The organism is Citrobacter sp. T1.2D-1 (assembly GCF_950098555.1).
Taxonomy (GTDB): Bacteria; Pseudomonadota; Gammaproteobacteria; order Enterobacterales; family Enterobacteriaceae; genus Citrobacter_A; species Citrobacter_A telavivensis.
In genome coordinates this window covers 1-113,803 of record NZ_CATNHH010000004.1, presented here as the reverse complement: position 1 = coordinate 113,803, position 113,803 = coordinate 1, and the positions used below count along the sequence as shown (strand labels likewise).

Annotated in this window: 116 protein-coding genes and 3 pseudogenes (1 of these 119 cut by a window edge); 39 read left to right on the top strand and 80 right to left on the bottom strand. The window is 52.7% G+C overall.

From position 1 onward, the window contains the following. From QQZ17_RS06410 to osmE, 6 genes are all read right to left on the bottom strand, one after another. A protein-coding gene (locus QQZ17_RS06410) for a 6-phospho-beta-glucosidase (protein WP_152404918.1) crosses the window boundary here: on the bottom strand, positions 1-59 show its 5' end (the start). Its footprint begins 1,297 nt before the window's first position; only the first 59 of its 1,356 coding nucleotides appear in the window; it begins with the start codon at positions 57-59; its stop codon lies off the left edge, out of view. Between the two features lie 118 nt (positions 60-177). Further along, on the bottom strand, positions 178-1,017 hold the full coding sequence (gene chbR / locus QQZ17_RS06405; RefSeq protein WP_042319407.1) for a transcriptional regulator ChbR: 840 nt from the start codon (positions 1,015-1,017) through the stop codon (positions 178-180). A gap of 13 nt (positions 1,018-1,030) precedes the next feature. After that, positions 1,031-1,378 (bottom strand): PTS N,N'-diacetylchitobiose transporter subunit IIA, encoded by a 348-nt coding sequence (chbA, locus tag QQZ17_RS06400; RefSeq protein WP_152404919.1) that lies wholly within the window; start codon positions 1,376-1,378, stop codon positions 1,031-1,033. A gap of 52 nt (positions 1,379-1,430) precedes the next feature. Beyond that, positions 1,431-2,789, bottom strand: coding sequence for a PTS N,N'-diacetylchitobiose transporter subunit IIC (gene chbC, locus QQZ17_RS06395; protein ID WP_152404920.1), 1,359 nt, complete (start codon positions 2,787-2,789; stop codon positions 1,431-1,433). An 81-nt stretch (positions 2,790-2,870) separates the two neighbouring features. Further along, positions 2,871-3,191: a PTS N,N'-diacetylchitobiose transporter subunit IIB gene (gene chbB, locus QQZ17_RS06390; RefSeq protein WP_152404921.1), complete on the bottom strand. Its 321-nt coding sequence runs from the start codon at positions 3,189-3,191 to the stop codon at positions 2,871-2,873. A 302-nt stretch (positions 3,192-3,493) separates the two neighbouring features. After that, the gene (gene osmE / locus QQZ17_RS06385; protein WP_152404922.1) at positions 3,494-3,832 is read right to left on the bottom strand and encodes an osmotically-inducible lipoprotein OsmE; all 339 of its coding nucleotides are present in this window, start codon (positions 3,830-3,832) and stop codon (positions 3,494-3,496) included. 217 nt (positions 3,833-4,049) lie between these two features. Here osmE and nadE point away from each other — a divergent pair, with 217 nt between their 5' ends. Next, the gene (nadE, locus tag QQZ17_RS06380) at positions 4,050-4,877 is read left to right on the top strand and encodes an ammonia-dependent NAD(+) synthetase (RefSeq protein ID WP_152404923.1); all 828 of its coding nucleotides are present in this window, start codon (positions 4,050-4,052) and stop codon (positions 4,875-4,877) included. Positions 4,878-4,940: 63 nt separating this feature from the next. On the opposite strand, the gene ves is transcribed toward nadE, so the two are convergent. The 7 genes from ves to astC form a co-directional block, all read right to left on the bottom strand. Continuing rightward, entirely contained in the window at positions 4,941-5,516 is a 576-nt protein-coding gene (gene ves / locus QQZ17_RS06375; protein ID WP_152406338.1) for an environmental stress-induced protein Ves, read from the bottom strand. A 167-nt stretch (positions 5,517-5,683) separates the two neighbouring features. Next, entirely contained in the window at positions 5,684-6,166 is a 483-nt protein-coding gene (gene spy / locus QQZ17_RS06370; RefSeq protein ID WP_152404924.1) for an ATP-independent periplasmic protein-refolding chaperone Spy, read from the bottom strand. Between the two features lie 344 nt (positions 6,167-6,510). After that, the gene (astE, locus tag QQZ17_RS06365; protein ID WP_152404925.1) at positions 6,511-7,479 is read right to left on the bottom strand and encodes a succinylglutamate desuccinylase; all 969 of its coding nucleotides are present in this window, start codon (positions 7,477-7,479) and stop codon (positions 6,511-6,513) included. Continuing rightward, positions 7,472-8,815, bottom strand: a complete 1,344-nt coding sequence (gene astB, locus QQZ17_RS06360) for an N-succinylarginine dihydrolase (protein WP_152404926.1) — start codon at positions 8,813-8,815, stop codon at positions 7,472-7,474. The genes astE and astB overlap by 8 nt, the downstream gene beginning before the upstream one ends. Next, positions 8,812-10,290, bottom strand: coding sequence for a succinylglutamate-semialdehyde dehydrogenase (gene astD / locus QQZ17_RS06355; RefSeq protein WP_152404927.1), 1,479 nt, complete (start codon positions 10,288-10,290; stop codon positions 8,812-8,814). The genes astB and astD overlap by 4 nt, the downstream gene beginning before the upstream one ends. Then, complete coding sequence (gene astA, locus QQZ17_RS06350) at positions 10,287-11,321, bottom strand: arginine N-succinyltransferase (RefSeq protein WP_152404928.1); 1,035 nt, start codon at positions 11,319-11,321, stop codon at positions 10,287-10,289. The genes astD and astA overlap by 4 nt, the downstream gene beginning before the upstream one ends. Then, positions 11,318-12,538, bottom strand: a complete 1,221-nt coding sequence (astC, locus tag QQZ17_RS06345; RefSeq protein ID WP_152404929.1) for a succinylornithine/acetylornithine transaminase — start codon at positions 12,536-12,538, stop codon at positions 11,318-11,320. Before astC ends, astA begins: the two co-directional genes overlap by 4 nt. Positions 12,539-12,983: 445 nt before the next feature. On the opposite strand from astC, the gene xthA reads away from it, so the two are divergent. From xthA to QQZ17_RS06315, 6 genes are all read left to right on the top strand, one after another. Next, positions 12,984-13,790 carry an exodeoxyribonuclease III gene (xthA, locus tag QQZ17_RS06340; RefSeq protein WP_152406339.1) on the top strand — a complete coding sequence of 269 codons (807 nt, stop codon included), beginning with the start codon at positions 12,984-12,986 and terminating at the stop codon, positions 13,788-13,790. A 24-nt stretch (positions 13,791-13,814) separates the two neighbouring features. Continuing rightward, positions 13,815-14,474 (top strand): TVP38/TMEM64 family protein, encoded by a 660-nt coding sequence (locus tag QQZ17_RS06335; RefSeq protein WP_152404930.1) that lies wholly within the window; start codon positions 13,815-13,817, stop codon positions 14,472-14,474. A gap of 2 nt (positions 14,475-14,476) precedes the next feature. Next, positions 14,477-15,640 carry an ABC transporter substrate-binding protein gene (locus QQZ17_RS06330; protein WP_152404931.1) on the top strand — a complete coding sequence of 388 codons (1,164 nt, stop codon included), beginning with the start codon at positions 14,477-14,479 and terminating at the stop codon, positions 15,638-15,640. After that, positions 15,613-17,148, top strand: coding sequence for an ABC transporter permease subunit (locus QQZ17_RS06325; protein WP_152404932.1), 1,536 nt, complete (start codon positions 15,613-15,615; stop codon positions 17,146-17,148). Before QQZ17_RS06330 ends, QQZ17_RS06325 begins: the two co-directional genes overlap by 28 nt. Then, complete coding sequence (locus tag QQZ17_RS06320) at positions 17,148-17,777, top strand: ATP-binding cassette domain-containing protein (protein WP_152404933.1); 630 nt, start codon at positions 17,148-17,150, stop codon at positions 17,775-17,777. Before QQZ17_RS06325 ends, QQZ17_RS06320 begins: the two co-directional genes overlap by 1 nt. Positions 17,778-17,867: 90 nt before the next feature. Next, positions 17,868-19,175, top strand: a complete 1,308-nt coding sequence (locus QQZ17_RS06315; RefSeq protein ID WP_152404934.1) for a rhodanese-like domain-containing protein — start codon at positions 17,868-17,870, stop codon at positions 19,173-19,175. Between the two features lie 2 nt (positions 19,176-19,177). Here the strand turns inward: QQZ17_RS06315 and QQZ17_RS06310 are convergent, their stop codons facing one another. Together QQZ17_RS06310 and QQZ17_RS06305 are read right to left on the bottom strand one after the other, a co-directional pair. After that, the gene (locus QQZ17_RS06310) at positions 19,178-19,804 is read right to left on the bottom strand and encodes a CDP-alcohol phosphatidyltransferase family protein (RefSeq protein WP_152404935.1); all 627 of its coding nucleotides are present in this window, start codon (positions 19,802-19,804) and stop codon (positions 19,178-19,180) included. Then, positions 19,797-20,366: a carboxymuconolactone decarboxylase family protein gene (locus tag QQZ17_RS06305; protein WP_152404936.1), complete on the bottom strand. Its 570-nt coding sequence runs from the start codon at positions 20,364-20,366 to the stop codon at positions 19,797-19,799. The genes QQZ17_RS06310 and QQZ17_RS06305 overlap by 8 nt, the downstream gene beginning before the upstream one ends. Positions 20,367-20,441: 75 nt before the next feature. Here QQZ17_RS06305 and QQZ17_RS06300 point away from each other — a divergent pair, with 75 nt between their 5' ends. Continuing rightward, the gene (locus QQZ17_RS06300; RefSeq protein ID WP_152404937.1) at positions 20,442-20,906 is read left to right on the top strand and encodes a pyrimidine (deoxy)nucleoside triphosphate diphosphatase; all 465 of its coding nucleotides are present in this window, start codon (positions 20,442-20,444) and stop codon (positions 20,904-20,906) included. On the opposite strand, the gene QQZ17_RS06295 is transcribed toward QQZ17_RS06300, so the two are convergent. Then, positions 20,818-21,078, bottom strand: coding sequence for a YnjH family protein (locus QQZ17_RS06295; protein WP_187696667.1), 261 nt, complete (start codon positions 21,076-21,078; stop codon positions 20,818-20,820). The genes QQZ17_RS06300 and QQZ17_RS06295 overlap by 89 nt on opposite strands. Before the next feature lie 253 nt (positions 21,079-21,331). Here QQZ17_RS06295 and gdhA point away from each other — a divergent pair, with 253 nt between their 5' ends. Beyond that, a complete protein-coding gene (gene gdhA / locus QQZ17_RS06290; protein WP_152404939.1) occupies positions 21,332-22,675 on the top strand; it encodes an NADP-specific glutamate dehydrogenase in 1,344 nt (447 codons plus the stop codon). 20 nt (positions 22,676-22,695) lie between these two features. Here gdhA and topB read toward each other — a convergent pair whose 3' ends face one another. The 8 genes from topB to QQZ17_RS06250 form a co-directional block, all read right to left on the bottom strand. Next, on the bottom strand, positions 22,696-24,642 hold the full coding sequence (topB, locus tag QQZ17_RS06285; RefSeq protein WP_152404940.1) for a DNA topoisomerase III: 1,947 nt from the start codon (positions 24,640-24,642) through the stop codon (positions 22,696-22,698). Positions 24,643-24,646: 4 nt separating this feature from the next. Continuing rightward, a complete protein-coding gene (gene selD, locus QQZ17_RS06280) occupies positions 24,647-25,690 on the bottom strand; it encodes a selenide, water dikinase SelD (protein WP_152404941.1) in 1,044 nt (347 codons plus the stop codon). 149 nt (positions 25,691-25,839) lie between these two features. Beyond that, on the bottom strand, positions 25,840-26,112 hold the full coding sequence (locus QQZ17_RS06275) for a DUF202 domain-containing protein (protein ID WP_152404942.1): 273 nt from the start codon (positions 26,110-26,112) through the stop codon (positions 25,840-25,842). Beyond that, the gene (locus QQZ17_RS06270; RefSeq protein ID WP_284554117.1) at positions 26,109-26,507 is read right to left on the bottom strand and encodes a YidH family protein; all 399 of its coding nucleotides are present in this window, start codon (positions 26,505-26,507) and stop codon (positions 26,109-26,111) included. The genes QQZ17_RS06275 and QQZ17_RS06270 overlap by 4 nt, the downstream gene beginning before the upstream one ends. Further along, positions 26,491-27,372 (bottom strand): MurR/RpiR family transcriptional regulator, encoded by an 882-nt coding sequence (locus tag QQZ17_RS06265; protein WP_152404943.1) that lies wholly within the window; start codon positions 27,370-27,372, stop codon positions 26,491-26,493. The genes QQZ17_RS06270 and QQZ17_RS06265 overlap by 17 nt, the downstream gene beginning before the upstream one ends. 55 nt (positions 27,373-27,427) lie before the next feature. Next, positions 27,428-28,288 carry an aldose epimerase family protein gene (locus QQZ17_RS06260; protein WP_152404944.1) on the bottom strand — a complete coding sequence of 287 codons (861 nt, stop codon included), beginning with the start codon at positions 28,286-28,288 and terminating at the stop codon, positions 27,428-27,430. Positions 28,289-28,299: 11 nt separating this feature from the next. Beyond that, the gene (locus QQZ17_RS06255) at positions 28,300-30,033 is read right to left on the bottom strand and encodes a sulfatase (RefSeq protein ID WP_152404945.1); all 1,734 of its coding nucleotides are present in this window, start codon (positions 30,031-30,033) and stop codon (positions 28,300-28,302) included. A 14-nt stretch (positions 30,034-30,047) separates the two neighbouring features. Then, positions 30,048-31,580 carry a PTS transporter subunit EIIC gene (locus tag QQZ17_RS06250; protein WP_152404946.1) on the bottom strand — a complete coding sequence of 511 codons (1,533 nt, stop codon included), beginning with the start codon at positions 31,578-31,580 and terminating at the stop codon, positions 30,048-30,050. Between the two features lie 157 nt (positions 31,581-31,737). On the opposite strand from QQZ17_RS06250, the gene QQZ17_RS06245 reads away from it, so the two are divergent. Further along, positions 31,738-33,012 carry an anaerobic sulfatase maturase gene (locus tag QQZ17_RS06245; protein WP_152404947.1) on the top strand — a complete coding sequence of 425 codons (1,275 nt, stop codon included), beginning with the start codon at positions 31,738-31,740 and terminating at the stop codon, positions 33,010-33,012. On the opposite strand, the gene QQZ17_RS06240 is transcribed toward QQZ17_RS06245, so the two are convergent. After that, on the bottom strand, positions 33,003-33,554 hold the full coding sequence (locus QQZ17_RS06240) for an NAD(P)H nitroreductase (protein ID WP_152404948.1): 552 nt from the start codon (positions 33,552-33,554) through the stop codon (positions 33,003-33,005). The two genes, QQZ17_RS06245 and QQZ17_RS06240, sit on opposite strands and share 10 nt — an antisense overlap. Before the next feature lie 165 nt (positions 33,555-33,719). Between QQZ17_RS06240 and sppA the strand changes: the two genes are divergently transcribed. Genes sppA through pncA form a run of 3 tightly spaced genes read left to right on the top strand, consistent with a single transcriptional unit; the run spans position 33,720 to position 37,302 of the window. Beyond that, positions 33,720-35,576: a signal peptide peptidase SppA gene (gene sppA / locus QQZ17_RS06235; protein ID WP_152404949.1), complete on the top strand. Its 1,857-nt coding sequence runs from the start codon at positions 33,720-33,722 to the stop codon at positions 35,574-35,576. Positions 35,577-35,633: 57 nt separating this feature from the next. Next, complete coding sequence (gene ansA, locus QQZ17_RS06230; RefSeq protein WP_152406341.1) at positions 35,634-36,650, top strand: asparaginase; 1,017 nt, start codon at positions 35,634-35,636, stop codon at positions 36,648-36,650. A 10-nt stretch (positions 36,651-36,660) separates the two neighbouring features. Beyond that, positions 36,661-37,302 carry a bifunctional nicotinamidase/pyrazinamidase gene (gene pncA, locus QQZ17_RS06225; RefSeq protein WP_152404950.1) on the top strand — a complete coding sequence of 214 codons (642 nt, stop codon included), beginning with the start codon at positions 36,661-36,663 and terminating at the stop codon, positions 37,300-37,302. A 39-nt stretch (positions 37,303-37,341) separates the two neighbouring features. Here the strand turns inward: pncA and QQZ17_RS06220 are convergent, their stop codons facing one another. From QQZ17_RS06220 to QQZ17_RS06185, 8 genes are all read right to left on the bottom strand, one after another. After that, a complete protein-coding gene (locus QQZ17_RS06220) occupies positions 37,342-38,700 on the bottom strand; it encodes an MFS transporter (RefSeq protein ID WP_284554116.1) in 1,359 nt (452 codons plus the stop codon). Positions 38,701-38,890: 190 nt separating this feature from the next. Then, positions 38,891-39,649, bottom strand: coding sequence for a DeoR/GlpR family DNA-binding transcription regulator (locus QQZ17_RS06215; protein ID WP_152404952.1), 759 nt, complete (start codon positions 39,647-39,649; stop codon positions 38,891-38,893). A gap of 136 nt (positions 39,650-39,785) precedes the next feature. Continuing rightward, positions 39,786-40,769, bottom strand: a complete 984-nt coding sequence (gene ydjG / locus QQZ17_RS06210; RefSeq protein ID WP_152404953.1) for an NADH-dependent methylglyoxal reductase — start codon at positions 40,767-40,769, stop codon at positions 39,786-39,788. Positions 40,770-40,778: 9 nt separating this feature from the next. Further along, entirely contained in the window at positions 40,779-41,726 is a 948-nt protein-coding gene (locus QQZ17_RS06205; protein ID WP_152404954.1) for a sugar kinase, read from the bottom strand. 4 nt (positions 41,727-41,730) lie between these two features. Next, positions 41,731-42,567, bottom strand: a complete 837-nt coding sequence (locus QQZ17_RS06200; protein WP_152404955.1) for a ketose-bisphosphate aldolase — start codon at positions 42,565-42,567, stop codon at positions 41,731-41,733. 79 nt (positions 42,568-42,646) lie between these two features. Then, the gene (locus tag QQZ17_RS06195; RefSeq protein ID WP_152404956.1) at positions 42,647-43,690 is read right to left on the bottom strand and encodes an NAD(P)-dependent alcohol dehydrogenase; all 1,044 of its coding nucleotides are present in this window, start codon (positions 43,688-43,690) and stop codon (positions 42,647-42,649) included. 10 nt (positions 43,691-43,700) lie between these two features. Then, positions 43,701-45,080 (bottom strand): MFS transporter, encoded by a 1,380-nt coding sequence (locus QQZ17_RS06190; protein ID WP_152404957.1) that lies wholly within the window; start codon positions 45,078-45,080, stop codon positions 43,701-43,703. A gap of 26 nt (positions 45,081-45,106) precedes the next feature. Beyond that, a complete protein-coding gene (locus QQZ17_RS06185) occupies positions 45,107-46,183 on the bottom strand; it encodes a zinc-binding dehydrogenase (protein ID WP_152404958.1) in 1,077 nt (358 codons plus the stop codon). Positions 46,184-46,478: 295 nt separating this feature from the next. On the opposite strand from QQZ17_RS06185, the gene QQZ17_RS06180 reads away from it, so the two are divergent. Continuing rightward, the gene (locus QQZ17_RS06180; RefSeq protein WP_152404959.1) at positions 46,479-47,732 is read left to right on the top strand and encodes a glycoside hydrolase family 18 protein; all 1,254 of its coding nucleotides are present in this window, start codon (positions 46,479-46,481) and stop codon (positions 47,730-47,732) included. 164 nt (positions 47,733-47,896) lie between these two features. Further along, entirely contained in the window at positions 47,897-48,241 is a 345-nt protein-coding gene (gene yajD, locus QQZ17_RS06175) for an HNH nuclease YajD (protein WP_042319478.1), read from the top strand. 53 nt (positions 48,242-48,294) lie between these two features. On the opposite strand, the gene QQZ17_RS06170 is transcribed toward yajD, so the two are convergent. Both QQZ17_RS06170 and msrB read right to left on the bottom strand, forming a co-directional pair. Next, entirely contained in the window at positions 48,295-48,570 is a 276-nt protein-coding gene (locus QQZ17_RS06170) for a YeaC family protein (RefSeq protein ID WP_046479650.1), read from the bottom strand. Between the two features lie 41 nt (positions 48,571-48,611). Beyond that, positions 48,612-49,025 (bottom strand): peptide-methionine (R)-S-oxide reductase MsrB, encoded by a 414-nt coding sequence (gene msrB, locus QQZ17_RS06165; RefSeq protein ID WP_152404960.1) that lies wholly within the window; start codon positions 49,023-49,025, stop codon positions 48,612-48,614. A gap of 342 nt (positions 49,026-49,367) precedes the next feature. On the opposite strand from msrB, the gene gapA reads away from it, so the two are divergent. Continuing rightward, positions 49,368-50,363, top strand: a complete 996-nt coding sequence (gene gapA / locus QQZ17_RS06160; RefSeq protein WP_042319484.1) for a glyceraldehyde-3-phosphate dehydrogenase — start codon at positions 49,368-49,370, stop codon at positions 50,361-50,363. A 74-nt stretch (positions 50,364-50,437) separates the two neighbouring features. Next, entirely contained in the window at positions 50,438-51,322 is an 885-nt protein-coding gene (locus QQZ17_RS06155; RefSeq protein ID WP_152404961.1) for a D-hexose-6-phosphate mutarotase, read from the top strand. A gap of 121 nt (positions 51,323-51,443) precedes the next feature. Here the strand turns inward: QQZ17_RS06155 and QQZ17_RS06150 are convergent, their stop codons facing one another. After that, positions 51,444-52,298 carry an aldo/keto reductase gene (locus tag QQZ17_RS06150; protein ID WP_152404962.1) on the bottom strand — a complete coding sequence of 285 codons (855 nt, stop codon included), beginning with the start codon at positions 52,296-52,298 and terminating at the stop codon, positions 51,444-51,446. A gap of 90 nt (positions 52,299-52,388) precedes the next feature. Next, positions 52,389-53,135 (bottom strand): MipA/OmpV family protein, encoded by a 747-nt coding sequence (locus QQZ17_RS06145; RefSeq protein ID WP_046479642.1) that lies wholly within the window; start codon positions 53,133-53,135, stop codon positions 52,389-52,391. Positions 53,136-53,579: 444 nt separating this feature from the next. On the opposite strand from QQZ17_RS06145, the gene yeaG reads away from it, so the two are divergent. From yeaG to QQZ17_RS06125, 4 genes are all read left to right on the top strand, one after another. Further along, the gene (gene yeaG, locus QQZ17_RS06140) at positions 53,580-55,514 is read left to right on the top strand and encodes a protein kinase YeaG (protein WP_043000926.1); all 1,935 of its coding nucleotides are present in this window, start codon (positions 53,580-53,582) and stop codon (positions 55,512-55,514) included. A 129-nt stretch (positions 55,515-55,643) separates the two neighbouring features. Continuing rightward, positions 55,644-56,927, top strand: a complete 1,284-nt coding sequence (locus tag QQZ17_RS06135; RefSeq protein ID WP_152404963.1) for a YeaH/YhbH family protein — start codon at positions 55,644-55,646, stop codon at positions 56,925-56,927. 137 nt (positions 56,928-57,064) lie between these two features. Further along, positions 57,065-58,555 (top strand): diguanylate cyclase DgcJ, encoded by a 1,491-nt coding sequence (dgcJ, locus tag QQZ17_RS06130; protein ID WP_152404964.1) that lies wholly within the window; start codon positions 57,065-57,067, stop codon positions 58,553-58,555. Between the two features lie 41 nt (positions 58,556-58,596). Further along, positions 58,597-59,100, top strand: a complete 504-nt coding sequence (locus tag QQZ17_RS06125) for a YbaK/prolyl-tRNA synthetase associated domain-containing protein (protein ID WP_152404965.1) — start codon at positions 58,597-58,599, stop codon at positions 59,098-59,100. 4 nt (positions 59,101-59,104) lie between these two features. On the opposite strand, the gene yoaI is transcribed toward QQZ17_RS06125, so the two are convergent. Continuing rightward, positions 59,105-59,209, bottom strand: a complete 105-nt coding sequence (gene yoaI, locus QQZ17_RS06120; RefSeq protein WP_094465381.1) for a small membrane protein YoaI — start codon at positions 59,207-59,209, stop codon at positions 59,105-59,107. Positions 59,210-59,416: 207 nt separating this feature from the next. Between yoaI and QQZ17_RS06115 the strand changes: the two genes are divergently transcribed. Then, positions 59,417-59,863, top strand: a complete 447-nt coding sequence (locus QQZ17_RS06115) for a DUF441 domain-containing protein (protein ID WP_042319499.1) — start codon at positions 59,417-59,419, stop codon at positions 59,861-59,863. On the opposite strand, the gene QQZ17_RS06110 is transcribed toward QQZ17_RS06115, so the two are convergent. Then, positions 59,844-60,638: an AraC family transcriptional regulator gene (locus QQZ17_RS06110; protein WP_152404966.1), complete on the bottom strand. Its 795-nt coding sequence runs from the start codon at positions 60,636-60,638 to the stop codon at positions 59,844-59,846. The two genes, QQZ17_RS06115 and QQZ17_RS06110, sit on opposite strands and share 20 nt — an antisense overlap. Before the next feature lie 99 nt (positions 60,639-60,737). Between QQZ17_RS06110 and QQZ17_RS06105 the strand changes: the two genes are divergently transcribed. Further along, a complete protein-coding gene (locus tag QQZ17_RS06105; protein ID WP_152404967.1) occupies positions 60,738-61,919 on the top strand; it encodes a CynX/NimT family MFS transporter in 1,182 nt (393 codons plus the stop codon). A gap of 36 nt (positions 61,920-61,955) precedes the next feature. Here QQZ17_RS06105 and QQZ17_RS06100 read toward each other — a convergent pair whose 3' ends face one another. After that, positions 61,956-62,663, bottom strand: coding sequence for a CTP synthase C-terminal region-related (seleno)protein (locus tag QQZ17_RS06100; protein WP_152404968.1), 708 nt, complete (start codon positions 62,661-62,663; stop codon positions 61,956-61,958). Positions 62,664-62,817: 154 nt separating this feature from the next. On the opposite strand from QQZ17_RS06100, the gene QQZ17_RS06095 reads away from it, so the two are divergent. Beyond that, positions 62,818-63,327: a DUF523 domain-containing protein gene (locus QQZ17_RS06095; protein WP_152404969.1), complete on the top strand. Its 510-nt coding sequence runs from the start codon at positions 62,818-62,820 to the stop codon at positions 63,325-63,327. Continuing rightward, positions 63,311-63,658: a DUF488 domain-containing protein gene (locus QQZ17_RS06090; RefSeq protein ID WP_152404970.1), complete on the top strand. Its 348-nt coding sequence runs from the start codon at positions 63,311-63,313 to the stop codon at positions 63,656-63,658. Before QQZ17_RS06095 ends, QQZ17_RS06090 begins: the two co-directional genes overlap by 17 nt. Here the strand turns inward: QQZ17_RS06090 and QQZ17_RS06085 are convergent. Continuing rightward, entirely contained in the window at positions 63,644-63,955 is a 312-nt protein-coding gene (locus QQZ17_RS06085; protein WP_152404971.1) for a hypothetical protein, read from the bottom strand. The two genes, QQZ17_RS06090 and QQZ17_RS06085, sit on opposite strands and share 15 nt — an antisense overlap. Positions 63,956-64,143: 188 nt before the next feature. Here QQZ17_RS06085 and QQZ17_RS06080 point away from each other — a divergent pair, with 188 nt between their 5' ends. Further along, positions 64,144-64,242 carry a YoaK family small membrane protein gene (locus QQZ17_RS06080; protein WP_152404972.1) on the top strand — a complete coding sequence of 33 codons (99 nt, stop codon included), beginning with the start codon at positions 64,144-64,146 and terminating at the stop codon, positions 64,240-64,242. 140 nt (positions 64,243-64,382) lie between these two features. Here the strand turns inward: QQZ17_RS06080 and QQZ17_RS06075 are convergent, their stop codons facing one another. Next, a complete protein-coding gene (locus QQZ17_RS06075; RefSeq protein ID WP_046479627.1) occupies positions 64,383-64,631 on the bottom strand; it encodes a GlsB/YeaQ/YmgE family stress response membrane protein in 249 nt (82 codons plus the stop codon). A gap of 462 nt (positions 64,632-65,093) precedes the next feature. Between QQZ17_RS06075 and fdhF the strand changes: the two genes are divergently transcribed. Continuing rightward, positions 65,094-67,241, top strand: coding sequence for a formate dehydrogenase subunit alpha (fdhF, locus tag QQZ17_RS06070; protein WP_152404973.1), 2,148 nt, complete (start codon positions 65,094-65,096; stop codon positions 67,239-67,241). A gap of 130 nt (positions 67,242-67,371) precedes the next feature. On the opposite strand, the gene QQZ17_RS06065 is transcribed toward fdhF, so the two are convergent. The 4 genes from QQZ17_RS06065 to cspI form a co-directional block, all read right to left on the bottom strand. Further along, positions 67,372-67,545 (bottom strand): GnsA/GnsB family addiction module toxin, encoded by a 174-nt coding sequence (locus QQZ17_RS06065; RefSeq protein WP_152404974.1) that lies wholly within the window; start codon positions 67,543-67,545, stop codon positions 67,372-67,374. 207 nt (positions 67,546-67,752) lie between these two features. Then, complete coding sequence (locus QQZ17_RS06060; RefSeq protein ID WP_152404975.1) at positions 67,753-67,983, bottom strand: hypothetical protein; 231 nt, start codon at positions 67,981-67,983, stop codon at positions 67,753-67,755. Positions 67,984-68,054: 71 nt separating this feature from the next. Then, entirely contained in the window at positions 68,055-68,243 is a 189-nt protein-coding gene (gene ymcF / locus QQZ17_RS06055; RefSeq protein ID WP_080950054.1) for a cold shock small protein YmcF, read from the bottom strand. Positions 68,244-68,253: 10 nt separating this feature from the next. Beyond that, on the bottom strand, positions 68,254-68,466 hold the full coding sequence (gene cspI, locus QQZ17_RS06050; protein ID WP_152406342.1) for a cold shock protein CspI: 213 nt from the start codon (positions 68,464-68,466) through the stop codon (positions 68,254-68,256). Positions 68,467-69,093: 627 nt separating this feature from the next. Between cspI and QQZ17_RS06045 the strand changes: the two genes are divergently transcribed. Together QQZ17_RS06045 and QQZ17_RS06040 are read left to right on the top strand one after the other, a co-directional pair. Then, positions 69,094-69,327 (top strand): hypothetical protein, encoded by a 234-nt coding sequence (locus QQZ17_RS06045; protein ID WP_152404976.1) that lies wholly within the window; start codon positions 69,094-69,096, stop codon positions 69,325-69,327. Beyond that, positions 69,327-69,776, top strand: coding sequence for an NUDIX hydrolase (locus QQZ17_RS06040; protein WP_152404977.1), 450 nt, complete (start codon positions 69,327-69,329; stop codon positions 69,774-69,776). The genes QQZ17_RS06045 and QQZ17_RS06040 overlap by 1 nt, the downstream gene beginning before the upstream one ends. A 55-nt stretch (positions 69,777-69,831) precedes the next feature. On the opposite strand, the pseudogene QQZ17_RS26370 reads toward QQZ17_RS06040, so the two are convergent. Together QQZ17_RS26370 and QQZ17_RS06035 are read right to left on the bottom strand one after the other, a co-directional pair. Continuing rightward, positions 69,832-69,987 (bottom strand): annotated as a pseudogene (locus QQZ17_RS26370) (hypothetical protein); the annotation flags it as partial. A gap of 292 nt (positions 69,988-70,279) precedes the next feature. Continuing rightward, the gene (locus QQZ17_RS06035) at positions 70,280-70,756 is read right to left on the bottom strand and encodes a GNAT family N-acetyltransferase (protein ID WP_152404978.1); all 477 of its coding nucleotides are present in this window, start codon (positions 70,754-70,756) and stop codon (positions 70,280-70,282) included. Positions 70,757-71,201: 445 nt separating this feature from the next. Here QQZ17_RS06035 and QQZ17_RS06030 point away from each other — a divergent pair, with 445 nt between their 5' ends. Next, positions 71,202-71,501: a putative quinol monooxygenase gene (locus QQZ17_RS06030; protein WP_152404980.1), complete on the top strand. Its 300-nt coding sequence runs from the start codon at positions 71,202-71,204 to the stop codon at positions 71,499-71,501. 338 nt (positions 71,502-71,839) lie between these two features. Here the strand turns inward: QQZ17_RS06030 and icd are convergent, their stop codons facing one another. Continuing rightward, a complete protein-coding gene (icd, locus tag QQZ17_RS06025; RefSeq protein ID WP_152404981.1) occupies positions 71,840-73,090 on the bottom strand; it encodes an NADP-dependent isocitrate dehydrogenase in 1,251 nt (416 codons plus the stop codon). Positions 73,091-73,290: 200 nt separating this feature from the next. On the opposite strand from icd, the gene rluE reads away from it, so the two are divergent. The 5 genes from rluE to purB are packed head-to-tail and all read left to right on the top strand — an operon-like array spanning position 73,291 to position 77,606. Beyond that, positions 73,291-73,929 (top strand): 23S rRNA pseudouridine(2457) synthase RluE, encoded by a 639-nt coding sequence (rluE, locus tag QQZ17_RS06020; protein WP_207105392.1) that lies wholly within the window; start codon positions 73,291-73,293, stop codon positions 73,927-73,929. A gap of 3 nt (positions 73,930-73,932) precedes the next feature. After that, complete coding sequence (locus tag QQZ17_RS06015) at positions 73,933-74,394, top strand: NUDIX hydrolase (RefSeq protein ID WP_152404983.1); 462 nt, start codon at positions 73,933-73,935, stop codon at positions 74,392-74,394. Between the two features lie 53 nt (positions 74,395-74,447). Beyond that, positions 74,448-75,554, top strand: a complete 1,107-nt coding sequence (mnmA, locus tag QQZ17_RS06010; protein ID WP_152404984.1) for a tRNA 2-thiouridine(34) synthase MnmA — start codon at positions 74,448-74,450, stop codon at positions 75,552-75,554. Between the two features lie 36 nt (positions 75,555-75,590). Then, on the top strand, positions 75,591-76,232 hold the full coding sequence (hflD, locus tag QQZ17_RS06005; RefSeq protein ID WP_042320078.1) for a high frequency lysogenization protein HflD: 642 nt from the start codon (positions 75,591-75,593) through the stop codon (positions 76,230-76,232). A gap of 3 nt (positions 76,233-76,235) precedes the next feature. Then, positions 76,236-77,606 carry an adenylosuccinate lyase gene (gene purB / locus QQZ17_RS06000; RefSeq protein WP_152404985.1) on the top strand — a complete coding sequence of 457 codons (1,371 nt, stop codon included), beginning with the start codon at positions 76,236-76,238 and terminating at the stop codon, positions 77,604-77,606. Positions 77,607-78,121: 515 nt separating this feature from the next. On the opposite strand, the gene lpxP is transcribed toward purB, so the two are convergent. The 3 genes from lpxP to QQZ17_RS26365 form a co-directional block, all read right to left on the bottom strand. Beyond that, the gene (gene lpxP, locus QQZ17_RS05995) at positions 78,122-79,057 is read right to left on the bottom strand and encodes a kdo(2)-lipid IV(A) palmitoleoyltransferase (protein ID WP_152404986.1); all 936 of its coding nucleotides are present in this window, start codon (positions 79,055-79,057) and stop codon (positions 78,122-78,124) included. Positions 79,058-79,263: 206 nt separating this feature from the next. Further along, a complete protein-coding gene (locus QQZ17_RS05990) occupies positions 79,264-79,536 on the bottom strand; it encodes a hypothetical protein (RefSeq protein WP_187696625.1) in 273 nt (90 codons plus the stop codon). A 79-nt stretch (positions 79,537-79,615) separates the two neighbouring features. After that, positions 79,616-79,792 (bottom strand): YnfU family zinc-binding protein, encoded by a 177-nt coding sequence (locus QQZ17_RS26365; protein ID WP_216631410.1) that lies wholly within the window; start codon positions 79,790-79,792, stop codon positions 79,616-79,618. A 155-nt stretch (positions 79,793-79,947) separates the two neighbouring features. On the opposite strand from QQZ17_RS26365, the gene QQZ17_RS05985 reads away from it, so the two are divergent. Further along, complete coding sequence (locus QQZ17_RS05985) at positions 79,948-80,181, top strand: hypothetical protein (protein ID WP_004132711.1); 234 nt, start codon at positions 79,948-79,950, stop codon at positions 80,179-80,181. Positions 80,182-80,200: 19 nt separating this feature from the next. On the opposite strand, the gene QQZ17_RS05980 is transcribed toward QQZ17_RS05985, so the two are convergent. The 4 genes from QQZ17_RS05980 to QQZ17_RS05965 all read right to left on the bottom strand — a co-directional run bounded on the left by QQZ17_RS05980 (position 80,201) and on the right by QQZ17_RS05965 (position 89,782). Then, positions 80,201-88,780, bottom strand: a complete 8,580-nt coding sequence (locus QQZ17_RS05980; RefSeq protein WP_152404988.1) for a GH36-type glycosyl hydrolase domain-containing protein — start codon at positions 88,778-88,780, stop codon at positions 80,201-80,203. Positions 88,781-88,935: 155 nt separating this feature from the next. Further along, the gene (locus QQZ17_RS05975) at positions 88,936-89,100 is read right to left on the bottom strand and encodes a YnfU family zinc-binding protein (RefSeq protein WP_216631411.1); all 165 of its coding nucleotides are present in this window, start codon (positions 89,098-89,100) and stop codon (positions 88,936-88,938) included. An 81-nt stretch (positions 89,101-89,181) separates the two neighbouring features. After that, entirely contained in the window at positions 89,182-89,394 is a 213-nt protein-coding gene (cspF, locus tag QQZ17_RS05970) for a cold shock-like protein CspF (RefSeq protein WP_152404989.1), read from the bottom strand. 145 nt (positions 89,395-89,539) lie between these two features. Beyond that, positions 89,540-89,782 (bottom strand): DNA polymerase V, encoded by a 243-nt coding sequence (locus QQZ17_RS05965; protein ID WP_442548504.1) that lies wholly within the window; start codon positions 89,780-89,782, stop codon positions 89,540-89,542. 77 nt (positions 89,783-89,859) lie between these two features. Here QQZ17_RS05965 and QQZ17_RS05960 point away from each other — a divergent pair, with 77 nt between their 5' ends. Next, positions 89,860-90,099, top strand: a complete 240-nt coding sequence (locus QQZ17_RS05960) for a DinI family protein (protein WP_141227557.1) — start codon at positions 89,860-89,862, stop codon at positions 90,097-90,099. A 277-nt stretch (positions 90,100-90,376) separates the two neighbouring features. Here QQZ17_RS05960 and QQZ17_RS05955 read toward each other — a convergent pair whose 3' ends face one another. From QQZ17_RS05955 to QQZ17_RS05920, 8 genes and pseudogenes are all read right to left on the bottom strand, one after another. Further along, positions 90,377-90,757, bottom strand: coding sequence for a tail fiber domain-containing protein (locus QQZ17_RS05955; protein ID WP_229237524.1), 381 nt, complete (start codon positions 90,755-90,757; stop codon positions 90,377-90,379). A 1,584-nt stretch (positions 90,758-92,341) separates the two neighbouring features. Beyond that, positions 92,342-92,746: pseudogene (locus tag QQZ17_RS05950) on the bottom strand (hypothetical protein); the annotation flags it as partial. A 9-nt stretch (positions 92,747-92,755) separates the two neighbouring features. Beyond that, positions 92,756-93,718 carry a DUF6453 family protein gene (locus QQZ17_RS05945; protein WP_152404990.1) on the bottom strand — a complete coding sequence of 321 codons (963 nt, stop codon included), beginning with the start codon at positions 93,716-93,718 and terminating at the stop codon, positions 92,756-92,758. Between the two features lie 7 nt (positions 93,719-93,725). Continuing rightward, positions 93,726-96,437, bottom strand: coding sequence for a phage tail tip fiber protein (locus tag QQZ17_RS05940; protein WP_152404991.1), 2,712 nt, complete (start codon positions 96,435-96,437; stop codon positions 93,726-93,728). Beyond that, complete coding sequence (locus QQZ17_RS05935) at positions 96,437-96,835, bottom strand: DUF6950 family protein (protein WP_152404992.1); 399 nt, start codon at positions 96,833-96,835, stop codon at positions 96,437-96,439. Before QQZ17_RS05935 ends, QQZ17_RS05940 begins: the two co-directional genes overlap by 1 nt. Before the next feature lie 6 nt (positions 96,836-96,841). Beyond that, positions 96,842-97,426 (bottom strand): hypothetical protein, encoded by a 585-nt coding sequence (locus tag QQZ17_RS05930; protein ID WP_152404993.1) that lies wholly within the window; start codon positions 97,424-97,426, stop codon positions 96,842-96,844. Further along, on the bottom strand, positions 97,426-98,019 hold the full coding sequence (locus tag QQZ17_RS05925) for a hypothetical protein (protein WP_044268228.1): 594 nt from the start codon (positions 98,017-98,019) through the stop codon (positions 97,426-97,428). Before QQZ17_RS05925 ends, QQZ17_RS05930 begins: the two co-directional genes overlap by 1 nt. Positions 98,020-98,022: 3 nt before the next feature. Continuing rightward, positions 98,023-100,926 carry a phage tail tape measure protein gene (locus QQZ17_RS05920; RefSeq protein ID WP_152404994.1) on the bottom strand — a complete coding sequence of 968 codons (2,904 nt, stop codon included), beginning with the start codon at positions 100,924-100,926 and terminating at the stop codon, positions 98,023-98,025. Positions 100,927-101,096: 170 nt separating this feature from the next. Here QQZ17_RS05920 and QQZ17_RS05915 point away from each other — a divergent pair, with 170 nt between their 5' ends. Continuing rightward, entirely contained in the window at positions 101,097-101,606 is a 510-nt protein-coding gene (locus QQZ17_RS05915; protein ID WP_152404995.1) for a hypothetical protein, read from the top strand. 198 nt (positions 101,607-101,804) lie between these two features. Here the strand turns inward: QQZ17_RS05915 and QQZ17_RS05910 are convergent, their stop codons facing one another. The 15 genes and pseudogenes from QQZ17_RS05910 to QQZ17_RS05840 form a co-directional block, all read right to left on the bottom strand. After that, complete coding sequence (locus tag QQZ17_RS05910; RefSeq protein WP_152404996.1) at positions 101,805-102,137, bottom strand: hypothetical protein; 333 nt, start codon at positions 102,135-102,137, stop codon at positions 101,805-101,807. A gap of 90 nt (positions 102,138-102,227) precedes the next feature. Continuing rightward, entirely contained in the window at positions 102,228-102,476 is a 249-nt protein-coding gene (locus tag QQZ17_RS05905) for a hypothetical protein (protein WP_044268218.1), read from the bottom strand. 92 nt (positions 102,477-102,568) lie between these two features. Then, positions 102,569-103,014, bottom strand: a pseudogene (locus tag QQZ17_RS05900) (hypothetical protein); the annotation flags it as partial. Positions 103,015-103,076: 62 nt separating this feature from the next. Then, positions 103,077-104,252 (bottom strand): phage tail tube protein, encoded by a 1,176-nt coding sequence (locus tag QQZ17_RS05895; protein WP_152404997.1) that lies wholly within the window; start codon positions 104,250-104,252, stop codon positions 103,077-103,079. Between the two features lie 24 nt (positions 104,253-104,276). Beyond that, on the bottom strand, positions 104,277-104,669 hold the full coding sequence (locus tag QQZ17_RS05890; RefSeq protein WP_061077246.1) for a phage tail terminator-like protein: 393 nt from the start codon (positions 104,667-104,669) through the stop codon (positions 104,277-104,279). Next, positions 104,666-105,046 carry an HK97 gp10 family phage protein gene (locus tag QQZ17_RS05885; RefSeq protein WP_152404998.1) on the bottom strand — a complete coding sequence of 127 codons (381 nt, stop codon included), beginning with the start codon at positions 105,044-105,046 and terminating at the stop codon, positions 104,666-104,668. Before QQZ17_RS05885 ends, QQZ17_RS05890 begins: the two co-directional genes overlap by 4 nt. Position 105,047: 1 nt before the next feature. After that, positions 105,048-105,431 (bottom strand): glutamate 5-kinase, encoded by a 384-nt coding sequence (locus QQZ17_RS05880; RefSeq protein WP_152404999.1) that lies wholly within the window; start codon positions 105,429-105,431, stop codon positions 105,048-105,050. 1 nt (position 105,432) lies between these two features. After that, complete coding sequence (locus tag QQZ17_RS05875) at positions 105,433-105,843, bottom strand: protein singed (protein ID WP_152405000.1); 411 nt, start codon at positions 105,841-105,843, stop codon at positions 105,433-105,435. Positions 105,844-105,846: 3 nt separating this feature from the next. Further along, positions 105,847-106,182 (bottom strand): hypothetical protein, encoded by a 336-nt coding sequence (locus QQZ17_RS05870; protein ID WP_284554115.1) that lies wholly within the window; start codon positions 106,180-106,182, stop codon positions 105,847-105,849. 38 nt (positions 106,183-106,220) lie between these two features. Next, positions 106,221-107,357 (bottom strand): P22 phage major capsid protein family protein, encoded by a 1,137-nt coding sequence (locus QQZ17_RS05865; protein ID WP_152405002.1) that lies wholly within the window; start codon positions 107,355-107,357, stop codon positions 106,221-106,223. Positions 107,358-107,444: 87 nt separating this feature from the next. Beyond that, positions 107,445-108,209 carry a DUF6651 domain-containing protein gene (locus tag QQZ17_RS05860; RefSeq protein WP_152405003.1) on the bottom strand — a complete coding sequence of 255 codons (765 nt, stop codon included), beginning with the start codon at positions 108,207-108,209 and terminating at the stop codon, positions 107,445-107,447. Positions 108,210-108,313: 104 nt separating this feature from the next. Continuing rightward, positions 108,314-109,426, bottom strand: a complete 1,113-nt coding sequence (locus QQZ17_RS05855; RefSeq protein WP_152405004.1) for a phage minor head protein — start codon at positions 109,424-109,426, stop codon at positions 108,314-108,316. Beyond that, entirely contained in the window at positions 109,413-110,816 is a 1,404-nt protein-coding gene (locus tag QQZ17_RS05850) for a DUF4055 domain-containing protein (RefSeq protein ID WP_152405005.1), read from the bottom strand. The genes QQZ17_RS05855 and QQZ17_RS05850 overlap by 14 nt, the downstream gene beginning before the upstream one ends. A gap of 3 nt (positions 110,817-110,819) precedes the next feature. Beyond that, positions 110,820-112,391 (bottom strand): terminase, encoded by a 1,572-nt coding sequence (locus QQZ17_RS05845; protein ID WP_152405006.1) that lies wholly within the window; start codon positions 112,389-112,391, stop codon positions 110,820-110,822. Continuing rightward, positions 112,388-112,960: a terminase small subunit gene (locus QQZ17_RS05840; RefSeq protein WP_152405007.1), complete on the bottom strand. Its 573-nt coding sequence runs from the start codon at positions 112,958-112,960 to the stop codon at positions 112,388-112,390. Before QQZ17_RS05840 ends, QQZ17_RS05845 begins: the two co-directional genes overlap by 4 nt. A 23-nt stretch (positions 112,961-112,983) precedes the next feature. Here QQZ17_RS05840 and QQZ17_RS05835 point away from each other — a divergent pair, with 23 nt between their 5' ends. Continuing rightward, positions 112,984-113,442: a hypothetical protein gene (locus QQZ17_RS05835; RefSeq protein WP_152405008.1), complete on the top strand. Its 459-nt coding sequence runs from the start codon at positions 112,984-112,986 to the stop codon at positions 113,440-113,442. A 252-nt stretch (positions 113,443-113,694) separates the two neighbouring features. Here the strand turns inward: QQZ17_RS05835 and QQZ17_RS05830 are convergent. After that, on the bottom strand, positions 113,695-113,803 hold a 109-nt coding region (locus QQZ17_RS05830; RefSeq protein ID WP_131023897.1), incomplete at its 5' end, for an IS3 family transposase.

Sequence of the window (113,803 nt, the reverse complement as noted above, 5' to 3'; positions counted from 1 at the left end):
AATTCCGGGGTGTAACTGCTCCCGCCACCAATGGTGACGACTTTTAATTTCTGGCTCATCGTATCTCCCTTCAGTGCTTAACACTGGCGTGAATGATGCTCTGCCCTCTGTCAGGTATGACGCAAGCGTCCCGCGTCAATAATGGGCAAGCGTAAATCTGGTTATTGAGTAAAATAATTACTGATTATATTGCGTGAGTTTTTTTCTGTAGCTATTAGGCGTAAATGACGTCATTTTTTTAAACGTTTTAATAAACAGGCTTGGACTACTGTATCCCGCTTCATAGGCAATATCCGTTACGGAGTAGTTCGTCATCTCCAGCTGTTTCTTGGCAAAGTTGATGCGAATTTCATTAATCAATTGCATCGGCGTTTTGCTGTAATAACGCTGGGTCGCTCGCGTCAGGTATTCCTGAGATTTTGCGGACAGGGAAACCATATTTTCCAGAGCATTTTCACCAAACTGCGCTTTATTGTGCATGGTTTCCACGGTGGCTTTCAGCCACTGTGGAATATCATCAAGAACCTGTTCTTCACGATAATGACGCAGACGGTTGATAATGTAAAAGGTGACCACTTCGACAAACTCTTCCAGTCCGGTATCACGAAAGTTGAGCGACGCGATAACCGTCTCGACATAGGTTAAAAATGCGCTGTTGGTGCGATAGACCTGCGATGCCACAAAACAGAACGGCATGAGCGGGCTGTAGTGCTGTTCAAAAAAACGTTTACTGATGCCAACGTTGAGAATACGCGTCGCGCCGAACTCGTAGAAGCTCTGATGGTGCGAACCGAGCGGGACAAACACAAAATCACCCCGTTCCAGCAGCACGCGTTTACCGTTGATCTCCTGGTAATAGCGCCCCGTGAGCACCAGCGTAAATTCATAGTAATCGTGCTGATGCAGACCGCAGGCGCTCTCTGTCTTGTTGTAGATAAAGACATGGAAATTTTTACCGTTAAACAACTGCTGTTCACGGGCAATGGTGATTTCCGGTGCGGTAGCCTGTAGTTGCATCGTCAACTCCTTACTATTTCAGCTTCTCGTGAAGCTCAATCAACTCTGCCACCAGTTCGCGTGCCAGCATTGACGTCATCAGGTGATCCTGCGCGTGAACCAGAACCAGACTGACTTTCATTTTACCTTCGCCCTGATCGCCTTCAATCAGTTTCGTCTGCACCAGATGCGCTTCATTCAGCGCCATGCGCGACTGCTCCATCATCGTTTTCGCCGCGTCGAAGTCGCCCTGCTTCGCCTGCTTTAACGCCGCGTAGGCCAGGCTGCGCGCCTGCCCGGAGTTGATGATAAGCCCCATCACCACTTCTTCGAGCTCTTCGGCTTCGGCCTGCGTATCGGTAATATTATCGAGATCCATCATAAATCATTCCTCTTTGACGACCCGGCATGCGTCGCCACATGCCGGGTTAAACTTAAAATTTCAGTGCATTAGCGATATCTTCTTCGCTCTCTTCCTTGTCGATAGCGTTCTGCGCTTTGTTCGCAACCACTACGAACGGCAGGTAAATCAGCGTTGCTATCCCTAAGTTGAACAAGGCGACCAGCAGAGCAGCAACGCTGCCGTTGGTGTTAAAGAAGGCCCCCAGCCCGGTTGGCATGGTCCACGGCGCGATGTTAGTAATCGGCGGGATGATACCCAGGTAGTAAGCTATCAGCGTAATCGCGGCCAGAATCGGTTGTACCAGAATGAACGGGATGAACATCACCGGGTTCATGATGATCGGCAGACCAAACAGAATCGGTTCGTTAATCTGGAAAAGACCAGAAGGTAACGCCAGCTTCGCCACCTGGCGATAATCCGCACGGCGAGAGGCGATGAAAATCGCGATGATCAGACCCAGCGTTGCGCCGCTGCCGCCGAGGAAAATATAGGAGTCGAGCATCGGCTTGGCCCAGACGTGGAACGTCTTACCGGCAGCCAGCGCGGCATCCACTGAACCGTACTGCTGATAGATAGAGATGTTTTCCAACGCCCACGGCGTCATGATGCCGCTGTCGAGCGCCGTCAGCGCCAGTGAACCGTGGATACCGAAGAACCACAGCAGCGGAACAAAGAGCACGTACGCCCAGCCAACCACACTGCCCAGCGATGCCAGCGGTGTAGAGATGGTGTCCATAATGATCTGGTGGAAGTTGGTTCCCCAGGTCGTCAGCGCCCAGGCAATGATCCCCATCACCGAGAGGATAATAAAGCCCGGAATCAATGCAGAGAATGAACGGGAGACGGATGCCGGTACGCTATCAGGTAATTTGATGACCCAGTTGCGATGAACAATAAAGGTAAACATTTCCGCGACGACCAGACCGATAATAATACCGGAAATGATATTCGCGCCGCCCAGCCAGTTCGCCCCTACCGCATAGGCTTCGCCCACGCTATAAGGCGTTACGGTCATAAAGGCCGCAACCGATAGCAGACCGGCCGCCAGGGCGTCGACTTTGCGTTCTTCCGCCAGCGCCATACCGATAAAGAATGGCGCCATCAGTGACATAATGCCCAGCGTACCGTTATAAACGTTTCCGCCGATGCCTTTCAGACTATTGAGGTTTTCAATGGTTGAAGCATCCAGCCGAACGCCGAGGGAATAAAAAAACGACCCCTCCCCAAAGCTCAGGAAAACGTTATTAATTAATACAAACATGGCCCCCGCGAGGGTTAATGGCATTAAGCGAATAAAGCCGTTTTTGATTGCATTAACGTGTGGCTGCTTTCCTATTTTGACAGCAAAAGGAAGGAGTACCTTTTCAAGTGAAGCAATGACGTTACTCATAGAAAAATACCCTTAAAGACCGCAATTAATTATTGCGGCATATGTAAATGAAATAACTCTTTGACGGGAAAATTTAAAATATTAATTTGCAGCGGCTTTTTTAATTGCTGCAACAGCAGCCTTAAGCACGCCTAAACCATCGACTTTGCCATACAGCAGCGAGTCAATCACTTCTACAGGTTTGTTCGGTAACAAACGCTGAATTTCGGGCAACATATAAGCAATTTGTGGACCTAATAATACCACGTCGGCGTTGGGTCCTTTTTCACCGGCAAGCGTTTCCGGGAATGCATCAATAATAACCGGGACTTCATACTTTTCCGCCTGCGCGCGCATCTTTGACACTAACAAAGAGGTAGACATACCCGCAGAGCAAAACAGATAAATGTGTTTCTTTTCCATTTAGACCTTCCTCATGTGCGATTATCTGTCAACCAGACACGCCGCAAGTCTCAACCTGCATCCATGCTCTGGACAACCTGCGTAACCGAAAAACTTATTTCTGTGTCTGAAATGAGTATACGGCATCACACCCGCTGATGGTATTTCCTTGACCAACTAAATTGTCTCTCATTGACCTGGCGTTATGACCCCCCTCACACTTCGGGTAAATAATTCGCATCAATAAATAAGATCATCTTCGTTACAAAAAAACCGGCGCAGTGGCCGGTTTGTTGAGTTGTTCAGGCAGTAGACAGTTATGACTACTTCGCCGCCTGCGGGTCGGTGTCGTACTCAGCGCAGCTCTGGTAGCCTGAGTTGACAACATGACCGGTATCATCCAGCGCCACGAAATAGGTTTCAGCTTTACCATCACGTTGACCCAGGATGTAGGTCTGACAGGTACCGCGAGCATGGATCATGCTCACTTCAGACGACGGTTTCCCGGCAATCTGTGCAACCTGCGCGCGACTCATGCCTTTTTTCACATCTTTGACCACAGGCTGGACAAATTGGTCTTTGGTACGATCGTACGCCGTACACCCTGCAAGCATTGTTAATACCGCTGCTGCACTGAAAATTCCTGCAATAGTCCTGTTCATTTTTCGTCCTCTTTTTAATCAGCATGTTATATAAGCCTGGAATAGAATCTGTTATTTTTCAAGCTAACGCTTAGCACGCGAATATTTCGCCAGATTCCGTTCAGGCGGCAGGATGTCGTTTTAAGCGCCACTCAGCCTGTGTTCTCTTGTCGTTTACACAGCAAAGGGTTAGCTTAAACACGGTCTGATTTTATTCTTTTATATTGGGAGGGGGTAAATGACTCTGCAACAAGAGATCATCAAAGCGCTTGGCGCAAAACCGCACATTAATCCAGAAGAGGAAATTCGCCGCAGCGTGGATTTTCTGAAAGCGTATCTGCAACGCTATCCCTTCCTGAAAAGCCTTGTGCTGGGCATCAGCGGAGGGCAAGACTCGACGCTGGCAGGAAAACTGTGCCAGACCGCCATCAGCGAGCTGCGTGCTGAGACCGGTAACGACGCGCTGCAATTTATCGCCGTTCGTCTGCCCTATGGCATTCAGGTTGATGAGCAGGATTGTCAGGACGCCATTGACTTTATCCAGCCGGACCGCGTGTTGACCGTTAATATCAAAGGTGCGGTGCTGGCGAGCGAACAAGCTCTTCGGGAAGCGGGTATTGAACTGAGCGATTTTGTCCGTGGCAATGAAAAAGCCCGTGAGCGCATGAAGGCGCAGTACAGTATCGCGGGCATGACCAGCGGCGTGGTGGTCGGCACCGATCATGCAGCAGAGGCCATCACCGGTTTCTTCACCAAGTACGGCGACGGTGGTACGGATATTAACCCGCTATTTCGCCTCAACAAGCGCCAGGGGAAACAGCTGCTGGCGGCATTAGGTTGTCCGGAGCATCTTTATAAGAAAGCGCCCACCGCCGATCTCGAAGACGATCGCCCTTCTCTGCCGGATGAAGCCGCGCTGGGCGTGACTTATGAAAACATCGATGACTATCTGGAAGGAAAAGCGGTGGATGCCGCCATCGCGAAAATCATTGAAGGCTGGTATTTGAAGACGGAGCATAAGCGCCGTCCGCCGATTACCGTGTTTGATGACTTCTGGAAACAGTAAGGATGAACCCGCCAGAGGGTATCCCCCTCTGGCCTGTGCACAGACGTCAGCCATGCATCGCGGTCATTGAACGGCGTCCGGGGAGTGCCCCTGCAGCCAGGTTATCTCACTAAACAACAGTTTTCCCTCCGCTTTCAGCAGCCGGAGCGTATGTTTTCCATCATGCCAGCAGGCGCCCTGATCGGCAGTCAATAATTTATCGCCCAGTTGCCAGGCACCGCTAATGACAAACACCACACCGCCGCGCGAGCCAAACGTCGTGAAGGTGCGATCGGCCACCCGAACTTTCGCCTGGCAGGCGTCACGCCGGGTCATGATATTAAAATCCATCGACATCTGCCCTTCCGTGAGTTTCGCTTTCACCACGCGCTCGCCGGCAAAGGTAAACGGCTGATGTTGTTTGAGTGTGTGGCTGAACGCCCCTTGGCTTTCCAGCGTCACTTCACTGCCTTCCAGTAGAGTGATCACCCGCTCAATACCGGGAAAGAGCGAAAACTCACCATTACCGGCGATAGAAGCAATGCTGGCTCGCCAGTGAAAGTCGCGGGTCGCCGGAGGAAAACAGCAAATTTCACGCGTTTCACCGGCACCGTTGCGCCAGAGATTGACCGGCATCTTGCGGATATCAAAGTATTCCATCATCGCTCCTGATAAACATCATGCAGCATAATAAGGCACAACGTCGTTATCGGCAGCCACGATGATTTTCCTTAGGGTCTGAAAAAGAAAAAACCGCCGATCCTGCCCATCGCCTCAGTGGAGGGGATGGACAAGACCGGCGGTCTTCGAATAGGTCTGCTAAGTGATTACTCAGCAGGTACAGACATTTTACCGTCACGCGCCGGACGTTCTGTCAGACGCTTCTCAAAATTGGCATTAAACTGCTTTTTCTGTTCCGGGGTCAGAATGTTGTAGATCTTATTCTGCGTTTCCATGTGCGCCAGCATGTTGGCTTTGCGCTGTTCTTCCATTTTCGCAATCTGCGCTTCGGCCTTCGCTTTATCGAAGGTGTCGCTGGCGATGATGTCGTGCATTGCGCGACGTTCTTCAACTGGTGGACGCTTCATCTGGTCACGTTTGTCCTTCATGATGTCGCGGATCTGCTGCTTCTGAGCATCGGTCAGATTCAGGTCTTTAAACATCATGTCATGATGTGGACCAAATTTGCCTTTATGCTGCATCATCGGTTTGGCGTCTGCCGGGGCGGCGGTAGTATCCGCTGCATGAGCCAGGTTCGCAGCGCCCAGCGCCAGCCCAGAGGCAACAAACAGTGCAGTTAATTTACGCATAATCTTTATCCTTCCTTTCAGTTATTTTACGGCTTTCTTGTCACCTCCGAAGAAGTACAGTGCCGTGTTGACGAGATTAACTTTAACGACTTAATCGTCAATTAGTCAGAGCATCGGTAAAACAATGAAAGTGTAAAAAACATTTTTTCGCCAATTGTGGAGAAAAAAAGAAATTAAGGTGAAAAGTTGAAAGGAAAAATGACAACATCATGATTTTTCAGGGAATATGAAGAACCATATCTGATTGCTGATGATAAATAAAGCTGTTCACCAGGAATAATCCGGATTAATTCTCCGACGCACAAAAAAATAAAGCCCACAGGCCCTCGCCTGCGGGAAATACGTTAGTTCATTTTCTCCAGCATCAGACCTGCACGTAATCCCAGCGCCACGCCGGGATTGGGGAATAGAACGTACTCCACGTCATGTGTGACGACAAAACGCTCGGCGCCATCTTCCGCCAGTAGTGTCCCTGCGGTAAACGGTGTGAAGTTGAGCGTCTGGCTGTCCATGTGCAGCACAAACGCGTCGCTGCGCCGGGTTATCTGTGACGCGACCTGATAGCGGACCGGCGGGGTGCCGTCGGCCTGGTCAATTTGTCCCGTCAGTAAACAGGTCAGCGCGGCAGACGTCGGGGCAAACTGGCGAAGATCGTTGTGACCGAACGGCAACGCTTTGCCCAACTCCAGCGTGCAGGCGAGCGCGCCGAAGTGTTCAGCGCTGAAATGGGTAAAGGTGCCCCCCGGCGTTTGATGGAACACCAGCGCTTCCAGTCCTGCGGCACCCAGCCAGCCAAGAAACGCCTCATCCCAGGGGATGGGGCGTTGGGGCAACACGCCAAAGCGCAAATGGTGAGAGCCACGAATGGCGGTGTGCAGATCCAGATGCCAGCGAATCGACTCCGCGCCCGTCGTAAAGAAATCTTCCAGACACTGCTCAAGTTGACGTGCGCGCTGTGTCTCGACGCTTTCGGCAAACAGTTGCCAGCGCCCGCCAAACATCCGGTTCATATCGCTGTGGCAGTAGCGCTGGCCGTCTGCCAGCGCCTGCGGATTGCCGAGGATCACCAGCAGTCGCCAGTGCAGCGTAATTTCCCCCGCCGACAGCGCCAGCAGCAGGGCATTAAGTATCTCGACTGGCGCGGTTTCGTTGCCGTGAATACCGGCGGAGATCACCAGTGCGCGATCGGTCGCGGTGAGCGGCGTAAGTTCGAGGATACCGGCGTCAACCCAGCACCAGCGAAAGCCCGCCCTTTGCCCCTCCCGGACATCCGGCATCGAACCCGCCAGCGTGGCGGTGAGGAAATCATCCATGTCCGCCTCCCGATTGCTGGAACGGATAGACAGAACCAAGCTGCAACAGTTGTGTCAGCGTATCCAGCGCTTCGCGCCCTTCACGCAACAGTTGCGGGTCGGCGAGATCCGCGGCGGTCAGGCGGTCGCGATAGTAGCGATCCACCCAGTCGTTGAGCGCATTAAACAGCACGTCATTCATCATCACGGCCGGATTGACCGCCTGGCGTTCTTCTGCGGTTAGCACCACCCGCAAGCGCAGACAGGCTGGCCCGCCGCCGTTTGACATACTTTCACGCAGGTCAAATACCCGCATGTCGCGGATTGGATTATCCGCTTCCAGCAGGTTCGTCAGATAGCGCCACACGCCCGCGTGTTCGCGACACTCCTGTGGCAGAACCAGCATCATCGAACCGTCATCCCGGCTCAACAACTGGCTGTTAAACAGATACGTCGCGACCGCATCCGGCACCGACACGTCAGCCGTTGGCACCACAATGGGGATAAAACCTGGCACCCGGGCGCGCAGTTGATTCATGACGTCGTGCTGTTTCGCGAAGGACTGCTCATGGCAGAACAGCACCTCCCGGTTCGAGACCGCAATTACATCGTTGTGAAACACGCCGAGGTCGATGACCTCCGGGTGCTGCTGGGCAAAAATACACTGCTGGGGATTCACCTGATTCAGGCGGGCCACCGCTTCGCAGGCCTCACGGGTCTGACGCGCCGGATAGCGAGAAGGCCGCGTATTGCCCCCCTCTTCGCGCCCGTAGACAAAGAGCTGCGTCCCCGGCTCGCCATATTCTCCGCCGAGGCGATTATGGTTAGCCGCCCCTTCATCGCCGAGCATCGCCACCTGCGGCAGCGCGGAATGCACTGCGAAATAGCGTTCATCACGGAAGATCGCCCGCAGCAGCGTTTCTGTGGTGGGCGCTTCGAGAGAACGGTGGAACTTGTTATTGAGGTTTGCGACCGTCAGATGCACTTTGCCATCCAGCGTATCTGCCGACGGTGCCACCGTCGCCGCGTTTGCCACCCACATCGGCGATGCGGAGCTGACGCTGGAGAGCCAGTGTGGTGCCTGACGCGCCACTTTCTCAATCACCTGCTCATCGCTGCCGCTAAACCCCAACTGGCGCAATGCAGGAATAAACGGCCGTTCATGCGGCGGGATCACCGCCTGTGGGTATCCCGCATCCGCCAGCGCCTTCATTTTAAGCAGCCCCTGCTTCGCCGCCAGACGCGGGTTCGAAACCTGAAAGCGATGACGGGTGGACGCCTCGTTGCCGAACGACAGCCCGGCATAATGGTGCGTCAGCCCCACCAGTCCATCGAAGTTGACCTCGCGTGCTTTCATACGGACTCCTCACGCGAGAAGTCGAGGCCCGGACTCAGCGCTGCAGGCAGCGTCAACGCCGGAGATTCCAGACTCGCCATCGGCCAGGCACAATAATCGGCGGCATACCAGGCGCTGGCGCGATGGTTTCCGGAAGCCCCTACGCCACCGAACGGCGCGGTGCTGGCGGCACCGGTTAACGGCTTATTCCAGTTAACGATCCCCGCACGCGCTTCCAGCAGTAGCTGGTCGAACTGCGCGCGGTCAGGCGAGACCAGCCCACAGGACAGCCCAAAGCGAGTGTTGTTGGCCATCGCGATCGCCTCGTCGAAGCGTTCATAGCGCCAGACGCCGAGCAGCGGACCAAAGACCTCCTCATCGGGAAGATTCGCCACGCCCGTCAGTTCAATAATACCCGGCGATAACAGCGAGGTGCCTGCCTGCAGCAGGCGCGGTGCCAGCAGCGTCCGCCCGCCGAGCGACTCAAGTTGTTGCCAGGCCCCAAACACATGACGCGCCGCCTGTTCGGAGATAAGCCCGCCAATAAACGGTTGCGGCTCATCGTCCCAGCGGCCTGGCTGGATGCGCTGGCTGACGTCCACCAGTCGCGCGAGAAACGCATCGCCCTGCGCACCTTTCTTCACCAACAGCCGACGTGCGCAGGTACAGCGCTGACCGGCGGTGACAAACGCGGACTGAATAGTCAGGTGCACCGCCGCATCGATATCCGCCGGATCCTCGATAATCAACGGATTGTTACCGCCCATTTCGAGAGCAAGGATTTTTTCCGGCTGTCCTGCAAGCTGGCGATGCAGCTGATAGCCCGTGTTCGCGCTGCCGGTAAACAGCAGCCCGTCGAGGGCGTCCAGCGCGCTCAGCGCCTGTCCCGTTTCCCGCCCACCCTGCAGCAGATTCAGCACCCCATGCGGTAAACCGGCCTGTTCCCAGAGTCGGATCACCGCGTCTGCGGTCCACGGCGTCAGTTCGCTGGGCTTAAAGAGTAAGGTGTTGCCCGCCAGCAGCGCGGGCACAATGTGCCCGTTCGGCAGGTGTCCCGGAAAGTTATACGGACCAAACACCGCCAGCACGCCATGCGGACGGTGGCGAAGCGTTGCCGCGCCGTCGGGCAACGCACTCTGTTGCTCGCCAGTACGGGCGTGGTACGCATTAACGGAAATGGCGATTTTGTTAATCATCGCCGTCACTTCCGTCACCGCTTCCCAGCGCGGCTTGCCGGTTTCGCGGGCAATAATGGCGGTCAGTTCGGTTTTATTGCTCTCCAGCAATCCGGCAAATTTTTCGACAATCGCCTGGCGTTCGCTGAAGGGGCGTCGGGCCCAGGCCGGGAAAGCCGCGCGCGCGGCACGCGCCGCCAGCTTCACCTGCGCGGCATCGGCATCGTGACCTTCCCAGAGCACATCACCCTGTACCGGATCTTTCTTCACCCGATGTTCACCCTGACCGGTCACCCAGTCGCCGTTAATCCATAAAGTCATAGCGTTTTCTCCTCAGCGCAGAGACGGACAAAACGAACCCGATCTCCTGCATGACATTTCAGGGCATCCAGTTGCGCGGCGGTCAGCACCAGACGTTGTGTATTCGGATCGGCGCGTACCAGCATGACGCGGAAGTGACGATAGTTCTCATTCGCCACCAGACAGGCCGGGAAATCACCGGTCGCGGGCTGTCCTTCGCCAACCTCTATCAGCCGACTTTTGCGGATCGCCCGCACCCGGTCAATGTCACACTCCAGTGTTGGACCGCCATCGAAAATGTCGATGTAATGGCGATAGCGGAATCCTTCTTTCTCCAGTACGGCTCGCGCCGGGGCGGTTTGCGGATGAACTTCGCCAATCACCGCCTGCGCCTCGTCGGAGAGAAAGTGGGTGTAAATCGGATGCTTCGGCATCAGTTCAGCAATAAACGCTTTCTGTCCGGTACCGCAGAGAAAATCGGCTCGGGAAAACTCCATCGAGAAAAAGCGTTTCCCCAGGCTTTGCCAGAACGGGGAATAGCCGTGCTCGTCAATCACGCCGCGCATTTCCGCGACCACCTTTTCATTAAAATGGTCGCGAAACGCCGCCATAAACATGAAGCGCGATTTAGACAACAGGTAGCCGTTGCCCTCTTTGCGCCAGTCGGGGTCGAGGAATAACGTGCACAGCTCGCTACTGCCCGTATGATCGTTACTGAGAAACAGCGTCGGCAGCGCGTTATAGACGTTCAGCTCTTTTGAGGCATGCACCTGTGTCCCTACGCGATAGTTGTACCAGGGATCGTTAAGCCCCACGGCAACTTCGATCGCGCAAATCCCCGCTACGGTGCCGGTGTTCAGATCCTCCAGCACAAAGACATAACCCTGTTCACTTTTCGGCAATTCGCCCCGCCAGGTTTTCAGGGAACGGTCGATACGCGCCGCCAGCGTGGCTTCATTGGCCGGCAGCGAGGTCAGTCCACCGCCGGTTTTACTGGCCATCTGCATCAGCGCGCTGATATCAGCGTGCTCGACAGGACGGATCACCATCATGATGAACCTCCGGCTGTAATCTGTTCGCAGGCAAGCGCAAAACGGTCAAGTCCGGTAGCCACCTCTTCTTGTGTGACGTTCAGCGCCGGAGCGAAGCGCACCACGTTGCCCCCGGCAATCAGCACCATCACGCCCGCTTTCGCGGCTTCCTGAGAAATCTGTTTGGCTTTGCCGGCAAACTGATCGTTCAGTACACAGCCAATCAGCAGCCCCAGCCCGCGAATTTCACTGAACAGCCCGGTGTGCAGATTGATGGCGTTCAGACGCTCCACGAACCAGTCATGGCGCTGTTTCACACCGTTCAGCATCGCGGGCGTATTGACGATATCGAGCAATTTTCCGGCGACGGCGGTTGCCAGTGGGTTACCGCCATAGGTGGTGCCGTGTGTTCCGACGGTCATCACGCTGGCGCATTTTTCACTGGCCAGCAGTGCCCCGATCGGGAAGCCGCCGCCCAGCGCCTTGGCGGTGGTCAGGAGATCTGGCGTAACGCCGTAGTGCATGTAGGCGTACAGCTCACCGGTACGGCCCACGCCGGTCTGCACTTCATCAAAAATCAGCAGCGCATTATGTCGATCGCACAGCTCGCGCAGCCCTTGCAGGAAGGCCTGAGTTGCCGGCAGCACGCCGCCTTCACCCTGCATGGGTTCGACGATGACCGCGCAGGTGGTATCGTCGATCAGCGTGCTGGCAGAGTTAATATCGTTGTAGACGGCGTGACGGATCTCCGGCGGCAGCGGCGCAAAATCCTGCGAATAGGCAGGTTGTCCCCCGGCGCTGACGGTGAACAGCGTACGACCGTGAAAGGCATTCTTAAATGCCACGATGCCGCTTTTATTGCTGCCGTAGTGGTCGTGGGCATATTTGCGCGCCAGCTTCAGCGCCGCCTCGTTGGCCTCAGCACCGGAGTTGCAGAAGAAGATACGATCGGCAAAGGTGGCGTCGATTAACTTTTTCGCCAGTCGCAGCGCCGGCTCGTTGGTATAGCCATTGCCGGTGTGCCAGAATTTACTCGCCTGGTTATTCAGTGCGTCACGCAATTCTGGATGCGCGTGCCCCAGCGCATTCACCGCAATGCCCCCCGCGAAGTCGATATACTCTTTACCCTGCTGATCCCACAAGCGTGAACCTTCGCCACGAACCGGAATAAAAGGCGCCGGTGCATAAACGGGCATCATCCATTCATCAAAATTTTCACGCGTAATTGACTGAGACATAGCGACCTCATCGGTAAATAAAAAGTTATTTATATGTTAATAAATAGTGGTGTTTGCGCTGTAAATGTAGATTGCAGTCTTCATGCCAGCCAGCGAAAAAAATGCATAAATGGCTACCTTAGACGGGAAATCAATGAGTTATAACCCAGCGATATTCACTACGTGTGCATAAAAAGTGAATATGTTTGCGTGAAAGAGGAGTAAATAGAGGAAAAACCGCAATATTATGCACAGACCAAATATAATTCTGGAAATGTGATCCTATGCGAAATTTACAGGAAATTGCTGCGCCATTCTGACGCAATCTGCCCTAAAACAGGGCAAAGGTTGCCCCATTGTTAACACCATTCGCACTCATTGCCGGAATCTCACCATTATGAGCAGTCAGTTTGCGGAAATTCTGCTACCATCCATGCACTATTCATCCAGCAAAGTGGCAGCGACTATGAAATTTGTCTCTTTTAATATCAACGGCCTGCGCGCCAGACCTCATCAACTGGAAGCCATCGTCGAAAAACACCAACCCGATGTTATTGGCCTGCAGGAGACAAAAGTTCACGACGACATGTTCCCGCTCGAGGATGTCGCAAAACTCGGCTACAACGTTTTCTATCACGGTCAGAAAGGTCACTATGGCGTGGCGCTGCTGACCAAAGAGACGCCCATCGCCGTGCGACGGGGTTTTCCCGATGATGGCGAAGAGGCTCAGCGCCGCATCATCATGGCGGAGATCCCCTCTCCACTGGGCAACCTGACGGTGATCAACGGCTATTTCCCGCAGGGCGAAAGCCGTGACCATCCGATTAAGTTTCCGGCCAAAGCGCAGTTTTATCAGAACTTACAAAACTATCTCGACAACGAACTGAAGCGTGACAATCCGGTACTGATCATGGGGGATATGAATATCAGCCCGTCCGATCGGGACATCGGCATTGGCGAAGAGAACCGCAAGCGCTGGCTGCGCACCGGCAAGTGTTCGTTCCTGCCGGAAGAGCGCGAATGGATGGACCGCCTGCTGGGCTGGGGTCTGGTTGACACCTTCCGCCATGCGCACCCGGAATCTGCCGACAAATTCTCGTGGTTTGATTACCGTTCGAAGGGATTCGATGATAACCGCGGTCTGCGTATTGATCTGTTGCTGGCAAGCAATCCGCTGGCGGAGCGCTGTGTGGAAACCGGTATTGACTATGACATTCGCAGTATGGAAAAACCGTCTGACCATGCACCGGTGTGGGCAACGTTTAAGGTTTGATGTTCAGTCGTGAACGCCAGAAAGATGGGGTTAACAGGCGCACTGATCCTCTGTCTCGCCGGGGTGCTCTGGGCGTTGCCCCCCGGCCTGCTCACGCTGGAGACGCTTAAGCACCATCATTCACTGCTGGCGGACTGGCAGCGCCAGTCCCCTTTTCTTTGCGCCAGTCTCTATTTTCTGCTCTATACCGCTATCGCGGCGCTGTCGATTCCCGGCGCGGCGCTGCTGACGCTGCTCGGCGGCGCGCTGTTTGGCCTCTGGCAAGGTACGTTGCTGGTCTCTTTTGCTTCGACGCTTGGCGCGACGCTCGCCATGCTCACCAGTCGTTATCTGCTGCGTGACTGGGTGTCGCGGCGTTTTGCCCGGCACATGGCAACGGTGAATAATGGGATGGCGCGAGACGGCGCCTTTTATCTCTTTGCGCTCCGCCTGATGCCGTTGTTTCCGTTTGTTGTCGTCAACCTGCTGGCAGGCCTCACCGCCGTCAGTGTGCGCCGTTACTGGTGGGTCAGCCAGTTGGGGATGCTACCTGCCACCGTGGTTTATCTGAACGCCGGACGCCAGTTAAGCCAGTTAACATCAATACGCGACATTATCTCTCCCGCGATGCTGGCCGCGTTTGCCCTGTTGGGGTTATTACCGCTGGCCTCCCGTTGGCTGGCAACACGTTTTTTTCAGGAGTAACGATGCGTTGGGGATTACTACTTGCGGGCCTGTTGCTGACCGCTCAGAGCCACGCCGAACAGAACTGGCAGCAGATCAAAGATGAAGCCAAAGGCCAGACCGTCTGGTTCAACGCCTGGGGCGGTGACACCGCCATTAACCAGTACCTTGACTGGGTCAGCGGCGAGATGAAAACGCACTATGCGGTCAATCTTAAAATCGTGCGCCTCGCCGATGCGGCTGATGCCGTGAAGCGTATCCAGACGGAAGCCGCCGCCGGGCGGAAAACCGGCGGTTCTGTCGACCTGCTGTGGGTCAACGGTGAAAACTTCCGCACGTTGAAAGAGGCGGGATTGTTGCAGACCCAGTGGGCGGAAACGCTGCCCAACTGGCGTTATGTCGATACGCAAAAACCGGTACGTGAAGATTTCTCTATTCCCACTGACGGGGCCGAATCTCCGTGGGGCGGCGCGCAGTTGACGTTTATCGCGGACAGCAACGTGACGCCGCAGTCGCCGCAGAGTCCGCAGGCGCTGTTGGCATTTGCCCAGGCGCATCCCGGTACCGTCAGCTACCCTCGACCACCGGACTTTACCGGCACGGCGTTCCTGGAGCAGTTACTGATCTCGCTGACAGACTCTCCGCATGCGCTCACCGTCGCACCGGATGCCACCACCTTCGCCCGGGTGACCGCGCCGCTGTGGCGCTACCTTGACGCGCTGCATCCCGCGCTGTGGCGCGAAGGCAAGGATTTCCCGCCATCTCCGGCGCGGATGGACGCGTTACTCAACAGCGGGACGCTGCGCCTGTCGTTAACCTTTAACCCCGCGCACGCTCAGCAAAAAGTCGCCAGCGGTGAATTGCCGAAAAGCAGCTACAGCTTTGGCTTTAGCGAAGGAATGATTGGCAACGTTCACTTTGTCACCATTCCGGCTAATGCCCTTGCCAGCGCCGGAGCGAAGCTGGTCGCCAACTTCCTGCTCTCGCCTGACGCCCAGTTGCGGAAGGCCGACCCGACAGTCTGGGGCGATCCGTCGGTCCTGGATGCGAAAAAACTGCCCGCCGCGCAGCAGGCGGCGCTGGAAGCACGCATGCCGGATGGCCTGCCCGCCGTCCTGCCCGAGCCTCATGCGGCCTGGGTTAACGCGTTGGAGCAAGAATGGCTGCGCCGCTACGGCTCGCGCTAATGCTTCTTGCCTGGCTGGGCATGGCGACAATATACGCGCCAGTACTGCCGGCCAGCGTGCTGCTAATCGCCCCCGCGCTGTCGTTGGCGAACTGGCAGGCGCTTTTTGCCGATCCCCAACTGCCGCAGGCGTTGCTGGCAACCGTGGTTTCAGTGTTCATCGCCGCCGCTGGCGCGCTGTTTATTGCGCTAACGGTTGTGGTGGCGCTCTGGCCAGGCATACGCTGGCGGCGGTTGAGTACCCGCCTGCCGTGGCTGCTCGCCATTCCCCATGTCGCGTTTGCCAGCGCCGCGCTGCTGCTCTTTGCCGAAGGCGGACTGCTCTGGCGCGCGCTGCCGTTTTTCTCGCCCGCGCTCGATCGCTACGGCATTGGGCTTGGCGTGACGCTGGCGGTGAAAGAGAGCGCGTTCGTGCTGTGGATTTTATCTATTTTACTGAGTGAGAAACGACTGGCTCAGCAAGTCATCGTCCTGGATTCACTGGGCTACAGCCGCCGACAGGCGCTCTGCTGGTTGTTATTGCCCACCATTGCCCCCGGGCTGGGTATCGTGATGCTGGCCGTGGTGGCGTGGACGATTTCGGTGGTAGATGTTGCCATTATCCTGGGTCCCGGCAACCCGCCAACGCTGGCGGTCCTCTGCTGGCAGTGGCTTAGTCAGGGAGACAGTGAACAGCAGATCAAAGGCGCGCTGGCGAGCCTGCTTTTACTGGCGCTACTCGCCCTCTTTATCCTCGCAGGCTACCTGCTCTGGCGCGGTTGGCGACGCACGCTTCCCGACATCCGCGGCGTGCGTCAACACCGTGTTCCACCTCTGACAGGGAAAACACTGTCGCTGTCGCTACCCGCAACGGGTGTGCTGTGCACGGTATTGTTGACCCTTCTCGCACAGCAATCCGCGCTTAATCCCGAGGCATTAACCCACAGCGTAATGGCAGGACTGGCCGCCAGCGCGCTGGGGTTGGTCATTTTGCTGCTATGGCTGGAATGGGGGCCGCAGCGCGGACATCGTTGGGTCTGGCTGCCGATCCTCCTTCCGGCGCTGCCGCTGGTGATGGGGCAATATGCGCTGGCGCTGCACCTTGAACAGGACGGCCAGTTTGCAACGATCGTCTGGGGGCATCTGCTGTGGGTAGCACCGTGGATGTTGTTCGTCCTGAAACCGGCCTGGCAACGCATCGATCCCCGTCTGCTGCTGATTGCCCGCACGCTGGGCTGGTCGCCGATGAAAATCTTTTGCACCGTAAAATGCCCGCTGATTTTACGTCCTGCACTGGTGGCGCTGGCGGTGGGTTTCTCCGTCAGTATCGCGCAGTACATGCCGACGCTGTGGCTGGGCGCGGGCCGTTTCCCGACGCTGACGACGGAAGCGGTCGCCCTCAGCAGCGGTGGCAGCACCGGTATCCTGGCCGCGCAGGCGCTCTGGCAATTGCTGTTACCGCTGTTAGTGTTCGCACTGATGGCCGGGCTTTCATCATGGGTCGGCCACCGCCGGCAAGGATTGCGCTAATGCTCACCGTTCGCCATCTTACTCTGTTTCTTAACCAGGCCCCGCTGTTTGGCCCGTTAACCTTCGACGTTGCAAAAGGTGACATTGTCACATTAATGGGCCCCTCCGGCTGCGGCAAGTCTTCACTACTGGCCTGGATGGTGGGTGCGCTGACACCGCCACTGCACGCCAGCGGTGAACTGTGGCGGGATGAACAACGTCTGGATGTGCTCCCGACGGCCCAACGCCAGACCGGCATTTTATTTCAGGATGCCCTGCTGTTTGATCATTTTACGGTGGGGCAAAACCTGCTGCTGGCGCTCCCCGCCGGTCTGAAAGGCCCGGCGCGCCACGATGCGGTTCATCACGCGCTTGAACGCGCGGGCATGGCGGGTTTCTCTTCTCGCGATCCCGCCACGCTGTCTGGCGGCCAGCGCGCGCGGGTCGCGCTGCTTCGCGCCCTGCTGGCACAGCCCAGAACATTGCTGCTGGACGAACCCTTCAGCCGTCTTGATACTGACAGACGGGCAGACTTTCGTCAGTGGGTCTTTGACGAAGTGCGTCGACTGGACATTCCGGTCGTTCAGGTGACCCATGACGCGCAGGATGTTCCGCCGGGAGGCCACGTTTTGCAGTTATCTCCCGCATAGTGAAACTGCGCACATACTGCGTTAACGCAAAGTTTTTCAGCTACAGCGAGCACAGAATGACGCCTCCTTATCTCAACGTCGGGCAATTCGATGAAACGTGTTTCTCAAATGACCGCGCTGGCACTGGCTTTAGGGCTCGCTTGCGCTTCCACCTGGGCTGCTGATATGGCGCAGGCGCTCAACTTCAAACAACTGACGCAAAAACAGGGTACAGCCATCGATACCCGCCCAAGCGCGTTCTACAATGGCTGGCCGCAGTCGTTAAACGGCCCTTCCGGCCATGAACCCTCCGCCCTGAATCTCTCTGCAGGCTGGCTCGACAACATGAGCGACGAACAGCTCAACGCCTGGATCCAGCAGCATCAACTGAAATCCGCCGCCCCTGTCGCGCTGTACGGCAACGACAGCGATGTGCAGGCGGTGAAAAGTCGACTGCAAAAAGCGGGACTGCAGCAGGTTGCCACGCTGAGCGACGCGCTGCAGGAGCCCGCCCGTCTGCAACGACTGCCGCATTTCGAACAGCTGGTTTATCCGCAGTGGCTGCATGACCTGCAACAGGGTAAAGAGGTGACCGCGAAACCCGCCGGTGACTGGAAAGTGATCGAAGCCGCCTGGGGCGCGCCGAAGTTTTATCTGCTCAGCCATATTCCGGGTGCGGATTACATCGACACCAACGAAGTGGAAAGCGAGCCGCTGTGGAACAAAGTCTCCGACGCCAGCCTGCAGGCGATGCTGGCGAAACACGGTATCCGTCACGACACCACGGTTATCCTGTACGGTCGCGATGTTTACGCCGCGGCACGGGTGGCGCAGATCATGCTGTATGCCGGGGTGAAAGACGTTCGCCTGCTCGACGGTGGCTGGCAGACCTGGTCTGATGCCGGGCTGCCGGTCGAGCGCGGTACACCCGCGAAGGTGAAACCGGAGCCCGATTTTGGCGTGACCATTCCGGCGCAGCCGCAGTTAATGCTTGATATGGAGCAGGCGCGCGGGCTGTTGCACCGTCAGGATGCGTCGCTGGTCAGTATTCGCTCCTGGCCGGAATTTATCGGCACCACCAGCGGCTACAGCTACATCAAGCCAAAAGGTGAAATTGCCGGCGCGCGCTGGGGACATGCCGGCAGCGACTCGACCCATATGGAAGACTTCCATAACCCGGACGGCACCATGCGCAGCGCGGAAGATATCGCCGCAATGTGGAAGCAGTGGCACATACTGCCGGATCAGCAGGTCGCCTTCTACTGTGGCACCGGCTGGCGCGCGTCAGAGACGTTTATGTACGCCCGGGCGATGGGCTGGAAAAACGTCTCAGTCTATGACGGCGGCTGGTATGAGTGGAGCAGCGATCCGAAAAACCCGGTCTCCACAGGCGAACGCGGCCCGGACAGCAGCAAATAATCTCACCCATTCTGACGCTGAAGCCCTTTCAGCGTCAGATAACCACTCCAGACGCGCGTCAGCGTCGTCATCCAGCACAGCGTGCCGAAGATCCACGCCAGTACGGCGAAGTACGCCGGGAAAAGGCAGCCGAGCACAAAGAGTGCGATCGTTTCCGTTCCCTCCGTCAATCCGCCCAGATAGTAAAAAGACTTGTGTGCGTAGCCGGGGTTATCGATATTGTGCTTTGCGGCCAGCGCAGCAAAGGCGAGAAAGCTGCTGCCGGTGCCGATAAACGCAAACAACAGCCAGCTTCCCGCCAGCGCGTTATGCTGCGGATCGGCCAGAATGAAGCCAAACGGCACCAGCGCGTAAAACAAGAAGTCGAGCGCGATATCGAGAAAGCCACCCGCATCGGTGAGTCCTCTGCGTCGCGCCAGCGCGCCGTCAAGACCATCCAACAGCCGGTTCAGCGCAATCGCCACCAGCGCCGCCAGATACCACCCCAGGGCCAGAAACGGCAACGCCAGCGCGCCGAGAGCAAATCCAACGAGCGTCAGCCCGTCCGGAGAAATCCCCGGCCTGTCGAGCACGCCCGCGCAGCGGTGGAGCAGCGGTTTGAGCCGCGGATGAAGATGCCTGTCAAGCACGCGGCGCTCCTTTGAGACTGTCGCACAGCCCCTGCGAAGGAATGTCCAGCGCGGCGTTGAAACGCGCCGAGAGGTTCTGGAAGGCCAGCAGCGCGGTCATCTCACTAATGACCTCATCGCTGAAATGCTGCTTCATTTGCGCTTTCAGGGCATCGTCTACCTGCGGCGGCGTGGCGGTCACGGCGTCAGCATAGGCCAGCGCAATGCGCTCTTCTGTCGTAAAAAGCGACGATGCCTGCCAGTTCGCCACCGCCAGTACTTTTTCCATCGCGCCACAGCGCTCTGCCAGACGCAGGCTGTTGGCGTCCACGCAGAATGCGCAATGGCAGACCTGCGACACGCGCGTCATCAGCAGCGCCCGCATCACCGGCGTCAGACGGGCGCGTTTACGTTCGAGAAATCCCACAAACAGCGCCACCAGCCAGAACAAAAACGGCATCCGCCCCCACCAGCGCGTCGGATGTAGTACCTCGCCGTAGTGTTTTTTTTGCGTCATCACGAGAGGGCTAAGAGAGGCAGGGAGGCGGGTCAGCGGCGTTACCCACGATTGCGGATCGTTCAAGGGGGACTCCTGGGACTTCAGGTCAATCAAAGATGACGATAGTATGTCACTTTCTGCTGTTGAACATTGACGAATATGATGAAAACCCTCGACGTTGTTGCCGCGATCGTTGAACGTGATGGCAAAATTTTGCTCGCCCAGCGCCCGCCACAGGCGGACCAGGCGGGACTATGGGAATTTGCCGGTGGCAAGGTGGAAGCGGGCGAAACGCAGCCACAGGCGCTGGTCCGCGAACTGCGTGAAGAGCTAGGGATTGAGGCCACGGTAGGGTGCTATATTGCCAGCCATCAGCGTGAAGTCTCCGGGCGGATGATTCATCTGCATGCCTGGCATGTCCCCGCGTTCAGCGGAGAGGTGATAGCGCATGAGCACCAGCAGCTGGTGTGGTGTGAACCGCAGGCCGCGCTGGACTATCCGCTCGCCCCCGCCGATGTTCCTCTGCTTAACGCCTTTATGATTTTACGCGCCGCCAGACCAGCGGATTCGTGCCGATCGTTTTCTCATCGCGCTGACACTGCAACAGCACGCCATCGGCTTTAATCACCGCCCCTTCTGAATAATTCTGATCCTGATAAATGCAGCACTGATTACAGGGCTGCGCGCGCTGCCCACCGGAGCTGAAGACCTCCGGCGGTACGTTCACCTGAACATCCGGGCGAATATTTTGATTCGCCAGGGTGGATAAAGAGAGTGTCATCAGCGCTGCCGCCATCGCGATAAAACGCATAGGGTTTCCTTACTATTTCGGGACTGTTCTCAGTATAACGGTAACCCGCGCGGGAAACTTTACTCTCTTGCGTCATCGCTTTTCGTTATGACAGCCGTTTCGTTATTAATTTGTCTGGCTCCGGCATTTTTTCCTTGCTATCCGTCACATTCCTGGTGGTATAGTCAAAATCTGCAAATGCACTTAATACAAACAACATAAATACAACCACATTAAAATATAAGAGGTTTTTATATCTATGGATCAGACACGCTCTCTGGAATCATTCCTCAACCATGTCCAAAAGCGCGACCCGAATCAAACCGAGTTCGCGCAAGCCGTCCGTGAAGTCATGACCACCCTGTGGCCGTTCATTGAGCAAAACCCGCGTTATCGTGAAATGTCGTTGCTGGAACGTCTGGTTGAGCCAGAGCGTGTGATTCAGTTCCGCGTCGTGTGGCTGGACGATCGTAATCAGGTCCAGGTTAACCGTGCATGGCGTGTACAGTTCAACTCGGCGATTGGCCCGTACAAAGGCGGGATGCGCTTCCACCCTTCCGTGAACCTGTCGATCCTGAAGTTCCTCGGTTTTGAGCAAACCTTCAAAAATGCGCTGACCACCCTGCCGATGGGCGGCGGTAAAGGCGGAAGTGATTTCGACCCGAAAGGGAAAAGTGAAGGCGAAGTGATGCGTTTCTGTCAGGCGCTGATGACTGAACTGTATCGTCATCTGGGGCCGGATACTGACGTTCCTGCCGGAGATATCGGCGTGGGCGGTCGTGAAGTGGGCTTTATGGCCGGGATGATGCGTAAGCTTTCCAACAACAGCGGCTGTGTGTTTACCGGCAAAGGACTCTCCTTCGGCGGCAGCCTTATCCGTCCAGAAGCAACCGGCTACGGTCTGGTCTACTTCACCGAAGCGATGCTCAAGCGTCATGGTCTGGGCTTTGAAGGGATGCGCGTGGCGGTTTCCGGCTCCGGCAACGTGGCGCAGTTTGCCATTGAAAAAGCGATGGAATTTGGCGCTCGCGTGGTGACGGCCTCCGACTCCAGCGGCACCGTCGTGGATGAGAGCGGCTTTACGAAAGAGAAACTGGCGCGTCTGTGCGAAATCAAGGCCAGCTGCGACGGTCGCGTGGCCGACTACGCCCGTGAGTTTGGCCTGACCTATCTGGAAGGTAAACAGCCGTGGTCAGTGCCGGTCGATATCGCCCTGCCGTGTGCAACGCAGAACGAACTCGATGTCGACGCTGCCCGTCAGCTTATCGCCAACGGCGTGAAGGCGGTGGCGGAAGGGGCAAACATGCCGACCACCATCGAGGCAACCGACCTGTTCCTCGAAGCCGGCGTGCTGTTTGCACCGGGCAAAGCAGCGAACGCCGGTGGCGTTGCCACCTCCGGTCTGGAAATGGCGCAGAACGCTGCGCGTCTGAGCTGGAAGGCGGAAAAAGTGGATGCCCGTCTGCACCACATTATGCTTGATATTCACCATGCCTGCGTCGAGTACGGTGGCGAAAGCAAGCAGACCAACTATGTCCGTGGGGCGAACATCTCAGCCTTCGTGAAGATTGCCGACGCCATGTTTGGCCAGGGTGTGATTTAATTCACCGCGGCACGAGCGTATTACACGCCCGCCTCTGCTTCTGCTGATGGCGGGCTTTTTTTCGCCGCGCGTTTGCGGGGCGCGCTCTTTTTCTTATCTGCATCGCCGGGTGCCACAATGCCACGGAAGCGGCGTACCGGCGTACTCCGCGCCTGATCGATCAGTTGATACAGCGTCCCCACCAGCGGCTGCATAAAATCCTGATAGCGGCACTGCTTTTCGCTGATTTGCGTCAGTATCGACTCCCAGTGGGCGGTCATGTCAGGACGGGTCGCCATCTCCGGCAGCGAGTGGAACAGCGCTTTCCCGGCATCGGTGGAGTGAATGTAACGCCCTTTCTTGACCAGAAAGCCGCGCTTAAACAGCAGTTCAATGATCCCGGCGCGGGTGGCTTCGGTGCCCAGCCCATCCGTTGCGCGGAGGATCTTTTTCAGATCTTTATCCTGCACGAAGCGCGCGATCCCGGTCATCGCCGACAGCAGCGTGGCATCGGTAAAGTGGCGCGGCGGCTGGGTCTGGCGTTCAACAACCTCCCCCTTTTCGCACAGTAATTCATCGTCTTTCGCCACCACCGGCAGCGGCGTGCCGTCGTTCTCTTCATCACGCTCTTTACTGCCGAGCAGCGTCCGCCAGCCCGCTTCTGCGAGGAACCGGGCTTTAGCAACGAATTTACCCTTCGCGATGTCCAGTTCAATCACGCATTTACGGAATACCGCATCCGGGCAGAACTGCATCAGGTACTGACGGGCGACCAGGTTGTACACCTTCGCTTCGTTCTCCGTCAGATTGATGTTGTTACTGCGTGCCGTAGGGATAATGGCGTGGTGCGCATCGACCTTTTTGTCATCCCAGCAGCGATTGCGGGTATCGGGATTCACCGCCGGTTGCGGCAGTAGATCCGGCGCATGCACGCTGATGGCGTTCATCACCGCATGACGTCCGGCAAAGTGCTCTTCCGGCAGATAGCGGCAATCGGAACGCGGGTAGGTAATGAGTTTATGGGTTTCATACAGTTTCTGGCAGATGTCGAGCACGTTCTGCGCGCTCAGACCAAAGCGCTTTGCCGCTTCAATCTGCAATGTGGAGAGCGAAAACGGCAGCGGTGCGGATTCTGATTCCCGTTTATCGTTATAGCTGGTGACAATCGCCGGCTGTCCGTTGATGCGGTTGACCACATGCTCCGCCAGCGGACGATGTAGCAAACGCCCCTCTTCGTCCTGATACGGTTCACACGCTTCGCTTGGCTGCCAGATGGCGGTGAAACGTTCATCCGCAGGGGTCACGATATGCGCTTTCACTTCAAAGAAATCTTTGGCAACGAAGTTTTCGATCTCTTCGTCACGGCGTACCACCAGTCCAAGCACCGGCGTCTGTACGCGTCCGACGGAGAGTACCCCCTGATAACCGGCATTACGTCCGAGGATAGTGTACGCCCGGGTCATGTTGATGCCGTACAGCCAGTCCGCGCGGGCGCGAGCCAGCGCTGACACGCACAATGGCACAAATTCACTGTTTGAACGCAAACGTTCAATGGCGCGCTCAACGGCCTGCGGGTTGAGATCGTTGATCAAACAGCGCTGCACCTGATGACGCTTTTCCGGTGCCAGTTGCAGGTAATCCAGCACCTCATCGACCAGCAGTTGCCCTTCGCGATCCGGGTCGCCCGCATGGATAACCTCACTGGCCTCATGCAGAAAGCGTTTGATCACGTTGAGCTGTTTGGTTACGGAAGGACGCGGCTGCAATTGCCACTTTTCCGGCACGATCGGCAGGTCGGCCAGATTCCAGCGCGCATAACGGCTGTCATAGACATCGGGCTGCGCCTGTTCAAGCAGGTGACCAATACACCAGGTCACCACCTGACCGTTACCGCATTCAATAAAACCATCGCCTTTGCGGTGCGGTTTAGGCAGCACATCGGCAATGGCACGTGCCAGACTCGGCTTTTCGGCAATAAACAACCGCATCGAATTAACGGATCTCAACCATGGCGCGTCCGCCACGGGCTTCAACCAGTTCGCCAATCGCCGTCAGTTCGATACCAAACTCGGCGGCTGTCGCTTTAACTTCCTCTTCGGCGTCTGGCATCACCGCCAGCAGCAGGCCACCGGAGGTTTGCGGATCGCACAGCAGGGAGCGCACCGCCTGCGGCATTTCTCCCATCAGGTGTCCATAGCTGGCAAAGTTACGCTCAGTGCCGCCCGGCACGGCGCCCAGGCGGATGTACTCTTCCACTCCCGGCAGTTTAGGGATGTCCTGATAACAAATCTGCGCCTGCACGCCTGCGCCCTGGCACATCTCGCTGAGGTGGCCCAACAGACCAAAGCCAGTCACATCGGTCATGGCTTTGACGCCGTCGATGTTGGCAAATGACGCCCCGGCAATATTCATCCGACACATCACTTCCGTCGCCAGCCCCTGGTGTTCAGGTTTCAACAGCGATTTTTTCTCAGCGGTGGTCAGCACGCCGATGCCCAACGGCTTGGTCAGGAAAAGCTTACAGCCGGCCTGGGCAGTGCTGTTTTTCTTCACCCGTTCAGTGGGGACGATGCCGGTCACCGCCAGACCAAAGATTGGTTCCGGCGCATCAATCGAGTGACCGCCCGCCAGCGCAATGCCCGCCTGACGACAGGCAAAACGTCCGCCTTCGGTCACTTCGCGGGCGATTTCTGGTGACAGCTTACTGATTGGCCAGCCCAGGATCGCGATCGCCATAATCGGTTTGCCGCCCATCGCGAAAATATCGCTAATGGCGTTGGTCGCCGCAATGCGGCCAAAATCAAACGGATCATCGACAATCGGCATAAAGAAGTCAGTGGTACTGATGACGCTGGTGCCATTGCCCAGATCGTATACCGCCGCGTCGTCACGGGTTTCATTTCCCACAAGCAGGTTCGGGTCGACAAACTTCGCCTGCTCGCTGTGCAGGATGGTTTCCAACACTTTCGGGGAAATTTTACAACCGCAACCCGCTCCGTGGCTGTACTGCGTTAAACGAATAGCTTGCTCGCTCATGGACATCTCCTGTCATTGCAATCGGGCTATGGTAGCGCTCATTCCATGAAGTGATAAGAGAGAGTGTCCGAATTCCGGCGTCTTTGCTCAGAATCTATGCAAACAGATGGGCTATTACGCCGTAATCCCGCGTTGAACTGGCGATTTTCTTACCAACCCGCCAAATACTCTCCCTGGTTTATCAGCAGTATTACCCCCGAAAGCACCACGAGCAGAGAAATCAACATATAGCGACCACGAATGATTCCACAGAGTAACGTCAACGTCCCTATCAGTAAAAGTATCCCACTGAGGGCATAAAGCACATGACCACTTCGTATCCAGCCACGCAGGCAGAGCAATGCCGGAATGAGCATCGACCACCCGGTGCGACGCCAGGCGAGTTCGGTACGTTCCGGTTGTAGACCCGAGTCACGACTCATCCTCCCCGCCCTTGCCAGAGAAGCACCGCAAGCAGTATTGCCAGCAGCAGCATCAACCCCGATAAGAGCAGAAGCCCCGACGTGTACGGCAAATCGTTATCCAGACGCATTGCGTATTCGTTTTGTCGCCAGCGCCGCCAGGCCATCACGCCTGTGCCCGTTGCCGCAACGAGCAGTAGCATCGCCAGTGTGGTTCTGAGCTCTGCGCTGGAGAGCGCTGGGGAGAATTGTTCGATCCCGACGGCACCCGCCATCAGCGCCAGCGCGGTACGGATCCATGCCAGAAACGTACGTTCATTCGCCAGTGTAAAACGGTAATCGGGCGTTTTGCCTGCCTGCCACCATTTGCCATTTAGGTTATCTGTAGACAGATTTGTATTATCCCGTTGACTCACGTTTAATCCTTTCTTTTATCAGTAATTCTTTGATCGACAATCCCGTCGACGCGCTGTCTTTAAAATTGTGCCGCGTGATTTCGGTGCACAGAAACTCAATAATGAACAGTTGGGAGATGCGCGTGGCGATAGAATCTCCCTGCCACGGCCCGGCGCTCCCGCTAGTGAGCACATAGCGATCAGCCATTTCGGTCAATGGCGAATGCGGGCTATGGGTGATCGCCAGACACTGCGCGCCAGCCTTTTTTGCCAGCGTAAAAGCATTGACGACTTCCGGTGTTTCCCCCGAATGAGAAAACGCCACCACCAAATCCTCCGGCTTCAGATTCGCCAGTTTTAGCGTCATGGTGAAGCGGTCCGTGTAGGCTTCCGAATCGATACCCTGACGATTCATTTTGTCGCGCGCCTCCATCGCTGCGAGGCCTGACGCGCCAAAACCGACAAAGAGTACCCGGTTGGCCGTCATAAGTTGTTGCACCACAGGATGCACTACCCGCATATCCAGCAAGTCAATCGTTTCTTTCAGAGTGGTTTCCACCGTCATCGCAATCTTCTGCGCAACATCTTTGCGTGAGTCATCAAGAAAAATATCCGGGGAAACCGGCAACGTCTGTTCGCTTTCTTCAAGCAGTTCCCGTTTCAGGGCGCTTTTGAGTTCTAACAAACCGGTATAACCGATTTTTTTGCAAAAGCGCACAATGGTTGCTTCACTCAGTTGCACCGCCTGCGCCAGTTTACTGACAGGCATTTGAGCTACCTGCGCGGGTTGGCGGAGGATGAATTGTGCGATCTGCCGATCGGTCTCTCCCAGTCCCCCCATTACATTGCGGATGTAGACCCGAACATTGTCCCGATTCACACTCATGATGACTCCCTGCCGTTGTCGCGAAAAGAATTGCCGTATTCTGGCAATCCCTTCCTCACTCGTCCACAGCAAAACCGACGCGAGTCTCAAAACACTGACATTCACCAGGAACAAGACACCGCATTCCTCGCTTATTCATCACCTGTCCCTGAAATTCAGGATCGTCCGTCGTTCCTGCCAACGGCTCAATGCAGAGCAGATCGCTTCCCGGAACGCCCCACAGCACCAGCCACCCCTGCATACCCGTTTCCAGCGTCAGCGCGATCTGGCCTTGCGGGGAGCGCACAATGACTCTCTGCTCCTGACTGTTGCCAAAATAAACGGCACCAGATTTAAAACATTCTGCGGTTAAGAGAAAACGCCACGTCTCAGGTGGATTATCAGGAACGACAAGGGTTCTGTCGCGAGTGTAAAACGGTCCATGGACTGGCTTGCCTACAAATTCCACTTGCCAGCCAGGTCTGGTTATCGGTAAGGAAAAACCGGGATGCCAGCCGAGTGAAAACCAAAACGGACGAACGTCATCATTAAATACCCGCTGACAAACGCGGATCCCCGTATCGTCCAGCGAAAATGTCACCTGAATTCGCCACCGCCAGGGCCAGACAGAAAGCGTTTTATCCGTCGCCATAGCTTCCAGTGTTAGCCAGTCGTGGCATCGCTCCACGCAGGTAAACGTTTGATGGCGCAAAAAACCGTGGTCAGGCAGCGCATAAAAGTCTGCCCCCTCCCACACTCCCTGGTGGATCAAACGCCCGGTCACCGGAAACAATTGCGTTGCGCTGTTATTCCAGACGCCGGGCGTGGCTTGCCATAACCACTCTCTGTTCTGTCGACGATCCCAGATGCGAGTCAGTTCTGCGCCTGATGCGTTGATATCGACACAAAAACGCGGATTTTCCAGTTGCCAGATCATCCTTATTTCCCTTATTCCGTTCTCAGCAACAGCCGGGTCTGATAGATCAAGGCTTTGTGCCTGTCACCCGCAAAATGCTGGTCAATAAGCGCTAAGATATCGGCTTCGGTGAACAGATGCCCTTCGGCGAAATGCGCCAGCACTTGTTGCGCCTGGTCTGCAAATGCCGACAGCACAAACCGCAATGCTTCCTGCACGCCTGGCGTTTCACAGTGATTATTGCCGTTTTCTCTGCGTAGTGTAAAAGACGCCTCCCTGGCACGGGATAGCACGTCAAGTTCGAAACGGGCGTAAAGTTCCGGCGGTGCATCATGATCCTGCATCAATTGCTTCATCGCCTGCGCCAGATGAAATGCACGCTCACTGTCGTGCAGAGAATCTTTCTGTTGCGGATCGCCGGACAGTTCGAAAAGCTTATCGCCAAAACGCCACGGATTCAGATAGCCGAACGTCGCCGGGATCTGCATCAGTTGCGCACCCTGGGTAAAATCAAACCCCGGATGGATGCGAATATTGTTTAATTCACCGGGTTTAAACATGCTGTCGATTCGCGTCGGCATCAGCGTGTACTCGTACAGTCCTGCGTTGCCCTCTTCACGCGGGCAGCGCATGTACACAGACTGACCGTCGGTGATATTGATATGGCCGCCAAAATAGCCATACAGCGCATAATCGCGCACCGGAGAATCGCTCTCGACTGCCGGACGTAACGGCCTTCCGGTCATTGACGACGGTAAGGGAACCCCGAAGTACTCCAGTAATGTCGCGGGGATATCTATCGTCTGAGCCAGTGCGCTACGCCTTACACCTTCTGCATTACAACGCGGATCGCGAATAAAAAACGGCGTGTTGGCTATTTCGTTGTACACCGGCATGATGTTTTTGCCCCACCACTGGTGCTCACCCAACAGGAAGCCATGATCGGTACAGACGATAAACAGCGTATCCTCCCACAGATCCAACGCCTTCAGTTTGTCCATCACCTGTCCGAGGTAGTCATCACACATGGTGATCAATGCCTGGTAAAATTTTCTGACCTTGTCATCATTCGCACTGCCCGGAGCACCGCAATAATAGGGCACCCAACCATCAAATTCTTCCGGCTTGCAACCATATTGAGCCAGATACTTCTCTGGTACGAAAAACGGTTCGTGGGGATCGAAGCACTCAATCTGCAATAGCCAGTTATCCTGATGCCGATTGGTCTCCAGAAACTCGATACCTGCGCTGATGGTGCGGTGGGTGAAGTGTTCCTCTTGCGTGGGCATAGCGGCACGATTAATCAAATCCTGGATCATCCTCCCGCTACGACGACGCAATGTCTCTTCGTCTTCTCTACCCTGCCAGTGAATAAGAGGTTTCTCCACCTGACCTTTCCAACTGTCGCCTTCCTGACCACGAATAAATTCAAAGGTGGAGTAACGTGGATGATAGGTCGCCCCGCCGTCACGCCAGTAATGCTTGTGATCGGTCACCAGATGCGTGTGAATGCCCGCCTGACGCAGCGTCTGAAAAGCCGAGAAATCGAAAGGTTCCAGCGGGCCCCAACTGCGATGCAAAAAGTTATAACGCCCGGTATGCAGTTCACGTCGTGCGGGCATACACGGCATACTGCCGACGTAGAAGTTGTCAAACTGCGCTGACTCCTGCGCCAGGCGAGTGAAATTCGGCGTGATCGCATCTCCACCATATGGCGCAAGATGATTACGGGTCAGCGTATCAAACATCAACATAACTGCTTTCATAAGACGTCTCTTCTTTATGAACCAATAAATTCTTCAACTTCGTTCTTAATCAGCGTGACGTGCGGACCGTAGACCACCTGGACGCCTTCCCCCCGGATAAACGCGCCACGACTGCCCAGCGCCTTAAATGCTTCGACCGCAACATGCTGAGGATTTTTAACGGTGACGCGCAGTCGCGTGGCGCAGCAATCCACCTGAACAATATTCTCTCTGCCGCCCAGCGCCTGCACGATACCCGCGGCACGTTCGTCACCCGCCACTGCAACCGTCTCTTCCATTTCCTCTTCGCGACCTGGCGTTTTCAACTGACGCCAGTTGATCAGGAAGCGGAACGTGAAGTAGTAAAGACAGAACATCACCGCCCCCAACGGCAGCATCAGCACCCAGTTAGTTTTGGCATTGCCCTGTAACACCCCGAACAACAGGAAATCAATTAAGCCGCCGGAGAAGGTTTGCCCAACGGTAATTTGCAGGATGTGGGTCAGCATAAAAGCAACGCCGGTCAGTACGATATGAACGCCATACAGCAACGGCGCGCAGAACATGAAGGCGAACTCCAGCGGTTCGGTGATCCCGGTAACAAAGGCGGTAAGTGCAGCAGACAGCATCAGACTCGCCACTTTTTTTCGGTTCTCAGGACGTGCAGAGTGATAGATGGCAAGCGCAGCACCGGGCAGACCGAACATGAAATCCGCGAAGCGTCCCGCCATAAAGCGTGACACGCCGATATAGTATTGCGTGACGGACGGATCGGTCAGTTGCGCAAAGAAGATTTTCTGCGTTCCTTCTACCAGGTGCCCGTTCACCATCGTTTCGCCGCCGACGCTGGTTAACCAGAACGGAAGATAAAAAAGATGATGTAATCCTAATGGGATAAGACATTTGAGGATCATGCCGTAGAACAGCGTGCCGACGTAGCCGGTTTTTTCAACCAGTCCACCAAGATGGGTGATCCCCATCTGAATATGCGGCCAGACCCAGAACAACGCGACGCCGAGGAAAATGGCAAAAAACGAACTGACAATCGGTACAAAACGTGAACCACTAAAAAAAGCCAGCAGATTCGGCAGTTCAGTTTTACCAAAACGTTTTTGTACCCAATACGCCAGCAACCCGCTCATGATCCCGCCCATCACCCCTGTTTGCAGCGTGGTGATGCCCATGACGCTGGCCTGACCTGCCGCCGTCAGATTGTCGACCGCCAGTGTCCCGGAAAGGAGTAAACAGGCGTTGATCGCTTTATTCATGACGATAAAACAGAGTACGGCAGCCAGTCCCGCAGTACCTTTGTCGCTTCGCGCCATTCCGACCGCGATACCCACGGCAAACAACAGCGCCAGATTATCAAAGACCACGCTGCCACAAAGTTTCATTACGGTAAAAATAGCCTGAAACAGTTCATTGTTCAGAAGCGGGTAGGTCGACAGGGTCACCGGATTGGTAAACACACCGCCAAATCCCAGCAGCAGCCCGGCCGCAGGGAGGACCGCAATCGGCAACATGAACGACTTACCCAGGTTTTGTGCTCCAGCAAACAATTTGCTCATAAGAATCCCTGATGTTGATGTTATGCAATTTAAATTTCATGTATAGTGTTTTTTATGAAATTTATATTTCGATCATTGCATGACAAAGTCAAAACGTGATGTCAGAAAAAGTGAGCAATATCACTAAAAATTAATCGAACGTCCGTCAGGAGTACGTATGAACCGTTTTTTTCATCTGATGGCAAAACCCGTCAGCTACCAATGCAATATTGCCTGCGACTACTGCTTTTACCTGGAAAAAGAACAAGGGACGCTCAAACCCGGTAAAGCGTCGCGGCATATGGATGATGTCACACTGGAAGCTTTTGTCCGGCAATACATTGAGGCCAATCCTGGATCAGAAATTGAGTTTACCTGGCAAGGTGGTGAACCGACCCTTGCGGGTATCTCCTTTTACGAGAAGGCGTTACAGCTTCAAAAAAAGTATGCAGGCGGAAAACGCATCAGCAACAGCCTGCAAACGAACGGCGTGTTGATTGATGAAGAATGGGCTCAGTTTCTGGCGGAGAATGACTTTCTGGTGGGATTATCTGTTGACGGACCAGCCTGGTTACATGACACCTGGCGTAAAACCCGCAGCGGGCACTCTGTATTTAGCAAAGTGATCAACGCTATGTCACTTTTGCGCCAGTACCATGTTGCAGTAAATGTCCTCAGCGTAGTTAACAACGTCACGGCTGAACATCCGCAGGAGATTTATCGATTTCTGACCCACGATCTGGGTGCTGAATTCGTGCAGTTCATTCCCGCCGTAGAACAACGTCCGGTGAATGAAATGTACGGCGAACTGCTCTATCCGCAGTCCTTGTCAGGACGCACTATCACTGAATGGTCGGTGTCAGGTGAACAATGGGGACGATTTATCAACGGCGTTTTTGATGTGTGGGTTCGAGAGGATGTGGGTCGGGTTTACGTGCAGTTATTTGACAGCGCACTTGCCGCGTGGCTAGGAGAGAAGCCGTCGCTTTGCGTGATGCAGTCCTCCTGCGGATTTGGCCTGGTTGTCGAACAGAACGGCGATGTCTACAGTTGCGATCACTATGTTTATCCGGAACACCGACTGGGCAACTTGCGCCGTGACAGCCTGGCGAAAATGGCGACCAGCAAGCAGCAGCGTAAATTCGGCATGGTGAAAACACAAGTTGCCGCAGAGTGTGAGCGCTGCGAATGGCGCTTTGCCTGCCATGGCGGTTGCCCGAAGCATCGAATCCATAAACGTGGTGAACGATGGCACAATCACCTCTGTGACGGATATAAAGCGATTTTCAGCCACTTAAATCCTTATATGCGTTTCATGGCGGAACAAATTCAGCACCAGCGACCACCAGCGGCCATTATGCAAGTGGCCGCCAGTATCGCCGTCCGGGAAGCTGAGTCCCCGGGAATGCACAATAACGGCCAGATAACAGCCGGATCTGACATTCAGAAATAACTGACAAACGGCGCGGTGTCCGGCACGTTAATGGTGGTGGAGGCTTTCAGTTGCGGCGTACCGAGATAGAGGAAGCCGACGATCTTATCCTGCGTGCGGCAGTCAAACGCGTCGCGCACCACCGGGCTGTCGGTTAGCGCCCCGGTACGCCAGATACCGCCGAAGCCTTGCGCGATAGCCGCCATTTGCATCGCCATCACCGCACAGCCAGCGGACATTTCCTGTTCCCAGACCGGGACCTTATGATTTTCGTCACATTTCGCGACCACGGTGATGATAAGCGGCGCGCGAAACGGCGCGGTGCGCGCTTTTTCGATCCCTTTATCATCGCTCCCGGCGGCAATTGCCCCCTTCTCCAGCACCGCGCTGAAGCGTTCGCGCCCTTCGCCTTCAATGACGAAGAAATGCCACGGTTGCAGGGTCTTATGATCCGGCGCGCGCATCCCCGCGCGGAGAATATTTTGCAATTGCTCACCGGCAGGTGCAGGCTCGGCCAGGCGAGAAGCGCTGCGGCGGTTAACAAGTAATTCAAGTGCATCCATTTGGTTAACTCCTGTCAGGGTGAATATTCACAAAATTAACACGAGAGCAGATTTTGTTACAGCGCCGACGGTGATTCCTGCTGACAAGAGACGGCAGGGTCATTAGGATAGCCACATCTCTTACACCTGACCCAGGTGTAGTATTTGTAACGGTAGGGAGAATACATGCGAACCCTGTGGCGATTCATTGCCGGTTTTTTTAAATGGACGTGGCGACTGCTTAATTTTGTCCGCGAGATGGTGCTTAACCTGTTCTTTATCTTCCTGATCCTGGTCGGTGTGGGAGTCTGGATGCAGGTCAGCAACAATAATACCAGTGATAAAGTCGGTCGCGGTGCCCTGCTGTTAGATATTTCCGGGGTGATCGTCGATAAACCGTCCAGTACCAGCCGTCTTAGCGCGCTCAGCCGTCAACTGCTGGGCGCCAGCTCCGATCGTCTGCAGGAAAACTCCCTGTTCGATATCGTCAATACCATTCGTCAGGCCAAAGACGATCGCAATATCACCGGTATTGTGATGGATTTGAAAAACTTCGCCGGTGCCGACCAGCCGTCAATGCAGTATATCGGCAAAGCGCTGCGTGAATTCCGCGACAGCGGAAAACCGGTCTATGCCGTCGGCGATAACTTTAGTCAGGGCCAGTATTACCTCGCGAGCTTCGCCAATAAAATCTGGCTGTCGCCGCAGGGCTCGGTCGACATCCACGGTTTTGCCACCAACGGACTCTATTACAAATCCCTGCTGGATAAGCTGAAAGTTTCCACCCACGTGTTCCGCGTTGGAACCTATAAGTCTGCCGTCGAGCCGTTTATTCGTGACGATATGTCGCCTGCGGCCCGGGAAGCAGACAGCCGCTGGATTGGTGAACTGTGGCAGAACTACCTGAATACCGTTGCCGCCAATCGTCAAATCCCGGCAGGGCAAGTCTTCCCTGGCGCACAGGGCGTTCTGGATGCGCTGACGAAAGCCGATGGTGATACAGCGAAGTACGCGCTCGACAGCAAACTGGTCGACGCCCTGCTTTCCAGCGCCGAAGTGGAAAAAGCGCTGACCAAACAGTTTGGCTGGAGCAAAGCCGAAAATAACTATCGCGCGATCAGCTATTACGACTATACGCTCAATCCGCCTGCGGATACGGGCAGCTCCATCGGCGTCGTCTTCGCCAACGGGGCCATCATGGATGGTGAAGAAACGCCGGGGAACGTCGGCGGGGATACCACCGCCTCGCAAATTCGCGATGCACGTCTGGATCCGAAAGTGAAAGCCATTGTCCTGCGCGTAAACAGCCCTGGCGGCAGCGTGACGGCCTCGGAAGTGATTCGCTCAGAACTGGCCGCCGCGCGCGCTGCCGGCAAACCGGTGGTGGTGTCGATGGGCGGAATGGCAGCGTCTGGTGGTTACTGGATCTCCACGCCGGCCAGCTACATTGTGGCCAACCCGAGCACGCTGACCGGTTCGATTGGTATCTTCGGGGTGATTAACACCGTCGAAAATAGCCTTGATTCAATTGGTGTGCACACCGACGGCGTGGCCACCTCACCGCTGGCCGATATTTCGCTGACCAAGGCCCTGCCGCCGGAAGCGCAGCAAATGATGCAACTGAGCATTGAGAACGGCTATAAGCGTTTTATCACCCTGGTCGCTCAGGCGCGTAAATCTACGCCTGAGCAGATTGATAAAATTGCGCAGGGCCACGTCTGGACCGGCCAGGACGCCAAAGCGAACGGTCTGGTCGACAGCCTTGGCGACTTCGACGATGCGGTCGCTAAAGCGGCTGAACTGGCGAAGCTCAAGGCGTGGCATATCGACTATTATCAGGATGAGCCGACCTTCTTCGATATGGTAATGGACGGCATGTCAGGCTCCGTTCGCGCCATGCTGCCGCAGGCGATTCAGGCAATGCTCCCTGCACCGCTGGCCTCAGCGGCCAGTACGGTCAAAGCGGAAGGCGATAAGCTCGCCGCATTCAACGATCCGCAAAACCGTTATGCGTTCTGTCTGACCTGCGCTAACGTGCGTTAATCCCCAATCCCTCTTCCTGCGAAGGGGGATTTTTCCTTGAGCGACAAGATAATAGCCATGCAGAAGAAATCGATTTACGTTGCCTATACCGGCGGGACCATTGGTATGCAGCGCTCCGAACAGGGTTACATCCCGGTCTCCGGACATCTTCAGCGGCAGTTGGCGCTGATGCCCGAATTTCACCGCCCGGAAATGCCCGACTTCACCATTCATGAATATGCCCCGCTGATGGATTCGTCAGATATGACGCCGGAAGACTGGCAGCATATCGCCGACGATATCAAAACCCATTACGACCAGTACGACGGTTTTGTTATCCTTCACGGCACCGACACGATGGCGTTTACCGCCTCCGCACTCTCATTTATGCTGGAGAATCTGGGCAAGCCGGTCATTGTGACAGGGTCACAAATACCGTTGGCGGAGCTGCGTTCTGACGGACAAATCAATCTTCTCAACGCGCTGTACATCGCAGCAAACTATCCGATCAACGAAGTCACCCTGTTCTTCAACAACCGCCTGTTTCGCGGCAACCGCACGACAAAGGCGCATGCCGATGGCTTTGACGCTTTCGCCTCCCCTAACCTCCCGCCGCTACTGGAAGCGGGTATCCACATCCGTCGTCTGGGTACGCCACCGGCCCCGCGAAGTGAAGGCGAACTGATTGTTCACCCAATCACACCGCAGCCGATTGGCGTCGTCACTATTTATCCGGGGATCTCAGCCGATGTGGTGCGCAACTTCCTGCGCCAACCGGTAAGAGCGCTGATTCTGCGCTCCTATGGCGTGGGTAACGCGCCGCAGAATAAAGCGTTTTTGAAAGAGCTTCGCGAAGCCAGCGAGCGTGGCATTGTGGTGGTGAACCTCACGCAGTGCATGTCGGGGAAAGTGAACATGGGCGGCTATGCCACCGGCAATGCGCTGGCACATGCGGGCGTGATTGGCGGCGCGGATATGACCGTTGAAGCGACCCTGACCAAACTGCATTATCTGCTGAGCAAAGGGCTGGATACGGATGCGATTCGCAAGGCGATGACGCAAAATCTGCGCGGCGAACTCACGCCGGACGACTAAGGAGATACTGATGACGCATCGTGCGCTGTTACTGGTCGATTTACAAAATGATTTCTGCGCTGGCGGCGCGCTGGCGGTCCCGGAAGGCGACAGCACGGTTGATATCGCTAACCGCCTGATCGCATGGTGTCAGACGCGCGGCGATGCGGTGATCGCAAGCCAGGACTGGCATCCTGCGAACCACGGCAGTTTCGCCAGTCAACATCAGGCCCAGCCTTACAGCCAGGGGCAACTGGATGGTCTGGCGCAAACTTTCTGGCCCGATCACTGCGTGCAGGATACCGACGGCGCGGCGTTTCATCCACTGCTGAACCGCAAGGCGATAGATGCCGTTTTCCATAAGGGCGAGAACCCGCTTGTCGACAGCTACAGCGCCTTTTTTGATAATGGTCGCCGACAGAAAACCGGGTTGGACGCGTGGCTTCGCCAGCACAACGTGAGTGAACTGATAGTCATGGGCCTGGCGACCGACTATTGCGTCAGGTTTACGGTTATGGATGCGCTGCAACTGGGCTATACGGTGAATGTGATTACCAACGGCTGTCGCGGCGTGAACATTCAGCCACAGGACAGTGCCCATGCCTTCATGGAGATGGCCGCCGCAGGTGCTACGCTCTATACCCTCGCCGACTGGGAAGAAACCCAGAATTAGCCCACAGGAGGATGGCGATCCCCTCACCATCCTCCCACGTTAGTTCAGACTGGAAATTTCCTCGAGCGATACCATTCGCGTTTCAATACCAAAGAAAAACAGAATTAGCGCACAAACCACCAACATAGCGCCCAGCACAATAAATACGGTGACTGAGCCGTATTGCGTCAGTAATACCGCCACGCCATACGGGGTAAAAACCGCCACGATCCGGCCTACCGCATTTACAAATCCTGAACCGCGCAGGCGTAAATGCGTCGGCCACAGCTCCGGAACATAGACCGCAGAAGCAAAGCAGACGTACATATACAGGAAAAAAATCATCACCAGACCATAGCTCAGAATGGCCCATTCCGCAGTCTGAATCGAATAGAAATAGCCCAGCAGCGCAATGATGACCAGCAGCAACGAACCGAATAACCGCCGTGGATAACGGTCAATAATCAAAGCGGCGATAAAGATACCGACGGGTGCGCCAATCATAATGATGGCGGTCATAAAAATAGACCTGGTGACATCAATCCCTGAGTTAACAAAAATCGTTGGGATCCATACGGTAATGGTATAAAGCGAAATATTCATCGCGATAAGTACGGTAATGGCCACCAGCGTGCGGCGCAGCATCTGTCCTTTAAACAGCAGCCAGAATGACCCATGCTCCTCACTGACTGAATGCGATTCCGGTTTGCCCGGAGGTGGAGACAAGGTGATGTTCTTCTCTTTTTCAATCTGTATTTCAACGTCGCGCAGATGTTTTTCCGCAATACATTGTCGACCTTTGCCCGCCAGCCAGCGTGGCGATTCAATAAAGTATTTTCCGGAAAGGTACCATGCCAGCAGCATGCCAGCCCCACCAAGGAGAAACATCACTCGCCAGCTCAACAGGGCAATAACGACAACGCCAATGGCCGCAGACAGCATCGGTGCCCAGTTACCGACAAAAGAGAGCCTTGCAGACCATTTTCCTCTGACTGTCGCCGGAATGAACTCCGTAAATGACGCATAGCCCACCATGATAAGCGCCCCCATACCTGTCCCCATGAGACAGCGAAAGAAGATAAGCCAGTACATATTGGGAACAAAGGAAGCCGCGGTTGCGGAAATGCCCACAATCAGCAGATTCATTCGAAACGCTTTCCGGCGTCCAAGATAATCGCCAATAAACCCGCCGGTCAAAGAGCCGATGAAATAACCGAACATCAATGCCGAGGTAAATGCCGCATTGAGGAAATTATTTGACCATCCATTACTTACTAGTTTTGCCAGTACCACATTGCCGGAATAGCTGAGAAAGCCGGTCAATAATAAGCTAATACTGATAATGCCAAAAATGCGAAAATGAAACCGGGCTAAAGGCAAGCGGTCCAGTCTTGCACCGATATGATCATATTGTTCCATCTGGATACCTCAAACACTCATCATTCCCCGACAACCCGAAACTCGCAGAATATAATCTGTATTTTGAACCCGGAAGAGATGAGCATATTAAGTTGTGATTCAGCGGCAAGTTCGACGTTGCCGCATCATTCATCATCACTTTGTATTTAGCATTCACCAGGTGTGAACTAAAAATATTAGCCGCATAAAACTAAAAAATGAGCTGAATATTATTTTTTTTGCAAAATGTAATCCATTCCGCACCGGGTGCTTTATTCGTTATGATATAATTGATATGGCTTAAATCTACTAACTGGACAAAGGCTTTGCGATCAAATTTCGAATGATCCACCAGCAGCGCCACTTCCGTCGCTTGCCGAATCATGGTTTTCTTGATCTCGGCTTCTGCCTCGTTAGAATCAAGCGCCCCACTTTCCCTGTCCAGACCTTTACAGCTCATCACCATAATGTCCACATGGTAACGACTGATAATTTCTTTGGTGATCCGTCCCTGTAATGAAAGCGTGTTCTTATTTAACTCACCACCGGTCGAAACCACATTAATATCCGATTGTGCCAACTCATGAAACGCCTCTGCTGAATTGGTTAATAACGTGAGATCGTTTCGTTCCTTTAATAGCTTCAACAATTCCATGGCAGTACTGCTGGAGTCTGCTGCCATCGTGGTCTTATTTTTAATAAATGGTAGTGCGTTACGCGCAATAATCTGCTTCTCCTCATAGAACGATTTTGCCCGCTTATAAAAATGGATGTTGTCAGATAACGTCGTTGTATTTAATACCGCGCCGCCATAAGTGCGTGTTAAAAAGCCTTCATCCTCGAGTTTTTCCAGATCGCGGCGAATGGTCTCTTCGGTCACCTGGAATATTGTACTTAAATTAGAAACCACCACTTTCTTGTCATTGGCAACCATTTGCTTAATTGCCTGAATTCTGTCTTTTGCCGCCACAGTTACACCTCTGTTTCCTTCAAAGTCATGATAAGTGCTTAGTATCTCACAGGCCATGTTTATTTTCAAAAGAACATGTCTGAATCACAGATTTTCGTGTTCTTTTACACAGAAACAGAGGTGGTGCTTATCGCTCTTATTTATTATTTAATGCTTCCGCCATTTCCCTCATCAATAATGCGTCGTCATCTGTTAAGGCGATAGTTAGCGCTTCAACATTCTCGCGGACCTGCTCCGGTGCGGTTGCTCCACTGAGTATTGAAATTAAATCACTCTGTTTCAATATCCATGCCAGCGCCAGCGTGGGTACAGAACAGTGATATTTGTCGCACAGCGGCCGCCACTGTTCCAGCATATCGATAACACGTAGCATATTCTCACGCTGGAACCAGACTTTATTCGCCCTTGCGCCGCCAGGGATGTAGTCGCGCGTTATCGTGCCGGTGAGTAATCCCTGCTCCAGCGGGGAGTAGACCTGTACCACGATGCCATGCTCACGACATAGCGGCAGCAACTCGATTTCCAGCGCCCGATCCAGAATGCTGTACTTCGCTTGCACAATATCCAGCTCACCGTGTTTAAGGTATTCGCGGATATGAGAGGCATCCACATTCGCCGCTCCAATTGAACGAATCTTCCCTTCGGCCTTTAGTTCGTTAAGTACAGCGACAGTTTCCGCAATCGGAGTGAAAAATGGCGGTACCGACTGCCAGTGGGTCATATAAATATCGATGCAATCAATCCCCAGACGTTGCAGGCTGGACTCAACCTCTTCACGGATAGAATCCGGGGAGAGATTTTTATACAACTGACGATCGCCGACCTTGTTGAATAAGCTTCCTTCGCGCTCCCACACAATACCGCACTTGGTCTCAACAACGATTTCTCTGCGCGGTAACTGCTTTAGTGCCTGGCCGACAATCACTTCGCTATTGCCAAAATTATATCCTGGCGCAGTATCAATCAGGTTGATACCACAGCGGTGCGCTTCAATGATGGTATCGATACATATCTGTAGATCGAGATCGCCATTCCACGCCGGACCGCCGCCGATGGCCCATGTGCCCAGCCCCATTCGCGAGAGCGTAATATCAGTACTGCCTAAAGGTATCATTTTCATCTGCCGCTATTATCCTTCGTATTCATCCAGGAGTTGTTCCACCAGCTTTCTGTTTTGCACACCCGTTGTCGCCCCTACGCTTAAGACCGATATCGCTGCCGTCGCGTTAGCAAACAGTGCGCATTCACGCAGCGTTTTTCCCTCAAGTAGTGCAGAGATAAATCCCGAGGCAAAATTATCGCCGGCCCCGATCGTGTCGATGGCGGTAATCCCGGAAACTGCAGGTACCTCCATTCTCATATCAGCACCTTTGATAAAGCAGCCTTTCTTGCCGGTTTTTATCACCACCGTTTTTACGCCACACTGGAGAAAGCGATCGGCGATTTCATCCAGCGTCTCTTTCCCGGTGAGTTTTTTAGCCTCATCAAAATTAGGGAACAAATAATCGACAAAACTCAACGCTTCCTGAATATCCTCCAGCGTTTCATTAAGCCGGGGTTTGATCATGTCAGCACAAATAATCAATTGCTGCGCCTTCGCCCGGGTAAAAATTTCCGTTAATGCTTTGCCATCCAGCAAAGGGCTATTGAAAATGCTTGCCAGCGATAACAGTTTGACCTGAGAAAAACGGTCAAAATCGATATCGTTGATATTCAACTTCCACAGGCTGCCATTGCGGTTGGTGACAAATGTCCGTTCACCATCCGCAGTAACCAGACCAACGTTAATCGAGGTATCAATTTCAGCGTCCAGTTTCAGGCTTTGAATATCAATATTCTCTTTGCGACAGTGCTCGAGAATAAAATGGCCTGCCGCATCATCGCCAATGCGACTCATCAATGCCGTACGATGTCCAAGGCGGGAAATAATGGTGGCCTCATTGATGGCATCCCCTCCTGTGGTCATGGCGATTCGTTCTAAAGGATAAGAATCTACATCAAAGATATTTTTACTGACCGGTTGCAAAGGAATATCGACAATTGCCGCACCGATGCAAAGCACTTCGATCTCGTCCATATCATCATTCCGCTTTGCCGTCTGAACCAAACAATTTGATTTTTTCCAGCGCTCGCGCTTTGACGGCTCTGCGCACTTCGCGCTCCAGGTGCAGGAACGGTTGATCCTGATTCTCTTTCACCGCCACCATCGCCGCCTGGCACAGCTCAGTATGAATATTGATCTTGGCAATACCGAGTGAAATGGCCTTTTTAATATCAGCATCGCTGATACCCGAAGCCCCGTGCAGTACCAACGGCACAGAAACGGCCTGACGTACACGTTCAACCACCTCGAAGTTCAGCTTTGGTTCGGAGGTATAGACACCATGCTGATTACCAATGGCGACAGCCAGTGAATCACAGCCGGTCCGTTCAACAAACTCTGCCGCCTGGTTGGGATCGGTATAATGGTATCCTGCCAGCGCTTCCTCATAGACCGTTTCATTCCCCACGTGTCCCAGCTCGGCTTCAACCGGAATACCCAACGGATGAAAGAAATCAACGGCCTCTTTGGTCAGGCGGATATTTTCTTCAAAGTCAAAAGCGGAGGCGTCACGCATTAGCGAATTCATCCCGTGAGTCCAGGCATTATGGATAATCTCCATGCTGCGCCCGTGATCCCAGTGGGTAATCACCGGTACCGATGCTTTTTTCGCCATCGAAACCATCATATGCGAAAAGTCTTCAAATGATGTATTCCCCACGAACCCGGTGCCAAAAGAGATAATCACCGGTGATTTAGCCTCTTCCGCCGCATCGATTACGCCCATCAACATTTCTGCGTTCCACACGTTAAAGTGGGCAATCGCATAATGTTTATTTTGTGCGTCGTTTTCCCAATATTTAATATCTGCCAGCATTGTTATTTCTCCCGTTTAAATTAATCACTACCCCCGCCATAATTCAGGTTGCAGATGTGTTGGCTGCAACTCGAATTATCTAGGGCATAACCTTAATTACACCCTTAATAATGTCGCGTTTGTTATTTACCGACTCATCAAATGCTCGCTGAACCTCTTCATAGTCATAAATATGCGTCACCATCGATTTCACATCGAAACGACCTGAGGAAATCGCTTCAATAGTGACCGGATAGCGGTTGGCGTAGCGGAAAACGGTCTGAATTGAGACTTCACGGTTAATTTTGAGGAAATTAATCGCAGAGTCTCCCGGCACCGTGCCAACAATCATGATTTTCCCGCCGCGCATCACCAGATACGGCGCCTGCTTAACCGTGACGGCGGAACCTGCAGTTTCAAAAACGATGTCAGCCCCCATCTCCCCGGAAAATTGCTGACAGCGGGCAACGGTGTCTTCTTTGGCGCCATTGACGACGAGTGTTGCGCCAAGCTGTTCAGCCATTGCCAACCGTTTTTCCAGGACATCGACCACGGCGATGTCAGTAGCGCCAAGGCATTTACAGGCCTGCAATGTCATCAGACCAATGCAGCCCGCACCGAGAATGACAATTTTCTTCCCGGGCTTCACGTCCGCCAGCATTGCCGCATGCATCCCAACGGCAGCAGGCTCCACCAGTGCCCCCTCCATGGTGTCCATGTTGTCCGGGAGCTTATAGGTGAAGCTTTCCGGATGGCACAGGTAGTGCGTTAAGGCACCGCGATAGTTGGGCTGGGTCGCCATAAAGTCGACATCCGGGCAGATGTTGTATTTGCCTTCCAGGCAGTAGCGACAGTGACCGCAGGGCACGCCCGGCTCAATATTCACCCGATCGCCCGGTTTAAACTTGCTGACACGGTTACCCACGGCCACCACCGTCCCGGCACACTCATGGCCCAAACCGATTTCCTGATTCGGGTCTTTTGGCGGAATAAACGGCCCCGATTCAAAACCGTGAACATCCGAACCGCAAATCCCGACATACTCGACTTTGATCAGGACTTCATGCTCTTTTGGCACCGGCATATCGGCGGCAATAATGTTCATCGTCCCCGGTGTTTTTAATATCGCTTTAGAGTTTTGCATTTTCATTCCTTTATTTATTCGTTACCGCATCAATACCCAGACTCTCGACCGAGACACCTTTTGTTTCTATTCCGATAGTGGCAATAGCAACAGCGACAATAATTGAGACGGCGCCCAGCAGGATGAAGACGCCCGTCACACCATAACCGTTAAGCAACACCGCGACGGCGTAAGGTGCGGCAATCCCGCTGATTCGACCAACGGCATTCGCCAGGCCTGATCCTCTAAGCTTCGCTTCCGTAGGCCAGATTTCCGGTACATAAACGGCCGAAGCGTAGCAGACATACATATAGACAAAGGTAATCAGGAAAAAGCCAATTAAGGTAATCAGCAACATGCTGGTTTGCAGTGAATAGATATACCCGAGCACGGCAATCAATATTAATAAACCTACACCCATCGTTTTACGGGGGATTTTATCCATCACCAGCATGGCGATGAAAATACCAAACGGCGCGCCGAACATACTCATCGTATTTAATACAATGGAGTCTTTCAGATTGATTCCCTGGGTCATAAATATTGTCGGCAACCAGTTAATTAACGTGTATTGCACGACGTTCATGGCAATCAGCACACAGGAACCCAAAATAACGCGCTTCAGTAATACACCGGTCAGCAATGCGGAATACGGTACTGAACGTGGCGGCTTACCGTTGTCTTCGATAATGACCGGTGGCAGCGGCTTACCCGTTTGACGCATCACCCCCTCTTCAATCGCCTGCATGACTTTTTCGGCGTCCTGATAGCGTCCGCGTGACTCCAGCCAGCGGGGTGATTCAGGGAACCAACGCCAGGCAAGTGCAGTGGCAATAAGTGATAATACGGCCGGGATTAACAGCTGCACGCGCCAGTTCCACTCTGCGCTAATCAGCGGTGTGAGTCCCATCGCGATGAGCGAACACAGCGGATACGACCAGTTACCGATAAACGAAACCCGACTTGACCAGGTGCCCCGGTTTCTTCCCGGCATATACTCCGTAAATCCGGCAAAGAGAGTAACCAGCAACGCCCCTAACCCGATGCCCATAACAAAACGGCAGGCGATCAGGAAATCCATATTTGGCGAAAATGCGCCAACCACCATGGCGGCAATATGAATCGCTTCGTAGAGGATAAACGCATTTCTGCGTCCGGTTTTATCACCGATGATCCCACCAACCAGGGCGCCGAGGAACATCCCCGCCGTGGTAATCGCGGAAAAAGTGGCGGTTGTGGAATTATCAGTCCAGCCTAACTCTTTTAGCTGCGCGAGGATCAACCCACCAACGGCATTACTCCAGCAGACAAGTAACCCAAAGGCAACCATCGCAAACATTGATGTATGCCAGCGACAATCCGGCAGGCGATCCAGTCGGGCGCCGCAATGTGGCTTTGTTATCTGTTCCATTCGATAACGTTCCTTTAGCAGAAGGGTTATTCATCAAAGTCGTAGGTCATAATCACTTTGATCGCCGTTTTATCGACCATCGCGTCGAAACCGTCACGCCACTGTGACAGGCCAATACGATGCGTAATCATCGGTTTGACCTGGATTGCGCCACTGGCGAGTAAGCGAATGGCATTACGCCAGGAGGTGGAATCGTAGGCCATATGTCCGATAATGCTTTTGTTCCACGCAGTGATGTCGTTAATGGAGAAATCGAGCGGTTTGAACCCCATACCAACGCGCACCACTTCACCGTTAGGACGCAGCATTTCGATGGACTGCTTCAGGGCAATGTTGGCGCCAGAACACTCGATCACCAGGCCAAGATTGTCTTTGCCGCAGATTTCCTGACAGCGTGCGACCACATCTTCCGTGGAGCCGTTAACGACCGCCGTCGCACCCAATTCTTTCGCCACCGGGAAACGAACAGGGACATCCTCTTCCAGGCCGACCATCACAATATTGACCGCGCCCATGATGCGAGCCATCTGCACAGAGAACAGCCCTAGCGGACCCGTGCCGATCACCACCACGTCCTGACCCGGTAAAAATTTGGATTGCTGAGCAATAGATTTATAGGCGTTGCAGATGGGATCCAGCACTGCGGCCTCTTCGTAATCAACGTTTTCCGGGATCTCCCACAGGGCATGGCGATGAATTTTCAGGATTTCACCCGGCACCAGGCAGTATTTCGAAAATCCACCACCCCAGGTGTTATTATCCAATCCCAGATTCACTTTTTCTGTGCAACACAGAAAATCCCCCTGCTCACAGGCCGGGCAGACGCCGCAGACATGCCCACTGTTGTCTGAAACCACGCGCTGACCCACCTTCCAGTCTTTAACCTTTTCCCCAACCTGCGTAATACGTCCTGCAAACTCATGGCCACGAATGGAGTTAAACCAATCGGAACCGCTATCAACGTTGTAATGTTTCATGTCTGCGCCACAGATTGCTGCCGCTTTGATTTCAATCACCACATCGTCAGGTCCGCATACAGGTTGCGGTACGTCAATCATCTTGTAGCCACCAAAGGCCTTACCAAATCTTGCCAGTGCTTTCATTGCTTTTTCCTTTGTGTTTAGTTTTGCATCAATGCCCATCATACTTACCCACAAAATCTTTGAGGTCAACATTGAATCTTTAAAACACAGACAAACATCTGCATTTCGCAACTCAGATCACAAATACGAAGAAACTGATCCGTGAAAACAAAGGAATGTGGAAGAGGCTTTGCAAAAATGCCGTGAACACCTTCGTAGTTTTTCCTGCACGAAGGTGCTAGTTTGTTCAGGTTGTTTTTTCGCCACGCCATTTCAGTGGCGTGTTTGTTTTTTTTTAATGTCAAAGAGGATCGCTATGAAACGTTTGCCCTTGTTGGCAGCATTACCCCTGCTATGCGCGTCTGTCGCGTCCGCCAGTTCTATGATGTCCGTCGGCTACTTCAACGGCGGCGGAGATGTCACCGCCGGACCGGGCGGCGATATCAACAAACTGGATGTCCGCCAGATTACCCACCTCAACTACTCGTTCGGCTTGATTTACAACGCTGAAAAAGACGAAACCAACGCCGCGCTAAAAGATCCGACGAAGCTTCATCAGATCTGGCTGTCGCCGAAAGTGGAGTCTGACCTCGCCCTGCTCCCGGTACTGCGTAAACAGAACCCGCGTCTGAAAGTCCTGCTTTCTGTCGGCGGCTGGGGGGCGCGCGGATTCTCGGGTGCCGCCGCGACGCCGGAAACACGTGCCGTGTTTATTCAGTCCGCTATGGAGATAGTGCAGAAATACGGACTCGACGGTATCGATCTGGACTGGGAATACCCGGTCAACGGTGCCTGGGGACTGGTTGCCAGTCAGCCCGCCGATCGTGAGAATTTCACGCTGCTGCTGAAAGAACTGCGTCAGGCGGTCGGCAACCAGAAACTGGTGACGATTGCCGTCGGGGCGAATGCGGAAAGTCCGAAAAGTTGGGTGGATGTGAAGGCGATTGCGCTGCTACTCGACTACATCAACCTGATGACTTACGACATGGCCTACGGAACGCAATATTTCAACGCCAACCTGTATGATTCGAAAGACTGGCCAACCGTGGCAACTGCCGATAAGTACAGCGTCGACTTTGTGGTCAACAACTACCTTGCCGCTGGCCTAAAACCCCAACAGATGAATCTGGGGATCGGTTTTTATGGTCGCGTCCCCAAACGTACGGTGGAGCCGGGAATTGACTGGACGAAGCCGGACGCACAAAAAAATCCGGTCACTCTGCCCTACTTTGGCGAACCGGAAATCACACTGTTTAAATCGCTGGGGGTCGATCTGACCAAAGACACCTACGTGAAGTACAACGACATTGTCAAAACGTTTCTCAACGATCCGCAGAAGCGTTTTACCGAACACTGGGACGCTCAGGCGATGGTGCCGTGGCTGTCCGTTCAGTCGGCTGACGGTAAGCCCCTGTTTGCCCTCTCTTACGAAAACCCCCGCTCGGTGGCAATCAAAGCGGAGTACATCAAGAAGCGCGGACTGGCCGGCGCAATGTTCTGGGAGTACGGTGCGGACGACAATAACCAGCTTGCGAAACAGCTGGCGGAATCCTTAGGCATTCAACACTAAGCGCCACCCATTGCTGATAATGCCCTGTGCGCCCGCACAGGGCATTTTTTTCACAAGCTGCGGGATCGGTGTGTTACGCGAAACGGAATCGGTTATGATGGCCCCAGGCCGTTGCGTCAGTGTTTGACGTCACGTTTCATTTTCAACTGGAGGCATGGGATTGTATGGCTTTTATCCCTAAAAATTACGCCCGTCTGGAAGTTGGCTACCGGGAAAAGGCGCTAAAACTCTTCCCGTGGGTCTGCGGCCGCTGTTCCCGCGAATTTGTCTATTCAAATCTTCGCGAACTGACGGTGCATCATATCGATCACGATCATTCCAATAATCCGGAAGACGGCAGCAACTGGGAGATGTTGTGCCTGTACTGCCACGATCATGAGCATTCCAAATACACGGAAGCCGATCAATATGGTTCCACAGTGGTGGCTGGAGAGGATGCGCAAAAGAGCGTTGGCGAAGCCACGTACAACCCTTTTGCCGACCTGAAGGCAATGCTGAATAAAAAATAATCCGCCGCGTTAGCCCGGCAATACTGTAGAATGCCGGGCCTCACTGCGCGCTATCAGGATTTAAACGTCGCAATCGGTTCTGGCGTAATGCCAAAATCGACCTTCAGTTGCTGCTTGCTCTTCATCACCATCTGCCCGTTGGTATCAATCGTCATATGCTGAGCGTCAGTATTGTGGCGCGCCTGCCAGAGCATCACCAGTTGCAGACTGTTATCTTTTTGCTCCGGAGTCAGCGCCACGCCATCCGGCCATTTTCCCAGTTCAACGGCGGTTGATAAGCGCTGATACACTTCCGGCGTCATGCTGTTAACTATCTCATCAAGATTCATGATAAGTCCGCTCCTATGGAATAAATTGCTGAATCGTTTTTTCAACCTTTGGTCTGGTCACCGTTTTCATCATCGGTAAAGCTCAGAGAAGCTGAATTGACACAGTAGCGTTCGCCGGTAGGTTGCGGACCATCGGGGAAGACGTGTCCCAGATGCGCGTCGCAGTTTCCACAGCGAATTTCAATACGTTGCATGCCGTGCGAGAAGTCCTTGATGTAGCGGATCGACTCTTCACTCACCGGTTCGTAAAAGCTGGGCCAGCCGCAGCCGGAATCGTATTTGGACTGGGAGGTAAACAGTGGCGCATCGCAGATCAAACAGTGATAAACGCCGTCTCGCTTGTTATGCAGCAACTGCCCTGTAAATGGCGGTTCTGTGCCGTGATTCTGCGTCACGTAGAACTGCATTTCAGACAGGTTTTTTTTTAGATCTTCCGTAGAAGGTTTGTTCGCCATTTGCTCACATCTCACTTTTCATGACGCTGACATTGCACGACAGATTCTAACAAAACATTAACACCTGAGTGCAGACTTTTGTTCTAAACTTGATCCTTGCGAAATGGCAGCTTGTGAATCGTGATGCAAATCACGTTTTTATCTCAGTTGCCCTTTAAAATTCGGGGCGCCGCCCCCATGTGGTTTCAAGCCCAATGGAAGAGTGAGGCGAATCAGCTGCGCAAAGCTTGTGCAGAGGATTGATTTGTCGCAATGATTGACACGATTCCGCTTGACGCTGCGTAAGGTTTTTGTAATTTTACAGGCAACCTTTTATTCACTAACAAATAGCTGGTGGAATATATGACTATCAAAGTAGGTATCAACGGTTTTGGCCGTATCGGTCGCATTGTTTTCCGTGCTGCTCAGAAACGTTCTGACATCGAGATCGTTGCAATCAACGACCTGTTAGACGCTGAATACATGGCTTACATGCTGAAATATGACTCCACTCACGGCCGTTTCGACGGTACCGTTGAAGTGAAAGACGGTCATCTGATCGTTAACGGTAAAAAAATCCGTGTTACCGCTGAACGTGATCCGGCTAACCTGAAATGGGACGAAGTTGGTGTTGACGTAGTGGCTGAAGCGACCGGTATCTTCCTGACCGACGAGACTGCTCGTAAGCATATCACTGCTGGCGCGAAGAAAGTCGTACTGACTGGTCCGTCCAAAGATGACACCCCGATGTTTGTTAAAGGCGCTAACTTTGACAAATATGCTGGCCAGGACATCGTTTCCAACGCATCCTGCACCACCAACTGCCTGGCTCCGCTGGCTAAAGTTATCAACGACAACTTCGGTATCATCGAAGGTCTGATGACCACTGTTCACGCAACCACCGCAACTCAGAAAACCGTTGATGGCCCGTCTCACAAAGACTGGCGTGGCGGCCGTGGCGCGGCTCAGAACATCATCCCATCCTCTACCGGTGCGGCTAAAGCCGTTGGTAAAGTACTGCCAGAACTGAATGGCAAACTGACGGGTATGGCGTTCCGCGTTCCGACTCCGAACGTATCCGTTGTTGACCTGACCGTTCGTCTGGAAAAAGCTGCTTCTTACGAAGACATTAAGAAAGCGATCAAAGCTGCTTCCGAAGGCCCGATGAAAGGCGTTCTGGGTTACACCGAAGACGACGTTGTTTCTACCGATTTCAACGGCGAAGTTTGCACTTCCGTGTTCGATGCCAAAGCCGGTATCGCACTGAACGACAACTTCGTGAAACTGGTTTCCTGGTACGACAACGAAACCGGTTATTCCAACAAGGTTCTGGATCTGATTGCTCACATCTCCAAATAAGTTGAGATGAAACAGTAATCTGTAAGAGCGACTTCGGTCGCTCTTTTTTTTGCCTGAAGAGAAAGGATTACATCATGATCAATAAAATTTTTGCACTTCCGGTAATCGAACACATTACCCCTGTCCTCTCCCGTCGTCAGCTCGACGAACTCGATGTGATTGTCGTCGACCACCCCCAGGTGAAAGCGTCTTTCGCGTTACAGGGCGCGCACCTGCTCTCCTGGAAACCGGCGGGAGAACAAGAGGTTCTGTGGCTGAGCAACAACACACCGTTTAAAAATGGCGTCGCACTGCGCGGTGGCGTGCCAATCTGCTGGCCGTGGTTTGGTCCGGCGGCCCAGCAGGGTCTACCGGCGCATGGATTTGCCCGTAACCTGCCGTGGACGCTGAAGGCGCATAATGAAGACGACAACGGTGCGGTGCTGACCTTTGAACTGCAAAGCAGTGAAGCGACTCGCCAGTACTGGCCGCATGACTTCACCCTGCTGGCGCGCTTTAAAGTGGGTAAAACCTGTGAGATCGAACTGGAAGCGCACGGCGAATTTGAAACAACCTCCGCGCTGCATACCTATTTCAACGTTGGCGATATCGCGGCGGTGAAAGTCAGCGGTCTGGGCGATCGTTTTATCGACAAAGTGAACAATGCAAAAGAAGATGCACTGACCGATGGCGTACAGACTTTCCCGGATCGTACCGACCGCGTCTATCTGAACCCGGAAGCCTGCAGCGTGATTCACGATGCTGCACTGAACCGCAACATCGACGTCGTGCATCATCACCACCTTAACGTCGTCGGCTGGAACCCGGGCCCGGCGCTGTCCGTAAGCATGGGCGATATGCCGGACGATGGCTACAAAACCTTTGTGTGTGTGGAAACGGCATACGCCACCGCGGCACAGAAGACCACCGAAGAGAAACCGTCCCGCCTGGCACAGACTGTTCGCGTGACCAGACGTTAAGTAATAAGTGATGCCGGAGTTTCTGTAGGCCGGATAAGATGCGTGAGCATCACCATCCGGCAATCAATGCCAGATGGCGGCTAACGCCTTATCTGGCCTACAAAAATAACATCCGGCATCGTCACACCATGTCCAGCGCCGTTTTCCCCTTCGGCGCGGGATACGCCTTATCCAGCGCGGCGAGTTCCTGGGCTGAAAGCGTAATGCTCAGCGCCGCCGCATTTTGCTGCACATGCTCGACACTTGCCGCTTTCGGAATTGCCATCACCCCCTGATGACTGATGACCCACGCCAACAGGATCTGCGCCGCTGACGCACTGTGCGCATGCGCAATCTCATTGACCACGGGATGGTTCAGCAAGCCGCTGCGAAGTCGTCCGGCTTGCGCCAGCGGGCTGTAGGCCATCACGGGGAGTTGATGCTGCTGACACCACGGTAGCAGATCGTACTCAATGCCGCGTGAAGCCAAATGATACAGCACCTGATTGGTCGCGCACTGCCTGCCGCCCGGGACCTGCCACAGCGCCTGCATATCGTCAACGTCGAGATTGGACACTCCCCAGCGACGAATTTTGCCCTGGGCAATCAGTGTTTCCATCGCCTCAACCGTCTCGGCAAAGGTGAAGTTACCCGACCAGTGCAATAAGTAGAGATCCAGATAGTCGGTTTTCAGGCGGCGCAGGCTGGCCTCGCAGGCGGCAATCGCTTTTTGTCCCCCCGCGTTCCACGGATAGACCTTCGACACCAGAAAAACGCGTTCACGTAAGCCGTTCAACGCCTCACCGACCACTTCTTCCGCTCCGCCATCGGCATACATTTCGGCGGTGTCGATGAGCGTCAGCCCCAGATCGACGCCCGCACGGAGTGCAGACACTTCCGCCCGGCGATGGCCGGGATTCTCACCCATATACCACGTCCCCTGCCCGATCGCGGGCAGAACAACCCCACCGGCAAAAACAACCTGTTTATCTGTCATCACATCCTCCTTTGTTGTGCACCACCGTAATGCAAAACAGGGCGCAAGCGCCCTGTTTTGATGCACAAATTGCACAGTAATAATGCACAATCAGAACTTATAGGTGATCCCGGTCGAAATCAGGCCAGTCCAGGATTTGTCGATCATCGGGCTGTCGGTAATTTCATCCGACAGACGGGTGTAACGTGCAGTACCGTAAACGCTCCAGTCACCGAGGAAGTTGTAGTTCGCGCTCAGCTCCAGGTACGGGTTCCAGCTGTCGTTCGGGTTATAGCCACGCATACCGCTTCTTGCGGACTCTTTACGAGACACACCGTAGTAGTAGTCGTTCTGATTCTCACTGTTCCACTCAACACCAATACCCGGCGTCAACGTCAGGCCGCCATTGGTGTAGCGATACAGCCAGGCCAGATCCCAGACGATACCGTTGCTGTTGTCCAGCGTATCCCCGGCGAGCGTGGTACGCAGAAAACCGTATTCGGTATTATGGACGTAAGATAAGCCCGCCATCATGGTGCTCTTACGCTTATCCAGACGACGCATCTGACGATCGTCGCTGTCGCCCGGTTTGAAATACATCGGGGACCAGTAGGCCGTGATCGACAACTTGTCTGCAGTGTCGTTCCATAGATAGTATCCACCGCCCAGACCACGGAACCAGAAGTTGTCGCCTTCGTAGTTGATCACCGGAACCGGGTAAACATCTGCGTCGTAATCTTTATAAGGGTGTTCAACCACACCAACGCCAGCGCCAAGCGTCAGGTTGCTTTCAGCGTGCACCACGGTAGCAGACGATGCGATAAACACGCCAAGTGCCAGAAGTTTGAGTTTGGTCACAATCCATCTTTCCTTATTCAATTGTTCAGCGGCAAAAGTGTAACCGCCAATACGTTACAACCCAACCATTTTACAAATTAATGAAAGAATGTAACCGTCTAATTTTGCAGGCTGAGATGACACGCGGCTTACAGTGGGATGAAAACGGTGTGATCTCCTGCCACTTTATTTACATTAACTATGCATTTTTTGCGGATGAGTTATTGATATGCCATTGAAAATCATTTGCGAGCGCATGCAAGTTTTGCAAATGCCATCTACGCTTTAATTTAGAAGTTGTATCGCCGGGCACGTTGGTCTCACGCTGTACAAGCTGGCATGAGAGTTGCTGTTTTTTTGATACGAGACAGTAAATGACGTCGTTCAGTCTACCTCTTCCGGGAGCCTCTACTATTCATATGAACGGCTCTTAACCTGTGCTAAAAAACGAAAGGACGGCATATCATGAATATATTCGATCACTATCGCCAGCGTTATGAAGCTGCCAAGGACGAAGAGTTCACACTGCAGGAGTTTCTTACCACTTGTCGGCAAGATCGCAGTGCTTATGCCAACGCGGCAGAACGGCTATTGATGGCTATTGGTGAACCCGTCATGGTTGATACTGCCCAGGAACCCCGACTTTCTCGCCTCTTCTCCAACCGGGTTATCGCTCGTTACCCGGCGTTTGAAGAGTTTTACGGCATGGAAGACGCGATCGAACAGATTGTCTCTTATCTGAAACACGCGGCTCAGGGGCTGGAAGAGAAGAAACAGATCCTGTATCTGTTGGGGCCTGTAGGGGGCGGGAAATCGTCGCTTGCCGAACGACTGAAGTCGTTGATGCAGCGCGTCCCGATTTATGTCCTGAGCGCCAACGGTGAGCGCAGTCCGGTGAACGATCATCCACTGTGTCTGTTTAATCCGCAGGAAGATACCCAGATTCTGGAAAAAGAGTACGGCATTCCGCGCCGTTATCTCGGCACCATTATGTCGCCGTGGGCTGCCAAACGCCTGCATGAGTTCGGTGGGGATATCACCAAGTTCCGCGTGGTAAAAGTCTGGCCGTCAATCCTTGCGCAAATCGCGATTGCCAAAACGGAGCCCGGCGATGAGAACAACCAGGATATCTCCGCGCTGGTCGGGAAAGTGGATATTCGTAAACTCGAACACCACGCCCAGAACGATCCGGACGCGTATGGCTATTCCGGCGCGCTGTGCCGGGCGAACCAGGGGATTATGGAATTTGTCGAGATGTTTAAAGCACCGATTAAAGTGCTACATCCGCTGCTGACCGCCACTCAGGAAGGGAACTACAACGGCACCGAGGGGATCTCCGCCCTGCCGTTCAACGGTATTATTCTCGCCCACTCGAACGAGTCGGAATGGGTGACTTTCCGTAACAATAAAAACAACGAAGCCTTCCTCGATCGTGTTTATATCGTGAAGGTACCGTACTGCTTACGCATTTCTGAAGAGATTAAAATCTACGAGAAATTGCTTAACCACAGCGAGCTGACCCACGCGCCCTGCGCGCCGGGAACCCTGGAAACGCTGGCGCGCTTCTCGATTCTTTCCCGTCTGAAAGATCCGGAAAACTCGAGTATCTACTCGAAAATGCGCGTCTATGACGGTGAAAGTCTGAAAGATACCGATCCGAAAGCGAAGTCATATCAGGAGTACCGCGACTACTCCGGCGTTGACGAAGGGATGAACGGCCTGTCAACCCGCTTCGCGTTTAAGATCCTCTCGCGCGTCTTTAACTTTGACCATGTCGAAGTTGCCGCTAACCCGGTTCATCTGTTCTATGTACTGGAACAGCAGATCGAACGTGAACAGTTCCCACAGGAGCAGGCAGAACGCTATCTCGAGTTCCTGAAAGGGTATCTGATCCCGAAATACGCCGAGTTCATTGGCAAAGAGATCCAGACCGCCTATCTGGAATCCTACTCGGAATACGGACAGAACATTTTCGACCGTTATGTCACGTATGCCGATTTCTGGATTCAGGATCAGGAGTACCGCGATCCGGATACCGGTCAGTTGTTTGACCGTGAATCGCTGAACGCTGAGCTGGAGAAAATTGAGAAACCCGCGGGGATCAGTAATCCGAAAGATTTCCGTAATGAAATCGTCAACTTTGTGCTGCGCGCGCGCGCCAACAACAGCGGACGGAATCCGAACTGGACCAGCTATGAAAAACTGCGCACGGTCATTGAGAAGAAAATGTTCTCCAATACCGAAGAGCTGCTGCCGGTCATTTCGTTCAATGCCAAAACCTCGACCGATGAGCAGAAGAAACACGACGACTTTGTCGACCGGATGATGGAAAAAGGCTATACCCGTAAACAAGTGCGTTTACTGTGCGAATGGTATCTGCGCGTACGTAAATCGTCTTAACAGCAAACGGCCCGGCGACGCATTGTGCCAGCCGGGCCCACAACGACAGCGAACCGTAGGCCGGATAAGCGAGGCGTATCTGGCACTACAGGTGCCGCATAAAGTTGGCAAATGCAGTACGGGGGACATATGACCTGGTTCATTGACCGACGACTTAACGGTAAAAATAAGAGCACGGTTAACCGCCAGCGCTTTTTACGCCGTTATAAAGCACAAATTAAACAGTCGATCTCCGAGGCCATTAACAAGCGTTCGGTGACCGATGTAGACAGCGGTGAATCTGTCTCCATTCCGACGGAAGATATTAGCGAACCGATGTTTCATCAGGGACGCGGCGGCCTGCGCCATCGCGTTCATCCGGGAAACGACCATTTCGTGCAGAATGACCGTATTGAGCGCCCACAGGGTGGCGGCGGTGGATCCGGAAGTGGACAGGGTCAGGCCAGTCAGGACGGTGAAGGCCAGGATGAATTCGTCTTTCAGATCTCCAAAGATGAATACCTGGATCTGCTTTTCGAAGACTTAGCGCTGCCTAATCTGAAGCAAAATCAGCAGCGTCAGCTTACGGAGTATAAAACGCATCGTGCGGGCTATACCGCCAACGGCGTTCCGGCCAATATCAGCGTCGTGCGGTCGTTGCAAAACTCCCTCGCCCGGCGTACGGCCATGACGGCAGGCAAACGACGCGAACTGCACGCGCTGGAGCAGGATCTCGACACCATCAGCAAGAGCGAACCGGCGCAACTTCTGGAGGAGGAACGGCTACGCAAAGAGATTGCCGAACTGCGGGCCAAAATCGAGCGCGTGCCGTTCATCGACACCTTCGACTTACGTTATAAAAATTATGAGAAGCGTCCCGATCCTTCCAGCCAGGCGGTCATGTTCTGCCTGATGGATGTCTCCGGCTCCATGGATCAGTCGACGAAGGACATGGCCAAACGCTTTTATATTCTGCTCTATCTGTTCTTGAGCCGAACGTATAAAAACGTGGAAGTGGTCTACATCCGTCATCACACTCAGGCGAAAGAGGTCGACGAGCATGAGTTCTTCTACTCTCAGGAAACCGGGGGAACCATTGTCTCCAGCGCCCTGAAGCTGATGGATGACGTCGTGAAAGAGCGTTACGATCCTGCGCAGTGGAACATTTACGCCGCACAGGCATCCGATGGTGATAACTGGGCGGATGACTCCCCGCTGTGCCATGAAATTCTGGCGAAAAAACTGTTGCCAGTGGTTCGCTATTACAGTTACATCGAAATTACCCGCCGCGCGCATCAGACATTATGGCGCGAATATGAGCATCTGCAGTCCACCTTTGATAATTTTGCGATGCAGCATATTCGCGATCAGGATGATATTTATCCGGTGTTCCGCGAGCTTTTTCAAAAACAAGGTACCACCAGCGTCAATTAAACCGCAACCAGCCAGGTAAATAATCTCCTGGCTGGTTCATTTCATGCCTTTTGTACTAACTATTCCCGTTGGTCGGTAGGTTGCACCTGTGACGTGTGATAAAATAGATTATCTGACCAGGAGGGTTGCTGTTTATCATGAAATTGCCTCATAAAGCGCTCAGGCTCTTTATTTCCGCAAGCGTTGTCGTTCTGACATCTTCCTTTTTGATCTACGAACTTATTGCCAGTCATAAGGCAATGAATGGCTATATGCGCTATATCATCGAAAAAGCAGACTCCTCGTTTCTGTATGATAAATACCAAAACCAGAGTATTGCCGCTCATCTGATGCGCACACTAGCCTCGCCGGAGAAAATGGTCTCTGTCGAAGCGCGCAATACCCTTTGTCAGGCGTTTGAAAGTGCCAACTCGGTGTATGGTCTGAATCTGACAAGGCATAATTATCCCGCGCTCAACGGTACGTTACAGACTTCTGTTGCGGACTGCGCGCGTATCACGGACGATGTACTCCTGCTCCCTGCCTTTGACCAGGCCGTGAAGGTTAACCGGGAACAGGTTGATTATGGAAAAGGACTCGCCACCTCAGAAGAGAAATTTCATTATTATCTGGATTTACAGAATCAATATATTTACTTCTATGATTTGATCAATACGCATCAGTTTGCCATGCATCATTGGGCTTTTTTACAGAAAGGCTCATTAGGTATTCATCAGGCTGATATTGATGAATTGTTTTCTGGCCGGACCGTGCTGTCGAGTATCTATCAGGACGATCGTACTGAACTTAATGTGATGAGTTTTTTAACACCGGTCTATCTGAACGGTAAGCTAAAAGGCATCGTGATGGTGGATATTAACAAACACAATTTGCAAAATATTGTGTTTACCCACGATCGTCCCCTGGTCTGGCGTTATCTCAATGCCAGCGTCACCGATACCGACTCAGATAAAACAATTATTATTCATCAAAGCGAAAATAACCTTTTCCCGTACGTCAATTACATCAGCAATCTTCCCGGTGGCCTGCACGTCGAGCTGTCACTCGATATTTTGTATTTCATTGTTTCTTCCTGGAAATTGTTTCTGTTTTACCTGCTGGCGACCGCCCTGCTCCTCAATATGGTCAGACTGCATTTCCGCCTTTACCACAATGTCACCCGCGAAAATATCAGTGATGCGATGACGGGGCTGTATAACCGTAAAATTTTAACCCCGACGCTTGAGCAACGATTGCAACGATTGGTCAGCGCCGGTGCGCCGGTGACCTTTATCGCCATCGACCTCGATAAGCTGAAGATGATTAACGATACGCTGGGGCATCACGCGGGCGATCGGGCGATCACGCTGCTGGCGAAAGCCATCGAGGCATCGGTACGTAAGAGCGATTACGCCATCCGCCTGGGCGGTGATGAGTTTTGCATCATTCTGATAGACGCCGAGCCAGACATGGCTGCTCGTCTGCCGGAACGGATTGCCAGCCATCTGCGAACCGTCGCGCCGGAGAGGGATATTCGTTTTTCATCAGGAAGTTACAGCATGCAGCCGAACGATACGCTGCATGATGCCTACACCGCGTCTGACGAGCAGCTTTACCTCAACAAGCACCAAAATCACCAGCGTTCGTGATAATCTGTCCCGTGTTTTTTTCGCGCGAACAGGAGTGAAAGATGAGCAAAATGGAAAAAGGCAGCGACACCCATCAGCGTTTACTCGATTTATTATCTCTGGAGGGCGCCCGTTATCGCGTCGTCAGCCATGAGGCCGTGGGCAAATGCGAGGCAGTGTCAGAAATTCGGGGCACCGCACTGGGTCAGGGAGCAAAGGCGCTGGTCTGCAAAGTCAAAGGCAATGGAGTGAATCAGCATGTACTGGCGATTTTGCCCGCCGATCAACAAGCCGACCTCGGTCAACTGGCTACCTATCTTGGCGGCCTGCGAGCCTCTCTCGCCAGCCCGGCAGAGGTAGACGAGCTCACCGGTTGCGTGTTTGGTGCGATTCCGCCCTTCAGTTTTCATCCGCAGCTAAAACTGGTTGCCGATCCGCTGCTCTTCGAGCGCTATAGCGAAATTGCCTTTAACGCTGGTGTGCTCACGAAGTCGATCATTCTCAATACTGACGATTATCTGCGCATTGCTCAGCCTGAACGGGTGGCATTTCACCGCGTATCGTAGGCATTCAGCTACCGCGTTCGAGAATTAACACAGAGATCACGATAACGGCGGCAATGGCGAAAAAGGATGAGCTAATAATTAGCGTCTCAATAAACATGTGATCGTTCATGGCTACACCTCATAATGAGAGATACCTGCTCACCTGTTATTGATAGCCCGCGATAATGGCAATTTGATGACAAAACACCAAAATCGCCTGTTTTTTCGCCATCATGCATTTGCCTGAAAATAGCGACCTGATTCTAAAAAAGTCTGTTCTGCATTGCGTTTGAGCGTAGAGTAAACAGGCTTAACTTTTTTTGGCAAGGAAACAACGATGTTTGATGTCACTCTGCTGGTTCTGCTTGGACTGGCAGCTCTGGGCTTTGTCAGCCATAACACCACTGTCGCCGTTTCAATTCTGGTGCTGATTATTGTCCGCGTTACTCCGCTCAATACCTTTTTCCCGTGGATTGAAAAACAAGGGCTAACCATCGGGATTATTATCCTGACGATTGGCGTCATGGCGCCGATCGCCAGCGGGACGCTGCCGCCTTCTACATTGATCCACTCTTTCCTTAACTGGAAATCACTGGTGGCGATTGTGGTTGGCGTGGTGGTGTCGTGGCTCGGCGGTCGCGGTGTGACGCTGATGGGTAGCCAACCCCAACTGGTCGCCGGGTTGCTGGTCGGTACGGTGCTTGGCGTGGCCTTGTTTCGCGGTGTGCCTGTCGGGCCGCTTATCGCCGCCGGTCTTGTCTCGCTTATTGTGGGAAGGCAGTAGTCAACCCCGCCAGATAACGGCCTGGCGTCTGGCCCAGGCCTTTTTTGAACATGGTGATGAACGCGGTGGTCGAGTCGTATCCCAACAGTTGCGCTGCCTGCTGCACGTTGTGCCCCCCGACAAGGGCCTGTAAAGCCAGAATAAGCTGGAGTTGATGACGCCAGCGACGAAAGCTGAGCCCTGTCTCCCTGACGACCAGCCGGGCGAGATTGCGCTCGCTCATCGCAAATACACTGGCCCACTGCCCAAGCGTCTGCCACTGCGCCGGTTCGCGCGCCATCGTTTCAACCATCCGGCGGATCTTCGGGTGCGCAGAAACCGGCAGTTGCATCTGCTCCTGTGGCTGCTGCGGGAGTTCATCGAACAACACCTGCGTCAGGCGCTGCGTCTGCGGTTCTGCCCGCTGACCGTCGCTACGCGTCGCCAGAGAAAGGATCAGTTCCCGACAAAGCGGAGATATTTTTAACGTACAACATCTTCCCGGCAAAGTGACCGCATCCGGTTCGATAAACAGAAAGCAGAGCTCCGCGCCTGCCGTAACATGGTTACTGTGAGGAACGCCGCCGGGGATCCAGACTGCGTACTGCGGCGGCACCATCCACATAGCGCACTCAACATCACAGGTGACGGCCCCGTGCAATGCCATAATCAGTTGCCCTTTACGATGCTGATGCTGTGCACTGAACAGCTCGTCCGGGCGGGCGCGGATACGAAACGCCACGGCGGCATCGTGGTGAAGATCGGGGTCGTATCCGTCGAGTCGCAGGCTGTACATTATTTTGTCCGAAATTAGCGATAAACTGTCATTTTAGCTTGATTCGTTACGCAGATAAACGCGGTAAGGTACGGCCTCACCTGTTGATATGAGAGAACAATGACTTCTTCACCACCACGCGGCAACCACGGAGCCCTGTTGATTGCGGGTATCCTGATGATTGCCACCACGCTACGCGTGACGTTTACCGGCGCCGCCCCTTTGCTGGATGCGATTCGCACGGATTATGGTCTCACGACGGCCCAGACAGGGCTATTAACCACCCTGCCGCTGCTGGCGTTCGCGCTGGTTTCTCCCCTTGCCGCAGGCATTGCCCGTCGTATTGGTATGGAACGCAGCCTCTTTGTCGCGATGTTACTGATTTGCGCCGGGATTGCCGTGCGTTCTCTGTCATCCGCCTCATTGCTGTTTCTCGGCACCGCCATCATCGGTTGTGGTATCGCCCTCGGCAACGTGTTGCTGCCGGGTCTGATCAAGCGCGATTTTTCGCAGCACGTCGCCAGACTGACCGGCGCTTATTCCCTGACGATGGGGGCCGCCGCCGCGCTGGGCTCTGCGCTGGTGGTTCCACTGGCGCTGAGCGGATTCGGCTGGCGCGGTGCGCTGCTGCTGCTGATGGTGTTCCCACTGCTGGCATTTCTGGTCTGGCTGCCGCAATGGCGCAATACCGCCCACGCGAACGTGACCACCTCGCGCACTTTGCATGCGCGCGGCATCTGGCGTTCGCCGCTGGCCTGGCAGGTGACGTTATTTCTTGGGATTAACTCGCTGATTTATTATGTGATCATCGGCTGGCTGCCGGCTATCTTAATCAGCCACGGTTACAGTGAGGCACAGGCCGGCTCGCTGCACGGTTTGCTCCAGTTGGCGACCGCCTCTCCCGGTTTACTCATTCCGCTGGTGCTGTACCGTTTTCACGATCAGCGCAGCATCGCCGCGCTGGTGTCGTTCATGTGTGCAGTGGGTGCGACAGGGTTCTGGTTTATGCCGGGTCAGGCGGTGCTGTGGACGCTGCTGTTTGGATTTGGCTCCGGCGCGACGATGATTCTGGGGCTGACCTTCATCGGCCTGCGCGCCAGTTCAGCACATCAGGCGGCAGCACTTTCCGGCATGGCGCAATCCGTCGGCTATTTATTAGCCGCTTGCGGGCCGCCCCTGATGGGCAGGATCCATGACACCCAGGGAAGCTGGCAGATCCCGCTGCTGGCCGTTGCAGCGTTGGCGGTCGTGATGGCGGTCTTCGGCCTCTATGCCGGGCGTAATAAAGAGATAACAGACTGAACGATTCAGGGCAGACTCACCGCTCTGCCCTGATGATTAGCCTTGCGCGGCGCGCAGCATCGCCTGTACAAGAGGAACCGGTTTACCCGCCAGCGCGCCCCGTTCGTGCTGAAACAGGGTCGCCACATAGAAGGGATGCGTGACCAACTCCACCGCCCGAATCTCGCCGTTATCATCCCAGCCTGTCACGCGCAGATCGCCGCTTTCCAGTTCAGCCGCGAACGCCTCTGCAATGCCATAGTTGCAGTGATAGGCTTCTGAAATCACCGGCTGGCCATACGCTTTGGCAATCAGAGTGTTGGGTCGCAGTTCGATAGCGTCGGTTTTTTCCACCAGCGAACAGATGAGTGGCGCAATGACCATCCGGCCTGTCGTGTCAGTTTCCGCATGGGCGGCATCCGACCACCCCAGCACGTTACGAGCGTATTCGAGGATGGCATGTTGAAAACCGCCGCAGGTTCCCAGGAAGGGAATGCCGTTTTCGCGGGCATAACGGATGGCAGTCAGCGCGCCTTGCGTATTTTTGTATGGACTACCGGGTACTACCCAGATGGCGTCATAGCCGACCAGATCTTCTGCGCTGGTGATTTCGGTGCTGGCCAGCCAGTCGTAATCCGCCACCAGTTCCAGAACCGCAGCGGCGTCATCGATGGCCAGAGGAATCGCCTGATGGGCCGTGATGCCAGCGTTGTAATCACCCACCACCGCAATCCGCAGCGTATCTTTTACAGAGGATATTTCCATGGAGAATTCCTTACGTCAGAACAATTGGGGACAACATAAGGAACCTCAGCCTACCGATCTTTTACTGCCATCACAATACCTTAATTTAAGGATGGGCACGCGCAAAGTGATATAGTGATCGGGTGCTGTTTTTCTGCTTGTCGAGGCAAATGCGATGAAAAGTAAGGTTCTGGTGAGCGCCTGCCTGATGGGGCTGAAGGTGCGTTATAACGGCAGCGAGAAAGCCCGGCCAACGGCGATGTTAGCTCACCTACAGGCGGAACAGCGCCTGGTGATCCACTGCCCGGAGCTGGCCGCAGGATTGCCGACGCCTCGACCACCGGCGGAGATTGTTCAGGCCGATGGCAACGACGTCATGCAGGGGCGTGCAGCCATTGTCGAACAGAGTGGTCATGATGTCACGGCGCACTATCAGCTTGCCGCCTGGTTGGCCCTTCGTACTGCGCAAGAGACCGGCTGTGACGTTGCGCTTCTCACCGACGGCAGCCCAACCTGCGGCAGTCAGTTTATTTACGACGGCAGCTTCAGCGGTCAACGTCATCCCGGAACGGGTGTTGCCGCAGCGCTGTTACGCCAGCACGGGATAACGGTTTTTTCCGACCATCAGCTCGATGAGTTTTGCGCCTGGATTGAGGAGAGAGACAATCATGAATATTCAGTGTAAACGCGTCTACGACCCGGCAGAAAACGACGACGGCTACCGGGTGCTGGTTGACCGGCTGTGGCCGCGCGGGATCAAAAAAACGGATCTCGCGCTGAATGAGTGGGTCAAAGACCTCACCCCTTCAACAGAACTGCGCAAAGCCTTTCACGCAGAAACGATCGATTTTCATCATTTTACTGAGTTGTATCGCGCAGAACTCGCCACGCAGAAGCAGGAAGGTGAGCGACTGGCGCAGATTGCCCGCCAGCAGACGCTGACGCTGCTGTATGCCGCCAAAAACAGCGAACAGAATCACGCCCTTGTGCTGGCGGACTGGCTACGTGAGTTGTAATTTGCGGATATTCGTCGTTTCAGGCTGAATATCCGGCAGCAGCGGCATCAGGTGTTCCGCTCTCACCCAGGCAAAACCCTGCTGCCCGCTTGCCGACACCACCTCCCCCGTCACCAGCCAGAGCGCACGCGGCGTCTCTTTCGGTAGCATCGTGGTAAATCCATTCACTGGATTAATAAATACCTCACCCGGTTGGCAGAGATGAAATAATTCAACCGACTTGCCAATGTTGCCGCGCCCGGCAGGCGTTTTCGCACCAATGATTAGCGCCAGGGAACCCGGCTTTAGCTGGAACATACTTCTCTCATTGCGCTCTCGCGACTCTGGTTAAGACAATTCCGAGAAATAATAGCCTGCCGGGTGCCTGCGTGTCACGCCCTGGCCGCTCGCAGAATAAGCGAAAAGCGCGAGGATAAAACCCCTTTTGTCCCCCATTAACCCCTGTTATCCTTGCAGCTCTTTGCATAATTCAGACAGGTGATCGCATGAGACTGGGCGTACTGTTTCCCGTCGTCATTTTCATTACGGCCGTGGTTTTTTTGGCCTGGTTTTTTATCGGTGGCTATGCCGCACCGGGGGCGTAAATCATGAAAAAAACGACGCTGATTATGATTGTCGTTGCGGTAGTTGTGGTGCTGGGTACCGAACTGGGCTGGTGGTAACACCTGGCCCAAAATGACAAAGGCCACCCTCAGGTCGCCTTTTGTCAGTCAATTTTTGCGTCTTAGCTTTTGATTTTTCTGTAGATAAACAGCACTACGATAGCACCAATAATCGCCACCGCGAAGCTGCCGAAATTAAAGCCGTCCACTTTCCCAAAGCCAAGCAGGGTACTGATCCATCCCCCCACCACGGCACCGACGATCCCCAGAATGATCGTCATAAAGAATCCACCACCATCCTTACCAGGCATAATCCACTTCGCCAGAATACCTGCAATCAGACCAAAAATAATCCATGAAATAATGCCCATTTTTTCCTCGCTTATCGATTTTACGTTAGCGGTTTATTCGCCGTTAAAAAGGATAGCACATCGTCAGGAAATTGAAATTTGTGATGTACATCACCTTATTGAGCTTTCTGATTTCTCCCACAAAAGATGGGGTTGCAAGTTTAGATGATAAAGATTATCTTTCTCATTACTGAATAGTTGAGTAAATAACTCAGGTATTTAGTACGACATTGCTCACATTGCTTCCAGTATTTCTTGCCCGCCTTCGTGCGGGCTTTTTTTTGACGCCAGCTCGTCATTTATGTCGAATTCACTGTCATTTTTCCTGTCGGCTCTGCCTGGAGTCGCGTCAACGCTGACTTTGCCACTCTGGCACGTATTGTGCTTATCCTCTGCGTCATGACGACAACCCGAAGCTTCAGCGGCTCCGCGCTGGCTTCGTCACAATTTGCGCTATTTCAGCTTTTAACAGGTCTGTTATTGATGAAAAAAATCACCAGTGTCTGTCCCTACTGTGGGGCCGGGTGCAAGCTTAAGCTTGTTGTTGAAAATAACAAAATCATCCGCGCCGAAGCGGCTGAGGGCGTTACCAACCAGAACCAGCTTTGTCTGAAAGGGTACTATGGCTGGGACTTCCTCAACGATACCCGCCTTCTGACCCCTCGCCTCACCCGTCCGATGATCCGCTACCAAAAAGGCGGCAAATTTACCCCGGTCAGTTGGGATGAAGCGATCCGCTATACCGCCCGACGTTTACTGGAAATTCGCGACAGCGAAGGCCCGCGCGCCATTATGACTACCGGTTCCTCACGCGGCACCGGCAATGAAACCAACTATGTAATGCAGAAATTCGCCCGAGCGGTCCTCAACACCAACAACGTCGACTGCTGCGCCCGCGTGTGTCACGGACCTTCAGTGGCCGGACTCCAGGAAACGCTGGGCAATGGCGCGATGAGTAATTCCATCAGCGACATAGAAAACTCCAAATGCCTGCTGATCTTCGGCTACAACTGTGCAGACTCTCACCCGATTGTGGCGCGTCGGGTGATCAACGCGCGTCAGAATGGCGCGAAGATTATTGTTTGCGATCCTCGCCGCATAGAAACCGCCCGCATTGCTGACCAGCATCTGCAGCTGAATAACGGTTGCAATATGGCGCTGGTAAACGCCTTTGGTTACGTCCTCGTTGAAGAACAGCTTTACGATAAAGAATACGTACACAAGCATACGCAAGGGCTGGATGCCTATTGGCAGACGGTTAAGGACTATTCGCCGGAAGCCGTCGAGCACTTAACCGGCGTTCCGGCCTCACAGGTGCGTCAGGCGATGCGGACCTTTGCCGCAGCCCCTTCCGCAACCGTAATGTGGGGGATGGGCGTGACGCAGTTTGGTCAGGCCGTCGATGTGGTACGCGGATTATCGAGCCTTGCGCTGTTGACCGGTAACCTCGGTCGTCCTCACGTGGGTGTCGGCCCGGTTCGAGGACAGAACAACGTCCAGGGAGCCTGCGATATGGGCGTATTACCTAATCTCTTTCCCGGATATCAGGATGTTACCGATGCGGCCGTCAGAGAGAAATTCGCCAGCGCCTGGGGAATCGACGCCAGCCGGATGGACGACAAGGTCGGCACACGCATCACCGAAGTTCCGCATCTGGCGCTGGAAGGCAAAATCAAAGCCTACTACATCATGGGGGAAGATCCGCTGCAAACAGAAGCCGATCTGGGACTGGTGCGCGACGGTTTCGCGGCGCTGGATTTTGTCGTGGTACAGGATATTTTCATGACCAAAACCGCCGAGATGGCGGACGTTATTTTACCCGCCACCTCCTGGGGGGAGCACGGCGGCGTATTCACCTGTGCCGATCGGGGCTTCCAGCGCTTTGAAAAGGCCATTGAACCTACCGGTGACGTGAAGCGCGACTGGGAAATTATCAGCCTGCTTGCCAGCGAAATGGGCTACCCCATGCACTATGAAAACAATCAGCAAATCTGGGATGAGATGCGTGAGCTGTGCCCGCTGTTCTATGGTGTGACTTACGAAAAGATGGGCGATATGGGACATGTCCAGTGGCCCTGCCCCGACCTTGACCACCCCGGTACGCCATATCTGTATGAAAACAGCCGCTTTGACACAAAAGACGGTAAAGGCAAGTTGTTTGCCGCACCGTGGCGCGCCCCTGCGGAAGTCCCTGACGAGGTGTATCCACTGGTCTTGTGTACGGTGCGCGAAGTCGGTCACTATTCCTGTCGTTCTATGACCGGTAACTGTGCCGCGCTGCAGGCGCTTGCCGATGAACCCGGCTATGTGCAAATCAGCTTGCAGGATGCGCAAAAGGCGGGCATTCGCCATCGCGACCTGGTGTGGGTTAGCTCGCGCCGGGGAAAAGTGATCAGTCGGGCGGATGTCTCCGAACGTATTAATCACGGGGCAGTGTATATGACCTATCAATGGTGGATTGGCGCGTGCAATGAATTAACGCAGGATAATCTCGACCCTATCTCAAAAACGCCGGAAACCAAGTATTGTGCGGTTAAGGTCGAGAAGATTGTCGATCAGCAGTGGGCCGAACGCTATGCTGCGCAGACCTACCGTGACATGAAGACGCGACTTTGCGAGGCGATTGAATAGCGTAACGACATCGCGTAGCGGGTGAAATGAGCTCAAACCACCTCCAGTGGAGGTGGTTTGAGTTTGATAATAAAAAAGCACCCTCTCTTTATAAGATGATGCTTTCATTAGCGCTGGTTGTCGATGACCGCTAGATCAAATTAATTTTGATGTCATAGCTTTCCAACCCAGTCATTTTCTCTCGCGCCGTAAACTGGATATCAGAGACTTCTTTACCTGTCTTTTTTTTGAGCTCAACTATTTTTTTGGTAATAAAATCAGAAATATCCGCTTCAGTTTTTCTCTTTAACTCTTCGATTTTCATTATGCACCTCTTGGTCTGTAACGGCACCGATGCCCCCAGCAGATCCCATGATTCATGTGAAAACTTATACAACCACTGATATCTATAAACGATATGCAGTAAAGTTTCAATAATCAAGAGGTTAGTGGATATGGTTTATACCAAACCTGCTCAAGAAGCAAACAACAATCCGCAGTTTTACTGCCGTTCATAGAGGACTATGAGTCGTTATTTAAAGAGCTTTGATGCCGCCGCAATAATTTCTTCCGAAGTGACAGCCCGATCAGAGGCAACATGAACTATTTTATGATCTCCAGTGAGAGACGGGAAACCTGCGGACATGACTTGCAGGTGTGCCTTTTCCCCATTAGGGTACTCACGCATTATTGTAGTAATACTCTTCATGACTGATACGACTACTGCCGATTCTGAATTAAAAAATACTATCACTTTTTTCATAATTATTCCGTGATGATTCCGTTAATAAGAATAGCTTAAAAATAAAAAAGGCTCCCAAAGGAGCCTGAATTTTATTTTCTGAAATCCAATGGAGACTGACCAGAACGAATGTACATTGCAATATTATCGAATGTTATCATTGTAGTTTTGCAAAAAATACATTTCGCGCCGAAAGGATTTCTATCAGTGACATCGAAAGACGATGTTCTGTACTGAGACCCATGGCAACAAGGGCATCTGAAGTGAATATTATTAGTAATAGCAGTTTCCTTAAAGCGCCACGACGTTAACTGCCGAGGGACCTTTTGGACCTTGCTCGATACCGAACTCGACTTCCTGATTCTCATTCAGCGTCTTAAAATCGTTACTCTGGATAGCAGAGAAATGGACGAATACATCCTTACTACCATCTTTTGGAGTGATAAAACCAAAACCTTTTTCAGGATTGAACCATTTAACTAAACCAGTCATTTTGTTAGACATAATCATTACCTTTTTGAGTAAGCCCTTGGGCAGAATGGTCCGAAGAAAAATTATCAGAGAGGAAAAACCAACAAGGAAGTCTCAACAGGAACAAATAATAAAACTATTCTAGTGACTGCTTCAGATAAATTCATAACAAACCAGAACTCCATTAACGCATGATTAACGCGACATAGCAAGGTATAGTTTTGTAAGTCAGTTAACCCGCTACTAACGAACAAAAAAATAATATAAATAGCTTTAACCAGAAATTATGCCATGCTGATTCTGACCTTTATCTATCGCCCTAAGTTGTGAGGGATTTTGGCTCATGGAAGAGTCTCATTTTCCCCCTTCGCTTTTCTGTTTTTCAGCGACAGAACATACTGTTACGTTAATCGACGATATTTTTTGTGACTCTTCTCCCGACAATACACTTTTAGTGTTTCTTCAGGACTCATATGTCTTTGACAAGTCACTCCTGCCATGTCGCGTTCATCAGCGATGACAACCTAACGTTCATGCTTCTGGTGCAATATCTACGAGCATGTCGCGTACAATCCGGCGTTGGCTACGGTTGTTTTGCTTGTGACGACAGCGACAAGATCTGCGGTGTGCTTTGCGGCATCAGTCCAGGGCTACGCACCGATGGTCCATAAAAATGGTGTCTGGGGACTGGCAACTGCGCGGCTTTTTAATGAAGCACCCAGGCAGTTAGCGCAGCAACAAAGCTCGGACAAAATAGGTGGTAACAAGCGTATTGCGTTATATACTTTTCGCGCGCGCCACGGCATGAACAACCTGGCCGTTGCTGCAGTTCGTTATCCTAAACGATATGGCTGCGGCATCCTCCGTTTTGGCCATGCGAAAAGGAGTGAGTAATGGACTATGTACAGCAGATGCGCAGCATGATTGGTCATCGTTTACTTTTACTGGCGGGTTCTAATGTCGTTCTGACAGACCAAAATCAGCGTATCCTCCTGCAACATCGACGGGACGGAACATGGGGCCTGCCCGGTGGGCTTCTTGAACCGGGTGAGTCTTTGGAAGAAACAGCCATACGTGAAGTTAAGGAAGAAACAAATCTTGATGTCCACAACCTGACTTTATTGGGCGTTTTTTCCGGTCCGGAATATACATTTACACTTCACAACCAGGACAAAATCAACGTCGTTACATCCCTTTTCTGGTCTGGTGACTGGAGTGGAGAAATAGTGAATGACCCCGAAGAAGGGCTGGAGCTTGCTTTTTTTTCTCCGAATGATTTACCTAACAATATGGACAAAGAATATCAGGTTTATATAAGCCATTATCTGGCATGGTTAAAATGAACCAGCCGAATGTGTGATAGCTCATGCCTGCATAGACTGTAACTGTATTTCCCGTTCACTTACCCGTCGTAACAGTTGCGGCACGACAGGGACGAGATATGCAGCGCCGAAGACGTTCGAAGTCATCGGTCGCGGTCTTCGCGGCGATCGCGCCTTCCATACCTTTAACGATCAGGTCCGCGGCTTCGAACCACTGCATGTGGCCCAGCAGTGCATAGAGAAAATTTGTTCAACACTATGATAAATATCAACTTATTCAACTTTCAGCCTGTAAAAAGGCTCAATCACTCATGACGCAGCACCTTGATTAACAAAATTATATTTGTCGTTTTGGGAAAGTTTTCTGCTCTGTTTTGAAGCAACTTAGTTTTCTTTTGGTTAGTACTTTGTGGTGTGAATTAGACTAACCTGCCTCGAATAAACATCAGGACTCGGGGCCAGTTATGAGCGAATAGCGAACATAGTTTCGTCGATACTGCCGGCTTTTATTGCGTGTCAGTGGCTCAACCCGTAATAGATTTACTCATATTGATACCCGTCACTCCGAATCCGCTGGTTTCATAGACATGCCGGGCGCGAGCATTATCACCTGCAACACGCAATCTGATCTCTTTAAAACCTTTCGCCAGCAGATACTCTTCGAAAGCACGTAGAGATTGTTTGCCAAGTCCCAATCCCTGACAGGAGTTGAAAATATGAAAATCGTAGATAAAAACAGTGCGCTTAGTCGAGTCTGGTTTGTACCAGAGATAACCTACATGATTGTTAGTATTGTCCGAATGAGCAACAATACACATTAATACTTGCCCATGTGTATTAATTCCATCGGGAAGCATTTCCGCTATTTCCTGCTTCGCTCTGGCAAGAGAATCACGAGGGGAGACCATGTAGTTTGATTCGATCTCATATGCATAATCATTAACGAAATATTCGAGATAAGCAGGATACTCATCTTTTGTCATCGCTCGAAAAGAAATCATATCGGAATCCTCAACCTTATCATGCTGAAAAATATGAATATATTAATAACAACGCAGATCTCTATCGTCAATCATGTTCACGTCTAAATATGCGTTCAGGCCAGGTGATTAGCATAAGATAGCTAAACAACGCGCCGTTCAGGCTGCGGATATCCTGGTGACATCGGTAAAAGTAGTAAACGGGCCTGTTCTGCTTATGGGTCATTGGGTGATGAATCGACTGATTGCAAAGGAACTCGTATCGATGGGCTGGAAAGAGTATCGTCGACAGGGCAACGGTTACTGGAACGCTGTTATCTACAGCTTACTGTAAGTAAAAATCTTGATTAAACATTCAATATATCCAACCTCTTGAGTCTACCAGGCCCGCTTCTGGCTCTGACCAGCCCTTCAGGCTGGAATTACACGTAAAGAGCCTTGTACCATTTTTAATGAAGGAGTTCGCATGCTAAAGGTCATCGCCGAAGATTTTATCAAACTTGAGTGTGTCGAAACCGTTCTCCCTTTCTACCGCGAACTCATCGCCGCAACAAAGAAAGAGCCCTTGTGTATTGCTTATGATTTGTACCAGGATGAAAAGGATCCGGGGCATTTTATTTTCATTGAAGAGTGGCCTGACCGGGCAGCACTCGATGCACACTGCGCCAGCGAGCATTTCACTCGGCTTGTTCCTTTGATTGATCAATACGCGCGTAAAGCGGCGCAGTACATTCTGATGGATGGTCGGGTGGAACCAGAGAGATAACGTTCGATTCTGGCATGAAGTGGACTAACCCAGAGTCGAAGCCAATTCTACGCAAGACCTAAAATAATCCTCTATCCATTTAACGATTTTCCAGCTCAAGATAATCCGCATTGCTGATCGAGTCCGCGCCCCCAAAATCCAATAACCCGTCGAAGTCTCCATTCGTGGGATGAGTAATCTTCTCCCTGAAAAAAGTGCATGAAACTAAAACGGGTCTATTTACACGCTGACCTAACGCTTATCGGCTGAAAGCAAAACTATTTTGGGGCAGAACGTTAAAAGGGGTAAAAAAAACGGGAACCCATCGGCTCCCGTTCTTGTTTAACCCAGATACTGGATTACATGTTTTCGATGATCGCGTCACCAAACTCTGAACATTTCAGCAGTTTAGCGCCTTCCATCAGACGTTCGAAGTCATAGGTCACGGTCTTCGCGGCAATCGCGCCTTCCATGCCTTTAACAATCAGGTCTGCGGCTTCGAACCACTGCATGTGGCGCAGCATCATCTCAGCGGACAGGATGATAGAGCCCGGGTTAACTTTGTCCTGACCGGCGTATTTCGGCGCCGTACCGTGCGTTGCTTCGAACAGCGCGCACTCGTCACCAATGTTTGCGCCAGGGGCGATACCAATACCACCTACCTGTGCAGCCAGAGCGTCAGAGATGTAGTCACCGTTCAGGTTCATACAGGCGATCACATCATATTCGGCCGGACGCAGCAGGATCTGTTGCAGGAACGCATCGGCAATCACATCTTTAACCACGATCTCTTTACCGGTGTTCGGGTTCTTGATTTTCATCCACGGGCCGCCATCGATCAGTTCAGCACCGAATTCTTCACGCGCTAACTGGTAACCCCAGTCTTTGAACGCGCCTTCGGTGAACTTCATGATGTTGCCTTTATGAACCAGGGTCAGAGAGTCACGGTCGTTAGTGATCGCGTATTCGATCGCCGCACGAACCAGACGCTTGGTACCGTCTTCGGAGCACGGTTTGATACCGATACCGCAGTGTTCAGGGAAGCGAATTTTCTTCACGCCCATCTCTTCACGCAGGAATTTAATCACTTTTTCTGCATCTGCAGAGTCCGCTTTCCACTCGATACCGGCGTAGATGTCTTCTGAGTTTTCACGGAAGATAACCATGTCGGTCAGTTCCGGATGTTTAACCGGGCTTGGGGTGCCCTGATAGTAACGAACTGGACGCAGGCAAACGTACAGGTCAAGTTCCTGACGCAGCGCAACGTTCAGAGAGCGAATACCGCCACCAACCGGGGTGGTCAGCGGGCCTTTAATCGCCACGCGGTAGTCACGAATCAGATCCAGGGTTTCCGTCGGCAGCCAGACGTCCTGGCCGTATACCTGGGTGGATTTCTCACCGGTGTAAATTTCCATCCAGGAGATTTTACGCTCGCCTTTATAAGCTTTCTCAACGGCAGCGTTGACAACTTTGATCATCGGAGGGGTAACATCAACACCGATGCCGTCGCCTTCAATGAATGGGATAATCGGATTGTGCGGCACATTTAGCTTGCCGTCTTTCAGGGTGATTTTTTGACCTTCTGCCGGAACAACTACTTTGCTTTCCATTCACCTCTCCTTCGAGCGCTTCTGGTTGCTCGTCTGTCATCGCGCTGCATGTGCTTTTGCGTCCTGCTGCACGACTGCGTTAGAGCAATTTTTTGTTAATGTTTTGTAATGAGCATGTCAATACTACCCTAATGTTCGCTGCCATGAAAGACACTCGTTATTAGGCTATAATGCGGCAATTGATAAGATCTGAAAATACCATGCAAAAAACTTCTTTTAGAAATCACCGGGTTGAGCGATTCAGCCAGCGACAAGTCACTAAGCGTCGGAAAGAAAACCAGCCAAAACGCGTGGTTTTGTTCAATAAACCTTACGATGTTTTGCCACAATTTACCGACGAGGCTGGACGCAGCACGTTGAAAGATTTCATCCCTGTGCAGGGCGTTTACGCCGCAGGTCGTCTCGACAGAGATAGCGAAGGGTTGCTGGTGCTCACCAATGACGGCACATTACAGGCGCGACTGACGCAGCCCGGCAAGCGTACCGGGAAGATTTACTACGTGCAGGTAGAAGGTGAACCGACGGCGGAGGCGCTGGAGGCGCTGCGCAATGGCGTGACGTTAAACGATGGGCCCACCCTGCCTGCCGGTATTGAAGTGGTCGCGGAGCCCGAGTGGCTGTGGCCGCGCAATCCGCCCATTCGCGAACGTAAGAACATCCCAACCTGCTGGCTAAAAGTGACCTTATATGAAGGCCGTAACCGCCAGGTGCGACGAATGACCGCACACGTTGGTTTTCCCACATTGCGCCTGATCCGTTACGCGATGGGCGATTACACCCTGGAGAACCTGGCCAACGGTGAATGGCGAGATGCCACTGAAGAAGAAAATAAAGGATAGGTCATGTTCAAACCGCACGTCACGGTCGCCTGCATCGTTCATGCAGAGGACAAATTTTTAATCGTTGAAGAAACCATCAACGGCAAAGCGCTATGGAATCAGCCCGCCGGGCATCTGGAAGCAGATGAAACGCTGGAGCAGGCCGCTGCTCGGGAGTTGTGGGAAGAGACTGGCATAAAAGCGCAGCCTCAGCACTTCATTCGCATGCATCAGTGGATTGCACCGGACAGCACGCCGTTTTTGCGGTTTCTGTTTTCCATTGAACTTGCCAATATGTGCGACACCGAACCCCATGACAGCGATATCGACTGTTGCCGTTGGGTGAGCGCTGACACCCTCCTCAACGCCCCAAACCTGCGTTCTCCGCTGGTTGCCGAAAGCGTTCGCTGCTATCAGAGCGGAATGCGTTACCCGCTGGAGACGATCGGCGCATTTAACTGGCCGTTTACAGAGGGTGTCAAGTAAGGGGCTGCGTGCTAGAATATGCCGCCTTGAAGTTCAATGTCGTGAGTATTCCAATGTCAGAAAGCCCAAAAAAAGTGATCGTCGGCATGTCCGGCGGTGTCGATTCCTCCGTTTCCGCCTGGCTGTTGCAACAACAGGGTTATCAGGTAGAAGGCCTGTTCATGAAGAACTGGGAAGAGGACGACGGTGAGGAATATTGCACAGCGGCAGCCGATCTGGCCGACGCTCAGGCCGTCTGCGACAAGCTCGGCATTGAACTGCACACCGTAAACTTTGCGGCAGAATACTGGGATAACGTCTTTGAACTGTTCCTTGAAGAGTACAAAGCGGGCCGTACGCCGAATCCGGATATTCTGTGCAACAAAGAGATCAAATTTAAAGCCTTCCTGGAGTTCGCAGCAGAAGATCTGGGCGCAGATTACATCGCTACCGGACACTATGTTCGTCGGGCGGATGTCGACGGTAAGAGCCGCCTGCTGCGCGGAGTAGATAGCAATAAAGACCAGAGCTACTTCCTCTACACGCTGGGCCATGAGCAGATCGCGCAAAGTCTGTTCCCGGTTGGCGAGCTGGAAAAACCGCAGGTGCGCAAAATTGCCGAAGACCTGGGGCTGGTAACCGCGAAGAAAAAAGATTCTACCGGCATTTGCTTCATCGGCGAGCGTAAGTTCCGCGAGTTTCTGGGCCGCTATCTGCCGGCACAGCCGGGTAAAATCATTACCGTGGACGGCGAAGAGATTGGTCAGCATCAGGGGCTGATGTACCACACTCTGGGTCAGCGTAAAGGTCTGGGCATCGGTGGTACCAAAGAAGGAACGGAAGATCCGTGGTACGTGGTGGACAAAGATGTTGAGAACAACATTCTGGTGGTTGCTCAGGGTCATGAGCATCCGCGTCTGATGTCCGTCGGTCTGATTTCGCGGCAGCTGCACTGGGTCGATCGTCTGCCGTTCACCGGCACGATGCGCTGCACGGTGAAAACCCGCTACCGCCAGACCGACATTCCGTGCACCGTTAAAGCCCTGGATGCCGAACGCGTCGAGGTGATGTTTGACGAGCCGGTGGCCGCCGTCACCCCAGGCCAGTCAGCGGTCTTTTACCGCGGCGACGTGTGCCTCGGCGGCGGCATTATCGAGCAGCGACTGCCCCTGCCGGTATAATTATTCTCAACAGACTGATACAAGGAAGCAGTGATCGTGGCAAAGAATTATTATGACATCACCCTCGCACTGGCTGGAATCTGCCAGTCAGCACGCCTGGTGCAACAACTGGCGCACCAGGGACATTGTGATGCCGATGCGCTCCACGTCTCACTGAACAGCGTTATCGATATGAACCCCAGCTCAACGCTGGGCGTGTTCGGCGGCAGCGAGGCCAATCTGCGCCTCGGTCTGGAAACCCTGCTCGGCGTGCTGAATGCCAGCAGCCGTCAGGGGCTGAATGCGGAACTGACTCGCTATACGCTTAGCCTGATGGTGCTCGAGCGTAAACTCACCGCCGCCAAAGGCGCGCTCGATACGTTGGGCGAGCGGATCAACGGCCTGCAACGCCAGCTCGATCACTTTGATCTGCAGTCTGAAACGCTGATGAGTGCGATGGCCGGTATCTATGTCGATGTTATCAGCCCGCTGGGTCCGCGCATTCAGGTGACCGGTTCCCCTGCCGTGTTGCAAAGCCCGCAGGTACAGGCCAAAGTTCGCGCTTCGCTTCTGGCCGGCATTCGCGCCGCCGTGCTCTGGCATCAGGTCGGCGGGGGCCGTCTACAGTTAATGTTTTCTCGTAATCGCCTGACGACTCAGGCAAAACAAATTCTTGCTCATTTAACCCCGGAGTTGTGATCTATGGAATTATCCTCACTGACCGCCGTTTCCCCTGTCGATGGACGCTACGGCGATAAAGTCAGCGCGCTGCGCGGGATTTTCAGCGAATATGGTTTGCTGAAATACCGTGTACAAGTAGAAGTACGCTGGCTGCAAAAACTGGCCGCGCACGCAGCGATCAAGGAAGTTCCTGCTTTTGCTGCCGACGCAATCGGTTTCCTCGATGCTATCGTCGCGAACTTCAATGAAGAAGATGCGGCGCGTATTAAAACCATCGAGCGCACCACTAACCACGACGTCAAGGCGGTCGAGTATTTTCTGAAAGAGAAAGTGGCGAATGTCCCGGAACTGCATGCGGTGTCCGAATTCATTCACTTCGCCTGTACCTCTGAAGACATCAACAACCTGTCTCACGCGCTGATGCTGAAAACCGCCCGTGATGAAGTGGTGCTGCCTTACTGGCGTCAACTGATTGACGCGGTCAAAGATCTGTCCGTGCAGTATCGCGATATTCCCCTGCTCTCCCGCACCCACGGCCAGCCGGCTACGCCGTCAACCCTGGGCAAAGAGATGGCTAACGTGGCTTATCGTATGGAACGTCAGTTCCGCCAGCTTAACCAGGTGGAAATCCTCGGCAAAATCAACGGTGCCGTCGGTAACTATAACGCCCACATTGCCGCTTATCCGGAAGTGGACTGGCATCAGTTCAGCGAAGAGTTCGTCACTTCGCTGGGTATTCAGTGGAACCCGTACACCACGCAGATTGAGCCGCACGACTACATTGCTGAACTGTTTGACTGTATCGCCCGCTTTAACACCATTTTGATCGACTTCGATCGCGACGTCTGGGGTTACATCGCGCTGAACCACTTCAAGCAGAAAACCATCGCCGGTGAAATTGGCTCTTCCACCATGCCGCACAAAGTGAACCCAATCGACTTCGAAAACTCCGAAGGCAACCTGGGCCTGTCTAATGCGGTGCTTCAACATCTGGCGAGCAAACTGCCGGTTTCCCGCTGGCAGCGCGATCTGACCGACTCCACCGTTCTGCGTAACCTGGGCGTGGGTATCGGCTATGCGCTGATCGCCTACCAGTCCACCCTGAAAGGGGTGAGCAAGCTGGAAGTAAACCGCGACCGTCTGTTGGACGAGCTGGATCACAACTGGGAAGTACTGGCCGAGCCGATCCAGACCGTGATGCGTCGTTACGGCATTGAAAAACCGTACGAGAAGCTGAAAGAGTTAACCCGTGGTAAGCGCGTCGACGCTGAAGGTATGAAGCAATTTATCGACAGCCTGCCGCTGCCGGACGACGAGAAAATCCGCCTGAAAGCCATGACCCCGGCCAACTATATTGGTCGTGCGATCACTATGGTTGACGAGCTGAAATAAATACCTGGCCCGGTGGCACAACGTCACCGGGCCGACTTCCTGCACATCGCTTGCGCCGCCATCCGGCACTTCCCTCCCTCTTTCCCCCGGTTTATGAAATGTTTATCCCCGCAACTCCATAATCAGCGTTAAACTGCGCACATAAAAAACAAACAGATTTTAAAACATACATTTATAACAATATCAATATGTTGAAAAGGACTCAATCAGACGATAACAGATAATATCAGCTATTTCATCACCCCCAGAGTTACCCCTAAACTATTTTTTACCCCCAAATATGCCCCAAATTATTTGACGTTAGCTATAGGGCAGAATCGTCTACCAGGGCGGGATCAGTCCAAGGTTTAAAGGGCAGCTTTGAGCTGTTGAACTCACATCGAAAAACGGACCTTCAAATCCGAACAGGTTTAATTGATTAACCATGACTGTCAGTTACGCCATCGTTAACATGAAGTAGATCGAGTAATTCCTCATCCCATTTTTAACAAATACACAATGGCAAGAAAAATAGATTATGGCTCATGACAAGTAGAGTGATTCATTTGTATAAAGATGACTTCGCCTTCAGGACGCGTTTTGAACCTGCGATGCATCCACAGGTATTGCTCAGGGACACGGAGAATTTCACACTCGATGATCTTGTTCATATAAGCCGCTGCGGCGACCTTGTCTTCCCCTGGATAGCCTGACAACGGATTGCTGATATACATGTGATAACCTTTTTTATCGCTACGACGAAACATGCTAAGTGTGATCAAGTGTGCACCAGCGAGTTTTGACAGAGCATACGTTCCGTTCGTCGTGGCTGCTTTTTTTACCGAGAAAAAAGGTGCAAAAACGCTTCCCTTAGACCCATAATCCTGATCTGGTGCAAACCATACGGCTTCCCCGGCCTTCAGCGCATGAACATAACCAGATAAATTACGTCGATTAATCATAGTCTTATTTGAACGCATACGCCCTTTTGTCTGTACCCATTCCATTAATGGATTATTGTGTGGGCGATACGTTGCCATCATAGGATGACATAAACCCATTACTCTTCCACACAATTCAAGGGACATAAAATGAATCCCGACAACCAATACTCCTCTGGTCGCACTGGTCAGGTTTTCAAGCCCTTCGACATCAAACCATTTTTTGACTCTCGCATCGCTCCAGAACCAGGCCATTCCTGTTTCCATCAGTCCCAGCCCGAGAGAAACAAAGTTTTTATTGACCATCTGGCTCCGGGCAAACGGTGTCATCCCTGGAAAGCAGAGTTCGATATTTCTAATCGCAATTCCTTCCCGGCGTTTCAGAAAGGGTATGGATATTTTTCCAAGGCCAGAGCCCAGAATATGTAAAACCGGGTAAGGAAGTTGAACGAGAAGCCACAGCAGACCCAAACCAGACCAGGTAAGCCAGTAGCGGGGATGAAGTAAATTATGAGTAAAAGTCTGTGCCATAAATTTCCTTAATGCTAATGAAGGTTATAACGCAAAAGGAAAACAATGAGACAATTCGTCTTTAGCGATGCATTTTGTTTTAGATAATTTAAATCTGTCTAAATTCAGAAAAAACAAATAATTTTGCAATGACTGGTAAAGGATTTAAAGAGTCAGGAGTGAATTGTAAACCAGCAAAGTTTTTCTATTATAAATCCATGGATTTATCATTGATACTCAAGAAATTGTCTTCTTGATTCATCATCATCAAGGTACTCAAAAGAAAGAAGGCGAATTTTGGTAAGTTTATAAAACCACTCGCAATCGTTTCGTTGAATAATTTCGCCAGGTTTAAAACATATCCCGGATGCCACCCGGATAATCGCATATTTCCCATTACTAAACCTGACCCGGTGAATACAAAAAGGTTGACCGACCTGCCCGTGACAGCTGTTCGACAGGATATGTCCTTCAATAAAAACAGATTTTTTAGATTTCATTATCATACCCTCGACAACTACAGTACAGGAGAAATGTTGTCATTTCCCAACATCACTTACGTTAAGTGGCAGAAGCTGATCAGCCGCCTATACACCAGCATTCTGAAGGTCTGAACAACAGTCCGCAGGCAGGGCACTCAAGAACCGCATCTTTTCTTAGTTTACCTGCTTTCTGATCAGCTCTGTGTGCACATATCGGGCAGGCAACATGAACTGGTCTTTCTTTAAAGTGCCTGAGTCCTTTTGTATAAGACATAATTAAAGCTCTCTGAGGAATACAATAATTATTATACGCTTTAATATAATAATAACTGGTTTAAGTTATGTTGATTTATGACTGAACCAGAAGAAGAGATATTGAAAATTAAACGTCTGATTTATGATATACTAACCTTCCATGAGAAATTTATGATGAAATCAGAAGACACCCTTGACTGGTATCCGGCACAGCTACCGCCAGTGAAAATTATTCTTGGCGAAGCCGTGCTGGCTGTGGGTAAACAGGGCCGACCGATTAATACCCGCACCTTGCTGGAATACCTTCAGGTCATGCAGGACAAACAAAAAAGGCGGGATGACAAAATCGCCATGCAGACTGCGATTGATGTTCTCAGGGATAATCAGCGCATTAACGGCAGACGTTAATGCGCCTCCGGGATCAGTGTTAGTTCTGAATGATCTCAACTATATGGTTTTGTCCGTCATCCTGCAGCGGTATTCTGTCATCAGGGAGGAGAACACCATCCAGTGTCACGCGATATTCTGCATCACCGCGTGAGACACTAATCTGATAATGGCTTTCGCCATATTGATAGGCCATAGAAAAAGACGGCCACTCATCCGGTAACCGGGCATGAACACTAAAGTCAGTACCTGAACGTTTTATCCCCAGTAATTCCTCAGTAAGTAAACGCCAGGCCCAGCCTGCGGAACCGGTATACCAACTCCATCCTGCACGTCCGGTATGGGGAGCGACGCTGTAGACATCAGCACTCATGACATAAGGCTCCGCTTTATAAATCCCGACCGAGGCTGCATTCAGAGTATGATTTATAGGGTTGAGAATTGACCAGAGTTGCCAGGCACGTTCGGCATTCCCCATCCGGGCAAATGCCATCACGGCCCAGATGGCACCATGAGTATACTGCCCTCCGTTTTCCCGCACACCGGGCAGGTAGCCCTGTATGTAACCCGGATTTGGACCGTGTCCATCGAAAGGAGGCGTTAACAGTTTGATCAGTCCCCCTTCGTTATCAACAAGGTGCTTATCCAGCGCCTGCATGGCCTTTGCGCACCGTTCCTGACTCGCGGCTCCGGACAATACAGACCAGCTCTGCGCAATCGCATCAATCCGGCAGTCCTGTGAGGCTTTCGACCCCAGGGGAGTTCCGTCGTCAAAATACCCGCGCCGGTACCATTCACCATCCCAGGCGTGGGCTTCGAGATTGCTTTGCAGGCGCAGAGCCTGTGAACGGCACATCGAGGCGATACTTTCATCCAGCCTGCGCTCCGCCAGCGCTGCAAACCGCTGCAAAATGTCATACAGGAAGAAGCCCAGCCAGACGCTTTCACCTTTGCCTTCGATACCCACCCGGTTCATCCCGTCATTCCAGTCACCAGCCCCCATCAACGGCAGACCATGCTCCCCGAACCGCTGTCCATGGCGAATAGCTTTGATGCAGTGTAACCAGAGAGTCTCTTCGGTGCCGCTGATGACCGGCGTGTCATAGATAGACTCTTCACCAGGTTGAAGCGGGCGTCCCTCCAGGTAAGGAATGCATATTTCCAGTGCATCCGTATCCCCCGTCGTTTCAACATAGTGGCAAACAGCAAGCGGCAGCCACAGGTAGTCATCGGAACAGCGGGTACGAACACCGTTGCCGTGTGGCGGGTGCCACCAGTGCTGCACATCACCCTCGATAAACTGCCGTGATGCACAGAGTATTATCTGTTCACGCATCCGGTTCGGGGCAGCATGGCTCAGTGCCAGTGTATCCTGCAGTTGATCGCGAAAACCAAATGCACCGCCAGACTGATAGTAACCACTGCGGGCCATAAGGCGACAGGCTATTGTCTGATACAACAGCCAGCCATTAACCAGTAAATTTACGGACGTGTCGGGGGTGTTAACCACGATTTTATCGAGCACATTGTGCCAGTGGTTATGAATATGGTTCAGCTCCTGGCGGACCGTATCCTCGTTCATGTAACGAGCCAGCGTCTCCTGAGCACAAACATCATTCTCCTCTGTGCCGAGGATAAAAATAAACGTCCTCTGATCTCCATCAATTAATGTAACCGTCGATTGTACCGCCCCGCAGGGATCCAGACCGGCGCCCGTCTTACCTGAAAGTCTGCGCAGTTTCATGGCCGACGGGGCGTGCAGGGAACCATTACGGCCGATAAACTCCCGGCGGTCCCCTGTCAGCGAACAATCATTACCGCTGACGGCAAAAAATGCAGTTCGGCCGCCACCATTATCACCATAAAAGTTGTTCGCCAGCACCCCGCAGCCGCCAGGCGTTCTGGTCGCATGTGTCACAATGTGAGGGGCTGAGCGAGTTCGTGATCCTCCGAGCGTCCACTCCACATAGCCTGTGACGGAGAGTTTACGTGTCCGTCCCGAAGAGTTACTGAGCGTCAGGAGCACCAGTTTAACCGGTGCCTCTTCGGCAACCAGGACCGTCAACTCGCTGTCTATACCACTCTCACGATGGGCAAAAACGCTGTAACCAAAACCATGGCGGGTCAGGTAATCACCGTGTCCGCGAACAGGCAAAGCCGTCGGTGACCAGCACTCACCGCTCTCTTCATCGCGCAGATAAAACGCTTCGCCGCTTCGATCACTCACCGGATCGTTCTCCCACGGTGTCAACCGGTATTCATGTGCATTCTCATACCAAGAGTAGGCCTGTCCTGCCTCTGAAATCACACTGCCAAAATGGGAATTTGCCAGTACGTTTGACCAGGGAGCTGGTGTCTGCGCATTTTCCCGGAGGACAATCTGATACTCCCGACCATCCTGAGAAAATCCACCGTACCCATTGAAATGGCATAACTGACTGATATCGGGGCTCCAGTCCGTATGTTGATTACGCTCGCGCACAGCGCGCGGAATGAATGCTCTGGCCGGCAATTTCAGGGTATGTATACGCTGGTTAAGCTGCTCATTAATCCCCCCCGCGCGGTCATCAAGATAAAGACAGGCCACGCTCATCAAAAGCAACTTATCCTCAGCGGAGAGATGCTCACCATTACGGACAAAAAGCCCGCCTGTTTTGTCCAGCAGACTGGCTTCAGACCCGGCATAAATTAAATCCATAATCTGATTTTGTAATCCCTGCTGGTAGCCGCCGGGGCTGTTATTCAGGATAACCAAATCAACATCCAGCCCTTTCTGTCTCCAGTAACGGTGTGCCTGAATCAGTGTGGTCACTGAGGTTATACTTTCCTCGCTGGTTATACTAAACAACACTATCGGCAGATCGCCTGAAATTGCCCAGCCCCACAGACCGGACTGACCACGCCGGTTGCGGCTGATCACCTGGCCTTCAGCGCGCAACTCCTGGACAGGGTAAAGCACAGCGCTGGCGAGACGATTGAACAAAGAGGCATCATCTTCACTGGCGTTCATCTGGCGTAATACTACCAGACTGTGAGACCAGGCCAGTTCAAAGACGCGATCGGCGATAGGGTAATCGCGATATTTTTCCAGCAGCGCCAGGCTCTGTTGACGGGTCTCACTGATGCCATAAATAATATCAATCGTGACCGGCTGCCCCGGTTGCAGAATTATGGCATGGCGAATTGCCAGTATCGGATCCAACACTGACCCCGACGTGTTGCTGAGCGACCCTCCTGCCTCTATTGCCAGGGCATCAGCAGGGTTTCTGCCACGCCCGATAAATTTTGCCCTGTCCGTTTCAAACGAGACGTTATGTCGGTTATCGCCATGTACCACCATCATGTGAAACAGGCAGGGACACGCTTCATCCGGGGAGCGCGGGCGCCGGTGGCAAAGAATAGCGTCACGCTCAGGATCCAGCTCAGTTTGAATAAACAGATTGCTGAATACCGGGTGTGTCAGATCGCTAGCATCAGGTGCCAGTACCACTTCAGCATAGGTTGTCAGTTCCAGAGAGCGGGGCTGACGCCCACGATGAATCAGTGTGAGCCGCCGCAACTCAACATCATCCTCCGGGGAGATCACCACCTGAGTTTTGACACTGACTCCCCCAAAGGTGCGTCTGAATTCAGCCCCCGCATCGGTGAATAACACTTCCTCGTCGTGTCCGCTGGTATAGCCTGTCGGTTGCCAAGTATTGCTCCACACATTTCCCGTCTGTGTATCACGGATGTAGCAGAATGCTCCCCAGTTATCACGGGTGGTATCACTGCGCCAGCGTGTTAGTGCAATATCGTTCCAGCGACTGTAACCACCGCCGCCCGCGGTCAACATCAGATGATAATGGCCGTTGGACAGGAGTTGAATATCAGGAGCTGGTGTATCCACGCCATAGAAAATACGGGGTTCATAGCGAACGGGTTTGACCCTGCCTTCATGAGATTCAAAATGGCGGCGCGGACTGTACAGATCGACCGCATCCGGTACGCGCTCTTGTAACAGCAGACTCGCTGACCGGAATACCGTACTGGACATGAATCGTTCAGTCATGGGGGCGTCAAGCAGCACATGAGCCAGTGCCTGAAATGCCATGCCCTGGTGGTGCGCCATCCAGGACTGTACCACCGCATAGAGCTGGCCGGTTGCGAGGCGTGAGGGGGTATAGTCCAGCGCTTCATAAAAGCCGTATTCGCCGTGTGCGCCATTTTTTTGCAGTCTGAACAGGTTCTCACAGGCTCTTTGTGGAGAAACCATCAGCGCCAGCATTGTGGCGTAAGGTGCGACAACCATGTCATCGGCAAGTCCCCTGCGCAGACCAAGACCCGGTACGCCAAATGCCTGATACTGATAATTATGCTGAACATCAAAAGCATGATAGCCAGACTCTGAAACGCCCCATGGTACCCCGCGTTCTTTCCCCCAGTGAATCTGGCGCATAACCGCCGACTGACTCATTTCTTCGAGCAGGCTGCCGGGCCAGGTGGGCATCACCAGATTTGGCATCAGATATTCAAACATGGACCCGCTCCATGACATCAGGGCAGTTTCACTATCAATCGTGGTAAACAGTCGACCCAGCGCGTACCAGCTTTTAAGAGGTAGCTGATTAGTCGCAATGGCAAGAAAACTGGTCAGGCGGATTTCAGACGGCAGGAGATCGTAGTGGCTCTTGTCAGGCGTATTCGTGTCACAGTTATAACCGATACTGAGCAAACTGGTTGCTTCGCTGTACAGAAAGGCGAAATCCATCCGGGCATGCTCATCCAGCCGCTGTTCAAGTTCGGTGATAATATTCAGTCGCATTCGGGCCTGCTCCATCGCTGACGCCGGTGATGTTCCTGTACCGGTTAATGTCGGACGAGCAAGCTCGCTCAACGTCGGCAGCGTCTGTTCGTTCCACGATACAGGTAACCAGCCAAGCAACAACGACCACTCATGGCAGAACTGAACCAGTTGATGCTCCAGATGTCCTGCCCAGCGAATCTGAAGGGGTGATCCTTGATGACATAACGTGGACAGATGGTTGCACTGGATGCTCATGTTTTTCAGTTCGCTGAAAAACGCCTGTGGAGAGAGTGACATCGCGCTCAGGCAGTGTTTGCGTAGCAGCCGCAGGCTGTCTGGTAGGTTTTGACCCCACTGTTTTTCCAGAATATCCAGCGTATCGCTCAGTCCTGCCAGTATCTGTTGGCTGTTTAAAACAGGCTGATGACGCATGGAGGACAGCCCTGCACGCAGCGTCAACAAATGCCCGGCCATATTGCCGCTGTCGACGCTGGAGATATAGCGTGGACTGAGGGGGATCAGCGTACGGGTGTCATACCAGTTGTAGAGATGGCCCCGGTAGTGCTCCATTTTATCCAGCGTGTCGAGCGTGAGCGACACGCGCCGGAGCACCTCTCCGCCGGGCAGGTAGCCAAAGTCCCATGCCGTCAGGTTAGCCATAAGTGAAAGACCAATATTGGTAGGTGAAGTTCGATGTGCCACCGTCGGTTGTGGTATTTCCTGATAATTATCAGGCGGAAGCCAGTTCTCTTTTGCTGTGACAAAGGTTTCAAAAAAAGCCCAGATTTCACGGCTTGTCTGGCGTAACAGCTGTTTTTGTTCCTGATTTGGCGAAAATACCTTACGCACGGGCTGGCGACTCAACCAGCTCATCAGCAGCGGTGCCACACACCATAACAAACCGATCGGCAACGCAATCCACAGCAGTTGGGGGGTAAATTGTCCGGTCAGTATTATCAGCGTCACGCCACCGGCAACATTCAGCCACATCGCCTGATAAAAACATGCAACAGTGGGTCTGGCCTGATTACTGTCCTGGCTGTGGCTGACCCACTGGCTGAGGTGACGCCTGCTTATCCCCAGTCGCCATAGCGTCACGGCGATCGCTTTCAGTGAATATCCGGCTTCGTGCGGCAGTATCGCAAAATTAAGACCGATACCTGACAGACGCTTCAGCGCGCCCGCCCCCACAAGTAACAGATGCGGCTTCAGGCGGCGGCGCAGAGGTTTATTGAGAAGGTCATGGGTGATGCAGAGGATGGCTGGCAACAGCCAAATCAGTGACAGTATGCCCAGCCAGTAAACCGGATTGGGTACCCAAAGCAGGGTGAAGTACAGCAATACCAGTAAAGAGGGGGCTACCAGACTGCGACGTAGATTATCGAGTAATTTCCAGTAAGAAAGCGCGGTCAGCGGATTCCGGGCACAGGTTCCATCGGCTTTTCTGACACGTGGTTTCAGCCAGTTAAGCAGTTGCCAGTCACCCCGGATCCAGCGTGAACGGCGTGCAACATCCGACAGATAATTATTAGGGTACTGTTCGTAGAGTAACACCTCACTCAGCAGACCCGAGCGCGCATAGCACCCTTCAAGGAGATCATGGCTGAGAACCAGATTTTCCGGACAGGTATTGGCAGTAGCCTGCATAAAAATGTCAACATCGTAAATCCCTTTGCCCACGAACGATCCTTCCCCAAAGAGATCCTGATAGATATCCGAAGACATCATCGAATAGGGGTTATTACCCGGTATGCTGCTGCGCAGGGCTGCGTAACGCCCCTGACCATCGCGTGGTATCTCCTCCGCAAGACCGGGTTGCAGAATGCCAAATCCTTTGACAACCCTCTGGCGTAGCGGATCATACTCTGGCGTATTCAGCGGATGCGCCATCGCCGCAACCAGTTTATGTGCCGTATCGCGCGGCAGCACCGTATCACTGTCCAGGGTAATGACGTATTTAATGTAACCCGGTAAAAGGTGTGCAGGCATGTCTGCAACGCTGACGAATTGCGTTCCCGGATGGCGCAACCAGCTGTTCAGTAACGCCAGTTTTCCCCGCTTGCGTTCATAACCTATCCACATTCCTTCCGCGGGGTTCCATTCAGGCTGGCGATGTAACAGATAAAAACGTGGTCGGCCGGAGGGGTAGCGCCGATTCAGCGCCTGCGTATCGGCGATAGCCTGTCTGAGCAGCGCGTGACTTTCCGGCGAGGGTTCATTTTCAGAATCAGCAAAATCAGTGAGCAGCGCGAACCTGAGATTTTCGTTTTCATTCCCAAGCCAGCAGACTTCAAGACTGGTGAGGAGCTGGATGAAACTTTCGTGGCTGGTCAGCATGCAGGGAATGACTAACATGGTGGCACTGTCAGCGGGAATACCGGCTGAAAAATCCATCCCCGGCAAGGGGCGAGGAACGCGAAAACGGGTGGTTGCATCACTGAGCAAATCGCTCATTAACTGAGTTAATGCGATAATCAGAGGTAATATCACCGCGATCAATAGCCAGTCTGCGCCCTGCATGGCGGTTTCGTGCAATATTGCTGCGGTCGCTGCGGTTGTCAGCAACGCCAGGCTTCCAAGCCATGACAGCAGGGTTATTCTGTTGAAACTGTGCCGCAAGCGTATGAGCCTTGAGGCGTCTGCCAGGAGATGAATATCCAGCGCCTGTCGACCTTCGCCCGCAAGATAATAACCAACATGATGTTCCGGTGTATCAGGCGCTTTTTCCTCTGAAAACGCCAGCGCCGTCTCAGCAACCTCAGGCTCGCTGAGACCGCTGTCTCTGGCCAGAACCTCAACTACGTGCCGGTAATGATCCCGGGTATTGAAGTGCATCCGGGGATAGATGCCGGCAGGATCATTGCGTAATGCCTGTTCGACAACGCTTATCGTTTCGGCGAAATCAGCCCAGTCCGTTTCACTCAATAAACGCAGGCCCGCGATGCTGTTACTGACGGACAGCTGGCTGGCGGCAAGCTGCTGATTGAAACTATGTATGAGAACGTCAGTGGTGATCCCCTGTTCCCGAAGGCACTGATCAACCCAGGTCAGAGGTAACGACAGCGCGTTGCCATGCCCCTGCAGGCGCCGCACCAGCTCTGCGACAAACGCGCTGGTTAACGGAGGTCGGGAGCGCGCCATATCGGCAACCACCATGATTAAATCACCAGGCGCACTCTCTGCGCATTCGACAATCCTTGTTATCCACGTATCAGCAAGGTTTCTGTCCTGCTGCGCTTTTATCACTTCCATACTGATACGACGAAGATTTTCAATCAGCGCAAGGCGCAGCATTCCCGGTAACGCCCAGACTTCACCCAGCGTCAGCGGCGTCACCTGTTGATAGGCAGTGAGATAGCTGGTCAGGCTGGCTGCATCCCAGCGACCATCGCCGTGAGCTATGGCCTCTGATGCAATATGGTAAATTCGCGGGCAATTCAGCGACATCAGCGATGGGAGACCTTTACCAAAGCTTTTCGGCAAGTGCTGGCGGACAGTGCGGATTTGTTCCTCAACCAGATAATAATTGTCCAGCAACCACTCCCCGGCGGGCATGATACTGGTCTTTTTACCCGAGTTAAGCTCATAGCAGTTTTGGGTGATGACTGCCTCATTGTCGCCGAGTCTTTTCAGAAGGTAATACGGAAGTTTATCCGGCGATATTTTATGGGTCCGTGCCAGTTTCTGACCGTAGCGTTCCATCTGGGCGGTCGAAAAGAGTTCTGACTGCAGAGTGCTTTCACCGGAAGGATCGTTCGCCGAAAACATAACGTTTCCGGAGGCATTCTCAGGAATACGGGAGCGGTTAAACCATGCTCTGGGGTTCATTTTCATAGCGTTGCTCTGATGCGACGTTAGCGCGCAGGAGCAGTTGCGAAATCAGTTCAGAAACGTTCTCTCAGGATGGGCGTAAGGCATCAGGGATTTAACAGCTGCTGGAATTTAACTTAAGTATAGAGCATGGGCTCTGAATGCTGTTTTAGTTGGGATTAGCGTCGGGAGATAAACAGAGCCTTACAGCCGGGGCAAAGCATGGCCTGATTGCGCCGGATTTTTAACAAGGGTTGAGCTGATTTTAAGCCACAAACCGGGCAGGTGGCGGTGGCGGTAGACGCACCGCTGAAAAGTTTCATTGCGTAATTGATAATAGACATAACCATTAACCTTTCAATGAATGAGCTTCACCGTATCACATGTGGTTAAGTTTTAATCTATTTATTTTGAAGCACTGAAATTCAGGAAAGGTAGATGTTCGCAGCCATAGGCCCCCTGAGATCGTTGAACCGGCAAATTTCAATGCGGTTTCCTGAGATGAGTAATTCTGATTCACGGGAGTTAACGTCCGAAATGTGAAGCAGAACGTCTTTTCGGCCATCTGAAGGGGTGATGAGGCCCTTACCACTGAAAATGTCAAAGCTTTTGACAATTCCTGTCATTTTATGGGACAAGTCAATTCCTGCTTCAGTAATACGTCGATTACCGCTTACCCAAGTGATATTTCCAATACTCGGTTATTCATCAAGATCCCGCATATCGCATCGACCGTCAGGCACCTTTCAACGTAGTCAGTTGCTGGTGAAGGGAAGCCCATAGCTAAAGTCCTCCGTTTGGATTGAAGAGCTGAAATGTACGGTTCTCACCTTCCTGCGTTGATACATCATGGAAGGTTGTCACGTACCATTCGATCCATTCGTTGGCCTGCTTCATGCTCCAGTGACAGTTAACCTTACTCAGTTCCTGGACAAACTGCTGCGTGGTGACAGTTTTCCGGCCGTTCGGTTCTTGCTGTATCGAAGCATGCCAGGCTAATTCAATATCGCTACGTCGTGACATCATTTCACCCTCTTTTGAGTGCTGGATAAAAACACAGTATAAATACTGTATATCCAACCAGTAAAGAGGGAAGGGAAAATATGTTTGTTGAGCTGGTTTATGACAAGAGAAACGTTGCTGGATTGCCAGGAGCAAGTAGCATCATTCTGGCAGAACTGACAAAGCGGGTGCACCGGATTTTTCCCGATGCCGAGGTGAAGGTAAAGCCAATGCAGGCCAATGCTTTAAACAGCGACTGCACAAAAACTGAGAAAGAAAGGCTGAACCGCATGCTTGAGGAAATGTTCGAAGAATCTGACATGTGGCTGGTGAGCGAGTGAACTATGGACAGCTTGATCATATCGGGGATCAGAATCTATTTCCCTAAACCCGGTGAGCGTCTCCCCATCCCACCGGATAACATGCGCAACTTTGCCATCAAGGGTACCGTAGGTGAGCGTTGCTGCATCCTGGCATTCCTGCGGAAAAGTTGGCAAGTTCTCTCGCTTCCAGAATACGAGCATACAGGAGCGGCCATTATGGAAGCGGTAAGGCAGGGAAAGCAAAACTGGAGATAGAGTTCGCGTGGGAAAGGGGCCAACCGGCCCCTTCAGTTAATTAACCCTTCAATGCAGTTTTCAACATTTCGATCTCTGCCTTCAGGTGTTTCACATACCCCAGCAAGTCCATCACGATCGGGTTGTTGTCTACCGACGGACGGTCGCGAGTTTCCGCCCCGATCTTGTTACCGTCTTCGTCCATGATATCGGCGATTTCTTCGGAGTTGTGTTTGATGTATTGCGGCGCCACCTTCTCGGCCTCTTCTGCAATAACTCCGAATCGTACACGCTCTTGTTCGTCATCGTTGTAAATGAAGTTGACCATGCGTAGAGCGTCAATGCGATTTACTGCTTCCGTCAGATCCGCGTCCGTCACATCGTGTTTATATGCCAGACCGGATGTCCCCTGAAGGGCTAATGTACCGTTGGAGTACGGCATATTGATAACAAGCTGGCCTACGTTAGACTGCGCTCTGTTACGGGCGATAAACTGCAAGCCTGAAACCCCGTTTAGCGCCATCATCCACGTTTTACCAACGGCGTCGGCGTTTGCTGTATTCTGGTCGCGAAGGCCAAGACCTACAAACCGATCGCCATTTGCAAACATTCCTCCGGTAACGCCGGGGTCAGCTTGTAAGTTAAAGTTCCCGCCGGGAATGTTAGCCGTGATGTATCCAGCGTGGTTAAAGGACCAGGAAGTCGAAGCGTCTGTGCTCCAGGCCTCTATCACGGCGCTTACATTTCTGAAACCTGAAGAGAACGTGCTATGCGTTGCGTACAGCGAACCGCGCGCCACTTCTACCCCAGCGATTTTATAAGAACTGCGCACATCTCCGCCACGAGTAACCACACCGGCACCGGGTGCCTCTGCGTCTTCGTTGATTACGGACCATAACGTATTTGCCGCCGTGAACCCACCGGACGCACGCACGATCCAGACACCGACAAAAGAGTTGGGCCATACCTGATTAGCGCTACGCCCATATACAAGACTGCTATCTGAAGCTTTAAACGATATTAACTGCAAAGACGTTGCGAGCGTGCTGTTAAGGCTAATAGGCCCGTACTGCCCTGTCGCGCCGGTATTAACAGTAAAAGATCCGCCACTCCCTACCAGGTTATTAGCTAACTCCCCTGCGGGCGCTCGAACTTGCCTGAAGTTTAAGGTCCCTGCTATTTCCGGCGCTGCACTTTCGTAAACGTTACCCGCTGGCAACGAGCCGCCCTGATCACCACGTCCGAACAGCCCTGGAATACTGCCGGATTGTACCCCGTTCATATCTGGTAAACGGAAAGTTGTCGAACCATCACCAGCGGAATATTTACCGCGCTGCGCTGGGTTAGCTAACCAAACAGCATCGTCAATTGGCGATTGCATTTGCGCGTGCGCCCACAATTCAGGCCAGTCTGCACGGTTAACAATCTGGCCGTCTTTCGGCAGCGCCCACGACGGAATGAACGCACGAGTATCCCATAATGTACTTTCACCGACACCGTAGTTTTGCACCCCGTTCATCGTCGGACCTGTACCGCCGCCGCCCCCGACATAATTCATAACCCAACGCATGGTCACTGCGTCGTAAGGGTTTACGGGGTCGCCTGCAAGCGGAGTAGACCCGAGAGGACGCACGTTAAGCCAGGCGGCGGCACGGTCCGCCAGGTCTGACAGGTTCAGCGATTTAACGAGTGCCTCAGCAGGATTGTGAGATGCCGCTTCTGCTGCGGATTTCTTCGCTTTCTCCGAATAGTGAAGCGCTGAATATTCGTTACCTGTTACCGGGTCATCCTCCGGATTAAGCGCATATTTACGAGCCAGGTCCTTATAGCCTTCAGCGTTAGTTTCACTCTCGGCTGCATCAGAAGCTGAGCCCTGTGCGCCAGTCGCAGCAGCGGACGCAGCCTGCGCATCAGTTGATACCTGCTCTGCCGTGTTAACAACCGTGTTTTTATCGGTTTCAACCTGCTGCGCATCATGATTGATCTGAGCGGCAAGTTGATTAAGGTAATCAACATCAAGTGTGCTCAGCGTTTCTGCAATGCTCTTCCATGACGGGCCTGAAAACGATGAGCCATCAGGCAACATGACGGTGATATGACCGTCCACACTGAATACGGCCTGCCAGTTTTGCTTGTCGTAGTTCAGCCCACGCAATGCCTCGGTGCTCTGCACCACCAGCGCCGCCGTAACCTGGTTCTGTGTGGCACGTGGTACTGCATTCCACGCAGAACCTTGTTGTGTCGGTCCGGGATATTTGCTGATGAGGGTGATTTCAGTATCACCTTCGACGGACTTAACCGGCAGCGTATAAGTAACACCACCAACAATAACGACAACGAAATCACCTGCGATCAGTTCTGTGGAAAATGAGGTGCCTGCCCCGGAGACCAAATCTGAGTTATTGGTCAGGGTTAATGTTCCTGCTGACATATTATTTCCTCAATACATAGGGGGAAGGACAAGGATTGGCATTGAGATGTTTTGGTTAAACCTGTTGTCGAATCCCTGGTTATAATAGTTACCAACAACCCGATTAAGCCCGGCACGAATATTATTTCCGGACCGAATCATCCCCTTAAAGCGCACATTATCGTAATCGCCAATCTTGCGGCTATTTGACCCGACAAAACATAATTGCGTAAAACTGGTTCCTACGGACTGGTTACTGTCGGACACGGCCAGAAGGCGTTCGTAAATAAACGGGCGCTTAAGTGTGGAAAATGTCACCTGCCCCGCTGCGTTAGTCATGGTGATACCAGGTCCCCCAACCGGGGCCGTGTTGTTGAATATGACCAGGTCTAATGTAACGCTCCCTGTAACGTCGTCAGACCCGGTATAATTAGTATCCCGCACGATAATATTGGTGCCGTCGAATCCTACTGATACACCTCCGTTATCCCAGCGGGCGAAGGGTATCCCGCTAACAGGAAGGGCACGAGACCCATTCACAACCCACTGCCCAACCCATGCGCATGTCATTAATTTAGCGTTGTTCGATATAGCAGTGAAATCGGTAGAGTCAGCCACCAGCAGGCCGGTGTTATAAGTTCCAGCTGGCAATATCTCAAGAACCGTGCCGCGCCAGTCCTGCGGGGTAAGGTTGTAGCCGAACTGAGGACCGCCGTTGATGATTACTCCGCTATTTCCATTTCGTGCAACTGACGCCATCGATACGGGGATCTGAAGAAATACCTGGTTATCGATGATTTCCTGGACTTCGACCGGCTTCGTTGGAACGACAATCACCTGTGACCCGGCCGTTAGCGGAGTGCTTATTGTCATTTGATTACCTGCCGTGCCGCGCCCCGAGAAGTTCGTACAAAATGACGGGGCACGAAGCCCCGCTGTAATCGCCATCACCGGGCGACCATCGTTATAATCAATCAGAATACCTTCCGGCATAATTCACCTACCATTTACCAACAACGACGCGCCCGCCACCAGACAGATTGACAGTAATTCCATTCCCGTTAATAACGACCGTATTGTTCACACCGTTAAATGCAAACTGGCCGCTGGTCGCATACAGTTTTCCATGGAATTCACAGTCACCACTCTTATCAATATTCCAGCCACGTGTTCCGGCGAGGAAATTATTGGAACGGATATAGTTTGCAATTTTGGCATTGGTGATACTGGCATCCTGAATAAGCGCATCGCGGATAAATACCTGCCCGTTATAGACAAAGAAGGCGGCGGTGTAATTTCCCGGATCGCTACCAGAATAAATGCCGAACTGATCAGCAGCAAAAACCACTGTGGATTTATATGTGCTGCCTGAAGGCTCGATGGACATGCCAAACCCGGTGTTATATTTCACACCGTTTCTGACAATTCCAAGGTTCAGTGTGTACGACGCTTTCGCAGTACCATCGTTGTTCACTTCAGCTGTTAATTTCTGATTTACAGCCGCCATCAGTTCCCCATCCGGCCCGATCTGCGCCTGTACATAATCAGCCAGTTCAGCGAATGCGCCATCCAGATTTGCAACCGTAGTGGTCACCGTCATAACTTCGGCTTTGACTTCACCATACTGCTCAAACTGACGCTGAACCGTGCCGTGATTGGCGAGGGCATTTTCCATTATGCCTTCAAGGTTTGTATCAACCCCGCCTTTAACGTTCTGGAACGCTTCGGAATTCTGAACAGAATCATCAATGAGGTCGATCAGACTTCCTGTATCCATTGAGCACAGAGCAGGGACTTCGATAAATGCAGAAGCGCCGAATGCGTTAATGGTCCTGATATACCAGTAATAGGTATGTCCAACCTGCAACTGATTGCTGGTCCAGGTGGTACCCATCCCCTCTCTGCTGGCATTGCCCTCAACGATCTCAGTTGAGGTGCCCGACAGTTGCGTCTCACCTGATGTCCAGAAGTCGAACTGGGTAGAAACGTTGGTGATAGCAGCAAGGCGGGGGATCATCGTCACCGCAAAGAAACCCTGCTCAATATCAACATGCGAGGGCGGCGGCGGCGCTTCAACACTGAACTCAAGATAAGCTTCCGGCGATTCAGCCCCCATCTGATTCACCGCTGAAACATGAGCCGTGTAGGTATTCCTTGGCAACCCAGTCAGACGAGTGAAAGAACCCGGCACCTGGGCAGAAAGCACCATCTGGCCATTACGACGAATGACGACTTTGTTATAGACAACCTGCCCGATATTTTCCCAGGACAGTATCCCCTGGACCACCTGACCAATTTCTTCGACGGTGTACTTCATGTTCTGCGGCTGGGCAACACCACCGGACGGCAACTGAGTGAACGGAGGCCGCTCTATAGGCTTTCCAACAGCATCACCCCATACATCAGCCGTTTCCTGTTTCAGTGTCAGTTGCACGCCATTCTGCACACCGAATTTCCAGTCCGTCACCCGCATCTCAACGTTCACGATGCCGATAGACGGGAAATTGACCTTCACATACATTCCGGGACGATATCGGTAGCCGCTGAGATTCAGCGTAACGTTCATCGTTCTGGCAATACGGGTACGCTTTAACTTCACATCAGCCAGGCGCTGAGCCTGAAACTCACTCGTCACAAATCGCAGTTTCATATCCTGCGAAATTTCGACGCCGTCCTCCGCCACCCACTCGCTTACAGATACGGATGGAAAATCAGCTTCAGTAAACCCCTGTTGCGGATCGACGAATGTTCCCTTGATAGTGTTAACACGTTCCGCCTGAGAGACTTCCGGCATGATTTCGATATCACCGGCCAGCTGGCTTTCAGTGATCACTTCCGTTGCCGGGCCATAGTACGCACCAACCAGCAAACCATGCTTTCCGGCAATATAGGTGACGTCTCCTGCACAGGCCGCAAGCATCCCCTCCAGAATGCTCACCTTGTTTTCGCTGAGGTCAAACTCACCGTTGATCGTGTAGCGTCTTTCGACGGTATTACCGCCGGTGATCACATCCTCATCGCAGATGTTGGCGGCTTCCTGAAACTGATCCCAGTTGATGTCTGAATCAGGAACCTTCAGGTAGTTGCGGTAATAGTCCAGGATAACCAGCGCCGCATTGTTACTGTATCCGGTCAGGCCTGTTCTCGGGTCGTATACGACGCGCCCAAACTTCTCTACCTTGATATTGGGAATACCGGAAGGGAATTTCTCTGCACTGAATTTCAGGGAGACACGAAGCCATGTGATCCCCTTGCCGATCATGTCATTTTTCCATGACGGGCAGTTCGCCAGCATGAATGGATCCGCTGTCTGCCGGTTCGTGTGCAACTGGAATGAGGCATGCTCGGGATAACTGCTGATGGGTTCGTCGCCGAGCCATACCGTTCCGATACTGGATAATGAATGCCCTGCGAGGGCTACCGCCAGATGCAGCATCTCCCCGTCAGCCTGTTCGCCTGGCTGCTCTTCTGAAAAGAACAACGTACCGGCGGCAGTGGTACGTCCATAAACAACCGTTTTGGCGCTGGCAGCCGCACGAAGAACCTGTTTACGTTCTGATGTGTCACGGTATGAATCGATGGATGGTTTTTTGGTGAGAGCCTGAGTTGCGACCTGGGCAGCAACGGTGATCGCCATTGCGATCCCGTAGTACTGATACGAAGCAGCAGCACCTGCTGCAACAGTCGCAATGACAGGAATAGCAGCCGGCATTAACGAACCCTCCAGACACTCAGCGGTCTTACCCGTAAACTCACCAGACCATTTTCACCAGGCACCCAGACCGAACCGGAATACACCACGCCAGCGCACTTTGCCCCGCCGTTCTCGACGATGGCGATGTCACCACGCTGCGCCAGTTTCACCGGAACCTCGTCAAGGTATTTGCCGATCACTTTTTCCAGCGTCCCGCCACCTGTAAGAATCGCTTTCTTTGCGCCGGTTTCACTGTCATAAGTTCCACGCCAGTCTGCCGCATAGTCATCGCCACACATGGCCTGTGCGCAGTCAGCCGCAAACAGGCAACAGTCATGTTTACCCCATGAAAAAGGCCGCTCAATGGCGGCCTTCATCACTGCATTTAATCTGTTTTGCCAGTCAGGGTGCTTCATGCTTCCTCACTTATAAGTAAACCCAGGCGCATCCTTTTTGTTGCCCCAGAAAATGGAACGCTCAGCCATCTGCGCCACATAGCGGAATATGCGGTCGCCAGAATAAGAGGCTTGCTGTGATTCGTCGGTATAGCGATCCGGGAAAGGTCGTTGCCAGTCTTCAAAAATATTACTGATAGTGTATTGCAGGGCGTTGGTTTCCCCGGCAGTAGCCCCGGTACCCGATACTTTCCCTTTAAACAGAAGATCGGCAACCTGCACCACACCGTTATCGTTCATCGCAACCAGATAGATTTCAGCATTGCGACCAACGCAGCGTTCATTAAGTGTTTTGGCGAACAGTGACAGGTCAAGCCCGGAAAGTGTCATCTTCACCTGCGTCGGGCTGGTCGTGTTCGTCTCGGTAGCATCATCAATCGATCCCATGCGCCCCATGCCGTAATAAACATAACCACCCAGCACGATCGGGCCGGTACCGGAATGCACGTAAACAGTGCCGGATTCAAACTGAACACTGGCAGCGATCACCACTGTCACCCGGTCGCGGGAAAGCCAGTCAACCATTGCGTCAGAAAATGGGGAATACAACATTAAAACGCCTCCTCAAATTCAATAGTCATTGACGTTATCCCACCCGGTTTACGGTCAAATGCGCCCTGCAAGTTATCTGAAAGCTTGAATATCCCCCATGGTTCTCGCACCTCTACCGTACTATTTGCCGCTGGAGATGACCGCAGCATTGGGGATATAGGGATCACAGCAACACCGCTGGAATTGCTGAATACATCCTCAGTCACTTTTTTCAGTTCCGAATTTACAGTCAGGTAGTAACCGGCTTGCATCACCATTGTATTAGCCGGCCAGCCTTTAGTTGAAAGGTTACTTCCTGTTTGATTCGCATCCGTCACTAACACTGCGGCGGCAGTCGAGCCACCATCACGCCCCCAGTCGCGAATTTTCACACGTCCATATTCACCGTCCAGTGACGCCAGTACTGCCTCAATTTTTCTGGCCTGAGCGTCATCCAGAACGTCATATCCGACAGTACATTTCCACCGGGCTCCCGGAAAGCGCGCTACCTGGGATGAGCCATTGAATGGAGATCTGAATGTTTTGGTATTCGACTCGAGATACCAGTTGAGGGATGAAGGGCGAGGCCCTGGCCACTCTAATACATCAGCCATCTGTTAAACTCCTAGTAATCTCCGCCCCTGCCCACGGCTCTGAAAATCCTGAAGCATTTCCTGTCTGGCCCGTCTGGCGCCGTCGTCAGCCCCTTTTCTGGCAGCATCTTCCATTGCGCGATTCAATGCAGCGTCGCCATTTCCTGAAACATGAATCGTTTGCTGGACGATTATGTCGCCAGAGAAGCCCCCTCCCTGCGCTCCCATCATCCTGACCCCCAGATTCCCGTCAGGCGTTCGGGCAAGTGGCATAATTGCTTCCGGCCCTGCTTCACCAAATACACCAGCGCCTTTTGCGAAGGCAAAAAGTTTCGGTGAATCAAATACACCGCCAGAATATGCGCTAAGTGATGGAGAGTCATAAACCCCACCTTTAGCATTTTGTTTGAAGAAATCCAGCCCACTTGATGCACTGCCATAGGCTCCGGAAGGAGTCGATCCACCGCTGTTCGCTGAACCAAATAACGAGCCCCAAATACCTGCGCCTTGCATTGATTTGATGCCGTTTACGATCATCGCGTTCAGTAGCACTTTTTGAAGGGACTTCAGAACACTCATAGACCACTCATTCCAGTCCGCTTTACTACCGCTTAACCCATCGGCCATCGTGTCGACAAGACCACTCATCGCTCCCTGAACAACGCCAGACATCTGGGTAGAATATGTCGATGCTGTATCCATCCAGTTTCGAAACCCCTGCTCCACGCCGCCCAGCCAGTCATTGTTCATCGCGTCGAGGTTTTCATAGTGTTGTTGCATTATTGCCCTCTCGCGGCCTAACGCATCGGTCAGCATTTGTGATTTAGCGTTATACGTTTCCTCGCTCATACCTTTCGATTTATCTGCATAATCACGATCAAGTTGCTGTCGCTGAGTATTATATTTTTGTTCCAGTTGAAGCAGTTCCTGCGTCTGTTTCTGCTGCTTCTCACCCAGACCGAAACCAGAATCCTGAACAGCATAGCTGGCCCGTAAATTATCCAGTCCCATCTCAAGCGTGCTGCGATACGATGCAAGTTCCGTCGCCTCCTTCATCAGGCGGTTATTTTTCTCCTGTTGGGCATTGCGCTCCATCAATGAAGTAATTTCGTCTTTACGAAGCAGTAGCGATTTTTGTGCGGTAGTTAATTGGGATGGTGACCGTGTTTCCAGAGAGGAAAGCTGCTGACGCCATTTGATGAGTTCCTGTTCAGAAGAAGACAGTTTGTTTGTTGCTTCAGCCTGAGTAACCAGCAGGGCATTTTGCTGGTTGAGCTGATCAATCATGCGTTGCCCTGCATCTTCAGTAACGGCTTTACCTTTTGGCGCTCCTGGCGTTTTTGGGTCTTTATACATTTCATTGATGCGCGAGATATTTTTCGCGTACCGTTCCGCGCTGATTGCGCCGGCGTCCAGGAACTTTTTCTGCTGCTCAATAGCTTTATTGCGCTTATCAGCATTCGACAGGAACTGCTGGTTGACGCGATCCGCATCCTGCTGAATCTTGATGTGTTCCTGCTCTTTCCTGTTCCTGTCGTCAACCAGTCCGTTGATGAGATTCTGTGAGATCTCCTCACCTTGTAGCAAAGAGAGTTGCTTCTCCAGGTTGCTGACCAGTGTTTCCTGATCTTTGCTCCTCTGTCGTGATTGCTGCGCGCCTAATGAATCGCTCTGGCGACCATATCCGTAATTACCAGTATCTACAGAACCGCCTTTTTGCATATTTGCCAGATCACTTCTAGCGCGGTCCAGCATATCCTGAGTCTGCTGAATTTTCTGTTCAACAGATGATTCGCGACCGACATTAAGCATGGCATTCCATGCCTTTCCAGCCATTTCTCCCAGCGAATTCCACGCCCTTTCGAGTGTGCCGAGGTTTTCCTTAATCTGATTCGAGCGCTGAATTAACGATGAAGAATAGGCTTCACTGGCAACACGCGCCGCTTCCTGCTGATTCCCTTCCTCCTGAAGCGCTTTAATCTGGTTGTAAGTCGCCAGCGTCAGGAAGTGGTACTGGTCGTTAAGTTTGGAGATGGCTGCCACAGGGTCGGCGGCGATGCTGTTGAAATCACCAACTAACTGGTCTGTCGCAATTCCAGTGGCTTCGCTTGTTTTAACAACGGCAGTAGTCACCCGCTCCAGCGAATCACCGGCAACCTTTCCTGACTCTACCAGTTGATTCAGTACCGACGCTGCGGCTCCCGTGGTTGAATTTGCCGCCACACCAGCGCGCGCAGCAATGTCCGCCAGTTGCCCCGATGTTTTCCCTACCTGGTTACCCGTCAGGATAAGTGATTTATTAAAAGCATCCTGTTCCTGGCTCCCCTGGTGATAAGCCAGTCCAAGAACACCGACAGCGGCTGCCGCCAGGGTGAAAGGATTAACTAACCCAAGAATGTATCCCCCCATAGCCTTGGCTGCCGGACCAATGCCGCCGAACATGTCCTTTAACTGACCCCCTTGTTGTAACAGAACCATCAATGGTGGTTGCCCTGCCGCTAAACTTGTTACGATATCGGTCATTTGCATTGGAACAAGTCGCATGGCAAAAGCGGTCTGCTTTGCAGACATGCCAGTATTTTTCAACTGGGCGGAAAACCCGGTGAGACGGTTACGTGCCTCATCGATTTTTTTCGAATAGACATCAAAGGTCTCATCGTCCAGCATGCCTTTCGACTTGAATTTCACGAGTTGCTGCTGTTGTTTATCCAGCTTATTCAGCGCAGCGTTAACCGGGTCAATGCGGTCAAGCAGTTCCGATAATGCTGCCGATTCTTCCTCGGTGGCTTTTGTTACCTTCCCGGCGCTGGCCGCTGCTTTCTGCCCCCATTCAGTCAATCCATGTAGGGCGCTGGTCAGGCTTTCAGCATTTTTTTCTGCGCCGGTGCTATCAATAATGATGGCAAGGCGGGATGTCTGTTCTGACATTGAGATCTCCGGGCATAAAAAAGCCGCACTGTGGCGGCTACTGTCTGAATATCAGGGTGTTACTAATTTAAATACCTGGCTATGGTTGAGGTTCAGCCCGTCAGTGGTGGGACACTGGCGCACACAGGTAAAGAGGGATGGCTGATTACCTCTGTTAAGGAAAAATAAGCATGGATAAGTTTGATCGCTCAGTTCAACGAGATATCCTCATGGCTCTGTACGAAGCGGCTCCAGAAGGCATAACCCGTCAGATTAGCCAGAGTTTTGAGCAACGGTTCGGTGGGCAGCATAGCTACATCGCCAACCTGAGATACCTCGAAGGACATGGCCTGCTCACCTGCCGTATAGATCAATATATTGGCGGGGGCTATGAGATTGCCTATGACCTGATGGCGATAACCAGTAAGGGTATAGACTTCGTCCGTAATGATGGTGGATTAGGTGCCATCCTGAATGTTGTAAATGTCCGCCTTCATAGCGATACCATAAATACACTGGAATCTATTATCAGTTCGTCCGGGTTAGCGACAGAAGAGGAGAAGTCGGCAATGATTTCAACACTTCGCAAGCTTCCTGAAGATGCCATAAAACATTTGAATCTGAAATTACTGGATATGGGGTTGGCTCGCTTGCCGGACGCGTTTCACGCAATTCAAACAGCGTTGCACGGCCTCCTGTAGAAACCGGGTCTCCATCACGAATGCGAACAAATTTCCCCCACCCCAGACTCCGGCTCAGTAACACCCAAAAGTCATGGGGACATTCGGCATTGATAAAAAATCCATTTGGATGAAAGAATGCACTATATATTTTCATTATTTCTCCAACAAAAAACCCGCCTGAGCGGGTTTTCAAATAACAATTACTTAGTTTACTTATTACAATTCAAGCATGGTTAATCTGTCGTCGTAGTCACCCCAAACGGCGGAATTCAACCCAAGATACACATGATGTATTGTCATTCCAGAGGGTTGCGTCTCTGATTTGGCTACACCAATTTTTGTATGAACAAAAACAACATCATCTTTTTTGCAGTTGCAGCAACGAAATTGATATGCGTTACCTAGATGGTGGTCGATAGAGCAATTTCTTATATACTCACTGTCAGCCAGCAATGCGCTGAATTCATTCTTGTCCGCCAGGCAATGATAAATCGCACATTCGTTATCAATATTTCCCCGCTCATCTATCTGTCTTAATAGAAAACTCATTTTAATATCCTCACAATTGTGATTAAAAACTGCACAAACCATACCAATTGTAAGGGATTAAAAAAAATGGAAAGACCAGCGGTAAGATTTTTACTGGATCTTTGTCTTTGGATTCTTCTGCTCTTTAGCCCACTGCTCACGCCATGCATCATCAAGTGCGAATATCGCAGCATCAAATTCTTCTCGGTCAATGAGGACGGGGCGTGCAGAAAGAAAGCGCTCAATATCATGAAGTGAGATCGGCAACGGTGCGCCCGCCATCCCTGCATACAGACGGGAGCGGGAGATAACGGAGTAGGCGTTGAGGATTTCCCCTGTCACACCGTCAATTTCAGGCACTGGAATTGGCGGGAGTTTTAATTTCTCCCTTCGCCACCTTGCCTTTTCGCCCTTCTCCCCGCCGAACTCAATAAGCCACTTTTGCGCTTCGACGGCTTTTTTACGGTTACCTGCTTTTGCTGCTCTTTTCCCTGGGCGATGCTGGCAGCTTCAGCCAGAATTTGCCAGTAAATCGCCGGTTCCTGTTTCATAAGTGCAGCACCGCGTTCCGGCGTGTACTCAATCGGAATCTCTTCGCCATCAACAAGCTCACCGACACCCTTCCAGTCTTTTAGCAAGTAACGCGCGCAGTTGTCGATCAGCAGGTCATCGGCAGAGTCAATTTCCCCGACCACTGACAAGTTAAATTCGCTGGTTCCCACCTGGTAACTGGCATCCATCTTTCAATATGGCGGCGGATAAGCGCATTACGCGAGCGGTACTGATCGTTATCAATGCTGCTGACGAGTAGTTTCAGCCCTTCAATGGGTTTCAGGTCTTTCAGTGGTGTAAACCAGCGCTCGCCACCAATATCAATTCGTGGGGTTAAGATGATCATTAATAACTCCTGCATGAAAAAAGCCCGCGCCGCCATGCAGAGCGGAACGGGCAAGGGAAAACTTATGGTTCAGTTACGGTAATCTCGGCTGTGGCGGTGAAGCCTCGCACTTTACCGGTTATCGTTGCAGTGCCGTCGCCAACTCTGTCTACCTGGCAGGTTTTTTGGCCTGTCGATACCACCGTTGTGACAGTCGGATCTGATGACTCCCACTGCACAGCATCAGTCGCACCAGCCGGAGTAAGGCTCGCTGTCAGCGTAACGGAAGTACCGACATCACCTGATGAAGTTGCTGGCGTTACGCTGATTGCTGTGGCTGGGACGGTAACAGCGCGGGTAATCGTCGGCGACTCGTCGGCCGCAGTGATATCCAGTTGAACCTGGATAATTTCGGTGTTGCCGCCATCCGGCCAGTCACCAGCGACCTGCACTTTCGGGAAAGTGAAAGTGTACTGACCTTCGTCGTTCGCCAGCGTGAAACTGAATGGCACGGTTGCGCCGGTAAGCGTTTTGCTCCAGACCTCCCACGCGGCTTTTGACCACGACAAAGTGATCGAACCAGACGGCGTAAAGGTGGTAGGGATGTTCGCCCCGGCAAACGGTGAACCGGTGCCGATACAACGCTGCGTCTGGACGTTATTGTCGAACTGGATGTTGAAGGTATCGATACAGAAACCATCACCGCCGTCGATCCCGTTCAGGTTGATTGCTGTGACCTCTTTGAACGAGTAACGCAGTTCGCCAGCATTATCCGCAGGAGTACCGGTGATGTAACTCGTATCGTCTGCTTTTGAGTCCCAACCCAGCCCGGCGAATGTGACTGTCGCGGTAACGTCGCCATCATTCGGGACCGCCAACTGGAACACACTTACCTGCGCGCCGCGAACAATGGAGGCAATACCAACGTCCGACGCGTATGTTGCGAGTGAGAAAGAGATACGGTCATTCCCCATCGTCAGCACATTACCCGCCCACTCCGCGCCAAAACACGAAGCCAGGAAGTCATCATGCTGGCCATAGCGGAATTTTGCTCCGACATCGCCGCCAACATCGACCGTTCCCAGCGTAGCGCCCTGCGCCATTCGGGTGCCGCCGATCTCATCGTTGTCGTTGGTATTCTGGGATGGACCAACACCCCAGCTTGTACGTTTAAAAAGGTTCCACGGAATACCCGTTGGAGTCACTCCGGGAGTGATTTCGCGCACGAATGCACTAAGAACTTTGGCTCCAGATGACATCTGGTGACCTCCTGTTATTTGGCGCTAAGTCGCGCGATAAGGGATGTTGATGTTCCATTGATACCAACCATTGGCATCACCGACTTCGTATGCTGATGCTGCGAAATAGCTCAGTGCGCCGTCATCCCGGAACTCGAACAAAGAAACAATTTTGTCGGCGGCCTGAGTTATTGGTAATGAGTGAGAACCGGCGGGAACAAAAAGCTGGATAATGACAATCCCCGTTCTGTGTACAACGGGACCCGCGCCGATTTCCGTCGCGCCTGCCTGACCGGCTATGTTTGTCACACGCGCCCAAATATCCTTTCCTTTCGGGTCGAATGTCGGGTCGTTAGGGTATGTCACGTCACTTTCAGCAATAGCTGTCTGCGCCGTCATACGAGCAATGACAGCGTTACGAATTTCTGTAAGGGTCATTTGTAGGCCTGTGTTACACCGTGGAATGAGACAGCGTAGATACCTGCCGGAGCCTGCTGCGAGTGACCATTCTCCAGAGGTTCCGCGTATGGGAGGTTATTCTGAATGTAGATGACTGAATAAGGTTTTCCTTGCGCGATAACAGCGCTGCCTTGCTGAAAAGTCGCCGATCCATTTTTATCTGTTGTATCGGTGGTGCCGTATTCAGGAGAGCCAATACTCACCTGATTATTCGCACGGAAACGCCCGGTATCGACCGGAGAGCGAGAGACAATTTCATTCAGTAACTGAAGCGAGATAAAACGCAATTTTTTACCAACGTCTTCCTCAACCTGATTCATAAAAACAGAGGGGTCGATACTCCACCCGTTCGCCATATCACACCCTCCGCAACTGAATGGAATATGTCGCTTTCGCCGGATCGGTTCCTGCGATAATGACCTTGTAGCGTTGCTGTTCGCCGGTAATCAGGTCTGGTGCAGTGATGATGTGATCGACTTTTGGCTCGTCGGTAACTTCATTCGTCAGCGCGGTTAATTTCAGGTCACCTTGCAGGATATTGACGCCGTCAATGCGGTTGAGACTGTATTTCGACAGAACGCCGCGCCCGGTGTAGGTCACGGTGGTTTCACCGCCTGTTTCCGTTACCGGATCCCATCCGGTTTGGATGACGTAAGAGCCGGTGAAATCGTTGACAGCATCCGCCAGCTTGGTATCAAAGGCCTTTGCGACCTTCGTCTGAATCTTGTCACGAATCCCCACATCACCCCCTGACAAGACGAATCTGAGAAGTGTTGGCGCCGTATGGTTTGAGCATTGCCAGCGCCAGTTGCAGATCGGAATCCAGCAAAGATGTGCTGTTTGTTGCCATTTCGGCGTAGCTTTCCGACACGCTCACGCCATCGGCATCAACTGATTCGCTGGTAAGCACGCCAGAGCTGGTTTTCTGTTGATACAACCCGCCATTCGCTGCCGCCTGTGCGGCATACGCCCCAGCCTGCTTCACATCATCAGGGATAATGATTTCGTGGGTATTTTCGTCACATGGTAATTTCAGTCCAAGACCATTCATCCAAGTGTTAGCCATCAGTACCGATTTTGTTTTTTTACTGGGATCAGTCCAGTCGGCACCGAGTATCTGATCAACGTCCGCCACTATGATGTAGGTGATCATGAATCACTCCTTCATGCGCCAGCCTGCCGCCTTCCAGTTTTCGACTTCGTCAGGATGAATGTCTGCGGTGGTGGGCGCACCCGGGAATGCCGGGAAGTCAGTGAACATAGCAACCAACTGAGCACCCTGCTCCTGCTGCTCCTGCTGCTCCTGCTGCTCCTGCTGCTCCTGCTGCTCCTGCTGCTCCTGCTGCTCCTGCTGCTCCTGCTGCTCCTGCTGCTCCTGCTGCTCCTGCTGCTCCTGCTGCTCCTGCTGCTCAGAATTGTTTTTTGCCGCCAGTTCAGCAGCAAGTTTTTCCGCCGCTCGCTGAGCGCGCTGCTCTTTGGTTAGTCCAGCCATAAACCCTCCATTAAAAAGGGGCCGCAGCCCCCTGATAATTAACCCTGAATTAAGCAGCTATGCTCTGTTTTCACTGCCGCCACGCCCCATGACAGACCAACTTCGTAGCGTACCTGGCGGTACTGTCGGTACAGCGCCACCTGGTAAGTAATACCAGATACCGGATCGGTAACGTTCATCACATCATCCGCAGTGTCGCCACCCTGCGGCATTGCAGGCGTACGGGAAGCCAGAAGAAATGCGTTACGATCGAACGCCATATTTGCGGTGTAGGTACCATCAGCAGTAATAGCGGTATTATCGGCCAGCGCCTGACGTAAGCCCGGAGCAGCCAGAGTAATAGTCGTGGCAGTCGCCGCAGCAACCAGGTAGTTATTGTTGTCCCCGTCGAAAGTCACGATATCGCCGGCAGCAAAAGCACCTGTCCCGGTATCAATCGCAATCAGGATTTCGCCTTCAGCTTTTGCACCATTCACCAGATACCCGCCAGCCTGAGATGCTGCACGTTTCTTAACATGTGCAGATTCGTGGATGTTGAAACCTTCCAGACGCCCCACGATACCTTCACGCAGCAGCGCATCAGTACCGGACTCGTTCACTTTGAACAGAACAGACTGTTTACCGCGGAGATTAGCGATAGCCGAAGAACCGAGAACCATCTGCAGATCAGTTGTCGGCGAACCGTTGTCAGAGAGAACCTGGCGCGCATTTGCCGCATCTGACAAATCACCTGCAATACCGAAAGGAGCAGTACCGGCAGTGCCGACCGCACGGGAGGATGCGAAATACAAAGCCGCGAGATCTGCATCCATCTCATTAGCCAGCGCGCGAAAAGCCTGCTTAAACTGATCTGCAAGAATGGTGTTGTATGTCCCTGCAGGCCCCAACGCCAGTTGTTCCTCACCGTTCCATTTGACTGGGGCCATTTTGGATTTGGTGATTTTGACATCAACTGTACCGATCGTCTGGTCACCGTCATTTGGTGCAGTAGCCCCCGGCGTAATGTCAACAGTGGTTGCAGGTGGCGCAACCGGTGCAGTAACAGTCTGGTCCTTCGCTGCCGCATCAGATTTGGCATTGCGCGATACGGCCGGAATAAAACCGACCTGCTCGCGAGAAACGGTATCCAGAGCCGTAAAGATAGTCGGGATCAACCCGGTAAGTGTGTTAGCCATGTGTATGGATTCCTTGGAGATTTAAATATAGGGTTGGTTGAGCTATCCAGCTCTGGCACCAGCCGCCATCCGACGACTGGCAAAAAATTAATCGACGATGGTGATACCGTCTTTGAGGGTCGATTGCTGATCTGCCGGACTCAGACTGGTGAACGAGTCACGTTTCATTGTCTTCTGTCCGGAAGCATGCTGTGTTTGGCGCGAACCAGTACCCTGATTACCGCTGGCCTTCAGGATGTGGTCTTTTTGCGGGTGCTGCTCCACCAGGAATTCCAGCGCCTCATCAAAGGTCGCCAGCTCGCCCGGCTTAGAACGGGAGTAAATTTTGTTGCCAGAGCCGTCATACGCAACGACTTTGCCATCTTCAACTTTGAACGACTGACCAAAGCGGGCCTGGAGCATGTCGGACGGGATTGCGACTTTATCTGCGATGAATTTTGAGCCAGAGAACCGGCCGCCGATCATTTCCTGATAGAGCTGGCCTTCGAGGGTGGTCGCGCGCTGAGTGGCTTCATCGAGCTGAGTCTGAAACGCTTTGGTGATATCCGCTTTCACCTGGTCAACGGCACCCGCGTCGATCAGTTTTTTCTGGTCGATTTTGGTCATCATATCCAGCGCTTCGAGTGCCTTCGTCGGGTCACCGATTTTGGCAAATTTAGCCAGGCTGGCTTCGGCAGTTTCTTTGGCTTCGCGATGGGATTTAGCCTCGCCATTCAGTGCCGAGATTTTGCTGACAGCCTGAGCGGCATCGAAGCCAATTTCTTTCCCGTCGTCATGCACGTAAACCGGCAGGCCATTAGCATCGACTTCTGCGTAGTGCTTACCGTTTACTTCTACTGTCTTCAGTTTCATGTTGTTACCTTTGAGTTGGTCATCCGACCGTTGCACCGCTCACCATCCGGATTGCGGCCATAAAAAAGGCCGCCCGGAGGCAGCCTGTTGTGATTTATTGAAGATTAAAGCCCTGCATCCCTGAACGCCTGCGCGTCACGTTCACGCAACTGCGCCAGCGTCAGCCATTCGCCTTTATCGGTGTAGAACTCATCCGGCGACATACCGCCATCACGAATCAACCGGGCGCGCTTCTCGCCAACGATTTGCTTCTGGCGATCGAACGACTGGCGCGAGAACCACTCCTGATAGTTGGTATCGCCGGGCACAACACCATCCATGCTGGCGCGTTCCGCTGGCGGGATATCGCGAACATCGATACCTAACTCTTTCGCCGATTTAAGGATGAAGGTTTCAGTGGAACGGCAGCAGAAATGAATTTTTCCAGGTCCCTGCAAATACGGAACTTTATGTCCAATCGGCTTGTTATCCAGCGTGTACTTCAGGCGGTCGCGAATCCTGCACATCTGCGTCGTTCTGTTGTCCAGGGTGGAAAGCCACTGCTTACCCTTCATCAGGTCGTTATTGGCGTCAGCAAAGCTGTTACGCGCCGTCGCCGCAAGGTGCCCCACTGCCGTTTTCGCGATGCTGGCGGCATTGGCGCGACTCATCTGTAACGCGCCATCCTGATAGCCGCGATTAGCGTGACCGCGAACCTTGCGCGCTATCTGCTCGTTCGTATCTCCCAGCAAAAAACCCTGTCGAACTGCGTTACTGATGCGGTTGAGGCGATCCGCTTCGAGATTTGAGGCCCACTCACTGAGCAGTCGCCCCTGAAATGGCTGCGCCATTGCCGCAGCATAAACAGCGTCTGGAGAGATACCCACCAGCGGATGAACGTCGGTCACGAACTCCGGCAACAGCGCGTCAAAGAGACTCAACTGATACCCCGCCTCATGTTGCGCCAGGTCATTCAGTTCAGTAGACAGGCTGGAAAACATGCCGTTTATCGCAGTGCGGTTAATCTCCCGTACGCTCGCCAGTAGTGCTTCAAGACGCGTGACCGTAAAGCTATTCGGCTCTATGCCATCCATCGCCACCAGCAGGCGCGCCGTCAGTTCAGCATCACTTTCGTTGAGCAGTTTCACCATTCGACTGGCTACGCCGGTGCTGTAGCGGCTAATCCAGATAGCGTGCGCAATGGACTCGTCACGCAGTTGCTCGTTAACCGTCGCCATTATTGTTGCCTGTCAGTGTCACTGGTGGATTGTTCAGCTCGTCGATCACATCATCCGGCTTCACGTCAGGGTCGATGAATTTAAGCGCCTGGAGCACGCGAACGGCATCAACCTGGCGGATGTCGCCCCCCTGTCGCAGGGACTGAACGGCCATAGCAGCAGATGAATCGAACGTCTGAGCAGTAACATCCAGTTCGGTGCGCACATCAACATTGCCGCCATCACTTTCACCAATCCACTCAGCCATGATTTGCAGAATGTTATCAAGTGCATCCTCCAGAGAACTCGCCATGGTGTACAGTGGCGAGTTTTCCTGCATATGCTCTTCATGCGTCTGGTCGTCAGATTTTGTTGATGTGTTTTCTGCGCGCAGCAGTTTCGCACCCGCCTGGCGCATCTGATTTTCCAGATCATCCAGAGATGTTTTGCCGGATTCAATGGCAGCGCCGGTGTGCTCGGTGTATTCCATACCCTGCTTTGCGCGGTCGCTGAATTTAGTAGCGCTGGATGAGCCAATGACCAGCTCCTGATCGTCTTCCAGGCCAAAAACCGACAGAAGTGGTACACGCACCACATGAAGAATGTTGTCCTGCTCACTCTGGCTTTGCCAGTGCTTGATATTCAGCAATGCCAGATTCAACAGCGGCGGAGAACCGCGCATAAACCCGGTTTTCTTGGTGTAGAGCGTTACAAGGGTAATATCGTCGCGACTGGTTTCCCACTCTTCATAAAGAGTCCAGGTGGATTCCCCACCATCACCTTTGTTACGGCGCCAGATTTCCACTTTACGCGGCATGATGTGGCGGATCTGCTCAACTTTGGTTTGCCCGAAGTCGTCACCATCCACGACAATGACTTCTTTTACGCGTAACTCAGTGAGCACAACTTTTCCGCTGACAACCTTTGATTTCCAGCCGATCACCTGCCGAGGATTAAGCATCGTTACATACGGTCGACCACCAGCAGCCTGCTCGTCAGCTTTTGTGCGGATTTCTTCGGCGTTTGTGCGCGGGTAATCCACCAGTGCATGTGCGAGACCATACTGAAACGCCAGGCTAAAGAATTGCTGCGCCCAGACATCAAGGCGACTGCCTTCCATATCGATGTTTTCGGCATAATCTTTGATTTTTTCCGGCGTTTTTTCGCTTAACACTGTTGGCTCAGCAAATACGCGCCCGGTATTTTGCTTAATGCTTTCTTCGTAGGCCGGGAGCAGCGTCGCAACAGACAGGCGTTTCTTATAGTCCTCTTTGTCCTCGCGCGGCCAGCGAGGTAGGTAGGCTTCGCCCTGCCGGCGCATTTCCAGCGTGCCGCCCATCAGTGCATCGTTAATGTCCCACGCCTCAACCATGTCGTTATAGTCGAGGTTGGGTGTCGAAATATCTGGCATGGTTTACATCCGAAGTTTGGTGACTTTGCCGACTTTCTTCGGCGGTGAATGCAGAACTTCATAACGAGTTCCGTCCCAGTCGTGATCTTCCTGTTGCGTGTCAACGTCATCAGGGTTTTTGCTGTCGCGGACGAGTACAGGAATACGGCTTATCCAGCCACGGCAGTAATCAAAAACATAAAACGCAGGTTTTTCTGGTATCCCGGATTCCAGTTTTTTACCTTCGACAACCGCCTCCAGCATGTCGGCAAACAATGCGGCGCCATTAACGCGAGAGCCGGGCTTTTTGTTGGCCTCAACCCATTTAACGCCCTGCACTTCCATTTTCTGAGCGATTGAAAGTTCATCATCGCCAGTGTTGTAGATCGCGCTGTCGGCCGGGCCGGGAACAACCTTTTTGCAGATACCCGGCATAATGTTGAGTTGTCCCTGAGTGACGCCATCGAGTTTTATCTCATCAGGTTCGTCAACTTCCTGGCCTGTTAGCCGCTTATCAATCCACGCAACGCCTTTTGCGACGTTGGTAGATGACATGTTCAGCCCTTTATTCAGTTCGTCAGGCGGGCAACCGTACCACTCGCCAATCAGAATCAGAGACCCGGCGGGCGGGCAGAATTGACGCCCATCAGGCAGCGTCGCGACAGTGCCATCCGAACGAGCCCACCAGAGGTTAGAGAACGGTTTCGACTCCCCCCAGTCATGGGAACGGTCAACGGTCCAGCTATCCGGGATGCGGAACGGCTTGATGACGTGATGCGATGCATCCCACAGGTGGTCAAAGCGCCCTCCGCTGGTCACATCCCATGTCCCCTCTACCCACGCTTTGCGGCGGTTAGGATCTTTGATAGCCATCAGCGTCGCGATGTATTGCGGATCGAGATACGGGTTCTCTTTGAATGAGCCGTGAATCGCGACACGCGTCAGCGTCACATCCTCTTCGCGCTCAGTCTGCGGGTTAAATACCCTCTGCGTTTCTCGAATGATGGTGCCGCGAGGTGCCGGTTCAATGAAGCGCTTCTTTACCCATGTGTGGCCGATGCCAAACGGGTTAGTCGTGCTGAATGTTTCTAGGGGGATCGGCTTTAGCATGCTGCCATCCGCCAAAGGATAATTCTCCGGGCGAAACGATGAGCGTCGGCATGAGAACATCATCTCGTAAAACTCGGCTGACTGCTGCTTGGTCAGCTCGTTGAATCCGATGAACGGGAATTCCTGACCGTGATAATCCCAGTAATCACTCTCTTCTTTCCCGAAGCGAAAGAGTAGCTCTTCTCCCGTAGGCCATACCCAGCGAAGTTCTGACGCCGACGCGAGATAGCGAGCACCGTCGTTAAACAGGCGGTACATACGCTTTGACTGGGTGATGATATCGGTGAGGTTTTTATATTCGGTATCGAAGATGACGCCGCGCCAGAACGAGCCGTAACCCAAGCCAACGAGGCGACGGAATCGCGCAAGTTGTGCGGCTGTTTTTCCCGGCCCACGCGTTCCCTCATAGAGAATTTCGTTACACGGGCAACTCAATGCCAAGGATTGCGAGCCAGGCAGTGGCTTCCAGACGGCTTTGTAATTCATCCACCTAATACCTCGCCCTGCTGTTTCTGCGCCGCCTTTTCCCAGTCATCAACGTTATCGCAGGACGGGACCAGCATAATGCTGTGGGTTGCTGTGACCTTTTGTTCAACCTGCTCTTTAAACGCCTGCACCTTGATGTGCTTACCGAGCAGTTCAAGGTTCTTGACCTTATCCGGCCATTTCACCTTTTTGAGGATGGTTTCCGCCGTCTCCTCGTCGAAGTTCTGAATCGTGGTGCTGATGTCCATGCCGGTTAGCGACGTTCGCCAGGCTTTCGGCCAGAGACTGATCTGCTTCAGGCTGCCGTCGTCGTTAAGGATATCCAGTACGTCCATCTGGTCGATCTCAACCAAGCGACGAAGAACATAATCTGCATCAATACCCACATCTTTGTTGCGCTTCGCTTTGAGTTCGGCGATTCTGTTTTGGATGACAGGTTTTGACATGTTTTCGGACGCCGTGCGGTTAGCTGTCTTTACGCTGTACCCCGCCCGAATAGCCGCTTGCGTGGCGTTTAAATCGATGAGGTACTCGCGACAGAACATTTCTTGTTTGTCAGTGAGTGCCATTTAGTAAACCTCAGGAGTAAGATGTGAATTTGTACGATTTTTGCGAGCATAAATACCTACAGGGCAATCGAGAAAATTTTAATGGGATTGCAGCAAAACCAGCAAACATTGCTGGCATGATCAATTGTTTCTATAGCGTGTTTTGTACTTTCTTCACTGATCGTAAAGCATTCCCTGATGCTGAAAAGTTGCTGATGATGCCTGTGTCAACTGGGGGAATGTTCAATAAGGAGAACATGGTCGATTTGATAGCACTTGTATTTGATGTAGTCACGGAGAGAAACCATAACCCAGAACTTTGGGGAAAACATGAGGAAATTACCACCGAAATAACACATACATTCAATGTGCTTTTTCATGGAAAAATGGCTGAAGTCTATTCAGATGGAATAGGTGCAATTGATAAAATGAACAATAATTATCAAGAAGCCAAAAGTATTCTAGAAGAAGAGCTTAAACCACCATTCCAGAATCTTTATTAGTAAAAATCTATAGAATTAAATCGATGTAACACTTTCGTTGTGAGTAGTTTGTTCGTGATCCCAAGCAACTCCGCAGAGAATGCGTTGCTTATAGCGCCGCTTCTCCGCGGCTCAATCCAGAAAGGTTCTATGTTTCGCAATTAAGCGAACATGGCCTAGAAATTTTCCCTCAGTAATTGCGAGGCTCGTCATTACAAGAATTGCGCTTTGATGTATGCCTGCAAATATCCGATCTGAATCGCCACGGATAATCTAGACACTTCCGAGCCGTTGATAATACTGGTTTTCATATTCTGTCGGTGACATCTGATCGCTAGAACCATGCCGACGCTTACTGTTATAAAACATTTCGATGTAATCA

Bases quoted from the DNA above. Each gene is read 5' to 3' on its own strand.
- chbC (WP_152404920.1), bottom strand. From the start codon at position 2,789: ATGAGTAACGTCATTGCTTCACTTGAAAAGGTACTCCTTCCTTTTGCT.
- QQZ17_RS06115 (WP_042319499.1), top strand. From the start codon at position 59,417: ATGTTTGATGTCACTCTGCTGGTTCTGCTTGGACTGGCAGCTCTGGGC.
- QQZ17_RS05920 (WP_152404994.1), bottom strand. From the start codon at position 100,926: ATGTCAGAACAGACATCCCGCCTTGCCATCATTATTGATAGCACCGGC.
- QQZ17_RS06200 (WP_152404955.1), bottom strand. From the start codon at position 42,567: ATGCTGGCAGATATTAAATATTGGGAAAACGACGCACAAAATAAACAT.
- msrB (WP_152404960.1), bottom strand. From the start codon at position 49,025: ATGGCGAACAAACCTTCTACGGAAGATCTAAAAAAAAACCTGTCTGAA.
- astC (WP_152404929.1), bottom strand. From the start codon at position 12,538: ATGTCTCAGTCAATTACGCGTGAAAATTTTGATGAATGGATGATGCCC.
- QQZ17_RS06265 (WP_152404943.1), bottom strand. From the start codon at position 27,372: ATGAGTGTGAATCGGGACAATGTTCGGGTCTACATCCGCAATGTAATG.
- QQZ17_RS06035 (WP_152404978.1), bottom strand. From the start codon at position 70,756: ATGATTTCTTTTCGAGCGATGACAAAAGATGAGTATCCTGCTTATCTC.
- QQZ17_RS05980 (WP_152404988.1), bottom strand. From the start codon at position 88,780: ATGAAAATGAACCCCAGAGCATGGTTTAACCGCTCCCGTATTCCTGAG.
- QQZ17_RS06315 (WP_152404934.1), top strand. From the start codon at position 17,868: ATGAAACGTGTTTCTCAAATGACCGCGCTGGCACTGGCTTTAGGGCTC.
- QQZ17_RS05960 (WP_141227557.1), top strand. From the start codon at position 89,860: ATGTTTGTTGAGCTGGTTTATGACAAGAGAAACGTTGCTGGATTGCCA.
- topB (WP_152404940.1), bottom strand. From the start codon at position 24,642: ATGCGGTTGTTTATTGCCGAAAAGCCGAGTCTGGCACGTGCCATTGCC.
- QQZ17_RS06170 (WP_046479650.1), bottom strand. From the start codon at position 48,570: ATGAATCTTGATGAGATAGTTAACAGCATGACGCCGGAAGTGTATCAG.
- QQZ17_RS05895 (WP_152404997.1), bottom strand. From the start codon at position 104,252: ATGTCATCTGGAGCCAAAGTTCTTAGTGCATTCGTGCGCGAAATCACT.
- astB (WP_152404926.1), bottom strand. From the start codon at position 8,815: ATGAAAGCACGCGAGGTCAACTTCGATGGACTGGTGGGGCTGACGCAC.
- QQZ17_RS06335 (WP_152404930.1), top strand. From the start codon at position 13,815: ATGGGGTTAACAGGCGCACTGATCCTCTGTCTCGCCGGGGTGCTCTGG.
- cspI (WP_152406342.1), bottom strand. From the start codon at position 68,466: ATGTCTAACAAAATGACTGGTTTAGTTAAATGGTTCAATCCTGAAAAA.
- QQZ17_RS06015 (WP_152404983.1), top strand. From the start codon at position 73,933: ATGTTCAAACCGCACGTCACGGTCGCCTGCATCGTTCATGCAGAGGAC.
- osmE (WP_152404922.1), bottom strand. From the start codon at position 3,832: ATGAACAGGACTATTGCAGGAATTTTCAGTGCAGCAGCGGTATTAACA.
- QQZ17_RS06040 (WP_152404977.1), top strand. From the start codon at position 69,327: ATGGACTATGTACAGCAGATGCGCAGCATGATTGGTCATCGTTTACTT.
- QQZ17_RS06260 (WP_152404944.1), bottom strand. From the start codon at position 28,288: ATGATCTGGCAACTGGAAAATCCGCGTTTTTGTGTCGATATCAACGCA.
- pncA (WP_152404950.1), top strand. From the start codon at position 36,661: ATGACGCATCGTGCGCTGTTACTGGTCGATTTACAAAATGATTTCTGC.
- spy (WP_152404924.1), bottom strand. From the start codon at position 6,166: ATGCGTAAATTAACTGCACTGTTTGTTGCCTCTGGGCTGGCGCTGGGC.
- astE (WP_152404925.1), bottom strand. From the start codon at position 7,479: ATGGATGATTTCCTCACCGCCACGCTGGCGGGTTCGATGCCGGATGTC.
- QQZ17_RS05890 (WP_061077246.1), bottom strand. From the start codon at position 104,669: ATGACCCTTACAGAAATTCGTAACGCTGTCATTGCTCGTATGACGGCG.
- QQZ17_RS06330 (WP_152404931.1), top strand. From the start codon at position 14,477: ATGCGTTGGGGATTACTACTTGCGGGCCTGTTGCTGACCGCTCAGAGC.
- QQZ17_RS06255 (WP_152404945.1), bottom strand. From the start codon at position 30,033: ATGAAAGCAGTTATGTTGATGTTTGATACGCTGACCCGTAATCATCTT.
- QQZ17_RS05850 (WP_152405005.1), bottom strand. From the start codon at position 110,816: ATGCCAGATATTTCGACACCCAACCTCGACTATAACGACATGGTTGAG.
- QQZ17_RS06185 (WP_152404958.1), bottom strand. From the start codon at position 46,183: ATGAAAGCACTGGCAAGATTTGGTAAGGCCTTTGGTGGCTACAAGATG.
- purB (WP_152404985.1), top strand. From the start codon at position 76,236: ATGGAATTATCCTCACTGACCGCCGTTTCCCCTGTCGATGGACGCTAC.
- rluE (WP_207105392.1), top strand. From the start codon at position 73,291: ATGCAAAAAACTTCTTTTAGAAATCACCGGGTTGAGCGATTCAGCCAG.
- QQZ17_RS06110 (WP_152404966.1), bottom strand. From the start codon at position 60,638: ATGTACAGCCTGCGACTCGACGGATACGACCCCGATCTTCACCACGAT.
- QQZ17_RS05930 (WP_152404993.1), bottom strand. From the start codon at position 97,426: ATGTTGTATTCCCCATTTTCTGACGCAATGGTTGACTGGCTTTCCCGC.
- dgcJ (WP_152404964.1), top strand. From the start codon at position 57,065: ATGAAATTGCCTCATAAAGCGCTCAGGCTCTTTATTTCCGCAAGCGTT.
- nadE (WP_152404923.1), top strand. From the start codon at position 4,050: ATGACTCTGCAACAAGAGATCATCAAAGCGCTTGGCGCAAAACCGCAC.
- QQZ17_RS06075 (WP_046479627.1), bottom strand. From the start codon at position 64,631: ATGGGCATTATTTCATGGATTATTTTTGGTCTGATTGCAGGTATTCTG.
- icd (WP_152404981.1), bottom strand. From the start codon at position 73,090: ATGGAAAGCAAAGTAGTTGTTCCGGCAGAAGGTCAAAAAATCACCCTG.
- QQZ17_RS05915 (WP_152404995.1), top strand. From the start codon at position 101,097: ATGGATAAGTTTGATCGCTCAGTTCAACGAGATATCCTCATGGCTCTG.
- QQZ17_RS06220 (WP_284554116.1), bottom strand. From the start codon at position 38,700: ATGGAACAATATGATCATATCGGTGCAAGACTGGACCGCTTGCCTTTA.
- QQZ17_RS05925 (WP_044268228.1), bottom strand. From the start codon at position 98,019: ATGGCTGATGTATTAGAGTGGCCAGGGCCTCGCCCTTCATCCCTCAAC.
- QQZ17_RS06090 (WP_152404970.1), top strand. From the start codon at position 63,311: ATGAATATTCAGTGTAAACGCGTCTACGACCCGGCAGAAAACGACGAC.
- astD (WP_152404927.1), bottom strand. From the start codon at position 10,290: ATGACTTTATGGATTAACGGCGACTGGGTGACCGGTCAGGGTGAACAT.
- fdhF (WP_152404973.1), top strand. From the start codon at position 65,094: ATGAAAAAAATCACCAGTGTCTGTCCCTACTGTGGGGCCGGGTGCAAG.
- QQZ17_RS05955 (WP_229237524.1), bottom strand. From the start codon at position 90,757: ATGCCGTACTCCAACGGTACATTAGCCCTTCAGGGGACATCCGGTCTG.
- QQZ17_RS05945 (WP_152404990.1), bottom strand. From the start codon at position 93,718: ATGCCGGAAGGTATTCTGATTGATTATAACGATGGTCGCCCGGTGATG.
- xthA (WP_152406339.1), top strand. From the start codon at position 12,984: ATGAAATTTGTCTCTTTTAATATCAACGGCCTGCGCGCCAGACCTCAT.
- gapA (WP_042319484.1), top strand. From the start codon at position 49,368: ATGACTATCAAAGTAGGTATCAACGGTTTTGGCCGTATCGGTCGCATT.
- QQZ17_RS06105 (WP_152404967.1), top strand. From the start codon at position 60,738: ATGACTTCTTCACCACCACGCGGCAACCACGGAGCCCTGTTGATTGCG.
- chbB (WP_152404921.1), bottom strand. From the start codon at position 3,191: ATGGAAAAGAAACACATTTATCTGTTTTGCTCTGCGGGTATGTCTACC.
- QQZ17_RS06205 (WP_152404954.1), bottom strand. From the start codon at position 41,726: ATGGACGAGATCGAAGTGCTTTGCATCGGTGCGGCAATTGTCGATATT.
- lpxP (WP_152404986.1), bottom strand. From the start codon at position 79,057: ATGGCACAGACTTTTACTCATAATTTACTTCATCCCCGCTACTGGCTT.
- QQZ17_RS06250 (WP_152404946.1), bottom strand. From the start codon at position 31,580: ATGAGCAAATTGTTTGCTGGAGCACAAAACCTGGGTAAGTCGTTCATG.
- sppA (WP_152404949.1), top strand. From the start codon at position 33,720: ATGCGAACCCTGTGGCGATTCATTGCCGGTTTTTTTAAATGGACGTGG.
- QQZ17_RS05870 (WP_284554115.1), bottom strand. From the start codon at position 106,182: ATGGCTGGACTAACCAAAGAGCAGCGCGCTCAGCGAGCGGCGGAAAAA.
- QQZ17_RS06295 (WP_187696667.1), bottom strand. From the start codon at position 21,078: ATGGCGGCAGCGCTGATGACACTCTCTTTATCCACCCTGGCGAATCAA.
- chbA (WP_152404919.1), bottom strand. From the start codon at position 1,378: ATGATGGATCTCGATAATATTACCGATACGCAGGCCGAAGCCGAAGAG.
- QQZ17_RS06180 (WP_152404959.1), top strand. From the start codon at position 46,479: ATGAAACGTTTGCCCTTGTTGGCAGCATTACCCCTGCTATGCGCGTCT.
- QQZ17_RS06325 (WP_152404932.1), top strand. From the start codon at position 15,613: ATGGCTGCGCCGCTACGGCTCGCGCTAATGCTTCTTGCCTGGCTGGGC.
- QQZ17_RS06135 (WP_152404963.1), top strand. From the start codon at position 55,644: ATGACCTGGTTCATTGACCGACGACTTAACGGTAAAAATAAGAGCACG.
- QQZ17_RS05855 (WP_152405004.1), bottom strand. From the start codon at position 109,426: ATGGCGACGGTTAACGAGCAACTGCGTGACGAGTCCATTGCGCACGCT.
- QQZ17_RS06150 (WP_152404962.1), bottom strand. From the start codon at position 52,298: ATGACAGATAAACAGGTTGTTTTTGCCGGTGGGGTTGTTCTGCCCGCG.
- QQZ17_RS05910 (WP_152404996.1), bottom strand. From the start codon at position 102,137: ATGAGTTTTCTATTAAGACAGATAGATGAGCGGGGAAATATTGATAAC.
- QQZ17_RS05940 (WP_152404991.1), bottom strand. From the start codon at position 96,437: ATGCCGGCTGCTATTCCTGTCATTGCGACTGTTGCAGCAGGTGCTGCT.
- QQZ17_RS06155 (WP_152404961.1), top strand. From the start codon at position 50,438: ATGATCAATAAAATTTTTGCACTTCCGGTAATCGAACACATTACCCCT.
- QQZ17_RS06045 (WP_152404976.1), top strand. From the start codon at position 69,094: ATGGTCCATAAAAATGGTGTCTGGGGACTGGCAACTGCGCGGCTTTTT.
- yajD (WP_042319478.1), top strand. From the start codon at position 47,897: ATGGCTTTTATCCCTAAAAATTACGCCCGTCTGGAAGTTGGCTACCGG.
- yeaG (WP_043000926.1), top strand. From the start codon at position 53,580: ATGAATATATTCGATCACTATCGCCAGCGTTATGAAGCTGCCAAGGAC.
- QQZ17_RS06195 (WP_152404956.1), bottom strand. From the start codon at position 43,690: ATGCAAAACTCTAAAGCGATATTAAAAACACCGGGGACGATGAACATT.
- yoaI (WP_094465381.1), bottom strand. From the start codon at position 59,209: ATGAACGATCACATGTTTATTGAGACGCTAATTATTAGCTCATCCTTT.
- QQZ17_RS06125 (WP_152404965.1), top strand. From the start codon at position 58,597: ATGAGCAAAATGGAAAAAGGCAGCGACACCCATCAGCGTTTACTCGAT.
- ansA (WP_152406341.1), top strand. From the start codon at position 35,634: ATGCAGAAGAAATCGATTTACGTTGCCTATACCGGCGGGACCATTGGT.
- QQZ17_RS06190 (WP_152404957.1), bottom strand. From the start codon at position 45,080: ATGGAACAGATAACAAAGCCACATTGCGGCGCCCGACTGGATCGCCTG.
- QQZ17_RS05935 (WP_152404992.1), bottom strand. From the start codon at position 96,835: ATGAAGCACCCTGACTGGCAAAACAGATTAAATGCAGTGATGAAGGCC.
- QQZ17_RS05865 (WP_152405002.1), bottom strand. From the start codon at position 107,357: ATGGCTAACACACTTACCGGGTTGATCCCGACTATCTTTACGGCTCTG.
- ydjG (WP_152404953.1), bottom strand. From the start codon at position 40,769: ATGAAAATGATACCTTTAGGCAGTACTGATATTACGCTCTCGCGAATG.
- QQZ17_RS06300 (WP_152404937.1), top strand. From the start codon at position 20,442: ATGATGAAAACCCTCGACGTTGTTGCCGCGATCGTTGAACGTGATGGC.
- QQZ17_RS06320 (WP_152404933.1), top strand. From the start codon at position 17,148: ATGCTCACCGTTCGCCATCTTACTCTGTTTCTTAACCAGGCCCCGCTG.
- QQZ17_RS06030 (WP_152404980.1), top strand. From the start codon at position 71,202: ATGCTAAAGGTCATCGCCGAAGATTTTATCAAACTTGAGTGTGTCGAA.
- QQZ17_RS05845 (WP_152405006.1), bottom strand. From the start codon at position 112,391: ATGAATTACAAAGCCGTCTGGAAGCCACTGCCTGGCTCGCAATCCTTG.
- QQZ17_RS05860 (WP_152405003.1), bottom strand. From the start codon at position 108,209: ATGAAACTGAAGACAGTAGAAGTAAACGGTAAGCACTACGCAGAAGTC.
- QQZ17_RS05885 (WP_152404998.1), bottom strand. From the start codon at position 105,046: ATGGCGAACGGGTGGAGTATCGACCCCTCTGTTTTTATGAATCAGGTT.
- mnmA (WP_152404984.1), top strand. From the start codon at position 74,448: ATGTCAGAAAGCCCAAAAAAAGTGATCGTCGGCATGTCCGGCGGTGTC.
- QQZ17_RS05840 (WP_152405007.1), bottom strand. From the start codon at position 112,960: ATGGCACTCACTGACAAACAAGAAATGTTCTGTCGCGAGTACCTCATC.
- QQZ17_RS26365 (WP_216631410.1), bottom strand. From the start codon at position 79,792: ATGTCTTATACAAAAGGACTCAGGCACTTTAAAGAAAGACCAGTTCAT.
- QQZ17_RS06240 (WP_152404948.1), bottom strand. From the start codon at position 33,554: ATGGATGCACTTGAATTACTTGTTAACCGCCGCAGCGCTTCTCGCCTG.
- chbR (WP_042319407.1), bottom strand. From the start codon at position 1,017: ATGCAACTACAGGCTACCGCACCGGAAATCACCATTGCCCGTGAACAG.
- QQZ17_RS05975 (WP_216631411.1), bottom strand. From the start codon at position 89,100: ATGTCTATTATCAATTACGCAATGAAACTTTTCAGCGGTGCGTCTACC.
- QQZ17_RS06245 (WP_152404947.1), top strand. From the start codon at position 31,738: ATGAACCGTTTTTTTCATCTGATGGCAAAACCCGTCAGCTACCAATGC.
- gdhA (WP_152404939.1), top strand. From the start codon at position 21,332: ATGGATCAGACACGCTCTCTGGAATCATTCCTCAACCATGTCCAAAAG.
- QQZ17_RS06095 (WP_152404969.1), top strand. From the start codon at position 62,818: ATGAAAAGTAAGGTTCTGGTGAGCGCCTGCCTGATGGGGCTGAAGGTG.
- QQZ17_RS05990 (WP_187696625.1), bottom strand. From the start codon at position 79,536: ATGAAATCTAAAAAATCTGTTTTTATTGAAGGACATATCCTGTCGAAC.
- QQZ17_RS06275 (WP_152404942.1), bottom strand. From the start codon at position 26,112: ATGAGTCGTGACTCGGGTCTACAACCGGAACGTACCGAACTCGCCTGG.
- QQZ17_RS06065 (WP_152404974.1), bottom strand. From the start codon at position 67,545: ATGAAAATCGAAGAGTTAAAGAGAAAAACTGAAGCGGATATTTCTGAT.
- QQZ17_RS05965 (WP_442548504.1), bottom strand. From the start codon at position 89,782: ATGATGTCACGACGTAGCGATATTGAATTAGCCTGGCATGCTTCGATA.
- QQZ17_RS05985 (WP_004132711.1), top strand. From the start codon at position 79,948: ATGAAATCAGAAGACACCCTTGACTGGTATCCGGCACAGCTACCGCCA.
- QQZ17_RS06060 (WP_152404975.1), bottom strand. From the start codon at position 67,983: ATGAAAAAAGTGATAGTATTTTTTAATTCAGAATCGGCAGTAGTCGTA.
- QQZ17_RS06080 (WP_152404972.1), top strand. From the start codon at position 64,144: ATGAGACTGGGCGTACTGTTTCCCGTCGTCATTTTCATTACGGCCGTG.
- selD (WP_152404941.1), bottom strand. From the start codon at position 25,690: ATGAGCGAGCAAGCTATTCGTTTAACGCAGTACAGCCACGGAGCGGGT.
- QQZ17_RS05875 (WP_152405000.1), bottom strand. From the start codon at position 105,843: ATGATCACCTACATCATAGTGGCGGACGTTGATCAGATACTCGGTGCC.
- astA (WP_152404928.1), bottom strand. From the start codon at position 11,321: ATGATGGTGATCCGTCCTGTCGAGCACGCTGATATCAGCGCGCTGATG.
- ves (WP_152406338.1), bottom strand. From the start codon at position 5,516: ATGGAATACTTTGATATCCGCAAGATGCCGGTCAATCTCTGGCGCAAC.
- QQZ17_RS06085 (WP_152404971.1), bottom strand. From the start codon at position 63,955: ATGTTCCAGCTAAAGCCGGGTTCCCTGGCGCTAATCATTGGTGCGAAA.
- QQZ17_RS06100 (WP_152404968.1), bottom strand. From the start codon at position 62,663: ATGGAAATATCCTCTGTAAAAGATACGCTGCGGATTGCGGTGGTGGGT.